Source organism: Rhizobium sp. M1, from assembly GCF_002531805.1.
In the GTDB taxonomy this organism is placed as follows: Bacteria; Pseudomonadota; Alphaproteobacteria; order Rhizobiales; family Rhizobiaceae; genus Rhizobium; species Rhizobium etli_C.
Genome location: NZ_NWSW01000019.1, coordinates 1 through 110,963, shown reverse-complemented (window position 1 = coordinate 110,963; position 110,963 = coordinate 1). Strand labels below are relative to the sequence as shown.

The 110,963-nt window shown below is 62.3% G+C and carries 112 protein-coding genes and 1 riboswitch (1 of these 113 running past the window's edge); of the genes, 42 read left to right on the top strand and 70 right to left on the bottom strand.

What is annotated here, in order from left to right; translation table 11 throughout:
- Positions 1-249 carry the 3' portion of a HAMP domain-containing sensor histidine kinase gene (locus CO655_RS19735; protein ID WP_097579774.1) on the top strand. 1,287 nt of this gene lie to the left of the window's left edge, so the window shows 249 of its 1,536 coding nt (coding positions 1,288-1,536); its start codon lies off the left edge, out of view; the stop codon is at positions 247-249.
- Position 250: 1 nt separating this feature from the next.
- On the opposite strand, the gene CO655_RS19730 is transcribed toward CO655_RS19735, so the two are convergent.
- Entirely contained in the window at positions 251-634 is a 384-nt protein-coding gene (locus CO655_RS19730; RefSeq protein ID WP_096761863.1) for a diacylglycerol kinase, read from the bottom strand.
- 141 nt (positions 635-775) lie between these two features.
- The gene (gene cobT, locus CO655_RS19725) at positions 776-1,792 is read right to left on the bottom strand and encodes a nicotinate-nucleotide--dimethylbenzimidazole phosphoribosyltransferase (protein ID WP_096761864.1); all 1,017 of its coding nucleotides are present in this window, start codon (positions 1,790-1,792) and stop codon (positions 776-778) included.
- A 171-nt stretch (positions 1,793-1,963) separates the two neighbouring features.
- Here cobT and CO655_RS19720 point away from each other — a divergent pair, with 171 nt between their 5' ends.
- From CO655_RS19720 to CO655_RS19710, 3 genes are read left to right on the top strand one after another with little or no spacing between them, the layout of a single operon-like run.
- Positions 1,964-2,746 (top strand): adenosylcobinamide-GDP ribazoletransferase, encoded by a 783-nt coding sequence (locus CO655_RS19720; RefSeq protein ID WP_097666060.1) that lies wholly within the window; start codon positions 1,964-1,966, stop codon positions 2,744-2,746.
- A gap of 18 nt (positions 2,747-2,764) precedes the next feature.
- The gene (locus tag CO655_RS19715; RefSeq protein ID WP_097605264.1) at positions 2,765-2,977 is read left to right on the top strand and encodes a DUF1289 domain-containing protein; all 213 of its coding nucleotides are present in this window, start codon (positions 2,765-2,767) and stop codon (positions 2,975-2,977) included.
- Entirely contained in the window at positions 2,977-3,678 is a 702-nt protein-coding gene (locus tag CO655_RS19710; protein WP_010029052.1) for a TIGR02281 family clan AA aspartic protease, read from the top strand. The genes CO655_RS19715 and CO655_RS19710 overlap by 1 nt, the downstream gene beginning before the upstream one ends.
- Positions 3,679-3,687: 9 nt before the next feature.
- Here the strand turns inward: CO655_RS19710 and CO655_RS19705 are convergent, their stop codons facing one another.
- Positions 3,688-4,956, bottom strand: coding sequence for an MFS transporter (locus tag CO655_RS19705; RefSeq protein WP_097666058.1), 1,269 nt, complete (start codon positions 4,954-4,956; stop codon positions 3,688-3,690).
- A gap of 432 nt (positions 4,957-5,388) precedes the next feature.
- On the opposite strand from CO655_RS19705, the gene CO655_RS19700 reads away from it, so the two are divergent.
- Positions 5,389-5,826 (top strand): EamA family transporter, encoded by a 438-nt coding sequence (locus CO655_RS19700; protein WP_097605266.1) that lies wholly within the window; start codon positions 5,389-5,391, stop codon positions 5,824-5,826.
- 117 nt (positions 5,827-5,943) lie between these two features.
- Here CO655_RS19700 and CO655_RS19695 read toward each other — a convergent pair whose 3' ends face one another.
- The 11 genes from CO655_RS19695 to CO655_RS19640 form a co-directional block, all read right to left on the bottom strand.
- Positions 5,944-6,705 (bottom strand): ABC transporter permease, encoded by a 762-nt coding sequence (locus CO655_RS19695; RefSeq protein WP_004678436.1) that lies wholly within the window; start codon positions 6,703-6,705, stop codon positions 5,944-5,946.
- Positions 6,702-7,628, bottom strand: coding sequence for an ABC transporter ATP-binding protein (locus tag CO655_RS19690; protein ID WP_097605267.1), 927 nt, complete (start codon positions 7,626-7,628; stop codon positions 6,702-6,704). The genes CO655_RS19695 and CO655_RS19690 overlap by 4 nt, the downstream gene beginning before the upstream one ends.
- Positions 7,629-8,391: 763 nt before the next feature.
- A complete protein-coding gene (locus tag CO655_RS19685; RefSeq protein ID WP_097605268.1) occupies positions 8,392-10,005 on the bottom strand; it encodes a glycoside hydrolase family 43 protein in 1,614 nt (537 codons plus the stop codon).
- A gap of 266 nt (positions 10,006-10,271) precedes the next feature.
- The gene (gene mgrA / locus CO655_RS19680; RefSeq protein ID WP_097666056.1) at positions 10,272-11,303 is read right to left on the bottom strand and encodes an L-glyceraldehyde 3-phosphate reductase; all 1,032 of its coding nucleotides are present in this window, start codon (positions 11,301-11,303) and stop codon (positions 10,272-10,274) included.
- Positions 11,304-11,595: 292 nt separating this feature from the next.
- Positions 11,596-12,729 carry a Gfo/Idh/MocA family oxidoreductase gene (locus CO655_RS19670; protein ID WP_097666054.1) on the bottom strand — a complete coding sequence of 378 codons (1,134 nt, stop codon included), beginning with the start codon at positions 12,727-12,729 and terminating at the stop codon, positions 11,596-11,598.
- A gap of 8 nt (positions 12,730-12,737) precedes the next feature.
- On the bottom strand, positions 12,738-13,499 hold the full coding sequence (locus tag CO655_RS19665) for a sugar phosphate isomerase/epimerase (protein WP_097666052.1): 762 nt from the start codon (positions 13,497-13,499) through the stop codon (positions 12,738-12,740).
- Positions 13,500-13,538: 39 nt separating this feature from the next.
- Positions 13,539-15,998 carry a glycoside hydrolase family 2 protein gene (locus tag CO655_RS19660; protein ID WP_097666050.1) on the bottom strand — a complete coding sequence of 820 codons (2,460 nt, stop codon included), beginning with the start codon at positions 15,996-15,998 and terminating at the stop codon, positions 13,539-13,541.
- Positions 15,999-16,267: 269 nt separating this feature from the next.
- The gene (locus CO655_RS19655) at positions 16,268-17,374 is read right to left on the bottom strand and encodes an ABC transporter ATP-binding protein (RefSeq protein ID WP_097605272.1); all 1,107 of its coding nucleotides are present in this window, start codon (positions 17,372-17,374) and stop codon (positions 16,268-16,270) included.
- Positions 17,375-17,378: 4 nt separating this feature from the next.
- The gene (locus CO655_RS19650; protein ID WP_097666119.1) at positions 17,379-18,311 is read right to left on the bottom strand and encodes a carbohydrate ABC transporter permease; all 933 of its coding nucleotides are present in this window, start codon (positions 18,309-18,311) and stop codon (positions 17,379-17,381) included.
- Between the two features lie 4 nt (positions 18,312-18,315).
- Entirely contained in the window at positions 18,316-19,221 is a 906-nt protein-coding gene (locus CO655_RS19645; protein ID WP_097605273.1) for a sugar ABC transporter permease, read from the bottom strand.
- 208 nt (positions 19,222-19,429) lie between these two features.
- Positions 19,430-20,665, bottom strand: a complete 1,236-nt coding sequence (locus CO655_RS19640) for an ABC transporter substrate-binding protein (RefSeq protein WP_010030972.1) — start codon at positions 20,663-20,665, stop codon at positions 19,430-19,432.
- A 454-nt stretch (positions 20,666-21,119) separates the two neighbouring features.
- On the opposite strand from CO655_RS19640, the gene CO655_RS19635 reads away from it, so the two are divergent.
- The 3 genes from CO655_RS19635 (at position 21,120) to CO655_RS19625 (ending at position 23,985) form a co-directional block, all read left to right on the top strand.
- A complete protein-coding gene (locus tag CO655_RS19635) occupies positions 21,120-22,163 on the top strand; it encodes a LacI family transcriptional regulator (RefSeq protein WP_097605274.1) in 1,044 nt (347 codons plus the stop codon).
- A 101-nt stretch (positions 22,164-22,264) separates the two neighbouring features.
- Positions 22,265-22,879, top strand: a complete 615-nt coding sequence (locus CO655_RS19630; protein WP_097605275.1) for a C39 family peptidase — start codon at positions 22,265-22,267, stop codon at positions 22,877-22,879.
- Between the two features lie 29 nt (positions 22,880-22,908).
- Positions 22,909-23,985: a D-alanine--D-alanine ligase family protein gene (locus CO655_RS19625; protein WP_097666048.1), complete on the top strand. Its 1,077-nt coding sequence runs from the start codon at positions 22,909-22,911 to the stop codon at positions 23,983-23,985.
- A gap of 36 nt (positions 23,986-24,021) precedes the next feature.
- Here the strand turns inward: CO655_RS19625 and CO655_RS19620 are convergent, their stop codons facing one another.
- From CO655_RS19620 to CO655_RS19610, 3 genes are all read right to left on the bottom strand, one after another.
- On the bottom strand, positions 24,022-24,639 hold the full coding sequence (locus CO655_RS19620) for a class I SAM-dependent methyltransferase (protein ID WP_097666046.1): 618 nt from the start codon (positions 24,637-24,639) through the stop codon (positions 24,022-24,024).
- A 93-nt stretch (positions 24,640-24,732) separates the two neighbouring features.
- The gene (locus tag CO655_RS19615) at positions 24,733-25,242 is read right to left on the bottom strand and encodes a GNAT family N-acetyltransferase (RefSeq protein WP_097605277.1); all 510 of its coding nucleotides are present in this window, start codon (positions 25,240-25,242) and stop codon (positions 24,733-24,735) included.
- 23 nt (positions 25,243-25,265) lie between these two features.
- Positions 25,266-25,760 (bottom strand): N-acetyltransferase, encoded by a 495-nt coding sequence (locus CO655_RS19610; RefSeq protein WP_097666044.1) that lies wholly within the window; start codon positions 25,758-25,760, stop codon positions 25,266-25,268.
- Positions 25,761-25,996: 236 nt separating this feature from the next.
- On the opposite strand from CO655_RS19610, the gene CO655_RS19605 reads away from it, so the two are divergent.
- A complete protein-coding gene (locus CO655_RS19605) occupies positions 25,997-26,374 on the top strand; it encodes a VOC family protein (RefSeq protein WP_097666042.1) in 378 nt (125 codons plus the stop codon).
- A gap of 73 nt (positions 26,375-26,447) precedes the next feature.
- Here the strand turns inward: CO655_RS19605 and CO655_RS19600 are convergent, their stop codons facing one another.
- Both CO655_RS19600 and gndA read right to left on the bottom strand, forming a co-directional pair.
- Positions 26,448-27,212 (bottom strand): carbon-nitrogen hydrolase family protein, encoded by a 765-nt coding sequence (locus CO655_RS19600; protein WP_097666040.1) that lies wholly within the window; start codon positions 27,210-27,212, stop codon positions 26,448-26,450.
- An 84-nt stretch (positions 27,213-27,296) separates the two neighbouring features.
- Positions 27,297-28,748: an NADP-dependent phosphogluconate dehydrogenase gene (gene gndA, locus CO655_RS19595; RefSeq protein WP_170964937.1), complete on the bottom strand. Its 1,452-nt coding sequence runs from the start codon at positions 28,746-28,748 to the stop codon at positions 27,297-27,299.
- Between the two features lie 209 nt (positions 28,749-28,957).
- On the opposite strand from gndA, the gene CO655_RS19590 reads away from it, so the two are divergent.
- The 3 genes from CO655_RS19590 (at position 28,958) to CO655_RS19580 (ending at position 30,577) form a co-directional block, all read left to right on the top strand.
- Entirely contained in the window at positions 28,958-29,749 is a 792-nt protein-coding gene (locus tag CO655_RS19590; RefSeq protein WP_097666038.1) for a helix-turn-helix domain-containing protein, read from the top strand.
- Positions 29,750-29,818: 69 nt separating this feature from the next.
- A complete protein-coding gene (locus CO655_RS19585) occupies positions 29,819-30,217 on the top strand; it encodes a polyketide cyclase (RefSeq protein ID WP_097605282.1) in 399 nt (132 codons plus the stop codon).
- Entirely contained in the window at positions 30,218-30,577 is a 360-nt protein-coding gene (locus tag CO655_RS19580; protein WP_004669769.1) for a VOC family protein, read from the top strand.
- 281 nt (positions 30,578-30,858) lie between these two features.
- Here CO655_RS19580 and CO655_RS19565 read toward each other — a convergent pair whose 3' ends face one another.
- The 7 genes from CO655_RS19565 to CO655_RS19535 all read right to left on the bottom strand — a co-directional run bounded on the left by CO655_RS19565 (position 30,859) and on the right by CO655_RS19535 (position 37,230).
- Positions 30,859-31,548 (bottom strand): PAS domain-containing protein, encoded by a 690-nt coding sequence (locus CO655_RS19565; protein ID WP_176539277.1) that lies wholly within the window; start codon positions 31,546-31,548, stop codon positions 30,859-30,861.
- Positions 31,549-31,733: 185 nt separating this feature from the next.
- Positions 31,734-32,666: a lipid A biosynthesis lauroyl acyltransferase gene (locus CO655_RS19560; protein WP_097666034.1), complete on the bottom strand. Its 933-nt coding sequence runs from the start codon at positions 32,664-32,666 to the stop codon at positions 31,734-31,736.
- Positions 32,667-32,673: 7 nt separating this feature from the next.
- The gene (locus tag CO655_RS19555; RefSeq protein ID WP_097666032.1) at positions 32,674-33,702 is read right to left on the bottom strand and encodes a zinc-binding dehydrogenase; all 1,029 of its coding nucleotides are present in this window, start codon (positions 33,700-33,702) and stop codon (positions 32,674-32,676) included.
- 151 nt (positions 33,703-33,853) lie between these two features.
- A complete protein-coding gene (locus tag CO655_RS19550; protein ID WP_097605286.1) occupies positions 33,854-35,140 on the bottom strand; it encodes a beta-ketoacyl-ACP synthase in 1,287 nt (428 codons plus the stop codon).
- 10 nt (positions 35,141-35,150) lie between these two features.
- Positions 35,151-36,356 (bottom strand): beta-ketoacyl-ACP synthase, encoded by a 1,206-nt coding sequence (locus tag CO655_RS19545; protein WP_097666030.1) that lies wholly within the window; start codon positions 36,354-36,356, stop codon positions 35,151-35,153.
- Positions 36,353-36,835, bottom strand: a complete 483-nt coding sequence (locus tag CO655_RS19540) for a 3-hydroxyacyl-ACP dehydratase FabZ family protein (protein ID WP_088673672.1) — start codon at positions 36,833-36,835, stop codon at positions 36,353-36,355. Before CO655_RS19540 ends, CO655_RS19545 begins: the two co-directional genes overlap by 4 nt.
- A gap of 116 nt (positions 36,836-36,951) precedes the next feature.
- Complete coding sequence (locus CO655_RS19535) at positions 36,952-37,230, bottom strand: acyl carrier protein (protein WP_003540486.1); 279 nt, start codon at positions 37,228-37,230, stop codon at positions 36,952-36,954.
- 367 nt (positions 37,231-37,597) lie between these two features.
- Between CO655_RS19535 and CO655_RS19530 the strand changes: the two genes are divergently transcribed.
- On the top strand, positions 37,598-38,317 hold the full coding sequence (locus CO655_RS19530) for a Crp/Fnr family transcriptional regulator (RefSeq protein ID WP_077989426.1): 720 nt from the start codon (positions 37,598-37,600) through the stop codon (positions 38,315-38,317).
- Between the two features lie 135 nt (positions 38,318-38,452).
- Here the strand turns inward: CO655_RS19530 and CO655_RS19525 are convergent, their stop codons facing one another.
- The 8 genes from CO655_RS19525 to CO655_RS19490 all read right to left on the bottom strand — a co-directional run bounded on the left by CO655_RS19525 (position 38,453) and on the right by CO655_RS19490 (position 45,322).
- Positions 38,453-38,881, bottom strand: coding sequence for a L,D-transpeptidase (locus CO655_RS19525; protein WP_097666028.1), 429 nt, complete (start codon positions 38,879-38,881; stop codon positions 38,453-38,455).
- A 149-nt stretch (positions 38,882-39,030) separates the two neighbouring features.
- Complete coding sequence (locus CO655_RS19520) at positions 39,031-39,231, bottom strand: hypothetical protein (protein WP_077989321.1); 201 nt, start codon at positions 39,229-39,231, stop codon at positions 39,031-39,033.
- 87 nt (positions 39,232-39,318) lie between these two features.
- Positions 39,319-40,299, bottom strand: coding sequence for an adenosylcobinamide-phosphate synthase CbiB (gene cbiB, locus CO655_RS19515; protein WP_097666026.1), 981 nt, complete (start codon positions 40,297-40,299; stop codon positions 39,319-39,321).
- Positions 40,296-41,444, bottom strand: a complete 1,149-nt coding sequence (locus tag CO655_RS19510) for a threonine-phosphate decarboxylase (RefSeq protein ID WP_097666024.1) — start codon at positions 41,442-41,444, stop codon at positions 40,296-40,298. The genes cbiB and CO655_RS19510 overlap by 4 nt, the downstream gene beginning before the upstream one ends.
- Positions 41,441-42,748, bottom strand: coding sequence for a cobyrinate a,c-diamide synthase (locus CO655_RS19505; protein WP_097666022.1), 1,308 nt, complete (start codon positions 42,746-42,748; stop codon positions 41,441-41,443). The genes CO655_RS19510 and CO655_RS19505 overlap by 4 nt, the downstream gene beginning before the upstream one ends.
- Complete coding sequence (gene cobA, locus CO655_RS19500; protein WP_097666020.1) at positions 42,745-43,584, bottom strand: uroporphyrinogen-III C-methyltransferase; 840 nt, start codon at positions 43,582-43,584, stop codon at positions 42,745-42,747. Before cobA ends, CO655_RS19505 begins: the two co-directional genes overlap by 4 nt.
- A 298-nt stretch (positions 43,585-43,882) precedes the next feature.
- A complete protein-coding gene (locus tag CO655_RS19495) occupies positions 43,883-44,833 on the bottom strand; it encodes a nucleoside hydrolase (RefSeq protein WP_097666018.1) in 951 nt (316 codons plus the stop codon).
- A gap of 69 nt (positions 44,834-44,902) precedes the next feature.
- On the bottom strand, positions 44,903-45,322 hold the full coding sequence (locus CO655_RS19490) for a cobalamin biosynthesis protein (protein ID WP_097666016.1): 420 nt from the start codon (positions 45,320-45,322) through the stop codon (positions 44,903-44,905).
- A gap of 98 nt (positions 45,323-45,420) precedes the next feature.
- Here CO655_RS19490 and CO655_RS19485 point away from each other — a divergent pair, with 98 nt between their 5' ends.
- A complete protein-coding gene (locus CO655_RS19485) occupies positions 45,421-46,206 on the top strand; it encodes a TSUP family transporter (RefSeq protein WP_097666014.1) in 786 nt (261 codons plus the stop codon).
- A 21-nt stretch (positions 46,207-46,227) separates the two neighbouring features.
- On the opposite strand, the gene cobO is transcribed toward CO655_RS19485, so the two are convergent.
- The 4 genes from cobO to cobU are packed head-to-tail and all read right to left on the bottom strand — an operon-like array spanning position 46,228 to position 52,376.
- Complete coding sequence (cobO, locus tag CO655_RS19480; RefSeq protein WP_097605293.1) at positions 46,228-46,863, bottom strand: cob(I)yrinic acid a,c-diamide adenosyltransferase; 636 nt, start codon at positions 46,861-46,863, stop codon at positions 46,228-46,230.
- On the bottom strand, positions 46,860-50,795 hold the full coding sequence (cobN, locus tag CO655_RS19475; protein ID WP_097666012.1) for a cobaltochelatase subunit CobN: 3,936 nt from the start codon (positions 50,793-50,795) through the stop codon (positions 46,860-46,862). The genes cobO and cobN overlap by 4 nt, the downstream gene beginning before the upstream one ends.
- Before the next feature lie 3 nt (positions 50,796-50,798).
- Positions 50,799-51,845, bottom strand: a complete 1,047-nt coding sequence (gene cobW, locus CO655_RS19470) for a cobalamin biosynthesis protein CobW (protein ID WP_097666010.1) — start codon at positions 51,843-51,845, stop codon at positions 50,799-50,801.
- Positions 51,846-51,851: 6 nt separating this feature from the next.
- Entirely contained in the window at positions 51,852-52,376 is a 525-nt protein-coding gene (gene cobU / locus CO655_RS19465; protein WP_097666008.1) for a bifunctional adenosylcobinamide kinase/adenosylcobinamide-phosphate guanylyltransferase, read from the bottom strand.
- Between the two features lie 348 nt (positions 52,377-52,724).
- Positions 52,725-53,121: riboswitch (cobalamin riboswitch) on the bottom strand.
- Between the two features lie 251 nt (positions 53,122-53,372).
- Here cobU and CO655_RS19455 point away from each other — a divergent pair.
- Entirely contained in the window at positions 53,373-55,163 is a 1,791-nt protein-coding gene (locus CO655_RS19455) for a chloride channel protein (protein WP_097666006.1), read from the top strand.
- Positions 55,164-55,167: 4 nt separating this feature from the next.
- Here the strand turns inward: CO655_RS19455 and CO655_RS19450 are convergent, their stop codons facing one another.
- Complete coding sequence (locus CO655_RS19450; protein WP_245423859.1) at positions 55,168-56,403, bottom strand: adenylate/guanylate cyclase domain-containing protein; 1,236 nt, start codon at positions 56,401-56,403, stop codon at positions 55,168-55,170.
- Positions 56,404-56,528: 125 nt separating this feature from the next.
- Complete coding sequence (locus CO655_RS19445) at positions 56,529-57,983, bottom strand: cobyric acid synthase (protein WP_097666002.1); 1,455 nt, start codon at positions 57,981-57,983, stop codon at positions 56,529-56,531.
- Positions 57,984-58,673: 690 nt separating this feature from the next.
- Here CO655_RS19445 and CO655_RS19440 point away from each other — a divergent pair.
- Positions 58,674-59,678, top strand: coding sequence for a glycine betaine ABC transporter substrate-binding protein (locus CO655_RS19440; protein WP_170964939.1), 1,005 nt, complete (start codon positions 58,674-58,676; stop codon positions 59,676-59,678).
- Positions 59,679-59,710: 32 nt separating this feature from the next.
- Complete coding sequence (locus tag CO655_RS19435) at positions 59,711-60,058, top strand: hypothetical protein (RefSeq protein WP_010034672.1); 348 nt, start codon at positions 59,711-59,713, stop codon at positions 60,056-60,058.
- A gap of 121 nt (positions 60,059-60,179) precedes the next feature.
- Here the strand turns inward: CO655_RS19435 and CO655_RS19430 are convergent, their stop codons facing one another.
- Positions 60,180-60,335 carry an entericidin A/B family lipoprotein gene (locus tag CO655_RS19430; protein WP_010034675.1) on the bottom strand — a complete coding sequence of 52 codons (156 nt, stop codon included), beginning with the start codon at positions 60,333-60,335 and terminating at the stop codon, positions 60,180-60,182.
- A gap of 99 nt (positions 60,336-60,434) precedes the next feature.
- Positions 60,435-61,376: a LysR family transcriptional regulator gene (locus tag CO655_RS19425; protein WP_170964745.1), complete on the bottom strand. Its 942-nt coding sequence runs from the start codon at positions 61,374-61,376 to the stop codon at positions 60,435-60,437.
- A 71-nt stretch (positions 61,377-61,447) separates the two neighbouring features.
- Here CO655_RS19425 and CO655_RS34355 point away from each other — a divergent pair, with 71 nt between their 5' ends.
- A complete protein-coding gene (locus CO655_RS34355) occupies positions 61,448-61,657 on the top strand; it encodes a hypothetical protein (protein WP_097605300.1) in 210 nt (69 codons plus the stop codon).
- A gap of 149 nt (positions 61,658-61,806) precedes the next feature.
- On the opposite strand, the gene CO655_RS19415 is transcribed toward CO655_RS34355, so the two are convergent.
- The gene (locus tag CO655_RS19415) at positions 61,807-62,415 is read right to left on the bottom strand and encodes a LysE/ArgO family amino acid transporter (RefSeq protein WP_010034682.1); all 609 of its coding nucleotides are present in this window, start codon (positions 62,413-62,415) and stop codon (positions 61,807-61,809) included.
- Between the two features lie 100 nt (positions 62,416-62,515).
- On the opposite strand from CO655_RS19415, the gene CO655_RS19410 reads away from it, so the two are divergent.
- Complete coding sequence (locus CO655_RS19410; protein WP_097666000.1) at positions 62,516-63,445, top strand: LysR family transcriptional regulator ArgP; 930 nt, start codon at positions 62,516-62,518, stop codon at positions 63,443-63,445.
- Positions 63,446-63,471: 26 nt separating this feature from the next.
- On the opposite strand, the gene CO655_RS19405 is transcribed toward CO655_RS19410, so the two are convergent.
- Positions 63,472-63,825 (bottom strand): hypothetical protein, encoded by a 354-nt coding sequence (locus CO655_RS19405; RefSeq protein WP_010030962.1) that lies wholly within the window; start codon positions 63,823-63,825, stop codon positions 63,472-63,474.
- Between the two features lie 133 nt (positions 63,826-63,958).
- A complete protein-coding gene (gene greA, locus CO655_RS19400) occupies positions 63,959-64,441 on the bottom strand; it encodes a transcription elongation factor GreA (protein WP_064682429.1) in 483 nt (160 codons plus the stop codon).
- Between the two features lie 242 nt (positions 64,442-64,683).
- Between greA and CO655_RS19395 the strand changes: the two genes are divergently transcribed.
- On the top strand, positions 64,684-65,400 hold the full coding sequence (locus tag CO655_RS19395) for an MgtC/SapB family protein (protein ID WP_010030960.1): 717 nt from the start codon (positions 64,684-64,686) through the stop codon (positions 65,398-65,400).
- 13 nt (positions 65,401-65,413) lie between these two features.
- Here CO655_RS19395 and CO655_RS19390 read toward each other — a convergent pair whose 3' ends face one another.
- The 6 genes from CO655_RS19390 to CO655_RS19365 form a co-directional block, all read right to left on the bottom strand.
- Complete coding sequence (locus CO655_RS19390; RefSeq protein WP_097665998.1) at positions 65,414-65,599, bottom strand: DUF3008 family protein; 186 nt, start codon at positions 65,597-65,599, stop codon at positions 65,414-65,416.
- A 32-nt stretch (positions 65,600-65,631) separates the two neighbouring features.
- A complete protein-coding gene (locus tag CO655_RS19385; RefSeq protein ID WP_097605306.1) occupies positions 65,632-65,841 on the bottom strand; it encodes a DUF2945 domain-containing protein in 210 nt (69 codons plus the stop codon).
- A gap of 134 nt (positions 65,842-65,975) precedes the next feature.
- Positions 65,976-66,209: a DUF2171 domain-containing protein gene (locus CO655_RS19380; RefSeq protein ID WP_010033775.1), complete on the bottom strand. Its 234-nt coding sequence runs from the start codon at positions 66,207-66,209 to the stop codon at positions 65,976-65,978.
- A 118-nt stretch (positions 66,210-66,327) separates the two neighbouring features.
- Positions 66,328-67,371, bottom strand: a complete 1,044-nt coding sequence (locus CO655_RS19375; RefSeq protein WP_097665996.1) for a DUF2955 domain-containing protein — start codon at positions 67,369-67,371, stop codon at positions 66,328-66,330.
- A complete protein-coding gene (locus CO655_RS19370) occupies positions 67,361-68,467 on the bottom strand; it encodes an HlyD family secretion protein (protein ID WP_097665994.1) in 1,107 nt (368 codons plus the stop codon). Before CO655_RS19370 ends, CO655_RS19375 begins: the two co-directional genes overlap by 11 nt.
- Before the next feature lie 147 nt (positions 68,468-68,614).
- A complete protein-coding gene (locus CO655_RS19365) occupies positions 68,615-68,875 on the bottom strand; it encodes a hypothetical protein (RefSeq protein WP_010033769.1) in 261 nt (86 codons plus the stop codon).
- A gap of 143 nt (positions 68,876-69,018) precedes the next feature.
- Here CO655_RS19365 and CO655_RS19355 point away from each other — a divergent pair, with 143 nt between their 5' ends.
- From CO655_RS19355 to CO655_RS19330, 6 genes are all read left to right on the top strand, one after another.
- The gene (locus tag CO655_RS19355) at positions 69,019-70,839 is read left to right on the top strand and encodes an adenylate cyclase (RefSeq protein ID WP_097665992.1); all 1,821 of its coding nucleotides are present in this window, start codon (positions 69,019-69,021) and stop codon (positions 70,837-70,839) included.
- Between the two features lie 160 nt (positions 70,840-70,999).
- A complete protein-coding gene (locus CO655_RS19350; protein WP_097665990.1) occupies positions 71,000-73,156 on the top strand; it encodes a mechanosensitive ion channel family protein in 2,157 nt (718 codons plus the stop codon).
- A 48-nt stretch (positions 73,157-73,204) separates the two neighbouring features.
- Positions 73,205-73,606, top strand: a complete 402-nt coding sequence (locus CO655_RS19345; RefSeq protein WP_097605311.1) for a hypothetical protein — start codon at positions 73,205-73,207, stop codon at positions 73,604-73,606.
- A 101-nt stretch (positions 73,607-73,707) separates the two neighbouring features.
- Positions 73,708-74,355, top strand: coding sequence for a MarC family protein (locus tag CO655_RS19340; RefSeq protein ID WP_097605312.1), 648 nt, complete (start codon positions 73,708-73,710; stop codon positions 74,353-74,355).
- Between the two features lie 233 nt (positions 74,356-74,588).
- Positions 74,589-75,266, top strand: a complete 678-nt coding sequence (locus CO655_RS19335) for an HAD family phosphatase (RefSeq protein ID WP_097665988.1) — start codon at positions 74,589-74,591, stop codon at positions 75,264-75,266.
- A gap of 81 nt (positions 75,267-75,347) precedes the next feature.
- On the top strand, positions 75,348-75,944 hold the full coding sequence (locus CO655_RS19330) for a hypothetical protein (protein ID WP_010034159.1): 597 nt from the start codon (positions 75,348-75,350) through the stop codon (positions 75,942-75,944).
- Positions 75,945-76,069: 125 nt separating this feature from the next.
- On the opposite strand, the gene CO655_RS19325 is transcribed toward CO655_RS19330, so the two are convergent.
- Positions 76,070-76,750: a peroxiredoxin-like family protein gene (locus CO655_RS19325; protein WP_097665986.1), complete on the bottom strand. Its 681-nt coding sequence runs from the start codon at positions 76,748-76,750 to the stop codon at positions 76,070-76,072.
- Positions 76,751-77,036: 286 nt separating this feature from the next.
- On the opposite strand from CO655_RS19325, the gene CO655_RS19320 reads away from it, so the two are divergent.
- Positions 77,037-77,237, top strand: a complete 201-nt coding sequence (locus CO655_RS19320; protein WP_010034163.1) for a hypothetical protein — start codon at positions 77,037-77,039, stop codon at positions 77,235-77,237.
- 294 nt (positions 77,238-77,531) lie between these two features.
- On the top strand, positions 77,532-78,551 hold the full coding sequence (locus tag CO655_RS19315; RefSeq protein ID WP_003579912.1) for a GlxA family transcriptional regulator: 1,020 nt from the start codon (positions 77,532-77,534) through the stop codon (positions 78,549-78,551).
- A 133-nt stretch (positions 78,552-78,684) separates the two neighbouring features.
- Here the strand turns inward: CO655_RS19315 and CO655_RS19310 are convergent, their stop codons facing one another.
- A complete protein-coding gene (locus CO655_RS19310; protein ID WP_097665984.1) occupies positions 78,685-80,016 on the bottom strand; it encodes a diguanylate cyclase in 1,332 nt (443 codons plus the stop codon).
- A 186-nt stretch (positions 80,017-80,202) separates the two neighbouring features.
- Positions 80,203-81,033, bottom strand: a complete 831-nt coding sequence (locus CO655_RS19305; RefSeq protein WP_097605316.1) for a response regulator — start codon at positions 81,031-81,033, stop codon at positions 80,203-80,205.
- 179 nt (positions 81,034-81,212) lie between these two features.
- On the opposite strand from CO655_RS19305, the gene CO655_RS19300 reads away from it, so the two are divergent.
- Positions 81,213-82,196 carry a squalene cyclase gene (locus tag CO655_RS19300; RefSeq protein ID WP_097665982.1) on the top strand — a complete coding sequence of 328 codons (984 nt, stop codon included), beginning with the start codon at positions 81,213-81,215 and terminating at the stop codon, positions 82,194-82,196.
- A gap of 58 nt (positions 82,197-82,254) precedes the next feature.
- Here CO655_RS19300 and CO655_RS19295 read toward each other — a convergent pair whose 3' ends face one another.
- On the bottom strand, positions 82,255-82,779 hold the full coding sequence (locus CO655_RS19295; protein ID WP_097605318.1) for a DUF6428 family protein: 525 nt from the start codon (positions 82,777-82,779) through the stop codon (positions 82,255-82,257).
- Positions 82,780-82,821: 42 nt separating this feature from the next.
- Here CO655_RS19295 and CO655_RS19290 point away from each other — a divergent pair, with 42 nt between their 5' ends.
- Genes CO655_RS19290 through arsK form a run of 6 tightly spaced genes read left to right on the top strand, consistent with a single transcriptional unit; the run spans position 82,822 to position 86,754 of the window.
- A complete protein-coding gene (locus CO655_RS19290; protein ID WP_097605319.1) occupies positions 82,822-83,178 on the top strand; it encodes a metalloregulator ArsR/SmtB family transcription factor in 357 nt (118 codons plus the stop codon).
- A complete protein-coding gene (locus CO655_RS19285) occupies positions 83,175-83,705 on the top strand; it encodes an arsenate reductase ArsC (protein ID WP_010033646.1) in 531 nt (176 codons plus the stop codon). Before CO655_RS19290 ends, CO655_RS19285 begins: the two co-directional genes overlap by 4 nt.
- Positions 83,705-84,403 carry an MIP/aquaporin family protein gene (locus tag CO655_RS19280; RefSeq protein ID WP_097605320.1) on the top strand — a complete coding sequence of 233 codons (699 nt, stop codon included), beginning with the start codon at positions 83,705-83,707 and terminating at the stop codon, positions 84,401-84,403. The genes CO655_RS19285 and CO655_RS19280 overlap by 1 nt, the downstream gene beginning before the upstream one ends.
- Complete coding sequence (gene arsC, locus CO655_RS19275; RefSeq protein WP_097605321.1) at positions 84,400-84,822, top strand: arsenate reductase (glutaredoxin); 423 nt, start codon at positions 84,400-84,402, stop codon at positions 84,820-84,822. Before CO655_RS19280 ends, arsC begins: the two co-directional genes overlap by 4 nt.
- Complete coding sequence (arsH, locus tag CO655_RS19270) at positions 84,797-85,522, top strand: arsenical resistance protein ArsH (protein ID WP_170964941.1); 726 nt, start codon at positions 84,797-84,799, stop codon at positions 85,520-85,522. Before arsC ends, arsH begins: the two co-directional genes overlap by 26 nt.
- Positions 85,519-86,754, top strand: a complete 1,236-nt coding sequence (gene arsK, locus CO655_RS19265; RefSeq protein WP_097605322.1) for an arsenite efflux MFS transporter ArsK — start codon at positions 85,519-85,521, stop codon at positions 86,752-86,754. The genes arsH and arsK overlap by 4 nt, the downstream gene beginning before the upstream one ends.
- 16 nt (positions 86,755-86,770) lie before the next feature.
- Here the strand turns inward: arsK and CO655_RS19260 are convergent, their stop codons facing one another.
- The 5 genes from CO655_RS19260 to CO655_RS19240 form a co-directional block, all read right to left on the bottom strand.
- A complete protein-coding gene (locus CO655_RS19260) occupies positions 86,771-87,037 on the bottom strand; it encodes a hypothetical protein (protein WP_010033652.1) in 267 nt (88 codons plus the stop codon).
- 112 nt (positions 87,038-87,149) lie between these two features.
- Positions 87,150-89,675: a mechanosensitive ion channel family protein gene (locus CO655_RS19255; RefSeq protein WP_097605323.1), complete on the bottom strand. Its 2,526-nt coding sequence runs from the start codon at positions 89,673-89,675 to the stop codon at positions 87,150-87,152.
- 126 nt (positions 89,676-89,801) lie between these two features.
- Complete coding sequence (locus tag CO655_RS19250; RefSeq protein ID WP_097605324.1) at positions 89,802-90,353, bottom strand: DUF924 family protein; 552 nt, start codon at positions 90,351-90,353, stop codon at positions 89,802-89,804.
- Positions 90,354-90,465: 112 nt separating this feature from the next.
- Positions 90,466-91,530 carry a histidine kinase dimerization/phosphoacceptor domain -containing protein gene (locus CO655_RS19245; RefSeq protein ID WP_097605325.1) on the bottom strand — a complete coding sequence of 355 codons (1,065 nt, stop codon included), beginning with the start codon at positions 91,528-91,530 and terminating at the stop codon, positions 90,466-90,468.
- A gap of 189 nt (positions 91,531-91,719) precedes the next feature.
- On the bottom strand, positions 91,720-93,165 hold the full coding sequence (locus CO655_RS19240) for an MFS transporter (RefSeq protein WP_097665980.1): 1,446 nt from the start codon (positions 93,163-93,165) through the stop codon (positions 91,720-91,722).
- 450 nt (positions 93,166-93,615) lie between these two features.
- Between CO655_RS19240 and CO655_RS19230 the strand changes: the two genes are divergently transcribed.
- A complete protein-coding gene (locus CO655_RS19230) occupies positions 93,616-95,247 on the top strand; it encodes a dihydroxyacetone kinase subunit DhaK (RefSeq protein WP_097665976.1) in 1,632 nt (543 codons plus the stop codon).
- Positions 95,248-95,251: 4 nt separating this feature from the next.
- Here CO655_RS19230 and CO655_RS19225 read toward each other — a convergent pair whose 3' ends face one another.
- Positions 95,252-95,980 (bottom strand): alpha/beta hydrolase-fold protein, encoded by a 729-nt coding sequence (locus CO655_RS19225; RefSeq protein ID WP_097665974.1) that lies wholly within the window; start codon positions 95,978-95,980, stop codon positions 95,252-95,254.
- Positions 95,977-96,936: an acetylxylan esterase gene (locus CO655_RS19220; protein ID WP_097605329.1), complete on the bottom strand. Its 960-nt coding sequence runs from the start codon at positions 96,934-96,936 to the stop codon at positions 95,977-95,979. The genes CO655_RS19225 and CO655_RS19220 overlap by 4 nt, the downstream gene beginning before the upstream one ends.
- Positions 96,937-97,321: 385 nt before the next feature.
- On the opposite strand from CO655_RS19220, the gene CO655_RS19215 reads away from it, so the two are divergent.
- Both CO655_RS19215 and CO655_RS19210 read left to right on the top strand, forming a co-directional pair.
- Entirely contained in the window at positions 97,322-97,816 is a 495-nt protein-coding gene (locus CO655_RS19215) for a MarR family transcriptional regulator (RefSeq protein WP_097665972.1), read from the top strand.
- A 27-nt stretch (positions 97,817-97,843) separates the two neighbouring features.
- Entirely contained in the window at positions 97,844-98,260 is a 417-nt protein-coding gene (locus CO655_RS19210) for an NUDIX domain-containing protein (protein WP_010029100.1), read from the top strand.
- Positions 98,261-98,283: 23 nt separating this feature from the next.
- Here CO655_RS19210 and CO655_RS19205 read toward each other — a convergent pair whose 3' ends face one another.
- Positions 98,284-99,321, bottom strand: a complete 1,038-nt coding sequence (locus CO655_RS19205) for a DUF3095 family protein (RefSeq protein ID WP_097665970.1) — start codon at positions 99,319-99,321, stop codon at positions 98,284-98,286.
- Between the two features lie 107 nt (positions 99,322-99,428).
- On the bottom strand, positions 99,429-99,824 hold the full coding sequence (locus CO655_RS19200) for an Ohr family peroxiredoxin (RefSeq protein WP_097605331.1): 396 nt from the start codon (positions 99,822-99,824) through the stop codon (positions 99,429-99,431).
- Positions 99,825-100,069: 245 nt separating this feature from the next.
- On the opposite strand from CO655_RS19200, the gene CO655_RS19195 reads away from it, so the two are divergent.
- Complete coding sequence (locus tag CO655_RS19195; RefSeq protein ID WP_097665968.1) at positions 100,070-100,867, top strand: class I SAM-dependent methyltransferase; 798 nt, start codon at positions 100,070-100,072, stop codon at positions 100,865-100,867.
- 47 nt (positions 100,868-100,914) lie between these two features.
- On the opposite strand, the gene CO655_RS19190 is transcribed toward CO655_RS19195, so the two are convergent.
- The 3 genes from CO655_RS19190 to CO655_RS19180 form a co-directional block, all read right to left on the bottom strand.
- Positions 100,915-101,262 (bottom strand): hypothetical protein, encoded by a 348-nt coding sequence (locus tag CO655_RS19190; RefSeq protein WP_010030441.1) that lies wholly within the window; start codon positions 101,260-101,262, stop codon positions 100,915-100,917.
- Positions 101,263-101,388: 126 nt separating this feature from the next.
- On the bottom strand, positions 101,389-102,699 hold the full coding sequence (locus CO655_RS19185; RefSeq protein WP_097605333.1) for an extensin family protein: 1,311 nt from the start codon (positions 102,697-102,699) through the stop codon (positions 101,389-101,391).
- Between the two features lie 151 nt (positions 102,700-102,850).
- Positions 102,851-104,671: a methyl-accepting chemotaxis protein gene (locus CO655_RS19180; RefSeq protein ID WP_097605334.1), complete on the bottom strand. Its 1,821-nt coding sequence runs from the start codon at positions 104,669-104,671 to the stop codon at positions 102,851-102,853.
- Positions 104,672-104,981: 310 nt separating this feature from the next.
- On the opposite strand from CO655_RS19180, the gene CO655_RS19175 reads away from it, so the two are divergent.
- Together CO655_RS19175 and CO655_RS19170 are read left to right on the top strand one after the other, a co-directional pair.
- Complete coding sequence (locus CO655_RS19175; RefSeq protein ID WP_097605335.1) at positions 104,982-105,368, top strand: acyl-CoA thioesterase; 387 nt, start codon at positions 104,982-104,984, stop codon at positions 105,366-105,368.
- Positions 105,369-105,392: 24 nt separating this feature from the next.
- Positions 105,393-105,980, top strand: coding sequence for a hypothetical protein (locus CO655_RS19170; RefSeq protein ID WP_097605336.1), 588 nt, complete (start codon positions 105,393-105,395; stop codon positions 105,978-105,980).
- Positions 105,981-106,406: 426 nt separating this feature from the next.
- Here the strand turns inward: CO655_RS19170 and CO655_RS19165 are convergent, their stop codons facing one another.
- The 3 genes from CO655_RS19165 to CO655_RS19155 all read right to left on the bottom strand — a co-directional run bounded on the left by CO655_RS19165 (position 106,407) and on the right by CO655_RS19155 (position 109,687).
- Positions 106,407-107,591, bottom strand: a complete 1,185-nt coding sequence (locus CO655_RS19165) for a DUF1501 domain-containing protein (protein WP_097665966.1) — start codon at positions 107,589-107,591, stop codon at positions 106,407-106,409.
- A 115-nt stretch (positions 107,592-107,706) separates the two neighbouring features.
- Complete coding sequence (locus CO655_RS19160; RefSeq protein ID WP_097665964.1) at positions 107,707-109,218, bottom strand: DUF1800 domain-containing protein; 1,512 nt, start codon at positions 109,216-109,218, stop codon at positions 107,707-107,709.
- A 121-nt stretch (positions 109,219-109,339) separates the two neighbouring features.
- Positions 109,340-109,687 carry a DMT family protein gene (locus CO655_RS19155; RefSeq protein WP_010028099.1) on the bottom strand — a complete coding sequence of 116 codons (348 nt, stop codon included), beginning with the start codon at positions 109,685-109,687 and terminating at the stop codon, positions 109,340-109,342.
- Positions 109,688-109,898: 211 nt separating this feature from the next.
- Between CO655_RS19155 and CO655_RS19150 the strand changes: the two genes are divergently transcribed.
- Positions 109,899-110,813, top strand: a complete 915-nt coding sequence (locus CO655_RS19150; RefSeq protein WP_097665962.1) for an RDD family protein — start codon at positions 109,899-109,901, stop codon at positions 110,811-110,813.
- Positions 110,814-110,963: the final 150 nt, after the last annotated feature.

Here is a 110,963-nt window from a genome sequence, read left to right as displayed (position 1 = left end):
ATTCCCGTTGTCCTGTCGGCCTTCGGCCAGGGCTCGATCGCCATCAAGAGCGCCGAGCAGGGCACCGGCCTCGGCCTGCCGATCGTCCAGGCGATCCTTGCCAAGCATGACGGACAGTTCCTGCTGAAATCGAAGCTGCGCGAGGGCACGGAGGTCATCGCCATCCTGCCCGCCAAACGCGTGCTCCAGAGCCTGCCGGCTGTCGAAGAGGCTCAGGCCGTCGCGCGCAAGCGCAAGAGCTTTGCCTGATTCAACCAAAAAATAGGTGTTTGCCGAGAACGAAGCCGAGATAAAGGCAGCAGGCGGCGATCATGCAGGTCACCGCGAAGGAACCGAGATCCTTGGCATGTTTGCCGACGATCGATATCTCCGGCGAAATCCGGTCGATCACCTCTTCGACGGCGGTATTCATCGCCTCCATCGAAAAGAGCCCGAGAAACAGCAGAACCGCCACGACGATCTCGCCGGCCGTCGCGCCCACCAGCGCCAGCGCTGCGATCGAAACGACGAAGAAACCAAGTTCCTGGCGGAAGGCTGCCTCTTTCAGCACACGCAGAAAGCCCGCCCAGGAATAGCTGGCAGCGGCGATGAAATGCCGAAATCCGGTCTCTTTCGTCACCGCAGGCTTGGTCAAGACGCCCTCTCCTCTTCCTGTTGCGCCCCAGACCGGGGAAGGACTTTGCCGTCTCCCCTTTGGTGAGCGAATACGCAGATACCCAATCCACCTCGGCGGCGCAAGCGAACCGGAGCCCGCATCACCGGTGCTGCCATGGCCTCAATGCTTGCCGCTCACGCCGGCCTGGGCAAAGGTTGCCATGCCGGAATGACAGGCGGCGGCGGCCTTGACGATGCCGGCGGCCAGCGCCGCACCGGTGCCTTCGCCGAGCCGCATGCCGAGCGCCAGAAGCGGCGTCTTGCCAAGCATCTCGATCGAGCGCAGATGCCCGGGTTCGGCCGAGACGTGGCCGATCAGGCAATGATCGAGCGCGGTAGGGTTTGCGGCTTTGAGGATCGCCGCCGCGGCAGTCGCGACATAACCGTCGATCAGCACCGGAATGCGCTCCACGCGGGCGGCAAGAATGGCGCCGGCCATCGCCGCAATCTCGCGCCCGCCGAGGCGCCGCATGATCTCGAGCGGATCGTCGAGATGGTCGCTATGCAGCGCCACTGCCTTTTCGACCGCCGCAATCTTGCGCTCCAGCATCTCGCCTTCAGAGCCGGTACCGGGTCCCACCCAGTCCCGCGCCGAACCGCCATAGAGGGCATAGTTGATCGCAGCCGCGATCGTCGTATTGCCGATGCCCATCTCGCCGATGCAGAGTAGATCGGTGCCGCCGGCGATCGCTTCCATGCCGAAAGCCATGGTCGCGGCACAGTCACGCTCGGAAAGCGCCGCCTCCTCGGTAATGTCGCCTGTGGGATAATCGAGTGCCAGGTCGAAGACTTTCAGGCCGAGATCATAAGCCACGCAAATCTGGTTGATTGCCGCGCCGCCGGCTGCGAAATTCTCGACCATCTGCTGCGTCACGGCCGGCGGAAAAGGCGTGATGCCGTGCCTAGTGACGCCGTGATTGCCGGCGAAGATTGCCACCAGCGGCCGGTTGACGGCGGGTGGGCGACCGGTCCAGGCGGCGAGCCAGAAGGCGATTTCTTCGAGCCGTCCGAGCGCACCCGGCGGCTTGGTCAGCTGCGCGTCGCGTTCGCGTGCGGCCACCAGCGCGCGGGCATCCGGCCCCGGCAGGTCGCGGAGCAGGGTACGGAAATCGTCGAACGGCAGGCCTGAAACGCTCATCTGTGCGGTGTTCCTATGAATCGGCTATTCTTGTTTTCACGCAAACCACTTGTTTGCGTCGAGCAAATCAGCTTCTTTGCGGTGGCTCTCTCTTAAAGCCGGCGAACGAAGCGAACAACACCAAAAGCGCCGCCGCGACCATAAGCCGGGCCTCCGGCAGAACGAAACAGAATGAAGATCAAGGATTATGCGGTCGATACCGCCCGCGCCGTCGCCTTCCTCAGCCGCCTTCCCATGCCGCCAGCGCTGTTCAACGGCTATGACGGCAGGCTCGGCCGCCTGGTGCGCGCCTTTCCCTTCGCCGGCCTTCTCATCGGCTTTGTCCCAGCCCTCGCCCTCCTCCTTCTTCTAGGCCTGCGCGCCGATCCACTGGTAGCCGCACTGGTCGCACTTGCCGTCCAGGCTCTTGTCACCGGCGCGCTGCACGAAGATGGTTTGGCCGATACCGCCGACGGCATCGGCGGCGGCAAGAGCCGCGAACAGAGCCTCAGCATCATGAAGGACAGCCGGATCGGCACCTATGGCGCCATCGTACTCATTCTCTCCTTCGCGATCCGCGCAGCAGCGCTTGCCGCCATTGTCCGCCATTCCTCGCTGCTCGCAGCAGTCCTTGCCATTCCCGCCGTCGCGGCGCTGAGCCGCGGCGCGATCGTCTGGCATTGGCAGCGGCTGCCGCCGGCAAAGGCCGATGGCGTGGCCGCCTCCAACGGTCAGCCGGATGAGGCGGCGATGCATTTTGCACTCGTCTCGGCCGGTTTCCTCGCAACGCTTCTGATCTGGCCGGCATTCGGCCTGCAGCCGCTCGTCGCCAGCCTGCTCGCCACCGGCGCCGCAGGATTTGCTTTCACCGTCTTCATCCGCCGCCGGCTTGCCGGCCACACCGGCGACACGCTGGGGGCAACGCAGCAGATTTGCGAAATCGCCACTTTTTGCGCCCTTGCCACAGCTCTTTGAAACTCCGATATATCCTCCATGCAAACACCCTGCATTCACGTCTGTTCCATGGTTTCAGCCACCGGTTTTTGCGCCGGATGCGGCCGCACTCTTGAGGAAATCGGTGGCTGGATGACCTATACTGATGCCGAGCGCGGAGGGATCATGGCGCTGCTGCCGGCGAGGCTCGCAGCCGCGGCCACGAGGAGCCGCATGAAAACAAGCCTCGCCGCGCGGCCGGAGCAGCCCTGATGATCCGTTTGACTGTCCTCCTCGTCGTGATCGGCATCGGCCTTGCCGTGCTGATCCTCAACAATGACGGCAGCCGCATCCTCGGCCTGCAAAGCGACGATTTCGGCCGCTTCGTTTACCTGCTGCCGATCGCGCTGATGCTGTCGGCCGGCATCTGGGGAAGCCGGCGCAGCGTCGGTGAAACCATGCGCCAGATGATGATCTGGCTGGTGATCATCCTGGCGCTCATCACCGTCTATCTCTATCGCCAGGAAGCACTTGGAGTCGGCAACCGCCTGCTCGCCGGCCTCGTTCCCGGCCGTGCCGTCGTCGTCACGACGAGCGAGGGTGGCGAGGAAATCATCCTGCACAAGCTGTTGAACGGCCATTTTGAAGCCGACGTCAATGTCAATGGCCGAACGGTCGAGATGCTTGTCGACACCGGTTCCAGCATGGTGGCGCTCTCGCACGAGGATGCCGAACGCATCGGCATCGACCTCACCGGCCTCACCTACTCGATGACGGTCATGACCGCCAACGGCCGCAGCCGCGCAGCCCCGATCACGCTCGACCAGGTGGCGATCGGTCCGATCGTCCGCAACAACGTCGCCGCCAGCGTCGCCGAGGACGGCCGACTCGACCAGAGCCTGCTCGGCATGAGCTTCCTGGAAACGCTGGGCTCCATGCAGATGCAGACCGACGAATTGCGCCTGCGGGATTGAACCGGCGGATTAATTTATCCCCGATCCGCGTTCTGCGGCCTCTCGATCAGGAACGTCGACCAAACCTGCGAAAAGCGCTGCCGACAAAGCAAGCGACGCCGATGTCAACAACATCGCGAACAACGTCGGAATCGCGCCGGCCTCCCGGAGAGACAGTCCGGCGATCGAAGCGATCAGCGCTCCGCCGGCGATCGACATGGCAGCGGCAAGGCCGGCAGCGGTGCCGGCGAGATTGGCACGAACCGACATCACCCCCAGATTGGCGGCGGGAAAGGTCAAGCCATTGCCGATGCCGATGAACATGCAGGGTCCGAAAAACGCCAGGATATGTGTGACGCCCGACATCGACAGGGTCAGCCCCAGCAGCAGACCCATGCAGGTCGTTACGCGCGCAATAACGAGCGTGATGCTAAGCGATTTTCCCGCCAATCGGGCAGCGAGATAGCTGCCCAGAATGAACCCTGCGGGAACCATTCCCATGAAGAAGCCCAGCTTCGCGCTCGATCCGCCGAGCAGTGAACCGACGGCCAAAGATGCGCCTCCGAGAAAGATATAAAGAGTGCCGGTGGAGCAGGCCATGCACAGCGTATACGCCCAGAACCGCGACGAACCCAGGAGCTGCCGATAGGAGGCAAGGTAATTGCCTCTCGGTCTCGACGCATGTCCGGCGGTTTCCTTCAACTCGCGCATGGAAATGGCAAGGATGGCAGCGCCAAGCAGCGCAAGAGCAACGAAGATCGCCCGCCACCCAAACGCCTCGTCCAGAACGCCGCCGAAACTCGGACCGAGCATTGGGGCGATTGCCCAACCCATGGCGGCGTAGCCGATCCTGTTGGCAGCCTGGCCCTCGCCCGCCGTCTCCTTGATGACGACAAGAGCGACGCAGAAACAGGCGGCGATCGACGCCTGCATCACGCGAAACAACAGGAAAACGCCGATATTGGGTGCGAGCGCGCAGCCGATCGAAGCAATGATGAAAATCGAAACGGCGATCAGCGCGACCGGCCGGCGCCCGTAGCGATCCGACATCGCGCCGGCGACAATTTCCGTCACGGCGTTGATGATGGCATAGCCCGCAATCGAAAGATTGACGAGGGCGAAATCGGCCTGAAACGTGGCTGCGATGTTCGGCAGCGCCGGCAGATATATGTTGACCGGTAATACCGAAAGCGCCGTCAGCAGCAGGAGGATCGTGCGTCGGGGTGCGGCGGTCGATGTCGTGACCGTCTTCTCGGTCAGGCGGCTGCCGAAAGTCTGAACGGAATTATCGCGTGTCATGGTCCTGCCCGTCTTGTCAGCGAGATTTCTGGAGAGTCTGACGAGGCGCAATTCAGGGCACAAAAAAAGCCCCGTCAGGAGCTTGATTTACCGCGCATGGGGCTGATCGCCGGATGGTTACACCATCCTGCCCATGCGCTTTATCACCACGACAAGAACCATTGCGATCTTCATGACCGCTATGGCTAGACGAATATTTCTACCTCGTCAACGTGAGGTTTCACCGCCCGTTGGAAATGCACGCCGGCTAACCCGTGCGGCCAATGGCGCGATGCGTGCTTTACGGAAGCGGCCGGATCTGTCACCTTCGCTCGCAAAACAACAAGACCACAAAGAGCAAAAAGAAACTCCTAGTCTGGTGGCACCCCGCATGTTCGATCGGCCTTCGCCTGAGGCGAAGGCTTGACCTATGGGTGCGACAGGAGTTTCGCGATGAATTCACTCTGGCCGATCGTCATCGGCGGCATTCTGCCCGCCATTTTCTGGGGCATCACCGCCATCTTCCAGAAGCAGAGCGCCACGTCCGCCACCGGCTCCGCCGTCTATCTGATCGCCTTCGGCGCCGCCTGTGCTCTCGCCGGCCTGATCGCCGCGCTGATCTGGCGCCCTGCCCCCTGGACCGCCGCAGGTCTTGGTTTTGCCGCCACCGCCGGCGCCTGCTTCGCTTTCGGCACCGGCCTCATCAGCTTCGCGCTCTTCGCTTACGGCGTTCCCGTCTCGAAACTCGCGCCGATCTGGAGCTGCAACGTGCTGGTGACGCTGGCAATCGCTGCCCTCCTCCTCGGCGAAGCCTCCGACTTCGATGTGGTCAGGCTCGTCGCCGGCACCCTCCTCATTCTCTCAGGCGCTCTCCTCGTCAGCAGCGCCTGAGGGGAAATGCGCAAGATAAGACAATCAATAGGAGACAAGGACTTCGCCGATTATCGGTCGCTGCCTTACTACCAGATCGATAGCGTCATGGGCGTATCCGATGACGCGCGGTCAGGGTCAGTTGCGCAGCCGATAGCCGGTCTTGAAGATCCAGCCGAGCGTGCCGAGGCAGATCGCCAGGAACACCGTGATCATCGCCAGGCTGGTCGCCGGATTGACATCGGCGATCCCGTAGAAGCTCCAGCGGAAGCCGCTGACGAGATAGAGGACCGGATTGAAGTGGCTGACTGCCTGCCAGAAGGGCGGCAGCATGTTGATCGAGTAGAAGCTGCCGCCGAGGAAGGTTAGGGGCGGCACCACTAGCATCGGAATAAGATTCAGCTGCTCGAAATTGCCGGCCCAGATGCCGATCATGAAGCCGAACAGGCTGAAGGTGACGGCCGTCAGCAGGAAGAACAGGATCATCATGAAGGGATGCTCGATCCTGACGTCGACAAAGAGATTGGCGGTCAGCAGGATAATGAAGCCGATGATCATCCCCTTGGTCGCCGCCGCCCCGACATAACCGAGCAGGATTTCCGTCATCGCCACCGGCGCCGACAGCACCTCGTAGATCGTGCCGGTGAATTTCGGGAAATAGATGCCGAAGGAGCCGTTGCTGATACACTGGCCGAGCAGCGTCAGCATGATCAGGCCGGGTGTGATGAAGGCGCCGTAGGATACACCCTCCACTTCCTGGATGCGCGAGCCGATCGCCGCGCCGAAGACGATGAAATAGAGCGATGTCGAAATCACCGGTGAGATGACGCTCTGCAGCAGGGTGCGGCGCGTGCGCGCCATCTCGAAGAAATAGATCGATTTGATTGCTTCGACGTTCATTTTGCCGCTCCCACCAGGGCCACGAAGATGTCTTCGAGCGAACTCTGCCGCGTCGAGAGATCCTTGAAATGGATATTGTTCTCGGCCAGCCGGGTGAGCAGGGTCGCGATGCTCTCCTGCTCATTATCGGCATCGAAATCATAGGTCAGCCGGCAGCCATCGGCTTCCAGCGTCAATCCGTTGCCGGCAAAACAGTCCGGCAGCCGCTCGAGTGGTTCGATGAGATCGAGGATGAGCTGCTTGCGGCCAAGCTTGGCCATCAGCGCCGCCTTGTCCTCGACGAGCAGCAATTGCCCGCCATTGATGACGCCGACCCGGTCGGCGATCTCCTCGGCCTCTTCGATGTAATGCGTCGTCAGGATGATGGTGACACCGGAAGCCCGCAACTGCTCGACGACATTCCACATATCCTTGCGCAGCGTCACGTCGACGCCGGCGGTCGGCTCGTCGAGGAAAAGAATCTCCGGCTCATGGGAGAGCGCCTTGGCAATCAGCACACGCCGCTTCATGCCGCCGGAGAGCTGGCGCAGCATGTTGTCCTTCTTGTCCCAGAGCGAGAGCGCCCGCAGCACCTTCTCGATATGGGCAGGATTGGCCTTCTTGCCATGCAGCCCACGGGAAAAGCTCACCGTATTGAACACTGTCTCGAACTGATCGGTCGTCAGTTCCTGCGGCACAAGCCCGATCATGGAACGGGTGGCGCGGAAATCCTTGACGACGTCGTGACCGGCGACCAGCACCTGCCCGCCGCTCGGATTGGCAATGCCGCAGATGATCGAGATCAGCGTCGTCTTGCCGGCGCCGTTCGGTCCAAGCAGCGCCAGGATCTCGCCCTTCTCCACGTCGAGGTTGATGCCCTTCAGGGCCTCGAACCCATTGGCATAGGTCTTGGTCAGGTTCTGAACGGAAATAATGGGGGCCATGCGGAACTCTTGAGGATTCTCGAAGTATTTCGGCCCGCTATATAGTTCGTCTGTGACGGTTTGACATCCTTCGGGAACGTGAACACTGCATTCACGCAGCGCCAACACCGTTACTGGCGACAACGGAGTCACTCACTGGCGACATGACCAAGATGCCGGCTTTTCGGCTATCACCGCAACGATCAAGCCGGTGAAAAGAAAGATAACGGCCGGTTTGGAATGTCATCATCCGGTGATCTTGATGCCCGATAAGAGGGCCGAGGCAAGCACCGGCATCCGCCCCGCCGCCCATCCCTTTGCGGAGCCGTCCTTCGGCGTTCTCGTTGCGCCCTTTACCGCTGCCTCGGCTTGTAGTGAAAGTTATTGTTCAGTCACGAAGTGTTTGGAACCGGCGAGTATCCCATGTCCAGCCGCGTTCGTCTCAGCCGGCCTCTGCGCCGGCTTTCTTTTTAGTTGTCGTTCACCGCGAGATATGAGTCTATCCCTGTATTACACGCCCTTCATTTTGCCCTTCGCTTGTGCTCCGTGCATTCGCGGCTTTGCCGCTCACCCCCTCATCTTCCCTAACGGGCATCTTCTCCCCGCTGGGGCGAAGAGGGAGCAAGCTGCGCGGGTCATCATTCCTGGAGCAAATGTCTCAGGGGGGCGAGACGTCGCCACGATTCCGCTTCTCCCCAGCGGGGAGAAGATGCCGGCAGGCAGATGAGGGGGTGAGCGGCAAAGCCGCGAATGCGCTGAGCGAAAGCGCTGCGCAAGATTACCCTCACAACTCGTCGTAATTGAACCAATCAAAATCGGCGATCTTCCCACGTCCCGACGTATCGAAGGCGAACACGCCCGTGAAGGCGCCGGTGAAGGAGCCGTGTTCGCCGCGTCCACCCTCGTCGGAGATCATCCCGGCGTCCAGCACCGGGCCGATCGGCTGCCAGGCGCCCTTGCCCTCGGTCTGCCAGAAGAACTGCAGGTCGTTCTCGCGAATTTCCATGGCGAGCTGGACGCGGCCTTCGGCGGCGATCGCCACCCCGCTTGCAGCCGGAAAGCTCAGGCGTCCGTTCGGATAGTCGCCATTGCAGGAAAGGATGGTGACGCAGCGGCCGAGTGTTTCGTGCAGCGTGACGGCGAGCGCGTGGAACTTGTGGCGGTTATAATAATGCGTCAGTCCGGCAACCTGCTGGTAGGTGTCGGGCGAGAACTCGATCACGGTCTCGGCGCGGAAGCTGTGATGCTCCTGCCGGCGGGCGACCAACGCCTGTTCGAACCAGGAACCGATGCTTTCGCGCCCGATCAACCGGAGATGGCCGGGACGGTCCGTCAGGTTGAAGATACGCTGCGGCTCGGGCGTGCGCAGCCACTGGAAGTCAGCAGGCAATGCCGTGCCATCGAAGCTGTATTCACTGCGCATCGGCTTTTCCACCGGCGCAGCACCAAAGAGACCCGGCACATCGACATCGGGCACGCAAGTCCCGTTTTCGAGATAGAGCCAGTCATCGTCGCGCCAGACGCATTTCTGCAGGCTCGTCTCCCGCCCCAGCGTGCAACGCCGCTTCGGCGGCAGCGGTCGGCCGCAGAGATGGGTGTGGTAGGCCTCGCCCTCCGGCGTCTCGACATATTGGCCGTGCCCGGCCCGTTGCAGCACCGCGCCGGGATGATCCTTCGAGGTGATGAGATGCATGTTCGGGTGCATCTCATAAGGTCCGTCGATGCGGCGCGAGCGCGCCATGGTGACGGCGTGGTCATAGCCGGTACCGCCCTCGGCGGTCGTCAGATAATACCAGCCGTTCTTCTTGAAGAGATGCGGGCCTTCGACGAGTCCGAGCGGACTGCCGGCAAAGATATTCTTGATCGGCCCCTTCAGCGCCTTCGCTACCGGATCCCATTCCTGCAGCAGGATGCCGTCGAAGGCAGGCGATTTCGGCGAGCCGCCATAACTTTCGGTGCGGTGGTTCCATTGCATGTTGACGAACCACTTGCGGCCGTCTTCGTCATGGAAGAGCGAGGGATCGAAGCCGGAGGAATTGACATAGACCGGATCGGACCATTCCGCCTCGATCGAGGGCGCGGTGACGATATAGTTCGGTGCATCCTTGAAACTACCGTCGAAGCGCTTGACGTCGGTATAAACAAGCCAGAATTGCCCGTCCGCATAGGAGAGGCATGGCGCCCAGATGCCGCAACTGTCAGGGTTCCCCCGCATGTCCAGTTGCGAGGCGCGCTCCAGTGGCCGGCGCACCAGCGTCCAGTTTACCAGATCGCGCGAATGGTGGATCTGCACGCCCGGATACCATTCGAAGGTGGAGGTGGCGATATAATAATCCGCGCCGACGCGGCAGATCGACGGATCGGGGTTGAACCCGGGCAGGATGGGATTGCGGATCATGGGCGGCCTCCTCCTAGATTTATCGTTGTGGTACGTACGTCAGACGAAGGCGGGAAAACCTCTCCTCCCTCATCTCTGTCCTCGGGCTTGACCCGAGGGGTGTCACAGAGATCCAGCCAGCCCAACTCCTTGGGCTGAAAGAACTCTTCTCGCCGCGCAGACGCGCGGCAGCTGGATTCCTGTGGCATCCCTCGGGCAAAGCCTGAGGTCACAGGAATGAGGGAGTCTAGGGCGACTATGCTGCCACAAAACTCCCACTGCCCATACTATTCCCGCTCCGCCGACTTCGCCCACAAATTGATATCGGCCTCACGGGCGTAGACGTCAATTTCGGCAAGCTCTTCGACCGTAAATTCGAGATTATCCAGCGCCTTGACGCAATCGACGATCTGGGACGAGCGGCTGGCGCCGATCAGCGCCGAGGTCACGCGTCCACCACGCAGCACCCAGGCGATCGCCATCTGCGCCAGCGTCTGGCCGCGCTTTTCGGCAATCCCGTTGAGCTTGCCGATATTGTCGATGATCGAGGGACGGATGAAGTCGCGCTTCAGGAAATGGTTCTGGGCTGCGCGGCTGTCGGCCGGAATGCCGCCGAGATACTTCGTGGTCAGCATACCCTGGGCCAGCGGCGAGAACACGATCGAGCCCATGCCGACCTCGTCAAGCGTATCGAGCAGTCTGTCGTCCTCGACCCAGCGGTTGAGCATCGAATAGCTCGGCTGGTGGATCAGGCACGGCGTGCCGAGATCCTTGAGAATCGCGGCCGCTTCGCGTGTGCGCTGCGAATTGTAGGAGGAGATGCCGACATACAGTGCCCGGCCGGAGCGGACGATATGGTCGAGCGCACCGCAGGTCTCTTCCAGCGGCGTGTCCGGGTCGAAGCGATGCGAGTAGAAGATATCGACATAATCGAGGCCCATGCGCTTCAGGCTCTGGTCGCAGGAGGCGATCAGGTACTTGCGGCTGCCCCACTCGCCGTAAGGTCCCGGCCACATGTCGTAGCCGGCCTTCGAGGAGATGATCAGCTCGTCGCGAAGCCCGGAAAATTCGGTGCGCAGGATCTCGCCGAAAGCGGTCTCGGCACTGCCGGGGGGCGGGCCGTAATTGTTGGCGAGGTCGAAATGGGTGATGCCGAGGTCGAAGGCCGTGCGGCACATGTCGATCTTGCGGTCATGCGGCGTGTCGCCGCCGAAATTGTGCCAGAGGCCGAGGGAAACGGCCGGCAGCTTCAGGCCGGAACGCCCGACGCGGTTATACTTCATCTTCGAATAGCGGTCTTCGGCCGGCTGCCAGCTCATGTGAAGGTCTCCTGAACCTGTCTAAATTGCTTCCCTTTCGTATCCGTCCTGAGCGGCGGCCGAAAGCTAAAAACATCTCCACCGTCATGCTCGGCCTTGTGCCGAGCATCTGCCGTGCTCTCGGCAAGCATACCCGCCTCCTCGGCGAAAAGGCCTCCGCCGTCCAACGTCGTCATCCTCGGGCTTGTCCCGAGGATCTGCCGTCCTGTCAGTAGATCCTCGGGACAAGCCCGAGGATGACGGAAGCGGGGAGCACACGCGCCGGGCAAAGCGAACCAGCGCGGGTCCTCTATCACTTCATCAACGCCTGCGCCTCTTCAATGCCGAGCGCGGCCGGCTGGGTGCAGGTCGTGCTAAGGTCGATGAAGCGCCCCTCCTCGCCCGACTTGAGGATCGAGGTCATGACGTCGACCCCGTGCAGCGTGCGGTCGAGCGAGCAGCGTGCGTCGCGGCCTTCGATCAACGCCATCGCCATATCGGCAAGGCCGGCCGTGCGGTAATTGGCACGCGAGCCGCTGGGGCTTTCCTGGTTGATCTTGCCGAAGGGATGCTCCCAGGCCTCGAGCGGCTTGATGTCCTTGTCGCGGCCGCTTGCCTCGACCGTGCCGCCGAAGAAGTTCGGGTCCGGCACGTAGAGCGAACCGTCGGTGCCGTAGAGCTCCATGTTGGCATGGCGATGCGACCAGACATCCCAGCTTGCCGAAAGCGTCACCGTGGCGCCGTTGACGAATTCAAGCAGCGCCTGGATCGTCGTCGGTGTTTTGACCGGGATGATCTCGCCATTGCGCGGCTCACTGGTGATGGTGCGGGTCGGCGATGCCATCGAGGTCATGGCGCCGACGCGTTTGACCGGGCCGATCAGGTTGATCAGGTTGGCGATGTAATAGGGGCCGAGATCGAGGATCGGACCGCCACCTGGCAGGAAGAAAAAATCCGGGTTCGGGTGCCACATCTCCATGCCGGGGCTCATCACGTAGCAGGCCCCCGAGGTCACCCGACCGATGCCGCCATCGTCGATGAACTTGCGGGCAAGCTGATGCGCGCCGCCGAGGAAGGTGTCCGGCGCGCAGCCGACGGAGAGATTCTTCGCCTTGGCGATGCGGCGAAGCTCCTCACCCTGCTCCAGCGAAAGCACCAGCGGCTTTTCCGAATAGACATGTTTTCCGGCTTCGAGGATCGCCTTCGACACCGGAAAATGCGCATCCGGGATCGTCAGGTTGACGACGACGTCGATCTCGTCATTGGCGAGAAGCGCGTCGATCGTCTGTGCCTTCACGCCATATTCCTTGGCGCGGGCCTCGGCGGCCTGCACGTTGATATCGGCGCAGGCCAGCACCTTCAGCCCCTTGAAGAGCGGTGCGAGCGCGAAATAGGTGGTGGAGATGTTGCCGCATCCGATGATGCCGACGCCAAGTTCCCTGGTCATGATGTGCCTCAATAAGTCTTGAAGGATGCGATCGAGCGGCTGATGTTGCGGTCGATGTCATTAGGATTGTCATGTTCGACGACGAAATGCTTGGCCTTGGTGCCGCGAAGCGCCGCAATCAGCTTGGCCCACTCGACCCTGCCATGGCCGACATCGGCCCAGCCGTCCTCGTCCTTCGCTTCGCCTGCCGGCGAGATATCCTTGACGTGAACTGCGGTGATGCGGGGCCCGAGCTTTTCGATCCAGGCGAAAGGATCGGCGTCGCCGCGGATGACCCAGGCGATATCGGCTTCCCAGGAAATGTCAGGCGCGCCTTCGAAGATGCGCTCGATCGGCAGCGAGCCGTCGGCGAGCTTGACGAACTCGAAATCATGATTGTGCCAGCCGAATTCGTAGCCGGCGTCCTTGTAAGGCTTGCTCATCTCCTGCAGGCGCTTGCCGAAGGCCGTCCAGCCGGCGGCGTCGGAGGGACGCTGGTCGGCCGTCAGATGCGGCGCATAGATCGAATCCATGCCGAGAATCTTGGCGATGTTGAGCGATTTCTGAACTTCCTTTTCCAGGAAATCAGGGCTGAAATGGCCGCTCGCCATGACCAGGCCATTCTTGTCGAGCTCGGCGCGAAGGCTCTTCAAGCCGGCATCGTCGAGATCGGCATAGATGCCGCCGAAGCCCTCGACTTCCGCATAGCCCGCCTTGCCGAGCTTCTCGAAAATCGCCGAATAGGGCTGGAAATTGCGCGCGCTGTAGAGCTGGTAGCTAAGTTTCGTCATCATGTTCTCCTTGGGCCTCGTGCCCACGCTTGGGAAGGATCAATCCGCCGATTGGCAGGAATGCAGGTCGTAGAACCGGAAGTCCGGCAGCTTGCCGCGCTCGAGCGGCTCTGCCGGGGTGAAGGTGATGCGGCGGCTTTCGCCGGCCGCAAGATCGAAGGCATTGTCGGAATATTTGCCGTCCGTCGCGCTTTCGATCATCACGAAGAGCGCAAGTCCCTTAGCGGTGACGTTGATGTCGATCGCGCCGCTGGCCTCGACATATTCATGCGTGACAACAAGCCCCGCGGGCTCGAGCTCCAGCGCTTTGTAGGTGCCGTTGACAAAATGGCCCTCGCCGCCCATGCCGTTCGAGACAGTGAAACGCCAGGCTAGCAGCGTTCCCTCGCCGATCTCGGCAACGTCGATAGTCGCAGCCGTCACCGCCGCATCCGGCGAGCAGACCGCCTGCACGTCTTTCAGGTGCTTCCGCTCGCCGTTCATCGTCAGCAACGAGATCGAAAGATCGACGCTGACATCGGCGAGCGTGTCGTTGACCAGCGAGAAGCGGATCGTCTTCCCGTCCTCGGAAGGAATGGCGGCGACCGCCACCGGCTGGAAGAAGCGCTTGACGAGATAATGCATCGCCTTCCAGCGCCCGCCGTAATCGAGGCTCGACCAGGAAGCGACCGGCCAGGTATCGTTGAGCTGCCAGTAGATCGTGCCCATGCAATGGGGTTTCAGCGAACGCCAATATTCCACCGCCGTCTTGATCGCCAGGCCCTGCTGAATCTGCGAGAGATAGACGAAGTTCGGGAAATCCTTGGGGAAGCGGAAATAGCGGAACATCGTGCCGGCGATGCGCTCGTTGCCGCCGGCATTCTTCTGATGCAGTTCCATGACGGGAGAAGCGATATTCATATCCTTCTCCTCGGCATAGGTCCTGATGACAGGCAGCGAGGTATAGGACTGGAAGCCGAATTCCGAGCAGAAGCGCGGCCGCACCGAACGGTAATTGTCGAATGACTTGTTCTCGTGCCAGACCGACCAATAGTGCATGTCGCCGGAGCCATCGGCATGCCAGGCATCGCCGAAATCGAGATAGCCGGAAGCCGGGCTCGACGGCCACCAGAGCGCGCCGGGCAGCGCCTTCTTCACCGCCTGCTCGATCGTCCGGTTGAGCCGATCATAGGAGACGAGATAGCGATCGCGATCCTTCCTCGATTCCTCGAACCAGGTCAGCGCGCCGACCAGTTCGTTGTCGCCGCACCAGAGCGCGATCGAGGGATGCGAGGAAAGCCGGCGCACCTGGTAATGCACCTCGATCGCCACATTCTCGAGGAAGTCTTCGGTCGAGGGATAGAGGTTGCAGGCGAACATGAAATCCTGCCAGACCATCAGGCCCAGCCGGTCGCAGAGATCGTAGAAATGATCCTGCTCGTAGAAACCGCCCCCCCAGACCCGGATCATGTTCATGTTGGCGGCTTTCGCCGATTGCAGCAGGTCTTCCGTCTTCTCCGGCGAGGAGAGCGAATAGAGCGCATCGGCGGGGATCCAGTTGGCGCCGCGGCAGAAGATCTCGCGGCCATTGACCTTGAAGGCAAAACGGGCGCCCGATGCATCCGGGGTGGTGATCAGCTCGATGGTGCGAAGGCCGATCTGCCTCGTCACTGCCTCGTCGGACAGCTCGACGGAAAGCGTGTAGAGCGCCTGCTCGCCGCTGCCGGACGGCCACCAGAGGCGCGGCTTGTCGATGTGGAAGAGATGGTTGACGTGGGTCTCGCCATGGACGCCGACATCGAGGCGCACCCGCTCGCCATCGAGATCGAAATAGACCTGGGCAATACTTGGCCCCTTGGAATACAGCGTTGCCGTGACCGTCAGATCGACCGAACCGTCGAGATTATGCGTCTGGCGGGTGACGACATGTTCGATGCGGGCGCTCTCAAGCTTTTTGAGCGCGATCGTGCCGTAAAGGCCGAGCGGCGCAATGGCGATATTCCAGTCCCAGCCGAAATGGCATTGCGGCTTGCGCAGCATGTTGCCGTCCGGGATCGGCGAATTGCCGGTGCTGTAAGGAATATAGAAGGGCTGCTGCTTCTGCCGCTCGGCGCCGACGGCGGGGTTGGAGGCAAACATGATACGGATGACGTTGTCGCCGGATCTCAGCATGCTCGACACGTCGGGGCGATAGCGGCGGAAGCTGTTGTCGGCTTCGAGCGCCAGGAAGCCGTTGACATAAACGGAGGCGACCGTGTCGAGATAGTCGATATCGAGATACCAGTCGCCCTCGGCCTCCTGCAGCGTGAAGCTGCGCTCGACCGCCCATCCGCGCTCGGCGACCCACTGCACTTTCTCCTCGTTGCGGCCGAAATAGGGATCGGGGATCAGGCCGGCCCGGTGGAGCGCGGTGTGCACGTCGCCCGGCAACGTGATCACACTCTTGATCTCGCCATCGACGGAAGTCAGCTGCCACGAACCGGAAAGGTCGATGCTGGAGGGGGGCGGTAGTTGCGTCACGATTTCATGTCCGATTTTGAAAAGGATTGTGGTCTTGAAGGAAGGCCAAATGTCACTGTTCGGTGGCCCTCACCTAGTCGATCGTCAGAGACGTGTCGTTTTTGTCCTCATCTGCCCACTCCGCTCTCCGTCATCCTCGGGCTTGACCCGAGGATCTACACCACATCCACCTGCCGCAACGGGCATGGATCCTCGGGTCAAGCCCGAGGATGACGGAGGGCGGGGTTGGCCTTTTCGCGCCAGCTAGTGGCCTCCAACCGCAGAACCCTCTAAAGCCGCAACTCGCTCTCGGCATCGAACACCGAGGCGACCGTCATGTCGAAGCTGAGCTTCACCTTGGCGCCGACATCGAAGCGGCGGGCGCCGTTGACGCGGACCGACATCGTGTGACCGGCATGTTTCAGCCACAGGAGATTGTCCGCGCCCATCGGCTCCTCGATATCGACGGTCGCGTCGTGCTCCTCGCCGCCGGCGTTCTCGTTGACCTTGATGTGTTCGGGGCGAACGCCGAGCACCACCTTGCGGCCGGGCTGCAGTGCCTCGTTGGCGTCATAGGCAGCCAGCGAGAAGTTGACGCCGTTGGCGGTAAAGGCGATCCCCTCGCCCGTCTTGACCAGCTCGCCACGCAGAAAATTCATCGACGGCGAGCCGATGAAGCCGGCGACGAAGAGGTTGCGCGGCCGGTTATAGATCGTCGTCGGATCGTCGAGCTGCTGGATGATGCCACTCTTCATGATGGCGATACGGTCGGCGAGCGTCAGCGCCTCGATCTGGTCGTGGGTGACGTAGATCATCGTATTCTGCAGCGACTGGTGCAGGCGCTTGATTTCGACGCGCAGCTCCGAGCGGAGTTTGGCGTCGAGGTTGGACAGCGGCTCGTCGAACAGGAACACGTCGACATCACGCACCAGCGCCCGGCCAATGGCGACGCGCTGGCGCTGGCCGCCGGAAAGTTCGGCCGGCTTGCGCTTCAAGAGCGGCTGGATCTGCAGGATCTCGGCGGCGCGCGCCACGCGCTTGTCGATCTCGGCCTGCGGCACCTTGGCGACGCGCAGACCGAAGGAGAGGTTCTTCTCCACCGTCATCTGGGGATAGAGCGCATAGGACTGGAACACCATGCCGATGCCGCGGTCCTTCGGCTCCTCCCAGGTGACGTTCTTGCCCTTGATGAAGATCTGTCCTTCCGAAGCGTCGAGCAGGCCGGCAATGCAATTGAGCAAGGTCGACTTGCCGCAGCCGGACGAACCGAGCAGCACCAGGAACTCCCCGTCATTGATGTCGAGGTTCAGATCCTTCAGCACACTGACCGCGCCGAAGTTCAGCGACAGATCCTTGATGGAAACACTTGAATTGGAGACACTCGAATTCATGTTCATGAGATCAACCCTTCACTGCGCCGGCGGCGATGCCGCGGACGAAAAGCCGTCCCGACACGAAATAGACGATCAGCGGCACGAGACCCGTCAGGATCGTTGCCGCCATGTTGACGTTATATTCCTTCACGCCCTGGACTGAATTGACGATGTTGTTGAGCTGCACGGTCATCGGATAGGTATCCGGCCGGGTGAACACCACGCCGAACAGGAAGTCGTTCCAGATACCGGTCACCTGCAGGATCATCGCCACGACGAAGATCGGCAGCGACATGGGCAGCATGATCTGCAGGAAAATCTGCCAGAAGCCCGCCCCGTCGACACGCGCCGCCTTGAACAGCTCTTCCGGCAGCGACACGAAGTAGTTGCGGAAGAGCAGCGTCAGGATCGGCATGCCGAAGATCGAATGCACGATGATGAGGCCGGTCAGCGTGCCGTAGATGCCGATTTCGCGCAGGATGATGACGATCGGATAGATCATCACCTGATAGGGAATGAAGGCGCCGATGATGAGGACCGAGAAGAAGAATTCCGATCCCTTGAAGCGCCAGTTCGCCAGCGCATAGCCGTTGACCGAGGCAATTGCGATCGAAACGATGACCGACGGCACCGTAATGCGCACCGAGTTCCAGAAACCGCGCGAAAGACCGTCGCAGTTCAGACCGGTGCAGGCCGTCGCCCAGGCCTTCACCCAGGGTTCGAAGGTGATTTCCATCGGCGGCGAGAAGATGTTGCCGAGCCGGATTTCCGGCATTCCCTTGAGCGAGGTGACGACCATCACGTAAAGCGGGATCAGGTAATAGACGGCGGCCACGAAAAGCGTGCCGTAGATGATGATGTTGCGCGGCGAAATCACCGGCCGCGGCTTCGGTCCGGCCGGACCGGAAACCGCCTTGCCTTCGAAGGGGACGCCGCCGCCATCGACCGATTTGAGAGCGATATTGTCAGACACGCTTGCGCCCTCCGCTGAATTCCAGATACGCCCAGGGAATGATGATGATGGCGACCGTGACGAGCATCATGGTCGAGGCGGCAAAGCCCTGGCCGAGATTCTGCGCCTGGAACATGTAGTCGTAGACATATTTCGCCGGCACTTCCGACGAGATGCCCGGACCGCCCGAAGTCTGCGCCACGACGAGGTCGTAGACCTTCACGATGCCGGAGGCGATGATGACGATCGTGGTGATGAAGACCGGCCGCATCATCGGAATGATGACCAGCAGATAGGTCTTCCACATCGGAATGCCGTCGACGCGCGCAGCCTTCCAGATGTCCTCGTCGATGCCGCGCAGGCCGGCAAGCATCAGGCACATGACGAGACCGGTGCCCTGCCAGAGAGCCGCGATCAGAATGCCGTAGATGACGATTTCGGGCGTATAGAGCGGGTTGAAGGTGAAGCTCGTCCAGCCGAGCGATCGCACCACGGATTGCACGCCGAAGTCAGGATTGAGAATCCACTGCCAGACGAGACCGGTGACGATGAAGGACAGCGCGAAAGGATAGAGGAAGATCGTGCGGAAGGTGTTCTCGAAACGGATCTTCTGATCCATGAGAGCCGCCAGCAGGAACCCGATGACCAGGCTGAAGATCAGCGACAGGATGCCGTAGATCGCCAGGTTTTGGATGGACACCACCCAGCGCGGTGCGGCCCAGAGACGCTCATATTGCTCGATGCCTGCGAAGGTTAGTCGCGGCAGAAGCTTGGAATTGGTGAAGGAATAGAACACGGTCCAGATCGTGCCGCCGACGAAGATGACCATGGCGGTGAGGATCATGGGAATGGAGGCAATCTTCGAATTCAGATTGCGCAGCAATTTAAACGGCCGGCCGGCTTTCGCTTGACCTGTCATTGGTTTCCTCCTGAAGCGCGCTCGCTTCGGTGATCGGGACGCCGTCTGAACGGCTGCCCTTCCCGTCCCTATCCGAAGCCGTCACGCACTCCACGCATAAGCGCGCTTGCGGCCGGCTGCGGAAGCTCTCGCCGGGATCAGAGATCCGGCGGCGCAATCCGGCCCTGCCAAGAGCAGGACCGGATCCGATGAGCTTGAGAACCGAGGATCAGTCGGCCGAAGCGATGATATCGGCGAAACGCTTCTGGGCGTCTTCCGGTGTCATCGACGGATTGGCGAAGAATTCGGAGAACAGGTCTTCCTTCTGCTTCTGGCTGTCGGCCGAAAGCAGCTGGTCGGTCCCCTGGATCACGTTGCCCTTCGAAAGGATATCGAGACCTTTCTTCATGCAGTCGTTGGCAGCGGCGAGATCGACGTCGCCGCGAACCGGCAGAGAGCCCTTCTTCAGGTTGAAGGCAACCTGAGTCTTCGGATCGAGCAAGGTCTTGGCGAGCACGGCCTGCGCCTTGGATTTTTCCTCATCCTTCAGCAGCGGGAAGTAGAAGGCATCGCCGCCGGTCGAGATGATCTCGTTGACGCCGAGGCCCGGCAGGCAGGTATAGTCGGTACCAGCCTTCTGACCGGCGAGCGCGAATTCGCCCTGCGCCCAGTCACCCATGATCTGGCCGCCGGCCTTGCCCGTGATGACGAGGTTGGTGGCCTGGTTCCAATCCTGGACGTTGGTGCCCTTGGACATACGGCGCGCATCGTCGGCGGCCTTGAAGACCTTAGCGATTTCAGGGCCGGCCGCAGCTTCCGCATCCTTGTCCTTGAAGACCTTGTTGAAGGTGTCCTTGCCGGCAATCGCCACCATCAGCACGTCGAAGGCGCCTGCAGCCTGCCACGGCTGACCGCCGACGGCGAGCGGAAGGATGCCGGCCTTTTCCAGAGCCGGAGCGGCGGCAACGAATTCGTCCCAGTTCTTCGGAACCTCGACGCCGGCCTTCTTGAATGCGGCGTTCGAAAGCCACAGCCACTGCCAGGAGTGGATGTTGACGGGAGCGCAATAGATTTTGCCGTCGATGGTGCAGGAATCGAGCAGGCTCGACGGACGAATGATGTCCTTCCACTTCTCGGCGGTGGCGACGTCGGTCAGGTCGCGCATCAGGCCGGCCTGGACGAGCTCCTCAGCCTGACGGCCGTGATTGAACTGGGTGGCGCCCATCGGGTCGCCGCCGGTAATGCGGCTGATCATGATCGGACGGGCGGTGCCGCCGGAACCGGCGATCGCGCCGTCGACCCAGTGGTTGCCGGTGGCGTCGAAAGCCTTTGCCAGCTCGGCGACGGCGGCGGATTCGCCGCCTGAGGTCCACCAATGCGTAACTTCAAGATCGGTAGCACTGGCGGCGCCGAGCGGAAGCGCGACTGAGGCGGCAAGCACGGCCGCCATCATACGGATTTTCATGAGTTCTCCTCCCTCACTGAAACGTTGCCGGAAAAACTTAGATCAATCGATTTCAGCACGCAACTGCCCGCCTCCAAATTTTTCGATGAAGGCCGGAATTGCTATTTCTAGCTGTTCTCGGCTACATCACTACCCTCCTCATATCGCCATTTTATTAAGCGATATCGCATATGCACAATCAATGTATCAAATTGAAATAACAGGATAATTTAAGGCAAACCGGTCTACGGCTCGCTTTACTTTTTTCGCTACTGCGGAAAAACGGGGCACAGATGACGGATTCAACCTGCGGGGATATTGCCGCAATGCACACAAGAAAAAGCCCTCGACATTTCTACTGTATCGTTACAGATTGCATTCCTAAGGGAGGCGCGATTTTGGCAGGCGGCGGGCTTACGGCGCTTGAAAAAGCCTCTATAAGCGACACCAATTCGCGCGAGGCAGGCCTACAGGGATGGAAAACAAGGGAAATTTCGGGCAAGCAGCATCGGTGCCGGCGGCGCGCGAGCGCCCGACATTGAAAACGATCGCCTTCATGACCGGCCTTGGCGTGACAACGGTGTCGCGTGCGCTGAAAGACGCGCCTGACATCGGGGCCGAAACCAAAGAGCGAGTGCGCATGGTCGCCCGCCAGCTCGGCTACCAGCCGAACAGGGCGGGCGTGCGCCTGCGCACCGGCAAGACCAACGTCATCGCCCTCGTCCTCAGCATCGACGAGGAGATCATGGGCTTCTCGAGCCAGATGGTCTTCGGCATCTCCGAGGTCCTGTCCGGCACGCCCTATCATATCGTCGTCACGCCGCACTCCCACAGCAAGGACCCGATGCTGCCGGTGCGCTATATCCTCGAGACCGGCTCGGCCGACGGGGTCATCATCTCGCGCATCGAGCCGGACGATCCGCGCGTGCGGTTGCTGACCGAGCGCGGCATGCCCTTCGCCACGCATGGGCGCACCGACGCCGGCCTGACGCACCCCTTCCACGATTTCGACAACGAAGCCTTCGCCCATCAGGCGGTGGAGCGGCTGGTCAAACGCGGTCGCCGGCGCATTGCCCTGCTACAGCCGCCGAGCAAGCTCACCTATTACGCCCATATCAGGATCGGCTTTCAGACCGGCCTGCACGATTACGGCGCCGAGGAAGTGCCCCTGCGGGTCAACACCGACGCGCCGCTAGCCGATATCCGCGACGTCGTCGAGGTGATGATGCGCGCGGCGAACGCCCCTGACGGCATCGTCTGTTCGGCCGGCAGCGCGGCGATCGCCGTCAATGCCGGCATCGAGGCCGCCGGCAAGGCGCTGGGGCGTGATCTCGACATGGTGTCCAAGCAGTCGGTGCCGATCCTGAACTGGATCCGTCCCGAGATCATCACCGCCCAGGAGGATGTGCGCCAAGCCGGCCGCGAAATGGCCAAAGCCGTCATTGCTCGCATCGACGGCGTCGAACCAGAACTGCTGCAAAGCATCAGCCAGCCGATCTGGCCGGAGAACGGCCGATAGGCGGGAGAACGAACCCTCCCCCAGGATTCGCAAGCAGGCATCGGCTCGAAAAAGCCAAGATTGCCCGTCATCTCACAGCGAGTCACGGGGATATCGACAGAATGCAGCAGAGCGGCGTGCCCTATTTCAGCCAATGGGAAACACCCGGCATGACGCTGCCGGTACTTGCCGAGGGCTCGCAAGCCCTGCTCAGCGATCCGCTCTGGCGTCATTCGGGAGCCGGCACCATTGAGGAATATGCGCGCTGGGCCGTCAATGTCTGCGGCATGGCCTGTCTGAAGATGATCCTTGCCGCCCGTGGCGAAATCCGTCCGACCCTCGAACTTGCCCGTGCCTGCACCGCCTACGGCGGTTATGTCGTCAACGAGGTCGACGCCTCGATCAAGGGGCTGATCTACGCGCCCTTTGTGCGCTTCGCAACCGAGCGTTTCGGGCTCGACGCCGAGACGATAACCGGCATCGAAACCTCGGCCTTTCCTGATCTTCTGTCGAAGCGCCGGTTCTTCATTGCCTCGGTGCATTCGGCCATTCGCTGGCCGGAGCGCGAACCGCCATCGAAGGGCGGCCATCTGGTGCTTGTGACGGCAGCCTCGCAGGAAACGGTCCGCTTCCACAATCCATCCGGTCACGACGAGGCGAGCCAGGCCGACGTGACGCTGCCGCTTGCCGTCTTCGGCCGCTTCTTCGCCAACCGCGGCATATCTGTCGACGCCTGACCCTTCACCCGATCCTTCCGGAGGCTTGCATGACCCCTTCCCCCAACAGGCTGCGCATCGCCGTGCTTTTCGGCGGCCGCTCGGCAGAGCACGAGGTGTCCGTGCTCTCGGCAACCAACGTCATGGGTGCGCTCAAGCCTGAAAAGTATGACGCCTTTCCGATTTTCATCACCCGCGAGGGTCGGTGGCTCACGAGCAGCTTCGTGGACGGCGCCTTGGCGACACCTTCATCGGGCACGGAAATCTGCCTCGTGCCGGGCGGCTGCGGCCGGGTGATGGCAATCCCCGCCAATGGCGCACCGCATGAGTTGGCGGCGATCGACATGCTGTTTCCCGTGCTGCACGGCCTCCATGGCGAAGACGGATCGGTACAGGGTGTGGCGCAGGTGGCGCGTGTGCCGCTTGCAGGCTGCGGCATCCTCGGTTCTGCCGCAGCGCTCGATAAAGAGATCGCCAAGCGGCTGCTCAGGGCGGCCGGCCTGCCGGTCGCCCGCGCCGTAACGATCCATGAAGGGACGACCCCGTCGCTCGCAGCGCTCGAGGGCGAACTCGGCCTGCCGCTGTTCATCAAGCCGGTGCGCCAGGGATCGTCGGTCGGCGTCGCCAAGGTCCATGCCAGCCAGGAATTCGCAGGCGCTCTTGCAGAAGCCTTCCGCCACGATCGCACCCTGCTCGCCGAGGAATTCATTGCCGGCCGCGAGATCGAATTCAGCGTGCTGGAGGATGCGGCCGGAAAGCTTTTCGTTTCACGCCCCGGCGAAATCGTCCCGGCGGAAAGCCACGGCTTCTACAGTTACGACGCGAAATACATCGACGAGACGGGCGCGGCGCTGAAGGTGCCGGCCGAGCTGCCGTCCGAGGTCGAGGCCGCCATGCGCGACGCAGCGGCAGAAGCCTTCCGGGCCGTCGGCTGCGATGGGATGGCGCGCGTCGATTTCTTCCTGACCTCGGACATGCGCTTCGTCATCAATGAGCTCAACACCATCCCCGGCTTCACCGATATCAGCATGTATTCCAAGGCGATGGCGGCAAGCGGCGTCAGCTATGCCGAAGTCATCGACCGGCTGGTGGAGCATGGCATGGCGCGCGCCGGCCGGGCTGCCTGAGGCAATGTCGGACAGCGGATGTCGGCGAGGTAAACCTTACCGTCGGCGAAAGACGCACCACTGAAAGGACTGCCGGCCGCCGCCGGGTGTCGTGTGCGCCTCGCGCCAGTCGCGTTCGAGCGCGAAGGCGGAGGAAAATTCGGTCGCAAGCGCTGCCGCGTCGTAACGATGGACCGGCAGGCCACTGCACCGTTCCGGCCCGTCCGGCGCGAAGGTCGCGATGATCACGACGCTGCCCGGCGCCGTGCCGGCTTCGAGCGCATGGCGATAGGCGAGCCGCTGCCCGGGCTCGGTCAAGAAGTGAAAAACGGCCCGGTCGTGCCATACATCGTACCGGCGGTCAGGTTTCCATGCGGTGACGTCGGCAACCAACCAGGTGATTCGAACGGCTTCGCCCCCGAGCCGCGCCTTGGCGACGTCGAGCGCCGGCGCGGCGATATCGAGCACGGTGAGATCGGACCAGCCGCGCTCGACGAGACGGTCGACAAGGCTCGATGCCCCGCCCCCCACATCGATCAGCGAAGCTGTGGCCGGCAGTTGCAGCTCATCGAGCACATGTAACGAAGGCCCCGGCGTCGGCTGATACCAGCTGACGCTGTCGGCCGCTTTCGTGCGATAGACCTCGTCCCAATGTTCCCGTTTCGCGTCTGTCATCCGGCACCCCATCTCTTGCAGAGCCCGATCCTGACCTATCAAGATGTAAGGATTGAGACGTCTGTCAACCGTCTTACGCCTGCGAAACTGATCTCACGAAGCCGAGTGACGATAGACGAGATCGGCAGGATCGGTTCGGGGCGCCGTGGGGTCGAGACGTGCCCCCAGCCGTTCGGCAACGGCAACGGATGCGGCATTGCCGGGAGCGATATAGCTGACGAGCGACGGCAGCTTAAGCGTCGAAAAGGCCCAGTTCCTGAGAGCCAGGGCCGCCTCGGTCGCATAACCCCTGCCCTCATGGCCCTCATAGACGAACCACCCCAGTTCCTTCTCAGGAAAGAGCGGCCCATGATTGATCCCCACCTGACCGACGCACTCGCCGCCCTCGGCAAGGTCGATCATCAAAGCCCCATGCCCGAAAAGCTGCCAGAGCGCCACGTCGTGGCAGAACATCCCCCAGGCGGCCCTGAGATCGAACGAGCCGCCCATTCCGGCGGACCGCGGCGAAGCCATCAGCCGCGCATAGGCTTCGAAATCGTCGATCTCGGGCTTCCGGAGAATCAGCCGCTCGGTTCGGAGAGTGATCGCGCCGGTTCCGGACATGTCATCGCCTTTCTGCTGAACATCTAGCTTTCGAACGCCGGAGCGAACCGCAGCATACCGCTCGGCGCCGGCCCGTGGAGGACAATGTGCTGGACGAGCCGCGTATCGAGATCGTGATAGCTGAGTCTCCCGTCGCTGCTGAAGCCCGCGCCGCGATAGACGTCGGGATTGCCGATCAGCGCGCATCCGCTCGCGCCCATCTCCTCCAGCAATTCCAGCCCCCTGGCGATCAGCGCCTTGCCGATACCCTGCCGCTGCCTGTCCGGCTTGACCGATATCGGACCCAGCCCGAACCAACCCGCATGGACGCCGTCGATCGTTACCGGCGAAAACGCCACATGCCCGAGAATCTCGCCGTCCTCTTCGGCAACCAGCGACACCGTCAGATCGCCGCTGGCGCGAAGCCTTCGAATGATCGCCGCTTCCGTGCCGTCGCTGTAAGCCATCGGCTCAAAAGCAATCGATGTCAGATCATGGATCGCGTCGATATCATCAGGCGTCTCGATTCGGATGAGCATCTTTGTCAATTCCCAGGCGTGTTGTCTCGCGCAAGCAGTGTCTTATCCCATTGAAACGAAATGTCGTAGATCCGAGAGAATCCTGCGGGAATCCGTTGCCCTCTTCCGCCGGAGATTTTCCGAGGATATAGACTGAGGCCCGTGGGCACCGTCCTGCTGATCGAAACATCGGAGCGTAACATCTCCGCCGGCACCGTCCGGAGGCTGTGTGCGTCTTCGCAATCAGAGGTTCTGCGATGAATGATATCGCCGATCACGGTGTTCGTTTCGGACGAATTGCCGCCATGCTGCCGGTCAAGGACATGACCAAGGCCTACGACTTTTACGCCAATGTCCTCGGCTTCAAGAAAATATTCGAGAACGGAAATCCTGTCGGCTTCATGATCCTGAAGCGCGATCAGGGCGAGCTGCATCTCACCTTGCAGCCGAACCACAAGGCTGCGGACTTCAATGTCGCGCATTTGATGGTCGACGATGTCGACGCCCTGCATGCGCTTTGCCGACAATATGGGCTGAGGATCATCAAAAGCCTTCAGCACAAGGACTACGGATTGCGGGCCTTTGTGTTTGAAGACCCCGACGGCAACCGCATCGACGTCGGTCAACCGATCTAAGCCAGCCATGGGAAATGGGTGGGGATACCGTCCCCATCCAACTTTCGCAAATTCCCGAATTCCGCAGTGTTCGTCATTTGGGTCGAGCACCTGCCTCTTGTCCACCGCAGGGAAAGTCGAAGACCAGTAAGCCGGGCTCCTCCAGCGGGAGCTGCGCCACGACCTGCCCTTGCCGGTTCAGCACGGCCGTCGGTCCCCATGCGATGCGCCCGTCGCGCTCGCCCGTTACGTCGGACGATATCAGCCACAGGCCTGTCTCGCGGCATCTTTCACCGCGAACGGCATTATGCAGCTGCTTGAATATATCCGCCTTCTCGCGTGGCATCATGTTGTTGGACAGGCATAAGATCAACGACGCGCCGGACGCCGCGATCTTTTGCGCCGCTTCTGGAAAGTTGGTGTCGTAGCAGATGTTTATCCCGTAGCGCAGGTCGCCGATCGCAAAATGCGGACTTTCTTTTCCTGCCTCGAAGGCCTGTTCACCGCTCAGCAGGTGCGCCTTCCGATAGCGACCGATGAGAACGCCCTGCTCGACTACGACCGCTGTATTGAACAGTCGCCCCTCCTCGATCTCGATCAGCCCCATGACCAACACAGGTCCCGACTTCGGAAACCGATCGAGAACCGCAGCGAACTCAGCGGACGCAAGGTCGAAGGCAACACGACGCGCCGATGCTTCATCGGTCAGATAGCCCTGCAAGAACCCTTCAGGAAAGAGCAGCAAGGCCGCGCCGTCGGCCTCAGCACGCGCCGCAACCCCGATGGCATGATCGAGAGCGGCCTCGACATCCTCCCGAAATTCAGGCGTCTGCGCGGCGGCTATCCGAACGCTCCTCACTTTGATCTCCGTGTATTACGCCGCGAACCACGAAAAAGCCCGACGCAACGGCCGGGCTCTTCCTCGATCTCTTCTCGGCAAACCTCAGAAGGTCGCCGCACCGCTGCCCCAGGGGCCGTGGTGGAAATCCTTGCCGTCCAGGCGGTCGAAGCCGTGGGCGCCGAAGAAATCGCGCTGGGCCTGGATGAGGTTGGCCGTTCCCCTGCCCTGGCGGTAGGCGTCGAAATAGGTGAGTGCCGAGGTCAGCGCCGGCACCGGCAGGCCGGCGGAGATGGCGGCAGCGACAACACGACGCAGCGCCGGGATCGATTCCTTGACCATCTCGGAGAAGGCAGGCGTGACGATGAGGTTCGCAGCATCCGGCGCCTTGGTGAAGGCCGAAGTGATCTCGTCGAGGAACTGCGAACGGATGATGCAGCCGGCGCGCCAGATCCGGGCAATGGTCGGCATCGGCAGCGACCAGTTGAACTCGCGCGAGGCTTCCGCCATCACCGCGAAGCCCTGGGCATAGGCGCCGATCTTGGCGGCAAAGAGCGCCAGTTCCAGATCCTTGTTGAGTTCGGGGCCATAAGCGATCGGGAAAGAAACGGCCTGTGTGCCGAAGATCTTTTCCGCCGCTTCGCGCTGCGACTTCATCGAGGAGAGGCTGCGGGCGGCTACAGCGGCTTCGATCGCCGTTGCCGGAATGCCCATGTTCTGCGCTTCGATCGCCGACCATTTGCCCGTACCCTTCTGGCCGGCCTTGTCGAGGATCATATCGACCATCGGGCCGCCGGAAACCGGATCGGTCGCCGCAAGCACCTTCTCGGAAATCTCGATCAGGTAGGAGTTCAGCCGGCCCTTGTTCCATTCCCCGAAGATGCCGGAGATGTCGGAGGCACTCTTGCCGAGGCCGTCCCGCAGGATGCCGTAGATTTCGGCGATCATCTGCATGTCGGCATATTCGATGCCGTTATGAATGGTTTTGACGAAATGGCCGGCGCCGTCATTGCCGAGCCAGGCGACGCAGGGCTCGTCATTGTAGCGGGCGGCAATCGAGGTCAGCACCTTCTCGACGCGCTTCCAGGATTCCTCGGTGCCGCCGACCATGATCGACGGACCATGACGCGCACCTTCCTCGCCGCCGGAAACACCCATGCCGATGAAGGTGAGTTCGGTATCCTTGAGGCGGTCGAAGCGGGCGACGGTGTCGCGGAAATTGGCGTTGCCGGCATCGATCATGATGTCGCCCTTGGAGAGGTGCGGGCGCAGCGCCTCCATCTGCTGGTCGACGGCATCACCTGCCTTGATCATGATGATGATCGGCCGCGGCGGCCGGATCGCGTCAACGAACTCTTCGATGGTCTTGCAGGGAATGATCTGCTTTTTCAGATCGCCGGCGCTTTCGTAGAATTCGTCGGTTTTCTCAGGCGTGCGGTTGAACACCGCAATTTTATTGCCTTTCTCCGCGATGTTGAGCGCCAGGTTGGAGCCCATGACCGCAAGGCCGATCAGTCCGATTTCTGCCTTTTCCACGACAAACCTCCGATGTGTCATTTGGACCGGTGTTGTGGCACTGTCTCGCTCAAACGGCAAGTCTGCCAAGGGTCTAATCGGTTCGCAAAAGCCAATGAAATGAAGCTCGCCGTGCCCGCTTGTCCGACAACCTGCCATCTGATCGGCAAGCAGCGATGTGGCGTGACCCGCCCGTAGCGCATCCGCAATGCCCTATCTCATGCTATCATAGGTCTTTCGGGAGATAGTGCGTGGCATCGGAAAAACGAAACGGTGGAATTCTCCTGGCGGCCCGCGCCGGCCGCTATCGCGAATATGCGCCGCCGCCGCCGTTGCGGCGCCATTTCAGTCGGCTCTGGTCGAATTCGCTTCACGACGGTCCACCGGCAACGGTGGCGATCGTGCCGGACGGCTATTGCGATCTGCTCTGGATCGGCGGCCGACTGGTCGTTGCCGGGCCTGACAGAACGGCGGCTTTTCCCCCTATCCGACCGGGCACAACCGTCATTGGTGCGCGGTTTGCACCCGGCGCCGCCGCACCCTGGCTGAAGACGCCGCTCTCGGCGCTGGTCGGCTGCTCGGTGCGGCTCAGCGACATCGGCCGGAAGGACACGGCCGAGTTTGAGGCGCGGCTGGAAGATTGTCGCGACGCTGCGGACGCGATGGCGTTGTTCGCCCGACTGCTCGAAGAAGCCGCGCGCGAAGAGGAGGAGCCCGCCCCCGACGCCGCGGTGATTTTTGCCGCCGCCGAAAGCGGCTGCTCCCCGTCCAGCCTGCCCCACCGGCTCGACATCAGCGAAAGACAGCTGCGCCGCCGCTGCCACCAGCATTTCGGCTACGGCGCCAAGACGCTGGAACGCATCCGCCGGTTCCAGCGTTTCCTCGATCTCTGCCGCAGATCGCACGCGATGCCGCTGGCCCATCTTGCGCTCGAAGCGGGTTTTGCCGATCAGGCCCACATGACGCGCGAGGTCGGCGAACTCTCATGCCTGACGCCCGCGGTCATTTGCGATCAGCTCGACGCGCGGGAACTGCCGGGCTGACCGTTTTGTTCAAGACGCCTCGGGTTGGGCTGTTACTCTCGCTCGACCACTATCAAGGACCTGCAAGCCATGTCGACTATGCCCGCAAAAATCATCCACCAATCGATCGAGCGTGACTGGCGCGACGTCTACGACTTCGCCGGCAAGCCGGAAAATATGCCGCTCTGGGCCTCCGGCCTTGCGACCGGTCTCGAGCCCAACGGCGCCGACTGGGTCGCCCATGGCCCTCTCGGCGCCATCAAGGTGAGCTTCGTGCCGGCCAATGAATTCGGCGTGATCGACCATACGGTGACGATCGAATCCGGTCTCAGGGTCTATAATGCGTTGCGCATCGTGCCGAACGGCGATGGTTGCGAGATCATGTTTACGCTGCTGCGTCTGCCCGGCATGACCGACGCACAGTTTTCCGCCGATGCCGCCCATGTCGAGAAGGACCTCGCCATGCTGAAAGCCCTGATGGAGAGATAGATGGCCGATAAGTCAGAAAACCACGATCGCCGCATCGATTATGTCGAGTTCAACGTCGCCGACATTGCCGCCGCAAAAGCCTTTTACGGCTCGGCCTTCGGCTGGCGTTTCACCGATTACGGGCCAAACTATTGCGAATTCGACGACGGCCGTCTAAAGGGCGGCTTCACCGATTTCGGACCCGTGCGCCCGGGCGGCCCGCTTGTTGTCGTCTATGCCAATGACCTGGAGGAGGTGTTGACGTCGGTGGAAAGGGCCGGCGGCACGATCTGCCGGCCGATCACCGACTTTCCCGGCGGCCGCCGCTTCCATTTCCTTGATCGAGACGGTTATGAGCTCGCCGTCTGGGCGACTGCCTGATCGGATTAGAGCCTTTCCTGGTTAGATTGAAGCATTCTGTTGGCTCAAACGGAGTCGGATGGTCGACCGGCCGGCGCACGTCGTAGCCCAGTTCTACGGCCAAGCCGGCCGGTCGATCAGGCGGCCCGTTTCAGCCAACCTTCCCGCAGATTTGCCAGGCAAATCTGCAAGACTGAAAATCGCCGGACGCACTGATCGCTTCGCCATGGCGAAGCGGTGCGGCCGGTGGGCCGGGCATCTTTCCGTCAGGGCAGAATGCTTCAATCTAACCAGGAAAGGCTCTACTGATCCATCACGATCAGAGCGCCGATCACCGTGCCGCCTGCATCGCGCAGCGGCGACATGCGACAGTGCACCTGCCGCGATGCGCCGCCGGTCGCCCGCTCATAAGTATAGTCGATTTGCTCGCCGGCAAAGCAGGCATCCAGCTTATGTTTAGCGCATCCGGCAAAGCGTTGTTCGCCGATGAATTCGGAAATATGGCGGCCGATAAGGTCCATCGGCTTTCTGTTGAGATGGGCGCTGTTGGCCGCATTGGAATAGAGATAGCGATAATCCCTGGTCAGCACCGCTACCCGATCCGGCAGGCTTTCGAGGATCGCCGCATTGAGAAACTGGCCGTTGTCGGTGTCGGGCACATAGGCTGCCGGCGGCTCAATGCGCACATCCTGCGGTGAAGGCACGCGCCAGTCCGGCCCATGAGTGCCGAAATACCGGTCAAGCAGGTAGGACAGCACCGTCGCGTGTTCTCGGACGCTGGCGCTGTCGTCGGCATCCCGGGCGATGAGATGGCTGACGAACTGCAGTTGCATATACACTTCCAGCAGATTGGCTGCCTTGCATGCCAGGATCGCCTCGACCAGCGGCTCGACATGCCGGTCGAGCGACATGACGCGCTGATCGTCGCCGAGGCGTATGGCTTCCTCTATTTGCGCGTAACGCAAGGAAAAGGCTCTAAATAGCTCCAGCAAGACGCCTCTCACTCCCATTGTCCCAAGCGGCGTGTCCATAACCGATATGGCTGCATCTGCGAAAATGCGCCTTACGGTAGATTTTACTCGCGCCCTAGTGGTGACGGGTAACATGAAGTGTACTCGGTTTCAATCCGAGAGCACCTGCCGCTTTTCACCGCTGATAAATGGGGGGTGGGACCTTCTTACGCGAGCGTCTTCTTGATCTGCCAGCGGTCGTGATACCAGAGCCACTGTTCCGGATATTCCCTCACCCAGCTCTCCACCTTGTCGTTGAGCAGCTGGGCCGCCGCCGGCAGGTCGAGATTGCCTTTTTCGTCGCGCGGCATATCGAGTCGCGGTTCGATTTCCAGGCGGTAGCGGTTTCCCGGCAGACGAATGCAGCGCGCCGGATAGACCTCGCAATCGAACTGGCGCACCAGCTTCGGCAGCAGCGGATTGGTCTTCACCTCGCGGCCGAAGAACGTGCCCTTCAGCCCCTTGCCGAATTTCTGGTCGACGAGCACGCCCACACCCTGGCCCGCCTCCAGCTGGCGCGCGAGCGCGAAGGAGGAACCGGCATGAGACGGCACCAGCTTGCCCATGCGGGCGCTGCGGAAGTCGAACACCTTCTTGGCGACGTAAGGGTTGTTCGGCGGCCGGAAAAGCACGGTCACCGTCAGCCCGAAGGCCGCACCCGCCACCGGCAGCAGCTCGAAATTGGCGGTATGGCCCGTGAACACGATGAAGGGGCGGGGATTGTCGCGCAGGTCGAGGAAGATCGGAATGCCCGACACCTCCACCCTGCCCGGCTCCGACTTTTCGGGATCATAGTCGAACAGCTGATCGAGGAAGACGTATTCGGCCGCAAGCCTTCCCATATTGCCCCAGCTGGCGAGCGCGATCTCCTCGATCTCGGCCTCGCTCTTCTCGGGAAAGGCGTTGCGCAGATTGGTCAGCATCAGCCTGTGGCGGCGGGTCCGCCGGCCGAGGCGGCGCATCATCCGGTCGGCGAAGCGGATCGCGCCATCGGCCGGAAACAGCTTCAGGAAATTCAGGAAGCCGAACATCACCTGCGCCACCAGCCATTGCTGGAAGTGCCTGAGCGCCAGAACAATCCGGGTGATGAACAGCTTCACTTGCGGCTCAATCCATCTTCAGGATGATCTTGCCGAAGATTTGGCGCGATTCCATCCGCTCCAGCGCCCGGTCGATATCGCTGAAGCTGACCTCGGTGTCGATGACCGGATGCACGAGCCCGCGGCCCATCTTCTGCATCGCATCGGCCATGTTCTCCATGCGGCAACCGAACGAGCCGAAGAGCTTCAATTGCTGCTGGAACAGCATCATCAGGTTCATCTCGGTGGAAACGCCGGAGGTCGAGCCGCAGGTGACGAGACGCCCGCCGCGCTTCATGCAGAGCATCGAACCGGCCCAGGTATCCTTGCCCACATGTTCGAAGACGACGTCGACGCCCTTCTTCTTGGTGAGCTTGCGCACGACGCCTTCGAAGCGGTCGGTGCGGTAGTTGATGACATGATCGGCGCCGAGTGCCTTGGCCTTCTCGATCTTATCGTCGGAGCCGACGGTGGTGATGACGGTGCAGCCGATCTTCTTGGCCAGCTGGATCGCCGCCGTGCCGATGCCGGAGCCGCCGGCATGGACGAGGATCGTTTCGCCGGGCTCGAGCTTGGCATTGTCGAACAACATGTGCTCGACCGTGCCGAAGGTGACGGGCGCAAGCGCCGCACCAATGGCGTCGACGCCGGGAGGAGCCGGAACGAGCAGGCGCGCCGGCAGATTGACCTTCTCCTGCGCGAAACCGTCGAGATGGAAACCGTGCACGCCGGAAACATGTTCGCAGAGATTATCGCGGCCTTCGCGGCACGGGCGGCAGAGGCCGCACGTACGCGCGCCATAGATCGAGACCAGCTGCCCCGGCAGCACGTTGGCGACGCCAGGGCCGATGGCTTCGACGACGCCGGAGGCTTCTGCGCCGATGACGAGCGGCATCTTGCGCTTGGCGAATGCCATGCCGCGCCAGCCCCAGACATCGATGTGATTGAGCGCCACCGCCTTGACGCGCAGCGTCACTTCGCCGGCTGCCGGTGCACCCGGTTCCGGCAGGTCGGTGATCTCAAGCTTGCGGTCATCGATCAGTTGCAGCGCGCGCATGATATATAGTTCTTTCTTCTACGTGGATCGTCGTCATGCTCGGGCTTGTCCCGAGCATCTGCCAGCGGTCATTGAGTGACGCAAGTAGATCCTCGGGACAAGCCCGAGGATGACGTCAAAAACCACTTCGTCCCAAAATCAAGGAGGGTCTCTAAGCCGGTTCGAGCGCCATGACAAGGCTGGCATTCTGCCCGCCGAAGCCGAAGGAGTTGGAAAGCACGGCCGAAACCTGGGCTTCCCGCTTCTTGTTCGGCACGACATCGAGCACGATCGACGGATCCGGATTGTTGTAGTTGATCGTCGGCGGCAGCGTGCCGGTCAGCATCGTCTGCAGCGAGAACACGGCCTCGACCGCACCCGCCGCCGTCAGCGTATGGCCGATCATCGATTTGTTGGACGACACCGGAATGCCGATCAGCTTCTCGCCGAAGACGGCCGACATCGAGCCATATTCCATCTTGTCGTTTTCAGGCGTCGATGTGCCGTGCGCGTTGATATAGCCGATATCGGCCTCGCTCATGCCGGCATCGGCAAGGGCCGCGCGGATCGTCGCGATCGCCGGGCCGCCGTCGGGCGACGACCGCGTGCGGTGAAAGCTGTCGGCCTTGTCGCCGGCGCCCTTCATGATGCCGAGCACCTTGGCGCCGCGGGCAACCGCCGATTCCAGCGATTCCAGCACCAGCGTCGCCGCACCCTCGGCGATGACGAAGCCGTCGCGATCCTTGCTGAACGGCTTGGAGGCCTTGGTCGGCGGATCGTTCTGCGTCGAAAGGGCCGACAGCAGCGAGAAGCGGATCAGCGCTTCGGCGCTGAGCGATCCATCCGTCGCGACGGTCAGCGCGCGGTCGGTCCGGCCCTGGCGGATCGCCTCGATGCCGAGCTGGATCGCGGTCACACCGGAAGCACAGGCCGTCGACAAGGTCACCGGCAGGCCGCGCGTGCCGAACCGGTCGGCGAGGCGCTCGGAAATCGCGCCGAAGAGTGCCGCCTCGTGGAACGCCGGGTCGGGCCGTTGGCGCAGCGCCGTCAGGAAGCGCTCATAGGCATCACCGGGATGGTCGGCAGCCGGCGAACGGTCGGCAAGTTCGAAACGGGCGCTCCATTCGGGCTCGATCGGCGGCGCGGCAAGAAACAGCGGGCCGTTGAAATCGCCTGAAATACCGGCATCGGCCAGCGCCTCGATGGTCGTCTCGCGCGCAAAGGCATAGGAGCGCTCGACGGCGTTCGGCACCGGAATTTCTATGAAATCGACCGTGCCGGCGATCCGTGTCGACAGGCCTTCGGTCGGAAAGCGGTTGATCGCGTGGATACCCGAGGTGCCGGAAGAAAGGGCCGCCCAGTTGTCCTTCAGGCCCTGGCCCAGCGACGTGATGATGCCCATGCCCGTCACTGCGACGATCGGCCGGCCGAGATGATCCTTGTAAGCGGAAGCTGTCATATCTCTCTCCTCACGCCTCTGCGGAAAGAACGGCGACGCCCTCGCCGCGCTGGTGTCCGACTGTCGTTACGACGGCGGCTTTCGTGCCCGCCTTCATCTGCGCTTCATGAGCAGCGTCGAAGGGCGGAACCTTGGCCTTGGTATCGATGGCAAGGGCTGCGAGCGCCAGTCCCAGCGGGAAATGCGCCTCGATCGTGTGACCGGAAACGCCGCCGAAACCGCGGATCGCAGCGCCGGGAAGCTGATGTTCCAGCACCGCCTTTTCGCGGGCGGCGATTTCATGCATGCCGGTCGAGCCGGAGAAGATCGCCGTCGCCTCTGGCGGCAGCTCGGCGGCAGGCTTCAGCAGCCGCTCCATGCGCACTTCGAAATTGCCGCCGCTACGGCTGCCGCGGTCGCCTTCGACAGCGCTGATCGTCGCATAGATATGCGCGCCGCGCTCTTCCGCATGCTTGCGCGATTCCAGCACCAGGAAGGCGCCGGCCGAACCAGTGATCATACCGCCGCCTTCGAGGCCGGAGCGCGACCAGAGCGGCGCCCATTCGTCGCGCGTATGCGCGCCGATCGCTTCGGTGAGCAGGATCATGTCGGGACGTTCGGCAGCAAAGGCGCCGCCGACAAGCGCATGGGTGGATTCACCCGAACGAATGCGCCAAAAGGCCGTCTCGACGGCGGAAACGCCTGAGGCTTCCTCGCCCATGAAGGTGCGCGAGGAGCCGGTCACCTTGTGAACGATGGAAATGTTGCCTGCCAGCAGGTTGGAAAGCTGCGCCAGGAACAGCGTCGGCCTGAGCTCCGTCGTCAGCTTTTCGTTGAGCAGCAGCTCGCGGTCGTTGCGCTTCAGGCCCTCGTCGACGATCAGCGTATCGACATTGATGTCGCGCTCGCCGCCGCCGGCCGCCACGATCATGTCCATCGTGCCGCAGGCCTCGATATTGTCCTTGAAGCCGGCATCGTCGAGCGCAAGCCCTGCGGCGAAGACGCCGATGCGCTGCCAGTTTTCCATCTGGCGCTGGTCGCCGCGCTTGGCGATCTGCTGCGACCAGTCGATCTCGGGCAGCGGATGCACCGGATAGGGTTTGAACTTCTCGGTCTCGACCACCGTATTCGGCGCACCTTCGGCCGAAAGCAGCGCGATATGCGCCTCCTTGCCGACGCCCTGACAGGTAACGATGCCGACGCCCGAAATAACGACGTCGTTTGCAGCCTTGCTCATCCAATCACTCCCTGCGCTGCGATCGCTTCGAGAAGCCCGACTTCGCCGGCGCGTTTTTTCACGATATCGCCGAGCGGCACCTCGCTGAAGGGCATAGTGCGCAGTTTCAGCTGCGCATCGCAGACCTTCTTGCCGCCGCTGGTAATCTTGGCCTTGGTGACCGCGAAACCGGAACCGTCGTGCTCCAGCACCGCCTCGATATCGAGCACGGCTTCCGGCTCGACGAAGGTGCGCATCTTGGCGCCGTCAACCGACATCAGGAAGGGCATGGCGGCGAAATTGGTGGCTGCAAGCACCAGCATGCCGGAGGCCTGCGCCATGGTCTCGATCAAAAGCACGCCGGGAACGAGCGGCATGCCGGGAAAATGGCCTTCGAAAACGGGGCTTTTGGCCGGCACGACGGATCGCGCCGCAAGCGTGCCCTTCTTCAGGTCCACCGCTTCGACGCGGTCAATCATCTGGAAATATTCCAGCAGCATTCGGATCCTCCGGCCCGACGAGCAAAATCCGCCCGCCGGTGACGCCTACTTAGGAACGAAACCGCCCGGCCGCCATATCAAGGGCGGCAGGGCGTTCAAAAAAGACTGATATGTGCTCAGGCCTTGGCTGCTTTGAGCTCGTCAATCTTGGCACAGAGGTTCTTCAGCACGAAATATTCTTCGGTGGAAACCTTGCCTTCGTTGACTTCCTGCGTCCACTTTTCGAGCGGGATCTTGATGCCGAATTCCTTGTCGATCGCAAAGACGATGTCGAGGAAATCGAGGCTGTCGATACCGAGGTCGTCGATCGTATGGCTCTCCGGCGTGATCGTGGCACGATCGATCTCGCTGGTTTCTGCAATAATGTCGGCAACTTTATCGAATGTAGCGGTCACGCGCTGTACCTCATGAAATGACGATTTAAACCCCCTCATAGGCAAATCCATTTCAAAAGCCAATGCTTTCGTCCGGGCGTTGCGGCAATTTGGCAATCGGGTGTTGCCTAAACAGCAATGGAGTGCCGGACGCTCCAGCGTGTTGCGCGAATCCCGAAAGGCGATGCAGGGCCCTCCCGGCGCGAGATGGGAGGCTGTCCGAATCAAATAGGTGACGCGCTCGATGCGACCAACATCCGCATCTGAGTTTGATCTGGATCAAATCGCGACGCCGGTCATTTGATAATCATCAAACCGCGCTGGAAGAAATGGAGATCGCGGTCCGGGCATGTCTCGCCATGCGCCGGATTTTCGAAGGGATCAGGACATGGACATCGCACGCAGTGAGGTTTTCGAGGCCGGCACGCCCATCGCGTGCCGCTCCTGCCAGGCGCGGCACGGCGTCGTCTGCGGCGCCTTGTCGAACGCCCAGCTGAAGGAGCTAAACCGCCACTCCCTGCGCCGCAAGGTCGAAGCCGGGTCGGAGATCATTGCCCAAGGCTCGGAGAGCTCATTCTACTCGAACATCATGCGCGGCGTGGTCAAGCTCTGCAAGATGATGCCGGATGGGCGCCAGCAGATCGTCGGCCTGCAGTTCGCTCCCGATTTCGTCGGCAGGCCCTTCGTGCGTGAAAGCACGCTGTCGGCCGAAGCGGCCACGGATGCCGAAATCTGTGTCTTCCCGCGCAACCTGCTCGACCGCATGATAGCGGAGACGCCGGAGCTGCAGCGCAGCCTGCACGATCAGGCGCTCAACGAGCTGGATGCGGCGCGCGAATGGATGCTGACGCTCGGCCGCCGCACGGCGGAGGAGAAGGTCGCAAGTCTGCTCCATCTCATCGCCACCCATGCCGAGCCGCAGACCGCCATCAGCGCCGCCTTCGACCTGCCGCTGTCGCGCGCCGAAATCGCCGATTTTCTCGGGCTGACGATCGAAACCGTGAGCCGGCAGATGACCAGACTGCGCAAGCGGGGTGTCATCCTGATCGAGAACTCCAGACATATCGTCGTTCCGGATATGGATGAGCTGGAGAAGATCAGCGCGTAAGGCGATCAGACGCCGAATTCGGGTTCAGGCGCTGATCCGGGATCAGCGCGTAACGGGATCGCGCGCCGAATTCGAGGTCAGGCGCTGATCCGGGATCGGCGCGTAACGAGATCGGACGCCGAATTCAGGTTCAGATCAGCGCGTGATGACCACCCGGGTATTGGCGAGACCTGCCTGCCGCGCCAGCGAAAAGAACTCCGCCGCATTGTCGGGATGCAGGCGAACGCAGCCATGCGAGGCCGGCCTGCCGAGACGCTTCAGATCGAAGGTGGCGTGAACGGCGTAACCACCGTTGAAAAATACGGCGTAAGGCATCGACGCGTTGTCGTATTTGCGGGAGCGGTGATCGCGTGACAGCCATTTGGCGCTCCACGAGCCGGTCGGCGTGACATAACCGTTGCGCGCGGTCGAAACCTTCCAGCGATACTTGACGAAACCGTTCTCGGTGACGGTCATCGTCTGCTTGCCGATGCTGATATTGGCAACCAGCGTTGCTGCCTCAGCCACAACCGGAGAAAACTGCAGCAATAAACTTGCGGCCGCGGCCGCAAAAATCGTCTTCATGATAACCCCTCTTCGCACCCGCGCGTTTGATTGCGCCCTCACGACAGAGAGACTACGACGATACTTATTATATAGCTTTAACCCGAATGGTAATCACAATTCTAACGAGCGAAAGCGTGACCGAGACGCCGCAAGGGGGCGGCGCTTGTTCACTGAAGCTTACGCGCCGCCGACGGCCGCTTGAGCTGCTGATAGGCCTTGTTCATCTTCTCGCGGATCGAGGCCATCGTCCCGAGATTATGGCCGCACGCCGCGCAGCTGATGATGTCGGTCTCCCGGATCTCGGGGCGCTCGAATTTCATCTTGGTGCTCTTGCACTTCGGGCACGGCAATTCAACCTGGACTGTCATTGCTCTTTTCCGGTTTGATGGAGATAGGAGGCGCTTCGCATAAACCTTTGCGGCGGGAGTGTCCACTGCGGTGCCTCACGGCACATCCTACAAGAAACATAAAAACAATCCGAAGATCAGACCGGTAAGCACCATGCAGCTGGCATAGAACACCGACACACCGTCCTCGATATCGCCGGCGGTGGCAACGTCCCGGCCGGCGTTGTTGATCATCGGCTCAGTCACGATGACACCGCCATAGATGCGCGGACCGGCGAGCTGGACGTTGAGAGCGCCGGCCATTGCCGCCTCCGGCCGGCCGGAATTCGGCGAGCGGTGCAGGCCGCCGTCGCGCATCGCCACCCGGATCGCCTCGCGGCAAGGGCTCATGCCGCGCCGGATCCAGGCGCCGGCAGCGATCAATAGGACGGAGAGCCGGGCGGCCGGCCAGTTGGCGATATCGTCCAGCCGAGCCGCGGCCCAGCCGAAATCGATGTATTTTTCCGACCTGTGGCCGATCATCGAATCCGCCGTGTTCAGCATCTTGTAAGCGAACAGGCCTGGCAGCCCGAGCAAGGCATACCAAAGGGCCGGCGCCACGACGCCGTCGGAGAAATTTTCTGCAAGGCTTTCGATCGCCGCGCGGCAGACGGCCGGCTCGTCGAGTGTCTCGGGATCGCGCCCGACGATGCGGGAGACGGCGTTCCGGCCGCCGGCAAGCCCCTCGCCGCGCAAGGCCGTAGCGACGGCCGCGACATGATCGGCCAGGCTCTTTTGCGCCAAGAAGATCGCCACCAGCCCGGCCTCCAGCACGAGGCCGGCAAGGCCGAAGAGCGCGAAAAACCGGTCGAACACGAAGCCTGCAGCGATCGACAACACAAGCAGCGCCAGGATCGCCGCAACGCCGTTCATCCGGCGCTGAGAGCCCGTGAGGCTTGAGGGATTGAGCTGCTGATCGGCGTAAGAGATCGCCGCGCCGAAGATGACGACGGGATGCGGCACCCGCGACCACAGCCATTGCGGATCGCCGACGATCCGGTCGAGCAGCAGCGCCAGAAGCAGCACGAGGAGGTTTTCGTCGATCATCATCGCTCAAATCCTTGAAGGGCTGCGCCAAGCCGTCTGTCCGCCGCCGCATCGGGCGTCAACCCGAAACGCAGCCAATCCGGCGCATAATCGAACTTGCGGACGAGAATATGATGCCCGCAAAGATGCGTGTAAATGTCGCTCGCCCTGGGATCGGCGACAAGCGTGAACAACGCCGTTCCCCCCCTGCTCCGCAACCCGGCAGCGCTTAGTGCCGCCTGCAGCGCGCCGCTGCGTTCATCGAGAGAGCGGCGGATCGCAGCCACATCCGAACCAAGCAGCGAGGCGGCAAGCGACAGCGCCGGGCCGGAGACCGCCCAGGGGCCAAGCCAGTCCTCGAACCGCGCGAGAATATCCTCGCGCGCGATTGCAAAACCGAGCCGCAGGCCGGCAAGCCCGAAGAACTTGCCGAACGAACGGAAGATTATCAGGTTGGGAAGGTCTTGCGCGCGGGCTGCGAGGCTCAGCGCCGGATCGGCATCCCCGAAAGCCTCGTCGACAACAAGCAGCCCATTTGCCGATTTCATCCTGTCGTGCAGAGCTGCCAACGCTTCCGCCGGCCATATCCGCCCGTCGGGATTGTTCGGATTGACGACGACGGCAAGTCGATATTGGCCGCCGATCGCAGCGATATCGTCGACCGCGTCGACGGTAAAACCGGCCGAGGCGAAGGCGCGCGCATATTCGCCATAAGTCGGCGACACCACGGCAATCCTTTTGTCCGTCACGGCGATTCTATCGTCCGTCACGGCGACTTTGTCGTCCGTCACGGCGACCCTGTCGTCCGTCACGGCAATCCTATTGTCTGTCACGGCCACTTTGTCGTCCGTCGCAGCGACCCTATCATCCGTCACGCCGAACTGGCGTCCCTGTCGAAGCAGACGCGGCAGAAGCTGAATCACCGATTGTGTGCCCGGCACCGGCAGCGGCAGTATCTCGCCGCTGCCATAATAATCCCGTGCCGCCCGCCTTGCCTCATCGACCAGATAGCTATCCGGCAGACGGTGCCAGGCCCTTGTCGGGATCTCCGGCAGGGCGAGCGGGCATGGATTGATGCCGGTGGAAAGGTCGAGCCAGTCCTGCGGCCTGCCGCCAAAAGCGGCGGCCGCGGCGGTGATGCCGCCGCCATGGGCGATCGGCGCGCTCATCCGGCCGCTCTCGCAAGGTCGATCAGATGCATGTAGGAGCCCGCCACCTGGCCGCGCCGGAGCCCGACAGCACCGAGATCGGTGCCGAGCGCATCTTGCGCTGTAAACAGCCGCTTTCCCTCCCCCTCGGAGACGACTGTTGAATAGTGGAATTCATGCGCCGTCATGGTCCGCGCGAAGAAGGCGCCGTCAAGCGGAGTCACTCGGCGATAGCCGAGATGGCGCCGGCGCTTGGCATAGCTGGTGACAACAGGCAGCAGGCCGAGCATTTCGTGGCGCCTGCCCTCCGCATCGATCAGCCCATCGCCCAGCACCATATAGCCGCCGCACTCACCGTAGATCCGGATGCCGCGCGCCGCCGCATCGAGCATGCCGGCGCGAAAATTTTGCGCTTGGGAAAGCCGCCCGGCATGCAGCTCGGGATAACCGCCCGGCAGATAGATCGCATCGGCATCAGCGGCCGGCGCCTCGTCGGCAAGCGGCGAGAAAAAGGAGATATCCGCCCCGCGCCGCCGCCAGCCAAGCAGCATATGCTCATAGGAAAAGGCGAAGGCGACATCGCGCGCCACGGCAACCCGGGCGCCGATCGGCATCAGTCGGTCGATATTGGCCGCCGACGGCCGGTTGAGGCCCTGCCTTGCGATGCGCAGCAGAAATTCGAAATTGCACTCCTCGGAAACGGCGTCCGCCGCATGGTCGATGAAATTCTCGAGGGTGGCATGTTCGCCGGCCTGGACGAGGCCGAGATGACGTTCCGGCAAGGCCAGCGCCTTGTCGCTGCCGATCACCGCGATAACAGGCATGCGAATCGCTTCGAGCGCCTGACGCAGCATCGCCTCGTGCCGCTCGCTGCCGACCTTGTTGAGGATGACGCCGGCAACGCGCACATCGGCGCGGAAACCGGCAAAACCTGATACCAGCGGCGCCACGGACTGCGACATGCGCGAGGCATCGACGACGAGCACGACGGAAAGACCGAGCTGGGCGGCAAGATCGGCCGCGGTCCCCTTCCCGTCAGCCGCCCCGTCGAACAGCCCCATCATCGCCTCGACGACGAGAATGCGGTCACCGGAACGGTGCAGCGTGGCATTGGCAGAGATCAGCTCCGGGCGCATCGCCCAGGGATCGAAATTCAGGCAGGGCGTGCCGTTTGCCGCCGCATGGAAGGCGGGATCGATGTAGTCGGGCCCGGCCTTTCCCGGCGCGACCGCGACGCCGCGCCGGCGAAGCGCCCTCAGCAGCCCAAGCGTTACCGTCGTCTTGCCGGCGCCGGAGGAAGGGGCTGCGATCAGGAGGCCGCTCATGCCGTCACCTTGCCGGAGCGCCCAAAAGGATCGGGCTGCAGCCGCCTGCCTGCAAGGGCGCCGAGCCAGTCGAGCGAGGCCCTGAGCCGCACCACTTCACCGACCACGACGATCGCCGGCGGCTCGAGTCCGGAGGCTTCAGCTGCATCGGTCGCTTCGCCGAGCGTCGTCTCCAGCACCTGTTGCGCGCCGGTCGCCGCGTTGCAGACGAAAGCCACCGGCTCGGATGCCGAGCGGCCCGACGCCATCAGATTGGCGCTGATCTGGGCGATATGCTTCATCGCCATATACATGACGATGACGGGAGAACCCTTGCCGATCGCTTCCCAATTGATCGCATCGGGCACGATCCCGGAGGAATCATGGCCGGTGAGAAAGGTCACGGCATGATTGATCTCCCGATGCGTCACCGGAATGCCGGCATAGGCAAGCCCGCCGATGCCGGCGGTAATGCCCGGTACGATGCGGAAGGGGATGTTGTGCTCGACCAGCGTCAGCGCCTCTTCCCCGCCCCGCCCGAAAACGAAGGGATCGCCGCCCTTCAGCCGCAGCACCCGCTTGCCGGCGCGCGCCAGCTCCACCAGCCGGAGCGAAATATCCCGTTGTTTGGCGGAGGGCTTGCCGCCGCGTTTTCCCGCATATTCCAGTTCCGCGCCTGGCTGTGCGAGCCTCAGACAGTCCTCGTTGACCAGCGCGTCATGCACGACCACATCCGCCTCCGCCAACCCCTTGGCGGCAAGCAGCGTCAACAGCCCGGGATCGCCGGGACCGGCCCCGACGAGCCAGACGCTGCCCGGCTCCAGCGCCGGCAAATGTGAGAATGGGCTGTTCATCATTTTGTTGATCTAGGCCCACCAAGGATCAAGGTCAACGCCGCCCGTGCCACCTCACTTGAAGTTGCTGAGTTGACGATGATTCACTTTGCGAGGAGGCGGATTCGAATTCTCGGCAAATCCGGACAAGGCTATGAATGTTATAATGAATAACGCTCACCTCCCGCGCGTCGTCATCTTCGGCCTTGTGCCGAGCATCTGCTGCCCTAACAAACGGAGGCAGATGCTCGGGATAAGCCCAAGCATGATGAAAGAGGTATTGGCAGGCCTGGCCAGCAGTCTGCACCGGCCTGCCGACCGGTCAGGCCCGAAGCAGCGTATCGCGGATCAGATCGATCACCTTTTCAGACTCGATTCCCGTAGCGACGATCTGGCTCGGCAGGCCGTCCCAGTCGCCCGGCGGGAAACGGCGGTCATCCGGTTTGACTACCGTCTGGCCATCGGCGATGCCGCCGCAGACGACGCGCACCGCGCCGGTGATGGTGGTGAAAAGCTCAGGCGCCACGACGTACACGGCGGCGCAGCTGTCATGCACCATCATGCCGTCATCGACCGCATGGGTGTAGAAATCGATGTAATGCTGCGACAGCCCGTCGAGCAGCTTCACCGCGCCGTCGCCCTTGGCCGCCATTGCGGCGAGATAGCTGCGGCTCATCGTGGTGATCGAGGTGACGTCGAGGCCGATGACGACCACCTTCCACGGCGCCGTCATGACGATATCTGCCGCCTCGGGATCGCCGTGAATATTGGCTTCGGCGACCGGCGAGACATTGCCCGGCACATAGAAATTGCCGCCCATGATGACAACGTCCTTCACCAGGCCGGCAATCTCGGGGTCTTCCTTCAGCGCCATCGCCAGATTGGTCATCCGGCCGACGGCCACCAGCCTGACCTCGCCGGGATTGGCCCGTACCGTGTCGATGATGAAGCGGTGCGCCGGCCGGGGATCGAGCGGCAGGTCGATCGTGTGCGGCACCTCGATATTGCCGAGGCCGTTGTCCCCATGCACCATGGCCGGCCATTCCCGCTCGGCGCGCGCCGCATCGATGGTGACGCTCGCGCCCTTGGCGACGGGTGCCGGAATATCCCATTCCCGCTTGAGGAAAAGCGCATTGCGTGTCGTCGTCTCGACCGAGGCATTGCCGAAAACGGTGGTGATGCCGATCACATCGATCTCGGGATGACGGTGCAGGAAAAGAAGCGCCATGGCGTCGTCAACGCCCGGGTCAGTGTCATAAATGACCTTGTGCATGATTGTCCTCTAGATATGAATCGCTGAGCTGCCGGTTGGCGCCGCGAGTTGCCGCCAACATAACGACCGTCAGGGTTTCTGCAACCCGATGCGGGCAATCGCCGCTGTCGCATGCGCGGATTTGATCTTGCCGAGCACCAGTTCGGCATCCGCGCCGATCGCCGCAAGCGCCGCCGATTCCGCCACGCCATGGCAGCCGACGCGAGCAAAGACGATGGCCGAGGGATTTTTGAGCCGCGGCGTTTCCTGCCCCAGCCGCGCCGCATCGAAGAAAACGGCAGGCACGCCAAAATGCGCCGCAACGGCAAGGATCGCCGCTTCTTGCCCGCGGCTGTCGATGGAAGCGATGGCAGCAAGCTCCGTCCCGCCGATGCCGGCCGCCTTCAACGCCTCGACGGCAAGCGCCAGCACCTCCGCGGACGGCGTCCCGCGCTCGCAGCCGAGCCCGAGCACATGTCGCCTCGCGCTATCGAAAGAAATATCACTCATGGAAGCCGCCGAATGCGCCCGCGCTGTGTCCTCGCAGCCATTGCAGCTTGGAGGGGGAAATGCAACAAGCCGGCTGAAAACCCTTCTGGAATAGCCTCTTGCCTGACATCGCCCTCCATCTGCTTCTGCTGCTCTGCGCGGCTGCCTTCTTTGCCGGTTTCGTCGATGCCATCGCCGGCGGCGGCGGCCTCATCACCGTCCCCGCCATGCTGATTGCCGGCATTCCGCCGCTGCAGACGCTCGGCACCAACAAGGTGCAGTCGATCTTCGGCGCCGCCTCGGCAACGCTCGCCTATGCCCGCAAGGGCCATGTGCAGTTGCACGAACAGCTGCCGATGGCGCTGATGGCCGTGATGGGCGGGGCGATCGGCGCAGCCCTTGCCACCATCGTGCCCGGACAGGTGCTGCAGGCGATCATGCCGGTGCTGCTCCTGGCGATCGCGATCTTCTTCGCCGTCAAGCCGAACCTCAATGATCTCGACAAACACCGGATCATCACGCCTTTCGTCTTCGGCCTGACCTTGGTGCCGGCCATCGGCTTTTACGACGGCATCTTCGGCCCCGGCACCGGTTCCTTCTTCATGCTCGCCTTCGTCACGCTGGCCGGCTTCGGCGTGCTGAAGGCGACCGCCCATACCAAGCTTCTCAATCTCGGCTCCAACCTCGGCGCGCTCATCGTCTTTGCGAGCTTCGGCGCCATCCTGTGGAAAATCGGTCTATTGATGGGTATCTGCCAGTTCCTCGGCGCCCAGCTAGGCTCACGGCTTGCCATGCGCATCGGCGCCAAGCTGATCAAACCGCTGCTCGTCATCGTCTGCCTGGCCTTGGCGGTAAAGCTGCTCGCCGACCCGGCAAATCCGCTGCGTGTCTGGCTCGGCGGCTAACCGCCGAACCCTCCAAGCGCCTCAGAACTCGACGCCTGCCTGGCCCTTGATCCCCGAGCGGAAGGGATGCTTGATCAGCTCCATCTCGGTCACGAGATCGGCAATCTCGATCAGTTCATCCTTGGCGTTGCGCCCCGTCAGCACGACATGCGTCATGTGGGGCTTCTCTGTTTTCAGGAACGCCACCACCTCGCTGATATCGAGATAGTCGTAGCGCAGTGCGATGTTGATCTCGTCGAGCAACACCATGGAATGGCGCTCGTCGCGGATCAGCTCCTTGGCCTTTTCCCAGGCGGCCGAGGCGGCTGCAACATCGCGGGCTCGGTCCTGCGTTTCCCAGGTAAAACCCTCGCCCATCGTGTGGAACTGGCAGAGATCGGAGAAATGCTTCTCGATCAGATCGCGTTCGCCGGTCCACATCGCTCCCTTGATGAACTGGACAACGGCCGATGGCTTGCCGTGGGCGATATGGCGGAAGATCATGCCGAAGGCGGCCGACGACTTACCCTTGCCCTTGCCGGTATGGACGATGATTAGGCCCTTGCCGTCCGTCTTTGTCGCCATGATCTTGTCGCGTGCAGCCTTCTTCTTCGCCATCTTCTCGGCGTGGCGTGCATCATCCTTGGCCGCTTCGTTTTCCGGAGTTTCGTCGTTCATCGGTGCACCTCATTCAGTTGCGTGGCGGCCAGGTCAAACCGGGCCGAATTGCTGCGCGGCGTCCAGAGCTCGCGGTCGATCGCTTCGCGCAGCCGCTCCTTCATCTCGTCGAATGCCGCAGGGTTCTTCTCGACCATGAAATCGCGCACGGCGGGATCGGCGACGAAAGCCTGATAGACCGCTTCGAAATGGTGCGCGCCGACTGCCCCCGTCGTCGCCGCGAAGGCGAAGAGATAATCGACGGTGGCGGCGATTTCGGCCGCTCCCTTGTAGCCATGGCGCATGACGCCGGATATCCATTTCGGATTGACCACCCGCCCGCGCACCACCCGGCCGATCTCTTCCTCCAGCGAACGGATCACCGGCCGCTCGGGTCTCGAATGATCATTATGATAGATTGCGGGACGCGCGCCGCTCAGCGACTCGGCCGCAGCCGCCATGCCACCCTCGAACTGGTAATAGTCGTCGCTGTCGAGCAGGTCATGCTCGCGGTTGTCCTGGTTCTGAATGACGGCTTGCACCGAGCGCAGCCGCTCCTCGAACAGGCCGCGTTCGGCCTTGCCCTCCTCGCCGGCGCCATAGGCATAGCTGCCCCAGACGAGATAGGCCTCGGCGAGATCGGCGCGCCGCTCCCAGCCCTTTTCGTCGATCAGCGCTTGCAACCCGGCACCGTAAGCGCCGGGTTTCGAGCCGAAGACCCGGTAACCCGCCCGCCGTTTCGCCGAGGCGGCGTCGAGACCGGCGGCAGCAAGCCTTGCCGCTTCGCCGCGCATGCGCGCTGCGACCGGATTGTCGGCATCGTCCTCTTCGAGCGCGCCGACGGCGCGAACCGCCTTGTCGAACAAGGCGATCTGCTCGGGAAAAGCGTCGCGAAAGAAGCCGGAAATTCTCAGCGTCACGTCAACGCGAGGCCGCCCAAGCACCGCCGGCGGTATGATCTCATAACCGGTGACCCGCCGCGAGCTCATATCCCAGAGCGGCTTGACGCCGATCAGCGCCAGCGCCTGGGCGATATCGTCGCCGCCGGTGCGCATATTCGACGTCCCCCAGGCCGTCAGGCCGACGGTATCAGGCCATTCGCCGTGGTCCTGCACATAGCGGCGTACCAGCAGTTCTGCCGATTTCCTGCCAAGTTCGTAAGCCGCCGGCGTCGGCACCGCGCGGCTGTCGACCGAATAAAAATTGCGCCCGGTCGGCAGCACATCAGGCCGCCCACGCGTCGGCGCGCCGGAGGGACCAGGGGCCACGAAGCGGCCGTCGAGGCCGGCAAGCAGGCCGGATATCTCCGCCGGGCCGCAGGCGAGGATCGAGGGCTTAAGACGGGTCTCGATCTCGGAGAGCACCGCCTGCGTCGCCGTCCATTCCGCAGGATAGGCAATCTCGCCGGAGACGAGCTTGGCCGCCAACAGCTCGATCCGCTCGACGGTGTCTCCGCTGGTCCGCCAGGGGGCATCCATAATGTCGGCGAGAATTAGAGGACGTGGGCCGGTCCATGCAGCGGCCATGTCGCAGTCGAGAGGGTCAAAAGAAGACCCCTCCCCAACCCCTCCCCACAGGTGGGAGGGGCTTGCTGGGCGCGTTGTCTCGTCATCGACTTTGATCTCAGAGGTAACCGCGCGCTCAACGGTAAGTCCCTCCCCCTTGTGGGGAGGGGTTGGGGAGGGGTTTTCCAACACATCCCCCGCAATCGCCCGCTGCAAGCTCGCATCCCCGCCCTCACCCAGCCCGCGCGGCACTCGTGCCAGCGCCACGGTCAGATCCGTCAGCAGCCGCCCTTCCGGCGCCACCCCGAAGACATGCAGCCCGTCGCGGATCTGCATTTCCTTGAGGTCGCAGAGATAGGCGTCGAGCTTCTTCAGCGCCTCGCCCTCGCTTTCGCCGCTGATTATGCCGGCATCCCGGTCGAGGCCGATATCGGTGACAAGATCGAGAATCTGCCGGCTGAGCAGCCGGATGCGGCGCGGGTCGCCACCTGAGGCCTCGTAATATTCGTCGACCAGCGCTTCCAGATCCTTGAGCGGTCCATAGCTTTCGGCCCGCGTCAAAGGCGGCGTCAGATGATCGATGATGACGGCGGCAGCCCGCCGCTTGGCCTGTGTGCCCTCGCCCGGATCGTTGACGATAAAGGGATAAAGATGCGGCAGCGGTCCGAGGACCGCCTCGGGATAACAGCTTTCCGACAGCGCCAGCGCCTTGCCCGGCAGCCATTCGAGATTGCCGTGTTTGCCCATATGGATGACGGCGTCGGCGCCGAACTCACGGCGCAGGAAAGCGTAGAAGGCAAGATAACCGTGCGGCGGCACGAGGTCCGGCGAATGGTAGCTTTCCTTCGGATCGATATTATAGCCGCGCGCCGGCTGAATGCCGACGAGAACGCCGCCGAAGCGGGCGAAAGGCAGGGCGAAGGCGCCGTCGCGAAAATACGGATCGTTCTCTGGTTCGCCCCAGCGGGCCCTCACCTCATCCTGAATCTGATTGGGAAGAGACGCCAGGAAACTGTTGTAACGACTCAAGGATAACGTCTCGCGGATCACCCGGCCGTCATGCCCTGAATTGGTCGGCCCGTGCATCAGATGCCGGATCAGCGCGTCGCCGTCGGCCGGAATATCGGCGGCCGGATACCCCCCTGCTTCCATCGCACGCAGCACCTCGATGCTGCCGGCCGGCGTATCCAGACCGACCCCGTTGCCGAGCCGGCCGTCGCGATTTGGATAATTCGCCATGACGAGGGCGATGCGCCGGTCACGCGCCGACATGGCGCGCAGCCGCGCCCAATTGGCGGCGAGTTCCGCCGTATAGCGCACCCGGCCGGCGTCCGGTTCGCTGGCGACGATGTTCGTCTCGACCGCCGCATCGTAACGCGCCGCCGTCTTGAAGGAGACCGCCCGCGCCAGCACCCGGCCGTCGACCTCGGGCAGCGCCACGTTCATGCCGAGATCGCGCGCCGACAGGCCTTGCGAGGAGGCCGCCCACGCCTCCCGCGACGAGGCCGACAGGATCGCCTGCAGCACCACCGCGCCGTTCGCCTCCAGCACCGTCGGCTGCCGATCGGCGCCGGGTGCAGAGACGGCGAACCCGGTCGTGTTGATCACGACATCGGGTTTCAGCGCCGTAAATACGCTTTCGAGAATGCCTGTGGAGACAGTATCCTTGAGGCTATAGGCAAATACCGGCAGCGGCCGGAGACCAAGTGCCTGCAAGGCTTCGATTATCGCTTCGATGGGGCGGGTTTCGCCGCTTTGGACGAGGGCGCGGTAGAAGCTGATGGCGACGATGGGGGATGTTGTGGGTTCGAGTTCCACCTTCTCCGTCCCACGCTCGGCGGCCGAAGGTGGCGCAACATGCGAACCGGCAACCTGCCTCCACTCCTCCACGCCGATCAGCCCCCGCCCCGGCCACCAGATTCCCGCCTTCATCAGCGGCACCGCCGGTGCCGGCTTCTCTCCTCCCGAAAGCATCGCTCCGGCATAATCGAGAAAGGCGCGTGCATTGGCATCGCCGCCCTCGATCAGATAGGCCCATAGGGCATTGAGATCATCGAGCCCGATGTTGGAAAACGGTGTCAGCCCCGCATCCGGCCTGGCGTCACCCGGCAGCACGGCGATCAGCGCGCCGCTGCGGGCCGCACAGGCATGCAGGGCCTCCAGCGCATAGTGGAAATAGCTGGCGCCGCCGAGCGCGCGCACGATGATGAGCCGGGCATGCCGTGCCGTGCGCTCGACATAGGTATCGACCGACATCGGATGCTTGAGGCTCATCAGGCTGGCGAGCCTCAGCGACGGCGCCCCACCCCGCGCGCGATGGGCGGCCGCGATCGCCGCCAGCTCGCTGTCGGCGGCCGACAGGAACAGGATATCGCCCGGCGTCTGCCCGAGGTCGATTGCCTCCTCGCCGTCGCTGATCGTTCCCTGCTGGGCCAGAAGCAGATGCATCGGTTAAGCCAGCGCCTCGATCGCCGTTCTCACGGCGTCCTCATCCATCTCATGCAGGCCGATGACGACGAGGCGCGTGGCGCGCCTTTCACCGGCTGCCCAGGCACGATCGAAATAGTGATCGATGCGGCTGCCGACCGCCTGAAGCTGCAGGCGCATCGGCTTCCCGGAAACGTCGACAAAGCCCTTGAGACGCAACACGTCGTGGGCAGCGATGATCGTCTTCAGCCGCTCGACGAAGCCGGCAACATCGACGATCGGGCCGAGCTCGACGACGAAGCTGTCGAACTCGTCGTGATCGTGCGGCGTGCCGTCCTCATGCTCCAGTTCGTGGTGCGACTTGCGGTTGGCGAGATCATTCTCCGTGCCGATACCGAGGCCGAGCAGGATGCCGGCCGGCACCTCGCCGTTTCTCGCCTCGATCATCACGGGCTTGCGCTGGGTGCGGGAAGCGACCTCGTCGCGCACGCGGCCGAGACCGGCCACATCGATCAGATCGGTCTTGTTGAGCACGATCAGATCGGCGCAGGTGAGCTGATCCTCGAACAGCTCCTCGATCGGGCTTTCGTGATCGAGCGATTCATCCTCGCTGCGCGCCGCCTCGACGGCATCGTGGTCGTCGGCAAAGCGGCCGGCAGCGACAGCCGCGCTGTCGACCACGGTGATGACGCCGTCGACGGTCACCTGGGTGCGGATGTCAGGCCAGTTGAAGGCGGCGACCAGCGGCTGCGGCAAGGCGAGGCCCGAGGTTTCGATGACGATATGGTCGGGCCGCTGTTCGCGCTCGAGCAGCTTTGTCATCGTCGGAATGAAATCGTCGGCAACGGTGCAGCAGATGCAGCCATTGGTCAGCTCGATGATGTCGTCCTCGCTGCAGTTTTCGGCGCCGCAGCCCTTCAGCACGTCGCCATCGACGCCGAGATCGCCGAACTCGTTGATGATGAGCGCGATTTTGTTGCCGCCGGCATTGGTCAGCAGGTTGCGGATCATCGTCGTCTTGCCGGCACCGAGAAAGCCGGTGATGACGGTTGCGGGAATCTTCTGGTTCATGAAACTTTAACCCTTCATTTTCAGCGGCAGGCCTGCCGCGATGAAATAGACTTCGGCGGCCTTCGCCGCGATCATCTGGTGGAGACGGCCGGCATGATCGCGAAAATCCCGCGCCATGCGATTTTCCGGCACGATGCCGAGCCCGACTTCGTTGGAGACGAAGACCAGCCGCGCCTTTGCTTGCCCCACGAAATCGACGAGCCCTGCAAATTCCGCTGCCATGTCACGCTCTTCCATCATCAGGTTGGTGACCCAGAGCGTCAGGCAGTCGATGAGCACCACACGGTCCTCGCCGTCGATGGCCGCAAGCTTGCCGACAAGATCGAGCGGCTCCTCATGCGTTGTCCAGGACGGGCCGCGATCAGCCCTGTGCTGGTCGATACGCGCTTGCATCTCCTCGTCCCATGCCCGGCCGGTCGCGATGTAATGGCACCCGAGGCCGCTCGATGTGACGAGGTTTTCGGCGAAGCGGGATTTCCCAGAGCGCGCGCCACCGAGGACGAGGGTGGAATTGGCGACGAGATCGGTCATGCCGCGACACTCCCGCTACGGAGAGCGGTGCTTCGATTTGCTCCGCGTATACTATAGTTGGCCGACGAGGACGTAATACCCCCCTCTGTCCTGCCGGACATATCCCCCACAGGTGGGGAGATCGGCAAGTGGCATGACCTTCGCCCAACATCGATTGTTTGGGGAAGCCGGTGCGCCGATCCGATCTCCCCCCTTCTGGGGGAGATGTCCGGCAGGACAGAGGGGGGTGCCACATACTCGACGCAGGAGGCCGAAAGCCCGCCATCTGCCGCACCAGGCCGCGCCGAATTCAAACGTTCAGCCAAAACAACCTCCGTGCTGGCAGCGGGTCTCTTACCCAGGGTGGGCTTTTCGCCCGGCACGGAAGGCAGGTCTCCTGGCTCGCGGTTATCGGCCGCGATCGGGGCGGACCGGAAACCGGTCGCCCCTGATCGTGCCGGCGGATCCGCCTCGCCTTCCCGGCTGCATCGGTGAAAAGGTGGACGATTCGTAGAAATAGAGGCGTCCGACCCCGGTTGATCACCATGCATTTCCAGTGGCTTTTCCGGCACATCACCCGTCCCGCTTGCCTGCACGACTGCAGGCCGCCGGCCGGAAGGGCTCGATGCCGGATGGAAGACCCTGACCGCTCTACAGTCGCGGGGTCGGCTGTGATGAAGGCGCCCGGCTTGGGTCCGCCCCGTCACATTCCCTTTTCATCCGGAAGGGCAACTGCCGATCCGGAACCATCCGTTATGTCAGGATGGTCAGGCGACCATCCGTTGAGGGATGGTTAGGCAAGCCAGAGGATAGAGTCAACCGGCGTTGACGCCCGAGGCGACGGGCGGGGATAGAAAGCTTCCAACAATACGACTTACTCTACCGAAAACATCGTCTTTAATCAGAGACTTACATCATAAAAATTTGTCCCCCGCGCCGGCTTTTCGCCGCAATTGCATCGCAAGCGGACAGCACCGCCGCCCTTGACCGGGCCTCTCCCCGCCTAGTTGTCTAGCCATGCTTATGAAATTGGATCGGCGCCGTTTCCGCGCGCTGCGTGTTTTCTTCGACCCGGGACGGCTGCGCGCGCTGACCCGCCGCAGCGAAGTCGGCCTGTCGCTGGCAGGCGCCGTCGTCGGCATCGCCTCGGGGCTTGCCGTCACCGGCATGAGCTACGTTTCCAATGAGCTGCACCAGTTGGTCTTCGGCATCGCCGACACCGAAAGGCTGAGCGCGTCGGTCATCGAGGACAAGATGCTGCTGCTCACCGCGCCGGTCGTCGGCGGCGTTCTGCTCGGCATGCTGCTCCTGGTGCTCGCCAAACGGCGCAAGAAGCCGATGGTCGATCCGATCGAGGCCAATGCGCTGCATGGTGGCCGTCTCTCCCTGACCGACAGCATCATCGTCGCCGTCCAGAACCTGATCTCCAACGGCTTCGGCGCCTCCGTCGGCCTAGAGGCCGGCTATACCCAGCTTGCCGCCGGCATTGCCTCCAAGTTCGGCCTGAAGCTGCAGCTGCGCCGCTCGGACCTGCGCATTCTCGTCGGCTGCGGTGCGGCCGGCGCCATCGCCGCCGCCTTCAACGCGCCGCTGACCGGCGCGTTCTACGCCTTCGAGCTGATCATCGGCACCTATACGATCATCTCGCTGACCCCGGTCGTCGTCTCCGCCCTCGTTTCCACCCTCATCGCGAGATTGCTTGCCGAAGGCGATTTCACCATCGATATCGGCAGTTTCGGCTCCGTCGTTCCAGCCGATTATGTCCCGGCGCTGCTGCTCGGCGTCTTCTGCGCCGGCGTTGGCATTCTTCTCATGCAGGGCGTGGCCTTCGTCGAGGAGCTTGCGCGCAAAAGCTCGATCGCCCCGCCCTTTCGCCCGGCGCTCGGCGGCATCATCGTCGGACTTCTCGCGATGATCTCGCCGCAGGTGCTATCGGCCGGTCACGGCGCACTGCACCTCAACCTTTCCCGCGACGTGACGATCCCGGCCCTGATCAGCCTCTTTCTGCTGAAATCGCTGGCCTCGGCAATTTCGATCGGTTCCGGCTTCAGGGGCGGCCTGTTTTTCGCCTCGCTGTTCATGGGCGCCCTGCTCGGCAAGCTCTTTGCCTATTGCGGTCCCTATTTCGCCGATGCCACGCTGACGCCGGTCATCTATGCCGTGGTCGGGATGAGTTCGCTCGCCGTCGCTGTCATTGGCGGACCGCTGACGATGACCTTCCTGGCGCTCGAGATCACCGGCGATTTTCCGATCACGGCGCTGGTGCTTGCCGCCGTCATCACCTCCTCGCTCGTCGTGCGCTCGACCTTCGGCTATTCCTTCGCCACCTGGCGCTTCCATCTGCGCGGCGAAAGCATCCGCAGCGCCCACGACGTCGGCTGGATCCGCAACCTGACGGTGAACAAGCTGATGCGCGCCGACGTCAAGACAGCAAAGGCGAGCATCTCCTTGGAGGAGTTCAAGACGGCCTTCCCGATCGGCTCGACCCAGCGTGTCATTCTCGTCGAGGAAAACGACAAATATGCAGGGCTCGTGCTGGTGCCCGAAATCTACGCCAACCCGACCGATGTCCAGGACGAGGGCCAGACGCTTGCCGATTTCGTCCGCTACCGCAATGACTTCCTGCAGCCGCAGATGAACGCCAGGCAGGCGGCGGCGATCTTCGACAAGAGCGAAAGCGAAGCGCTTGCCGTCGTCAATAATCTGATCGAGCGCAAGGTGGTCGGCCAGCTCAGCGAAAGCCACACGCTGCGCCGCTACAGCGAAGAACTCGATCGCCGCCGCCGCGAGGTATCGGGCGAGATCTGAGCCGCTACGAGGCGGCGCCGGCAAGCTTGAAGACGTCGGCCCTCTTCGAAACGCCGCGCAGCTCGAAAGACCCGAGATAGTCACAGGGCACGGCACAGGTCGCCGCGAAGCTCTCCGACAGCAGCAGGGGCTGCTCAAGCATTCCGCACAGCTTTTCCAGCCGCGAAGCCTCGTTGACGGCTCTGCCGATCACCGTGAAGTCCAGTCTGCCGTGAGCGCCGACATTTCCGTAGAAAACCTCGCCGAGATGCAAGACGACATCGATGCCGATATCCGGACCGCCGTTGCGCGTGCGCTCACGATTGAGCTCTTCGTTTGCCTTCAGCAGACTTTGGGCCGAAGTCAGCGCCGCCCTGCAGGCCTTCTGCGGGTCATCGGCCTCCGTCGGAAAAATCGCCAGGACGCTGTCACCCATGAATTTCAGAATCTCGCCGGAATTTTCCTCGACATGCCGGTCGATCAGCTCGAAATGCTCGTTGAGAAACCCGACGATCTCCGCAGGCTGATAGATTTCGGTCAGCGCCGTGAAATTGCGCAGGTCGGCGAGCAGGATGGCGGCATCGATGGAGCCGCCCATTCCCCTGCGGGTTTCGCCTGCCAGGATACGCGCACTCGTTCTGGCGCCGGTATAGACCGCGAGGATTTCCGTCGCGGTCTTCGAAACCGCGACACGGTAGGCGGCCAACCCCAGAGCCGGCAGCAGCTCCTGGATGATCGCCAGTTGGTCGTCAGAAAATCCGCCGGGCGCATCGCTGGTGAGCGAAAAGCCCAGTCCGCGTAGCGCGACCTCCTTCGGGAATTCGAAAATGCTGATGACGTGATCCGTGCCGCCGGCAAGCGCGAATTCGTGAAGCTCGGCATACTGGAGCCCCTCGCCTTTCGCCAGGTTCCATCGCCCGGTTTTTTCGCCGCGGCTCAACAGGTGAAAGATCGGCGTCATCTCGAAGCTGCGTTCCGTCTCGCTGCCATGCTCCGCATTCTCGAGAACGATTGCACCGCCCCGCTCGAAATTGGCGGCGACGCCGCGATACATGGGATGGAGGGAAGGCATTCTGATGCTCGCACGCCAGATCGGAATGCCGGCCGCAATCAGCCGGTCGCATAGACCGGCGACGAGGTCGCCAATATGCTCACAGGTGATTCCCTGCTCGATAAGCCACTGAATATGATCGTTAATTTTTTCAATCTCCGAATGAGGGCGACAACCTGAAGGAATCTTTCGGACCGTCGAGGCTCGCAGCCTAAATCGCCGGACAGGCGATGAAAGAGCGATATCGCGCGCTTCCCATTCATTAGCCTGCTTCCTGTCGAGATGCTACTCCCGGTCGAGTGAAAGTGATGCGCAATTCGGCCGCACCGCTGCGGCTAACCGAGCAGCCCCGCCAGCCAGTGCGGATCGAGGTGACGTTCCAATTCCCCAGCGATCTCATCGAGCGCCTGCTCGACGCTGTCACGGTAATTCCGCCGCTCGCCGGATAGGCCGAAGCTCTGAAGCAGCCGGGCGCGGTAGGCGTCACTGCCGAAGAGCCCATGCAGATAGGTGCCCATGATCCGCCCGTCGGCCGACAGCGCTCCGTCGGGCACGCCGTCGACAATCGCCGAGGGCCGGACGCAATCCGGGCCGCGGGTGACGCCCAGATGGATCTGGTAGCCGGCGAGCGATACGTCGTATTCGGTCGAACGGGCCTGGCTGTTGCGCACGGTCTTCTCAGGCGCCATCTCGGTCTCGACGTCGAGCAGCGCGAGCCCCGCCGCCTCGATCGTCCCGCCTTCGATGCCGAGCGGATCGCGTACCGTGCGACCGAGCATCTGGTAGCCGCCGCAAATGCCGATCACCCGGCCGCCGCGCCGGACATGCGCCGCAAGATCGCGGTCCCAGCCCCGAACCCTGAGATCGGCGAGATCCGAAATCGTCGATTTCGAGCCGGGAAGAATGACCAGGCTCGCATCGACAGGCAGCCGCTCGCCTGATCGCACGAAGACCAGTTCGACATCCGGCTCCGCTCTCAGCGGATCGAGATCGTCGAAATTGGCAATGCGCGGCAGCATCGGCACGGCGATTTTCAGCGCCCCCGTCCCGCTCCTCACCAGCCGTTCGAGCACGACCGAATCTTCGGCCGGCAGGCGCGCGGCATCCGGCAGCCACGGCACGATGCCGAAGCAGGGCCAGCCGGTGAAGCCTTGGATGGCGCGGATGCCATCGTCAAACAGCGAAACATCGCCGCGGAACTTGTTGATGATATAGCCGGCGATCATCGCCCGGTCGGCGTCGTCGAGGATCGCATGCGTGCCGACCAGCGAGGCGATGACGCCACCGCGGTCGATATCGCCGACGAGCACGACGGGCACGCCCGCCTTCGTCGCAAAGCCCATATTGGCGATATCGCCGGCTCTGAGGTTGATTTCGGCCGGCGAGCCGGCGCCCTCGACGACGACGAGATCGGCGCCGGAAGTCACTGTTTCGAAACTCTCGAGCACTGCGCCGAGCAGTCGCGGCTTCAGCCGCTGATAATCCCGCCCCTTCGCCTGTCCGAACACGCTGCCCTGCACGATGATCTGACTGCCGTTTTCCGATTGCGGCTTGAGCAGCACCGGATTCATATGCACCGAGGACGGCGTGCGGGCGGCCAACGACTGCAGCCATTGCGCCCGGCCGATCTCGCCGCCGTCGTCGGCAACCGCCGCATTGTTCGACATGTTCTGAGGCTTGAACGGCCGGACTGCCAGTCCGCGATTGGCCGCCAGCCGACAGAGACCCGCAACCAGCACCGTCTTGCCGACATCCGAGCCGGTTCCCTGCAGCATGATCGCTCTTGCCATGGCCGTCGCCTTTCGTTGAGGCGAGGCCTACAATGGCCGCCGATCCCGGGTCAAGACTGGCCCCGATCAAGGCTTGGCCGCAATCAAGGCTTCAGCGAGATCAAGACTTGGCATGTCCCCGCGAAAACGCGAAAACCGCGCATGGCCTTGGCTCTGCGCGGTTTGCCGAAAACTCAGGCGTCTTCGCCCCTACACGGCGAAGCTCGCTTCCTCCGGTACGCACTACCTGAACCGGAGAAGCAGCGGTTGTTGCCGCCACGACCCAACTGATAGCGGCACATTCTTACCGGAGAGTTATTGAAGGCTTACGCAAATGTTAATTTTGACTTTTTTTGATATTCTCGCCAAGATTTCTGCAGAAGACCCGCCGGCGCTCGCGGACAGCGCGTATTTTCGCTGAAAGCCGCCATTTTCGGGATTGTGACATAAATTCTTCGAATTCAATGATTTAGACACGCAACCATGAGCAGAAGACGGTTGATTTCTACGAGCGAACGCGTAGGCTTCACCAAAATGCGCCACTGTTGAATATGGCCTGCGACGAGCTGTTGGAGCCGCAAGGACGACGGCGCCCGTGAACCGGAAAGCCTGTTGCGGCATCGCCCGGCAGGCATTTCCCTTTCAGGCGCCGGAAAGACCTACCGGCGGATTTTAGATCCGAGAGCGCGTCCACCTAAGAAGAATTTGGGGATGACGATGAAGAGGCTTTTGGTTCCGGCCGTCTTTGCCGCGGCTCTTTTTACCACTGCTGCGCCTGCCGAGGCCGCCGAATGCGGCAAGGTTTCGATTGCCGAGATGAAATGGGCCTCGGCCGGCATTGCGGCCAATTTCGACAAGATCATTCTGGAAAAAGGCTATGGCTGCTCCGTCACCATCGTCGCGGGCGACACCCTTCCGACCTTCGCCTCGATGAACGAGAAAGGCATGCCCGACATCGCCTCCGAATACTGGATCAACTCCGTCAGGGCCTTGCTCGATCAGGCGGTCAACTCCGGCCGTCTGGTGCAGGGCGCCGAAATCCTTGCCGATGGCGCCGTTGAAGGTTGGTGGATCCCGAAATTCATTGCCGACGCCAATCCGGATATCCGCTCGGTCGAAGACGCATTGAAACGTCCCGACCTCTTCCCTGCCGAGGATGATGAATCGAAGGGCGCCGTTTACAACTGCCCTGCCGACTGGAGCTGCCAGATATCGACCACCAACCTCTTCAAGGCGCTTGCCGCCGACAAGAAAGGCTTCGAACTCGTCGAGACCGGCAGCCCCGAACGGCTCGACGCCTCGATCGCCCGAGCTTTCGACAACAAGATCGGCTGGCTCGGCTATTACTGGGCGCCGACCGCCATCCTCGGCAAATACGATATGACGCGGCTGAGCTTCGGCGTCGGACACAGCAAGACCGAATGGGACCGCTGCACGGCGGTTGCCGGCTGTCTCAGACCCCAGCTCAACTCCTATCCGGTCTCGCGCGCCTTCACGCTGATGACCAGGTCTTTCGCCAGCCGCGCCGGACCTGTCACCGCCTATCTCAAGAGCCGCAAATGGGACAATGAGACGATCAATCAGGTGCTCGCCTGGCAGGATGAAAACCGCGAAAGCAACGAGGATGCCGCGATCTATTTCCTGCGTAATTACGAGAGCCTGTGGATGAAATGGGTGCCGGTCGATGTAGCCGAGAAAGTCAAAGCGAGCCTATAACGGCAGATAGCACCAACGACCGGACGATTCGAATGACAGCCAACATTCCCTTCCCCGACCGCGATACCGTCGCGGAAAAGCTCGCCGCGCTGTCAGAAGCCGATAAATCCTATCTGGCCCTGCTCATGGAAAACGCCGCGCAGGACGATAACCTGCTCGACGGTCTGCGACGCCATCTCGACCTTGCCACGGAATCGCGTTTCCTGAACTCGCTGAAGCTTGAAAATCTTGGATTGTGGCTCGGGACGCAGGCGCCGGATCGGCTGCAGATACGGCTGATGGAAACGGCCCGCTCAAGCCAGCATCCCGCCTACCAAGCCTTCCGGACCGGCCTCAGCCGATCCGGCGGCCTCGAAAAGGCATATCCCCCGGTCACCTGAAAGGTGATCCGGACCCGGCCGTCCGTTAGGACGGTCCGGACCCCGGCCCCGTCCCGGCCACTCGCCAGAGTGGTCCGGTTTTAAGCCTCAGGGTTATCACGCAGGCAAACCTACCGACTGATCACTTCTTTGCAGCCCGATCAACCGAACGCCCGGCGTCCTGCGTGGCGTTGACGGCGCTCGCCGTATCTTTTCCGATGCCGCGGATCGTGTTGCCGCAGGAGGAAAGCGCGAGAAGAACCATGAAGGCTGCGGCAATTTTGGCCGTTGTCGTCATTTCGAATATCCTTGTTTGAAATCAACCCCGAACGGCACTTATGCCGTTCGCGCCGATAACGCACAAGGGAACAAAAGGTTCAACGGTTGAAAGGCATCCTCAGGCCGCAACAGCCTTCGCTCTTTCGGCAAAAGCGCCGCGAATGCTGTCTGCCACCGTCTCGATCGGCCCTGACACCTGGGCGGCGGTCAGCAGCCGGATATCGAAGGAGCCGAGCTCCGGCAGCCCTTCCTGCAGTCCGAGGATCGCCATGTCCTCGCTGACATAGGAAAGCGGCAGCGGCGCGATGGCGAGATCGGAAAGCACGGCGGCACGCTGGGCCATCGTGTGACCGCTGAGATAGGCGACGCGATAAGGCCGCTTGTTGCGCTCGAGCTGGGCGAGCGCCTCCTGGCGCCAGATGCAGCCGTCCTCCCAGATCGAGATCGGCAGAGGATCGCGCCGATGCGCAGAACCGCAACGGGCGCCGGCCCAGACCAGCCTCTCGCGGAACACCACCTCGCCGCCGGTCGGGAACGGCCGCGTGGCGCAGTTGATCAGCGCCAGGTCGAGCCGCTGCTCCTCCATGCGCTTCTTGAGACCAACGCTCATGTCGATCGTCACGTCGACCATGATGCCGGGATAGCTTTCGGCAAAGCTCTTCAGAATTCTCGGCAGCAGCCGCTCGCCGATATCCTCCGGGGCACCCAGTCTCACGACACCGGTCAGCTCCGGCATGATGAACCGCGACACCGCTTCGTTCGACAGCGCCAGGATGTTGCGGGCGTAAGAAAGCAGCATCTCGCCATGACGCGTCAGCGTCACCGAGCGGGCATCACGCAAAAACAGCGTCGCGCCGAGCTGTTCCTCGAGCTTCTTGATCTGCATGGAGACGGCCGACGGCGTGCGGAAGACGGCCTCGGCGGCAGTGGAAAAATTGCCCGTTTCGGCGATGGCGACGAAAGTGCGCAGCACATCGTTGTCAAGCAAAGGAATGGGACGGCGAAAGGGTAGGCTCATCGTCGCATCTTTCAATTTTTCTGATTTATAACCCAATATCATTTGGTTTGATTGAATGTCAATCGCTCCCCATAGTCTGTGTATCGGAAGCGATACAGCAAAGGAGGCTCGACATGACGCAAGCAAGCACCTGGAATATCCTACAGACCCTTTCCGCATTCAAGTCGCGCCGGCGCAGAGATGCAAACCACGAACATGCCCTCCGGGAATTGAAACGATTCCCATCGCACCTGCTGGCCGATTGCCAGCGCGAGGAGTTGCCTATGCCGAGGGTAGCCGCTCGGCCGAATCGCCACCTGAGGATCGTGGAATCGCGCGCATAATGTGCGCAGCTGAAGTTTTTTCGGATCTTGGCGCAAGGTCACAACGGTTGTCGGAAACATCCGCCCGTCAAAGCTTTGCGCCCCATTGATCCAACCTGACCCTGCCGCCGAGATGTCGCGATCCGGCTGATCGTTCCGTCAAACAGCGATCACATCCCGCCCATGAGCTTGAAGGCGATGATCCACATGGTCGCAGCGACCAGTGTTTCCAGCACCCGCCAGGCCGATGGCTTGGAGAAGATCGGCCGCAGCCAGGTCGCGCCATATCCGAGGGAAAAGAAGAACAGGAAGGAACCGGTCACGGCGCCTGCGGCAAAGGAAGCCTGCTGTCCCGGATAACGCGTCGAGATCGTGCCGAGCAGCACCACCGTGTCGAGATAGACGTGCGGATTGAGCCAGGTAAGCGCAAGGCAGGTTGCGAGCGTCTGCCTGAAGCTTGCCGTTTTGGCCTCGGCCGCCGCGAGAGCGGCGTTCGACCGCAAGGCGGAATAGAGGCTTTTTGCGCCGTACCAGACGAGAAACACGGCTCCCCCGTAACGCATGACCGGATCGAGCCAGGGCATGAGCCTGGCGATCTGCTGCAAGCTGGTGACGCCGAGCACGATCAGCACGGCGTCGGACAGCGCGCATGCGAGGCAGACGGCAAACACATGCTGGTTGCGCAGGCCCTGGCGGAGAATGAAGGCATTCTGAGCGCCTATCGCGACAATCAGGCTGAGGCCCATCATCAGGCCGGTAAAATAGATTGAAAAATTCATCGCTTCTGCAATCGCCTTTCGCTTCGACCAGACTTCGCTAGCCCGGCGAAGAGAATTAGGCTACTTAATCTACCTAACCTCAATTAAGCAGCGCTAATCCATGCTTGACTACCCCGCCCTCCGTGCCGTCGCGACCGTTGTCCAGACAGGGAGCTTCGAACGCGCCGCGACCGTGCTGAACGTCACCCCTTCGGCCGTTTCGCAGCGCGTCAAGCAGCTCGAGGAGCGTCTCGGCGTTGTGCTCGTCGTTAGAGGCACGCCGTGCACGGCAACCGAAAAGGGAGAATGGTTGTGCCGCCATATGGAAAATGTCGGCATGCTCGAAGCCGAGCTCTTCGGCCACCTGCCCGCGCTCGTTGATCCCGGCGAACCACGCCAGAGGGTGACGCTTCAGATCGCCACCAATGCCGATAGTCTCGGCACCTGGTTCGTGGAAGCGATGTCGACCTTCGCCAGAAACTCCTCCTATCTGTTGAATATCGCCGTCGACGATCAGGATCACACCGCCGAATGGCTGCAGCGCGGCCGCGTGATCGCGGCCGTCACCAGCCTGGAAAAGCCGATAAGGGGCTGCCGGCGTTTCGCGCTTGGCGTTCTGCGCTATCATGCGACGGCAACGCCCGACTTCGTCGCCCGTAACTTTCCGCAGGGTGTGACCGCCGAGGCGATCCGCAACGCCCCGGCTCTGACCTTCAGCCAGAAGGACAGGCTGCAGAGCACCTGGGTCCGCCAGACCTTCGGACGCGATCTCGACTATCCCACTCATTGGCTCCCCTCGCCGCAAAGCTTTGTCGAGGCAACCCTGTCAGGCATGGGATGGGGAATGAACCCGACTCAACTGACCCGCGAGCATCTCGCGTCGGGACGATTGGTCGAACTGGTTGCCGACACCCCCCTCGATGTTCCCCTGTTCTGGCAGATAAACCGCTTTGCCGCCGATCGACTGGCGGAGCTGACGCGCGAAGTCATCAGCGTGGCAGGGCGCAATCTCGGAAAAGACAGATCGAAAACCGATCCCCCGGGCCTTTGATCGCGCCTGAGAAATATCTGGAGCGATCAGACGTAAGCCGTACGGCTGCCGAATTCGCTGGTTTCATCGAAATTCTTCGTGCCGATGCGCTCGCTCTCGCCGGAGAATTCTCCAGGAGCTGCGGCAGCGGGCTTCGACGAGGCCGATGCCTGGCCCTTGCCGCTCTCGCTCGCTTCGATCTTGGCGATCTTCGCCTCCAGCGTCTCGATCGATTTCTCGATTGTCGCCTTCTCTTGCTCGTCCTGCGTCTGCGACAGAGCCGCTTGCTTTTCGGCAAGCTGCGCTTCGAGAGAGGCAAGGTCATCCGACGAACTGGAAGACGAGGTTGAAGCGGCTGAACTCAAAATGGTGGATGCTGAACTGGAAATTGCGCTGACCATGACATGACTTTCGATGATGGAAAGTCACCTTCTAAGCCGCGGGTGGTAAAGGCTCCATAAATAAAGTACCCAGCAGTACCAATTATGACGATGATTGGCTCCGCTTCCCCGGTGGCCGCCTTCTGCACCGTCTCTATGCGATGGCGATGATCTCCAGCTCATGGCCACCCACCTCCACGGCATCGCCGGCAGCCTTGCCCATCAAAAGCCGCGCCACCGGCGAGACATAGGAAATCGATCCAGCCTTGGGCTCTGCCTCGTCCTCTCCGACGATCCGATAAGTTTGCACGCGCCCATCGTCACGGCGGAAGGTCACCGTGCTGCCGAAGGCAACCACGTCGGCTGACGTAGGGTCAGGCATTAGCTGGGCGGTGCGAAGTCTTGCCGCTAAGTAGCGAAGATCACGCAATGGATTGGCAGTCTGCCGTCGCCGTTCATTCACATCTTCAATGATGCTCGCGGCATCATAGGCCTCACGCGCCTGCTGGAACTGCAGTTCGAGAGCCTTCAGCCCCGCTTCCGTAACGAGATTCGGATGCGGCGAAACCGGACGGTCGGGCAATAGGGTTTCCGACGCGGTTTCGAAACTCTCTTCTTTGGTAAAGGCGACGGCCAATCAAGAACTCCATGTCAGGCGCAGTGCGCCGATCACTAACAGGGCGCCTGCGCCCCCTAGTCGTTGAGACTATACATACACCGACTGCGGACGAACCGCCAATCTTGCCCATCGGCAGCCGCTTTCCCCGCCACGACATCGGGAACGTCCTGCCGCCCATAGCGTTTATCGCCGCATAACGCACAGGAGGATCGAATGCCCGGCGAACGGCGATATGTCTTCGACAAGGACTGGAGCGAAACATGCCTTCGTTCCTGACGGATAGCATGCCGCTGACACCGAGCTGGTGGGATATCGCCGCACGGATCGCACTGACGGTGATCGCCGGCGGCCTTATCGGCCTCGATCGCGAGCGCGGCGGCCATGCGGCCGGCTTCAGGACGACGATCCTGGTGGCGCTTGCCGCCTGCCTGGCAATGGTCCAGGCCAATCTCCTTCTGTCGACCTACGGGAAAACCTTCAGCTACTTCACGCAGATGGACGTATTGCGCTTCCCCCTTGGCGTCCTGACAGGCGTTGGCTTCCTCGGCGGCGGAGCGATCCTCAGGCGCGGCGACATGATGACAGGCGTCACCACGGCGGCGACCCTGTGGTTCATGACGGTGGTCGGCCTCTGCTTCGGCGGTGGCCAGATTGTCACCGGAACGGTGGCGACGGCTGTCGCCTTCATCGTCCTGTCGCCGATGAAGCAGCTGGACGCCTGGCTGACCTGCGAACGCAAGGCGACGCTCGTCATCCACAGCTCCGAAGTCGATGTACCCGACTTGTCGGCGGTGCTGAACCCGTTGGGATGCCGTGCCCTCTTTGTTGCATACGGGCCGACGAGCGATGGCCGAACAGGCGTGACGTTCGAGCTCCGATGGATGGCAAAGGACCGCGAGGCGTCATCGCGGGCGATTTTGAAGGCACTTTCCGTCCATGACGTCGCAGGTTTCTCGATGCAATCGACGACGAACTGAGATCCCGGACGGCCTATTTGGAGACGTGCTCGGGCTTGCCCTTTCTCTTGGTTGAGGCGAATTCCTCCAGTTGCTTTTCGCTCATGGACTCGACCATCTGTTTCGAAGCGCCCTTCAGTTCCTTTTTGGGCGTCTCGCCGCGCTTGGCCGAGAGTGCGGCGCCTGCCGCCTTCTGCTGGGCCTTGGTTTTGGCTGGCATATCGAAACCTTCTTCTGCTTGGGGTGAGGCCCTCAACGCTTGCTGAGTTCGGCGGGCCCGTGCGCGGCCCGCTTTCCCGATTTATCGCTTTCGACGATATATTGCGGCTTCGCCGCCGAGGCCTTCACCTCGTGACCCTTGATCTTCGTCGGGCTGCTCTGCTTCTTGACCACCTTGCCCTCGGTCTTTCCCTGGCTGGTATTCCAGTTTACGGCGTCGCCCTTGTTCAATTGCTTCGGCATGGGCGGGCTCCTTCACAAGCCACGGCCGAGCACAGCGACGCGCGTCTTTTCAGACGCGCGAAGGACGCTGGAGCTCTTTGAATTGCTGCATTTATCCCTCAATCGGTTCCGATCGAAGGGATATGCAGCCACTGTCAGTTGATCGTGGCCCATTGGCTGCGGACATCCCGGGCGTTCTTGGACAAATGAACATGGGCATCCACGTGATCGACCCAATCCAGCGGAATCAGGTGATGCTTGCCGTCTTCGGAGTCGGTCTTGGTCAACTTGATGCGCGTAGGACCGTCGAGATGATCGACCGTGCCGACATGGGTACCATCGGCAGCCCGCACTTCCATATGTTCACGGATCTGATCTGCGGAAATCATTGTTTCCTCCTTTGCATCATTATCAGTTACCAACCGGCAACGACGCGGCGCAGACTTGGTTCCAAAGCTTCTAGCTCCCCATGCGTCGGAAACAGCGGCAGCATGCGTGCCTTCGGCATCACGGCTCAAGAGCCGCCGGTGCACCGGCCTTCTTCCGCTCTGTCCACGGCCACACAATCGCGGACAGCAGCAGCGCATAGATCAAGGCGGCGGCGACATAGACCATGCGGCTGGCGAAGGATTCCGCCGCGCTGCCCGGCAGCGGCGACACGCCGAGACCAAACAGGATCAGGAATATCGTCAGGGCACCGGCAAACATCCGAGCCTCTTTCGAGTGGCCGGCCGCACGCCCACCGATGAGGAGGACGACGACGAGAACGATGAGGAAGATCGACAGGAGATTGGGGCGCAGCGATAGCGCGGCATAAGCAATGGAGGCGAGCACGCCGCCGAGGAAATTGACGAGCACCAGCCCGATCGCCGCCCGCGCGCTTGCGGCGACGTCAAGCTGCCCAAGCAGCGAGGCCACGGTTATGGGAATGACCACCGCGGCGGTCAGGTTGTCGCTCGTCAGGCAGATCACCACGGAGCCCAGAAGGATAAGTGTGTTTGCCAGCGCCCTGGGCAAGGCCGGCGGTCGCTCGTCGATCGCCGCCGCTTTGATCTCTTCGGAAAACGGTTCGGGAAAGACTGCATGGGCAAGCCACATCAGAACTGCACCCGACAACACCCCGGCGACCAGGAGGGACAGGATCGAATTGGCGAGCTCCTCGTTCAGGATGCCGAGCAACGGCACGATGATCGAAACGACGAGCACGAGAAAGATCGCCGGCCCTCCCTTTCCTGTCGACTTCGCGGCGAAGCAAACAAAATAGGTCAGCCCCAGGATCAGAAGAAAGGGCGCCGGACGGTCGCCGAGCACATTTGTCAGAACCATCATCGCCATCCCGGCGATCAGAATGACCATCACCGCGCCGATGGTCTTGCCAAGCGGCATGGGGCGTGAACTGCCGAGCAGAAACTGGGCGGCAAAGAGCGGAGCGAGGAAAGGCACGATAGCCCCGGCATAGACTGCGACGGTGAAGCCGATGGAGACCGCGAAGGCAACCCGCAACCCCTTGCGTTTCTGCGCCGCGACCGCAGAACTGCTCTCAGTTGACATAGGTCAGCACCGATTTGATGCGGATCCAGAGCAATCCCCACGCATTGGTCACCGGGTTGTCGCCCGTATAGATGACGACCGTCGCTTGCGAACCGTAGCGTATGCCGCCCTTGGGCAACTGCGCCTCCTTGATGACGAGCCGGACAGGAAACCGCTGTGCCTCCTGGACCCAGCCGCTGTCGTTCCGGATCGTCGGCAATCCGGTGTTCGGGTCCGTGTTGCCTTGCGACACGCCAAACCCCACGCTCTCGACGGTCGCCGGAAACAGCCGGCCGGGAAGCGCGTCGAAGAGGATGTCCGCCTTATTGCCGACGGCGACCTTCTCCAGGCTGTTCTCCTTGAAGGCCGCATTGATCCAGATGGTACCGGCGTCGATGAAGGTCATGGCCGGCTGGCCGGCCGAGACCACCTTGCCGATGGTGAGCTGAAGGTTGGTGACGACACCAGCTGACGGCGCGTGGACGGTCGTCCGCACAAGATCGAGCTGCGCCTTCTCCAGTCCGGCAAGCGCGGCACGCAGTTGCGGATTGTCGTTGCCGGACGGGCCGAGCTGCTCTTTCGCTTTGGCAAGGTCGGCCTGCGCCCCCGAAACGGAAGCCTCCGCCTGATCATAAGCGGATTTGGCTGCATCGAACCGAGCCTTCGAGAAAACGCCGCGTTTCACCAGTTCGGTCGCCCGGGCATATTGATCGCGCAAATTGTCTCTGTCGGCCTGCATCTGGACAAGCTTGGCCTGCGCCGCATCGACTGATGCAGTCGATGCCCCGATCGATTGGCCCACGCTCGCAAGCGCTGCTTCGGCCTCGCTGACGGCCAGTTCATAGCGCTCGGGATCGATACGAAAGAGAACCTGATCGGCCTCGACACGGGAGTTGTCGGCAACCCCGACTTCCACGACCCGGCCGGTGACTTCGGGCGCGATGCCGACAATATAGGCCTGAACCTGAGCCTGCGAGGTCGATGGCGTCCGCCGCTCCATGAAGATGGAGAGCACGAACAGGGCGAGCGCCAGCAGGACGACGATCAGGGCGATCCTGCGCAGCGGATTGCGCGGCGTCGACGAAATGGCAGGCTCGTCCAAGTTCTCGGAGACCACGACAATATCCTTCCGAAGCGTTGCGTAAAGCGCGGAGAGTTTCAGCGCCGGACGTTTGTCACAATGGTCATGACCGGCAAGATGAAACGCAAGTAGATAACCGTAACATACGCCGTCCGACGGCTTGCCGCCGGCCCGTTGCACGCATCAGCGAACAGATGGTGGCCGCAAAACCTGGTCGAGCGCGCCCTCTATTTCCTTCGAAAGTTCTGCGATCAGTTCCTGGTACTCGGCAACGCGCTCATTGCGCTTCGGATCGGTTGAGACGGTCCATTTCTTCAGCGCGGATTGGGCGTCGGCGAAATCTCTGCAGATTTCCCGGAAGTCTTCGCTGCGGGCAGAAAGATCGTCGATCGTCTTGATCCTGGCTGGAAACTGCCGACAGACTGCGGCCACCCCTTTGTCCATGGTTCACTCCTTGACCGCATTTGAGAGGCTGCCACTGCAAGATGTGTCGATCCCGATCTTCGTGGACGACGACCGGTTCGTGGAGTATGTTACTGTAAGATACGGTCTGGCTGATGTGACTCAACGGGGGATTGGGGACAGAGATGCAGACGTCGATACCAGCGGAGGGGTCTGCGGGGGCTCCCTCAAAACCTGCGCCTCAGGCCGACGAGATCCAGGCGCAACTTGAACGCGTCATCTCCAGCCCTGAATTTCCCGGCGTGGGTCGTGCCGCAGCGTTTCTCCGCTACGTCGTCTCGGAAACGCTGAACGGTCGGGGCAACCGGATAAAAGCCTATTCGATTGCAATCGAAGTGTTCGGGAGGGATGCCGGCTTCACCCAGGACGATCCGGTCGTCAGGATCGAGGCTGGACGGCTGCGACGGTCTCTCGAGCGTTATTATCTCGTCGCTGGGCAGCATGATCCGGTCAGGATCGACATTCCGAAGGGAGGCTATATCCCAACCTTCACCTGGTCGTCCTCGGCCTCGGCCGACACGCGCACCGAAGAACCTCGCGAAATAATACCCTCCCCGGCCCCGCCCGGGCGCTGGCGGCAGGCACGCCGGCTTTTGCTGCCAAGCGTTGCCGCCCTCGCCGCAGTCGCCATGTCGCTCTATTGGATCGGGACATGGTCGCCCGCGCCGCCGCTCGAACGGCTTGCAAGTCTGTCGCCCGATCGTCCGGCCCTCGTGGTGGCTCCCTTTGCCAATCTCGGAGAAGGCCCGGAGGCGCAGCTCTATGCTGCCGGCCTGACCGAGGAATTGATGACCATCCTGCCACGGTTCAAGGAAATCAAGGTCTTCGGGCGCGAGACCTCCAAGTCCCTTCCCGCCGATATCGGCGCATCGGCAATCCGGGCCGAATTCGGCGCGCGCTATCTCCTTGCCGGCGGGGTGCGCACGTCGGGCAAGCGTCTTCGTGTAACGGCCAGATTGCTCGATACGTCAGACGGCGAGATTCTTTGGTCGCAGGATTATGACAAGGATCTTGCATCGGGAGACCTGTTTGCGATCCAGACCGACGTCGCCAGAAAGGTGGCGACCGCGATCGCTCAGCCATACGGGGTCATGGCGCAGGTCGACGCCGCAAGTCCTCCGCCGGACGATCTGGGCGCCTATGAGTGCACCTTGCGCTTTTATGCGTATCGTTCGGAACTGAGCGTCGAGGCGCATGCGCAAGTCCGCAACTGCCTTGAGACGGCGCTTGCCCGGTTTCCGAACTACGCCACCGCCTGGGCGATGCTGTCGATCGTCTACCTCGATGAAGATCGCTACAAGTTCAATCCAACAGCAAACCAGAACGCAGCCATACACCGCGCACTCGATGCCGCCAGACGCGCAACGCAAATCGATCCGAGCAATACCCGCGGACTTCAAGCACTGATGACGGTGCTGTTCTTCGACAGACAGCTTTCTGAATCGTTTCGCGTCGGAGAACTGGCGCTCGCCACGAATCCCAACGACACAGAACTGATGGGTGAGTTCGGAACGCGGCTCGCGATCGGTGGCCAGTGGCAGCGCGGCGCAGCCCTCCTCGACCAAGCCATCGACCTCAATCCGGGTGGTGGCGGCTTCTATCATGGAACACGGGCTCTGGCCGCATACATGCTTCACGACAACCAGACCGCGGTGCTGGAGATACGACAGGCCAATATGCAGAAGTTCCCTCTGTTCCATGCTGTCGCCGCCATCATCTATGCCGAGGCCGGCATGACGGACGAGGCCCGCCGGGAGGGAGAGGTTTTCGTCAGCATGCGGCCTGACTTCCTGCCGAACATTCTCGCCGAACTGGCGATGCGTAACATGCAGCCTGGCGATCGCGATCGGCTGATTGAAGGGCTTCGGAAGGCGGGGCTGGCAGTGCCCGATCCGGAAAAAATGGCGTCGACTGCCACGGGCACCTCGGACCCGCAACCCCGCTGATGCCGTCTCCCCGACCGTAACATACCCGATCATACGGGTAAGCCGTCTCATCTTCGCATAGTCTGACCTCGGTGCCGCGTTGAGCGCCGCGGCGGTTAACGCGGCGGGCCTGATCCTTTCCGCTGCGGTTCGGGGACCGGTTCATAGATCAGGGTGGAAAATGACTTTATTCTCCAGGATCCGCATGGTTGTGCCGCTTCCCATGGCGGCTGCCCTGGCTTCCGCTCTCCTTTGGGCTTCGATCGCCGTGGCCCAGGGTACGACACCTGTGAGCCCGCAGCCTGAAAGCGTTCATCGCTTTATCGGCATGCTTGCGGATCCCGACGTCCAGCGCTTCCTCCAGCAGCAGTCGCAAGCCGCCAAGGATGCGACAGAGCCGCCGCCGGAAACGCCGAACCGCGACCCTTCATTTTCCGAATTCGCAACACGCTTCCGCGCGCACGCCGCAGGCCTTCTCGGAGCCGTCAATTCCTTTCCCTCGGAAGCGACCCGGGGCAGGAGTGCACTCGAAGGCGACATTCAGGCAAATGGCGGGACGCGGCCGATCGTCTTGATCATCGCCTTTATCGCCGCCGGATTGGCCGCGCAGTGGCTGTTCCGGTCGATCAGCGCGGGCTGGCGGTCATGGATGGCCCGCGCGCCCTATCGAACGGTTCTCGAAAGAATGACCGCGCTGGCTGCGAGGCTTCTGTGGGCGGCATGCTATGTTCTTTCGTTCGGCCTTGGCAGCATCGGCTTCTTCCTGCTGTTCCAATGGCCGCCGATCATCAGAGAAATCGTCGTCGGATACCTGTTGGCGATCGTCGTCTTCCGTCTGGCGAGCGCACTTTTCGATGTGTTTCTGGCACCCCGGGCCGAGGCAGAAAACGGCTTTCGTGTCGTCCCGGTTGGAAACGAGGCGGCCCGCCATTGGGCAAAGCGCCTGAGCTATCTCGTCGGTTGGTTTGCCTTTGGCTGGGTGACCATCCGCCTGTTGGGCACGCTCGGCTTTTCCCTCCCGGTCCGGCAGCTGGCCGCCTATTCCCTCGGCCTCGTGCTCCTTGTCATCGGTGTCGAAGCCGTCTGGAGGCGGCCATCGCAACTATCAGCCGGCCCGCCGAGGCGGATCAGTCTGCGGGTGCGGAACTGGCTGTGGACAGTCTATTTCGTCACCCTTTGGCTGCTGTGGGTGGTCGGCGCCATGCGGCTGTTCTGGATTGCGCTGGCCTGCGCGGCGCTGCCCTGCGCCATCGCCCTGACCAACGCGTCGGTCAACAATATCCTTCGCCCTTCCTCAGCCGAAGAGGGCGGCCACAAGACAGGAACGGTCGCCTCGGTGATCGTGGAGCGCGGCATCCGGGCGACACTGATCGTTGGAGCCATCATTCTGCTCGCTGGTGCGCTGGATGTGCGGCTCACTGAGATGACGACGCAGGATTCCCCGCTTCTGCGCCTGGTGCGCGGCCTTCTCAGTGCCGGGATCATTCTCATGATCGTCGATCTTGCCTGGAACATCGTGAAAGTGCTGATCGATCGCAAGCTCGGCGACACCGAGGCGACCCATGAAATCGGCAGCGAACGGGAGCGGCGGCGCCTGCGTCTCAGAACGCTGCTGCCGATCCTGCGCAACTTCGTCATGATCCTTTTTTCGGCCGTCGCCATCATGATGGCCCTGTCGTCGCTCGGCGTTGAAATCGGCCCGCTGATCGCAGGCGCAGGAGTGGTCGGCGTCGCAATCGGCTTCGGGGCGCAGACGGTGGTCAAGGACGTCATCAGCGGCATGTTCTACCTGCTCGACGACGCCTTCCGCGTGGGGGAATATATCCAGAGCGGCAGCTACAAGGGCACCGTCGAGTCGTTCAGCCTGCGCTCCGTCAAACTCAGGCACCACCGCGGCGCCGTCTTCATCGTCCCCTTCAGCGAGCTTGGGGCGATACAGAATATGAGCCGCGACTGGGTGATCGAGAAGATGACGATCGCCGTCAGCTACGATTCCGATATCGAGAAGGCTCGCAAGATCATCAAGAAAATCGGCCTGGAACTGTTCGAGGATCCGGAGTTCAAGTCCACGACGATCGAGCCGCTGAAGATGCAGGGAATTGAAAGCATGGGCGATTCAGGCCTGCTCCTGCGGCTGAAAGTCATGACGCTTCCGGGCCAGCAGTTCACGCTTAAACGGCGAGCCCTGCGGATGATCCATGAGGCGTTCAACGAAAACGGCATCAAGATCGCCGTGCCGACCGTTCAGGTCGCGGGCGGAAACGACGACGCCGTCGCCGCCGCCGCCCAGCAGACGATCGCGGCGCATAACGCGGCGATCGCCGCAGGTCCGGCCTGAGGGATAGTTTTGAGGAAACGAAACATGAGAGCAATGGGAGGAAATGACATGAAGATCCTGGCCATCCTGTCGCACCTGCTTGCGACACTTGCCATCCTCATGACGGTTTGTGCGCCCGTCCTCGTTCCCGCGACGGCCGAAGCCGCCCGTCGCGGCGTGGCGGCGTGCGGCCCGAGAGGCTGCGGCGCAGCGGCCTGTGGGCCACGCGGCTGCGCAGCGGTCGGACGCACCCGTCCTGTTGTTCGACCGCCCGTCCGGCGCGGCGTCGTCGTCGTCACCCCTCGCCGTTATTGGCGCCCGGGTACCGCCATCGCCGCAGGCGCCGCCATCGGTTTCGTCGCCGGCGCTGCGGCCGTCTCGTTGGCGGGTACGCCGCCTCAGCCCGGCCAGTGCTGGTACTACACCTCGCCCGCCAAGACGACGGGCTTCTGGGACGTGTGCCCGCGCTGAGCGGTTCGCGGAATGACCGGCGAGTGCGTCTGTTTCTTTTCGTCCCGCCAGACTGGAGAGGGCGCCGATTTTCGTGTCGTAAATTATAGAGGGTAGGTTCCATGGATTTCACAGTCATCGATGCCGCACTCGTCGGAAAACTTCTTTTGCTGCTTCTGATCGGCATGGGGCCGAAGATCGCCCTGGTGCCGTTTCTGGAAAAGACACACGCCTTCGATACCGAAACCAAGCTGCGCATCGGCCGCCAGATGGTTTTGATCGCCGTCGTCACGGCGCTGATCCTTTTCGCCACCGGCGCTCTGCTGATGCGGCTTCTCCACATCACGGGCGGCGCCGTCGCCGTCGCCGGCGGCATCATCCTCGCGCTCATCGCAATCAAGATGGCATCGGGACCAACCGAAAAGCCGCACGACGAGCTTGCGACTCCGGTCGACCCGGAGAAGCTGGCCGTGTTTCCGCTTGCCGTCCCTTACCTGCTCAATCCTGTCGGCATCACAGTCATCATCATCGCCTCCGGCGAAGTCGTCTCGATCGCCAGTGCGATACTCGTCACCGGTCTGATCTTGCTGATCGGCGCATTCGACTATCTGGTGTTCACCAATATCGACAAGCTCGCCAAGCGCATGAAGCCAGCCAGCATGATCGTCTCGGAGGTCGTCTTCGGCATTCTGCTGACCGCGGTCGCGGTCCAACTGATGGTCACAGGGCTTGGCGGTCTTGGCATCATCACGCCGGCCGCCGCGCATTGAGAGGTCGGCAGATATCTGACGAGCCGAGGACGGCCCTCACGGGTTTCCGCGATCTGCCTGAGATGGTATCTGCGGATTGCGAACCTGTAGGCGGAGGAGCTTCCGTCTCTGACAAACTCCGATTAACAAGACCGACCAACAGTTTGCGATCAAGGCCGGAAGCAGGGCTTTCCATCGCGCTATCGAGATGCCAAGCTGGATACTCGCTTTGATAGACTGCCAAGGTGCGCCTGATGAAACTGACTATTTTCGACTGCGATGGCGTCCTTGTGAATAGCGAGGAGATTTATCTCGCTGCCGAACTCGAATTTCTGGAATCCATCGGCGCTGGTTTTGAACGGAAAGCCTACATGCAGTCATTCATGGGGCTCTCTCCCGGTATGTGGGAAGCGAAGCTTCAGACTTGCGTGGAGGCGAAAACCGGAGCTCCTCTTCCACGCGATTTTTATGCTCAAATCGACCGCATATCGACAGTGAGATTGGAAGCCGATTTGGCGGAAATACCGTTCGCGCGGCAAGGGATAAACAAAATCGCCATCCTGCGGTGCGTAGCCTCCAGCACCCCTTCCACAAGGTTGCGTTGGAAATTGCAGCATGTTGGATTGATCGATCTGTTCGATCCGCATATTTTCTCAGGTGATCTGGTCGCAAATGGAAAGCCTGCCCCGGACCTCTTTCTCCATGCAGCCACGGCGATGAACGCGCTCCCGCACGAGTGCGTCGTTGTCGAAGACAGCGTCAACGGCGTCATTGCAGGCAAAGCGGCTGGCATGCGTGTCATCGGCTTTACCGCTGGCAACCATTGCTCGGCAGATCATGGTGAAAGCCTGTTGCGATCCGGCGCGGATATTATTGTCGAAAACTACGACGACCTGGCAGCGGCGATTGAACGGTTCGCACGACCACATTGAGCGTCGCTTGCCGATCGGGGTATTTTCTCGCCAGCACCCGAAAGGCTGCGGCCGAGCGGTAAAGCGAGTGGAGAAAAGGGCATGTCGGACCTGTTGGAAGCCCAACGACAGCTGCAAGCCGAAGCCGACGAAATCGTCCGGCAGCTACACCTTGACGAACTCCTCGAGGCTATCGGGAACCCTATCCGTGTGGGCAGTTCGGCCATGGGGCTTATGGTTCGACGAGACGTCGACATAACGGTGTCTTGTCCCAGGCTGGATGCTGGCGCTCTCGAAGCATTCGCGGGTATCGGCGCTCGTCTTATGCAGATGACCGACAGCGTCGTCGCGGTTCGTTTTCGAAATGACACTGGCGCATGGAACACCGAGCCGGACAAATATCCCGATGGGCTTTATCTCTGGCTATCGGTTCGCGCGCAGAACCAGTCGATGTGGACCATCGATATCTGGCTGGTAGACCAGCCGGACAGGCAACCCGATCTCACGCACCTGAAGACGCTGATGCCGCGCATGAACGATCAGGATCGCGAAACGATCCTGCGGATCAAAAAAGCCCTGGCTGAGCGTCCCCAGACGAAGGATAAGATTTCGAGCGCACTCGTGTATGAAGCCGTTATGGATCATGGGGTTCGAACTGTCTATGAGTTCGAGAGTTGGCATCAAGGATATGCCGGCTAAGCAGGTGCACCCCCGCGCGCCGAAGCTGTTGTCTTTTGGACGGACAGCAATATGCAGGCGGCCCATATGGGTCGTCGCCCTCATTCGACATCGTGCAGCAACGCTGGCGGACGGTTCGCTGCAGGTCAGCGTCCAAGGCTGCCGGCGGCAGTGATGATCTCCGCCGCGGTCGGAAAGATGCAGAGGCTGTTCGGTCCGTCGAGCGCTTCGATTTGTGCCCAGCCGATGGTGCCGTTCGCATCGACCAGGAAGTGCCCGACAAGCTGAGTAGCGTGCTTCTCGAATATTGCGTTATCGGTTTCATCAAGCTCGAAGCGGTCCTTGGCATTGAGGATCGTGTTGGCTTCCATCGGCTGTACCGGTTCTGGCAGCTCGCCGGTCGGGTTGATGCGTGCCGCTTGGAATTGCGCCATCGTTGCGCCATATGGCCATTCGAGCTGTTCACTGCTCCCCTCGGGCAAGAACTCTGCATGCGGCACGCCGTAGGCGCGATGGGTGCGGCAGTCGGGGTCGCACAGAAGCGTTACCGGCGTCGGCCGGTGGCGGAAATACAGACGGGCGCGCTCCACCGGCGTGTTGATAACGGCCACCGTCTCCAACCCGGCGGCGCGCAGGGACGGCTGCACGCTGGCGAGCTGTTCTACCTGACGCCGGCAGAACGGGCAGTGCAGCCCGCGAAAGAAGCCGATCAAGAACGGGCGACCGCTCAAGTCGGCGAGCGAGACCGTTCCGTCGAAGTTGGCCGTGGCCAGCGTGAACGCGGGCGCGGAATCTCCAGGCTGCAGCGGGCGCTTCTGGTCTGCCATGGAATAATTCCCTTTTCGTATTGTCCAGGTGAACGACCGAAATTCAACTGTATCACTTGTCGCAAGAAGGCCAAGCGCTCGATGTTGAGTGCGGTTCGGCATGCCATTCGCCGCTCCGACCGATCTCAACGCTACCCCCGGGAGCGCGCGGATCATTCAAAATCATTGATGTTATCCATAAACTCTATTCGTTTGAATGATGGGTTCGCGAGGCCCATATTAGCTGCATGGACAAGGACGAACCTCCCATCGCGACCATGTCCCGGCTCAAGAAAGGAACCGAAAAATGACCACGCTCACCTATCGGGGTGGTGGCAAGACCCTCACCTCCAGCGAAGGCCGCTTCGATCTGGGCCATTATGCCCACAAGCTCGTGCTTGCCTGGACCCGCTGGCAGACTGCCCGCGAAATCGAAGCCATGCCGTTCGACGTCCGCAAGGATATCGGCTGGCCGAGCACCGACGACAGCAAACACCGGACCATGTAATGAATGCGACATTCCTCCTGAGATGAGGGCGGCGTCTGCATCTTGCAACGCCGCCTTTTTCGTGTCCGCCATCTCGTTTCCCATTGCACTTCAGCCCCTGACTTTCGGTTGGCTGTACGCTCTCTTCCACCCCGCCGGCGCCCTCGCCCGGGACTTGGCCGGTCAAATCGCGGTCAATGTCGCATATTTGCTCTTCCCGGCCGCATTTTTCCATGCCAGTGTCGCTTTCAGGACATCGGCGCGACGCATTCCGCGCAACGAATATGTCATCGTCCCTCGAGCATGGATTTCGCTATGAACAGGATGCAGATCAAGAAGCGTTCACTGGTCTTCTTTATGGTACCGCAATTCACCATGCTGCCCTTCTCGGCGGCCGTGGACACCTTGCGCATCGCCAATCGCATGCTCGGCTATCAGGCCTATACCTGGCGGCTCGCCTCCCTCGACGGGGAAAAAGTCTATTCCTCCTGCGGCATCGGCGTCGAGGCGAATTCCTCGCTCGCCGAGGAGCGCCGCCATCTCGGCGGCGAAAACCGGCCGGGCATGGTGCTCGTCTGTTCCGGCATCGATGTCGAGCAGTTCAACAACAAATCGGTCAATGCCTGGCTGCGCGAATGTTACAATCGCGGCGTTGCCGTCGGCAGCCTCTGTACGGGCGCACATGTGCTGGCCCAGGCCGGGCTCTTGAACGGCAAGCGCTGCGCCATCCACTGGGAAAACCTGCCGGGCTTCTCCGAAGCCTTCCCGCAGGCGGAGGTCTATGCCGATCTCTACGAGATCGACGGCAATCTCTATACCTGCGCCGGCGGCACCGCCTCGCTCGACATGATGCTGAACCTCGTCGGCGAGGATTTCGGCGAAAGCCTCGTCAACCGCATCTGCGAACAGCACCTGACCGACCGCGTGCGCAATCCGCACGACCGTCAGCGCCTGCCGCTGCGCGCCCGCCTCGGCGTGCAGAATGCCAAGGTGCTGTCGATCATCGAGCTGATGGAAGGCAATCTGGCCGAACCGCTGTCGCTGATCGAGATCGCCGACGGTGCCGGCCTTTCGCGGCGCCAGATCGAACGGCTGTTCCGCCAGGAGATGGGCCGCTCGCCCGCCCGCTACTATCTCGAAATCCGCCTCGACCGCGCCCGCCACCTGCTGGTGCAATCCTCGATGCCCGTCGTCGAAGTCGCCGTCGCCTGCGGCTTCGTCTCGGCCTCGCATTTCTCCAAGTGTTATCGCGAACTCTACCATCGCTCGCCGCAGCAGGAGCGCGCCGAGCGCAAGATGACCATGGCGACGGCAAGGCAGGCGGTCGCCGCCTGAGGTGGCCGCAACACAAGAAGCTGACCATTCCTTCGCCATGCTCGGCCTTGTGCCGAGCATCTCACCATGGGTTGATAGGGCGGCAGATCCTCGACACAAGGCCGAGGATGATGACCAGTGGCGACAGCCCAGCCTACTGCGCCGCCTCCTCCGTCATCCTGGCGTCGGAATAGACCTGGTTGCGGCCCCGGTGTTTGGCCATGTAGAGGAACTGGTCGGCGGCGTTCAAATAATTCTCGAAGGTCTCGTAGCCGCCGATCTCGGCAATGCCGATCGAGATCGTGACGCCGAGGTCCTCGTCGTCGGCGGTGACCTTCAACCGCGATATATCCGAGCGGATCTCATCGCAAAGCTTGGTCGCAGCAGCTGAATCCATCTGCGGGAAGAGGATGGCAAATTCTTCGCCGCCAAGCCGCGAGAGAAGATTGTCGCTGCCATCAAAGATCGTAAACAGCCGGTTCGCGACCGCCTTCAGCACCTTGTCGCCGATCTCGTGACCGTAGGTATCGTTCAGACGCTTGAAATGGTCGATATCGAGGATGGCGACTGAACTCGGCACTTTCAGCCGCAGGCATTCGTTCACCAGCTTCGGGCCGTTGTCATAGAAATAACGGCGATTGTAGAGGCCGGTCAGGTAGTCGCATGCCGCCGCCGCCCTCAGCTGCCGCATCTGTGCCAGCGTCTCGGCATTGTTGGCAATGCGGCATTGCAGCTCCTCGGCGACGAAGGGCCGGTAGAGGAAATCGCTGGCGCCAGCCTTCAGGAAACTGGCTGACAGCATGCGGTCGTTGGACGAAGACACGCCGATGACACGCAGCCGGTCCGAACCGAAGCGATGGCGGATGCGCCGCGTCAGCTCGTAACCGCTCATATCGGGCATATGGTGATCGGTGACGACGAGTTCGATGTCGCTGTAGGCTTCGAGAGCGGCCAGCGCCTCGAGTCCCGAGCTTGCCTCGACGACGAGATATTGCTGCGCCTTCAAGAGGTCGACGAGCACCTGGCGTGCCGAGACGACATCGTCGACGACGAGCACCCGCGTCTTGCGGTTGGAGATCGCCCGGCGGACGGTAGCGACCAGATTGTCGAGCGCGAACTCATTGTCCTTCAACACGTAATCGATGACATTGCGCTCCATGATCCTGTTGCGCGTGTTGAGATCGAACGTGGCGGTAAAGACGATCGCCGGGATATCGTGCTCGATCGTGCAGTCGAGCGCCTCGCCATAGGGCGAATCCGGCAGGTTGAGGTCGACGACGGCCATGGTGTAGCCGTGACCGTCGTCGGCAAGCTCCCGGCGAAGCGCTTTCAGCGACGAGCAGGATTTGACGGCAAGCCCAAGTTCCGTCTGGAATCGGTGGCAGAGCACGGCGGAAAACATCCGGGAATCTTCAACCAGAAGTATTTTGAGGCCGCCGGAGCGCAGCCCGATTCCATCCCGCTGAAAATCCGCTTGAAAAGCCACAGCCGCTATTCCCCCCTGCGCCCGACGGGCTCGACTCGGCCCCCTCCCCGGCGGGGCGGACGATAACCGAGAGGCCTATGCGCGTGAAGGGGACAAATGTGAGTGTTACTTGTAATTGCAGAAATTCGTTGACGGTTGCCCGCCGTCATCTCCCGCGCCGTCGCGGCGCCGATGCTGGAAGGGCCGTCAGGCAACCGCCCGCTCCTTGCGCATCGATTGAATTTGCAGGAGCGTATCGAGATTCTGGTTGACGCGGCAGTAGAACTCCTCGTCGATGAAGGGGCGCAGCATGAAATCATTGCCGCCGGCTTTCAGGAACCGCGCCGAAAGCAGCCGGTTCGATGAGGACGAAACGCCGATGATGCGCAGCTCGTGCGAGCCGATATTGGCGCGGATGCGCCGCGTCAGTTCGAAGCCGTCAATATCGGGCATGTTGTAGTCGGTGATCATCAGGCCGATATCGCGATTGGCCTTCAGGATCTCCAATGCCTTGCCGCCGCTCTCGGCAACGCTGACGCGGAAATTATAGCGTTTCAGCCGGCTCGACAACAACGCGCGCGCCGTCGCGCTGTCGTCGACGATCAGCACATGGTGGCGATGATTGGTCAGGAACCGGCAGATCGATTCCGCCAGCAGATCGACCGCGAAGATATTGTCCTTGAGGATATAATCGACGATGTCCTTGGCCATCAGCTTGTCGCGCATGCCGTCGTGGAAGGTGCCGGTGAAGACGATGGTGGGAATGGAAAGATCGACCAGATATTCGAGCGCTTCGCCGTTTTCGGCGCCGGGCAGATTGATGTTCGAGATCGCCAGCGTGATCGGATCGGAAGATTTGTCGTAGGAATATTGCAGATCCTCGAAGTTGCGGCAGATCTCGACGTCAATGTCGAACAACTCCTTGAGGCGTTTGCTGATCATCGAAGTGAACACGTTTGAATCTTCGGCGACAATAATTCGCGCGCCGGCAAACATCTCTCCGGAATATTGCATCCCCGAAATACCTAAAAACGCCATCGTAAACCTTTAATGTAAAATCCGTCCCCAATTCCAACGGATACACCAATTGATTTGACTAATTATTAATCAGCACTGTGGATACGAAAACGAAGAGACGACCCGATGGCGCCGCTGCCGATTTTCTTGCAGATATGATTAAGAAATCAGGCGCGAAACGCCGCGCCGAGAGGTTTCCCATGACCCAATCCGACCCGGTGATCGAATGGCTTCTCGACTCCGACCCGTCGATCCGATGGCAGGTCATGCGTGACCTGCTTGACGCCCCGCAGCGGGAATGGATGGCCGAGCGGGCGAAAGTGGAGACCGAAGGTTGGGGCGCAATGCTGCTTGCCTGCCAGGACGAGGACGGGCAATGGGCAGGCGGCGCCTTCCTGCCCGCCGGTTTTGACCCTTGTGAGTGGCGCGAGTGCGGCCAGCCTTGGACGGCCACGACCTTTTCCCTTTCGCAACTGCGGGAATTCGGTCTCGATCCCGCCTGTGAGCGGGTGAGGCGCACCGTCGAATTGATCGGCGCCAATGCCCATTGGGAAGAGGGCGGCCAGTCCTATTGGAAGGGCGAAGTGGAGGAGTGCATCAACGGCCGCACCGTCGCCGACGGCGCCTATTTCGGTGTCGACGTCTCCTCCATTGTCGAGAGGCTGACCGGCGAACGCCTCGAGGATGGCGGCTGGAATTGCGAACGGTGCAACGGCTCCATTCGATCGTCCTTTGCCAGCACCATCAACGTGCTGGAAGGCCTGCTGGAGTTCGAGCGAGCGACCGGCGGTACGCCGCAATCCCGAGAGGCACGCAGAACGGGCGAGGAATTTCTGCTGAAGCGCAACCTCTTCCGCCGTCTCGGCACCGGCGAGCCGGCCGACGAACGCTTCCTGCACTTCCTGCACCCGAACCGCTGGCGCTACGACATCCCTCGCGCCCTCGACTATCTCAGGTCAAGCGCCCTCCTCACCGGCTCCGCCCCCGATCCGCGCCTCGGCGAGGCGATCGACCATCTTCGCTGCCGCCGCCTTCAGAACGGCAGATGGCCGCTCGACTGGACCCTGCCGGGGCGTGTCTGGTTCGAGATCGACGAGGGAGAGGGTCAGCCCTCGCGCTGGATCACGCTCCGGGCGATGCGGGTGCTCAGATGGTGGGATGCCCACGCCTCAGTCAATGCCTGATGGCAAGCGAGCGCAGGACACGCGGACCGCTCGGCTGTTGCCCGATCCCCGCAGGTCTCTACGCACAGCAGCCGCTCCCCGTCGCCGACGGACCGCAGCAGGCCGCAGCCTTTCTGATCTCCGCGGCGAGCCAGCGGTCGCGCGGCTTGCAGCTTGCCGGCCGCGGCGAAAGGTCGACATGCACGGCCCCGCCGCGCAAGATCGGTATTGCCGCGCAATAAAGCTGCATCGGCCGCACGCCGTCGCTGACTTCGAACGTGAGCTTGGCGGTACCGTCGAGCTGCACATGCTCCGCCACCTTTAGGATGATCGCATGGAATTTGCCGGCCGGCATATGCGTGCGCTCACCCTCGTCGATGTCCCAGAGCTGGATGAATATCTCCGTCCATGCTTCCGGATTGGCGCCGCAATCAAGCGCTGAGAATTGGCCTGCCTTGACCTCGGTGATATGATAGCCCGGCTTCACCGGCCGGCCGTCGTAGTAAAAAACCAGCGGCGCGTCCTTGTTGCCGGAGAGCGCATCAAGCAGCAGGCCGAGGTTTATCTCCTCCGCCTGAATTTTATTGTTGTCGATGGCATTCATCTGCGCTAATCCTCGTTTCAACGATTCAAGGATTATTGAAATATGGATCAACGTCAAGCCCTCGCCGCGTTCGGCGCGCTTTCGCAGGAAACGCGCCTCCAGATCATTCGCATGCTTGTCGTCTCGGGTCCTGACGGAATGGCGGCGGGCTCTATCGCCGAAAAGGCCGAGGTTTCGCCGTCCAACGTCTCCTTCCACCTGAAGGAGCTGGAACGATCCGGGCTAATCACCCAGCAGCGTGAATCGCGCTCGATCATCTACACCGCCAATTACGAGGCGCTTGGCGGCCTGATCCGTTTTCTGATGGAGGATTGCTGCGGAGGGAACGCCGAAATCTGCGCGCCCGCCGCCGCCGTCGCCGCATGCTGTGCACCTACAACCAAGGAGGAACTGCAATGACCACAGACCGCGTTTACAATGTGCTCTTTCTCTGCACTGCCAATTCTTCGCGCTCGATCCTGGCGGAGTCGATCCTGGAGACCGAGGGCAAGGGCCGGTTCAAGGCCTATTCCGCCGGCAGCCAGCCGAGGGGCGAAGTCAATCCATTGGCGCTGAAGGAACTGCAGGCGCTGGGTTATCCCGCAACCGGCTTCCGCTCGAAGAGCTGGGATGAGTTCGCCAAGCCCGACGCACCGGAGATGGATTTCATCTTCACCGTCTGTGACACCGCCCACGGCGAAGCCTGCCCTGTCTGGATCGGCCATCCGATGACCGCTCACTGGGGCGTCGAGGATCCGGCCACCGTCGAGGGCAGCGAGGTCGAGAAGGGCCGTGCCTTCGCACAGGCCGCCCGTTTCCTGAAAAACAGGATCATTGCCTTCCTCAGCCTGCCTTTGGCCTCGATCGACAAGCTGGCGCTGGAATCGCATCTGCGTCAGATCGGCGCGATGGAAGGCACGACCGCAAAACCGGCAGGGGCCGGCTGATGGCTTCTTACGATCTATCGCGCCGACTGGTCTCGGAGGCGCTCGGCACCGCCATGCTGGTCGCAACCGTGGTCGGCTCGGGCATCATGGCGACATCGCTGACGGCGGATGTCGGGCTCGCCCTGCTCGGCAATACGCTGGCGACCGGCGCGATCCTGGTCGTGCTGATCACCGTGCTGGGGCCGATTTCCGGCGCCCATTTCAACCCGGCCGTCTCGTTGATCTTCGCCATGTCGGGCTCGCTGCCGAAACGCGACCTTGGCGGCTACGTGCTGGCGCAGTTTGCCGGCGGCGTAGCCGGCACGATCTGCGCCCATCTGATGTTCAACCTGCCGCTTCTGGAATTGTCGAGCAAGGTCCGCACCGGCGGCGCGCAATGGTTTTCCGAGGGGATTGCGACCTTCGGCCTCGTCGCAGTCATTCTCGCCGGCATCCGCTTCGAGCAGAAGGCCGTGCCATGGCTGGTCGGGCTCTACATCACCGCCGCCTACTGGTTCACCGCCTCGACCTCGTTTGCCAATCCGGCGGTGGCCTTCGCCCGCTCCCTGACTGACACTTTCTCCGGGATCCGGCCGATCGACCTTCCGGGGTTCTGGCTTACCGAAATCGTTGGTGCGGTCGCAGCCCTCCTCCTGTTCACCTGGCTGTTGCAGCCAGCCGAGACATCGTCAACCCTATCCTCCGAGGCGAAGCTATGAACGTCACCATCTACCACAATCCCGCCTGCGGCACGTCGCGCAACACGCTGGCGATGATCCGCAATGCCGGTATCGAGCCCGACATCATCGAATACGTCAACACGCCGCCGTCACGCGCGGAGCTGGTCAAGATGATCGCCGATGCCGGCCTGACCGTGCGCCAGGCCCTGCGCGAGAAGGATACGCCCTACGCCGAACTCGGCCTCAGCAATCCCGATCTGAGCGACGACCAGTTGCTCGACGCCATGCTCGCCCAGCCGATCCTGATCAACCGGCCCTTCGTCATCACCCCGCTCGGCACACGGCTGTCGCGGCCTTCCGAGGTGGTTCTGGAAATCCTGCCGGAGACGCATAAGGGCGCCTTCGCCAAGGAGGATGGCGAGAAGGTGCTCGATGCCGAAGGCAAGCGCATTGTCTGACCTGCCGGCAACTTCGCCGGCCCATCTTCGTCAGCCGGATCCGGCGGCCTTGCGGCCGCCCTTCTCGACGCATAAACCGCGCATCCTCATCCTCTACGGCTCGCTGAGGGCCGTATCCTACAGCCGTCTCCTCGCGCATGAGGCATCGCGGCTGCTCGATCACTTCGGCTGCGAAGTGCGGATCTTCGACCCCGAGGGCCTACCCCTTCCCGACGGAGCGCCGGTCGCCCATCCCAAAGTGCAGGAATTGCGCGAACTGTCGGCCTGGTCGGAAGGCCAGGTCTGGGTCAGCCCCGAGCGACACGGCGCAATGAGCGGGATCATGAAGGCGCAGATCGACTGGATACCGCTGTCGGTGGGTTCGGTCCGGCCGACGCAGGGCAAGACGCTCGCCGTCATGCAGGTATCCGGCGGATCGCAGTCGTTCAATGCCGTGAACCAGATGCGCATCCTCGGCCGGTGGATGCGGATGATCACCATTCCCAACCAGTCGTCAGTGGCAAAGGCTTTCCAGGAGTTCGACAGCGATGGGCGCATGAAGCCCTCATCCTTTTACGACCGCGTCGTGGACGTCTGCGAGGAACTGGTGAAATTCACATGGCTGACGCGCGACGCCTCTGCCTATCTCACCGACCGCTACAGCGAGCGCCAGGAAGAAGCCGACAAGCTTGAACGGCGCGTGGGTCTCAAATCCATATGACGCCCGCCGCTTCCGAACGGCCGCCCATTGCAGCCATTCTCGCGCTCGGCCTGACGCAGGTCATCGGCTACGGCACCCTCTATTACAGCTTCAGCATCCTCGCGCCCGACATGGCGCGCGGGCTCGATTGGTCGGCGGAATGGATCTTCGGGGCGCTGTCGGCGGCGCTGCTGATCGGCGGCCTGGCAGCACCCGCGATGGGCAGGTGGATTGACCGCTTCGGCGCCGGCCGGGTCATGACCTTTGGCTCGGTGATCGCGGCAATTGCGCTTGCCGGCTGCGCTTTTGCTCCCGGCAAGGCCGCCTTCGTCATCGCCCTGATCGCCGTCGAGACGGCGTCGAACCTCGTGCAATATGGCGCGGCCTTCGCCCTGCTCGTTCAGATACGGCCGCGCGTCGCCCAGCGCAGCATTACCTATCTCACGCTGATCGGCGGTTTCGCCTCGACCATCTTCTGGCCGATCACCACTGCGCTGCATGCCCACTTCTCGTGGCAGAGCGTCTATCTCATCTTCGCCGCGATCAATCTGCTCGTCTGCCTTCCCATTCATGCCTGGCTGGCGCGCAGTGCAGGCCATAACAGCACGGGCGAGAAGAGCGGTGCGACCAGGCATATCGAACCCAGCCTTCCCGCCGCTGCGCGCACGCCGGCCTTCATCCTGATGGTGACCGGCTTTGCGCTGGAAAGCTTCGTCAACGCTGCGCTTCTGGTCCATATGGTGCCGGTCATGTCGGCGCTTGGACTCGGCGCCATGGCCGTGATGGTCGGCACGCTCTTCGGCCCGTCACAGGTGCTGAGCCGCTTCATCAACATGGTCTTCGGCGGCAGCCTGCCGCAGCTGATGCTCGCCGTCATCTCCGCCGTGCTCCTGCCGGCGGCTCTCGTCATTCTCCTCCTCACGGCGCCGTCGGTTCCCGGCGCAGTGGTCTTCGCCGTGATCTTCGGCCTCGGCTCCGGCCTCAGCAGCATTGTGCAGGGAACGCTGCCCTTGGCACTCTTCGGAAGCGAGGGCTATGGCCAGCGACAGGGAAAAGTGATGTCGGCCCGCCTCGCCGTCTCCTCGACGGCGCCGTTCGCGCTGGCCTTCCTGATGGGCAATATCGGCGTATCCTGGTCGCTGTCGATTACCGCCGCGCTCGGCGCCGCGGCCGTGGCGGCATTCCTCGCCATCCGGCCGCTGATGCGGATGCCCGTGCCGGCGCAAACGGCGCTGGTGCGCGGAGAGCCTTAGCCGCGTGGCCGCAGCCTTACTTGACGACGGCCGAGCCCTTGATGATGTCGATCGTCTCGCCGCCGTCGAGGCCGATGCGGTCGCCGTCGGGCGTCGTCATGAAGCAGCCGGAAGGGCAGAGATTTTCGGAAGCCCCTGCATCGACAACGACCTCGACGCGCTGACCGCCCTCGGTGATGACGAGCACCACGGCGGCAGGATCGGTATTGGTGACGGATGCCGCATGGACCGCCGGCGCGGCAAGCAGCGGGATAAGCAGAACGGCGGCAAATCTTGCCATCATGTGCGGCGGCGCGAGTGCGCCCTCCCCTCGAACGATCGGTGCTGCCCTCGGCAGCGATCCCGATGCAAGGGATCATGCACATAGACCTGTGAATGATGGCTGAATGAGCCGTTCAGCTCTTCAGGCTGACCTCGGCGGTGCGGCCGCGCAGCTGTCGCACCCGATGCTCCTCATCGCCGGCAGCGCCGTCCGCGGAGCTGGGCCTGACGTCCCTGCCCTCGTTGGCGATGGCGACGGGCGCCTCGCGGTGGATGGTCAGATCGCTCTGCGGCAACGGAATCTCGATGCCCTCCGCCTTGAAGCGCTTGAGGATCTCGATCCTCAGATCGTTACGCACCGTCATGCCGTCGCCCATATCGGCGAGGAAGAAGCGCAGTTCGAAATCCAGCGAATAGGGGCCGAAGCGCAGGAATTCGACATGCGGCTCGGGATTGCGCATGACGAGCGGGATCTTCGCCGTCAGCTCCAGCAGGATATCCATCACCTTCTGCGGATCGGCGTCGTAGCTGACCGAAACCGGAATTTCCGAGCGGCCGATCTTGTTGCGGTGCGTCCAGTTGCCGACCAGCCCGTTGATCAGCTCCGAATTCGGCACGATGATCGACTGCTTGCGGAAGGTCTCGATCTCGGTGGCGCGCACCGAGATGCGCTTGACGATGCCCTCGGCCGTTCCCGAAACGACATGGTCGCCGACCTTGAACGGCCGCTCGACCAGCAGGATCAGGCCGGAGACGAAGTTGGAAACGATGTTCTGCAGGCCGAAACCGATACCGACCGAAAGCGCCGAGGCGACGAGCGCGAAGCTCGACAGATCGATGCCGGCGGCCGAGACGCCGATGATCGCCGCAATGCCGACGCCGAGATAACCGATCCCCGTCTTCACGGAGTTGCGCACGCCGAGATCGACATGGCTTCGCGCCATCACATTGCCGTCGAGCCAGCGCTGCAGCCAGCGCGTCAGCAGATAAACGCCGGCAAAGAGCAGGATGCCGGTGCAGATGCCGAGCAGCGAGATGCTGATGCCGCCGAGCTTGACCTCGGTGAACAGCCGGTAGGCGATCAGCTGCAGATCCTGCACATGGAAGCCCCAGAGCAGCAGGATAAGCGGAATGCCGACCAGCAGCGCCACGGCATAGATGGCAAGGCCGACGAGCAAGCCGAACTGATCGATCGCCACCGGCCCCAGGTTGAACCGCCGCGTCAGGAAGCGCGCGAAGAAGGTGTCGCCGAAGCTCTCCTGCCGCGAGATCGCCTTGCCCGACAGCAGGCCGACATACATGGTGGCGACGACCGCACCGGTAATGATGAACTGCGTGGCGACGAAGCGCGCCAGTCCTACATAGCCCGCGAGCGCCGTGACGATGAGGCCGGCGCCGGCAACGCGCAGGATGATGGCCATGCCGCGCGGCCAATGCCTGCCAGGCGCGTCGGGATCGCCGTTCCGTGCCAGCATCGGCTTGCCAAAGGAGGCAGCGATCAGGATCACGCCGATGATCAGCGCGGCGATCAGGCTTCTGACCACCGTCAGCACCAGCGGCGAACCCATCGCCTCGCTGACCGTGCCGAACAGATAGTCGAGCCCGTTGACGACAGCCATCGCCAGCAGGCAGTAGCCGATCGAGCGGGCGCCGAGATTGGAAAGCTTCACCAGCCGCCAATGCGGTTCACGCGGCGCGAAGATGGCGTTGACGAAGCGGCCGACGAAGTAGACGAGTCCGATCGTGCCGAACAGCGCGCCGATGACGGGTGCGATATCGGGCCGCAGCACATTGAAACTGTTGAGGAAGAAGAAGGAGGTGACGAGCAGCACCGCAAGCGCCAGCGTGCGGATCAGCGTCGACCAGAAGGCGATCGACAGCCGACCGATATAGGACGGGTTCTCGACCGCCTCATCGCGACGCAGATACGCGCCGAACAGCCGGTAGCTGCCCGAGAGCAGAATGAGCGCCGAGGCGAGCGACAGGAAGATCGCCGCAAACAGCGGGAAGCGCTTGAACTTCCAGACGAAGGCGGCCCAACTCGACAGGGCCTGCGAGAATTCGCTGACCTCGTGCACGAAGGCGCCGGCGGCATCGTCGAGCACCGAGACGGAGATTTCGGTACGTCTGAGAAGCGTATCGGCGAAAAGCCGCCGTCGCATCTCGATAATCTCGTTGACAAGCTGCGTCACCGCGATCGACAGATTTTCGGCGTCGCCTGTCACCGCGTTGATCTGCGCACGCTCGGCGGCAAGCGCATTGCGCTCCTGGGTGACGATCTCAGCCTCGGGCGGCTGTCCATCCTTCGGCGGATCGCCGATCTCGCCAAGGCGGTTTTTGATCTGATCGAAACGCGGCCTGAGATTGACCGAGATCGTGATGACGGCGCGGCTGAGTTCGTCGGCCTTGGCAGCAATCCCGACCAGCGCATCGTCATTATCGGCGTTCTGCTTGACGCTGTCCTGAAGCGAACCAAGCTGGACCTTCGCCTTTTCGATTTCCTTCGCCGCCTGAGCGGATGGCGTATCGACAAGCGGCGTCTCTGCCGTCGCCTGCGCCTGCGGCTCCTGCGCCAAGGCTACGGCACTCTCGAAATGGGCGCCGGCCAGCGCCAGCGTCATCAGAAGAATGGTGCGAAGCAGGATCGTTCTCAGCCGCAAAAGCGCCTCCGGGAGGGTTGTCGTCAGGATAGAAAGTCAGCTTTTCATTGCAAACAAAGGCGACAGAAAGGCGGGAAATGCCTAAAGCGCCTCGCAGCGAACTTGAAAGACCTGCATGAGAAGCACTCAGAAGCCGGCGCCGGGCCGGGATAGATAGTCACGCTCCGCAGCCGTCGACTCCCGTCCGATGATGGCATTGCGGTGCGGAAATCGGCCATAGGCGGCGATCACATCGCGATGCCGGATGGCATAATCCAGGTATTCCGCGTCGCCAAGCGCAGTGAACAAGGCCACCGAACGTTCCTGCTCGTCGAGGTGTTCGGCATGTTCGAACGGCAGGTAGAAGAAGGTGCGACAGGCGACCTCGACTGCCTGGTCGCCACCGGCCGCAAGCGCGAGCTTGGCTTCCCGCAGCGCCAGTCCGTCGGTTGCGAAGGCGAGCGGCGTGCCGCGATAGATGTTGCGGGGGAACTGGTCGAGCACGATGACCGCCGCCAGCCGGCATATCGGATCGGCCCGCCAGTCGTCACTGATGCCTGCGGCCAGCGCCAGATGCGTATCGCGGAAAACATCGCGGATCTCCACGTCGAGCTCCGGCGGCGGCTGGAACCACAGCTCCCGGCCGCACCGGACGAACCAGAAATCATAGACTTCACGCGGCGTGCGGATCGTCGTCATGTCTGTTCTCCCCTAGCGTTAGGTTTGATGATGCGATGTCGGTAAGCTATTGCGGAAAAAGGATACGCTGTGCCGTGAGCCCCCCTCATCCGCCCGCCCTGCACCACACGTCCTACTTCCCCTCCTGCAACGAAAACACCAGCGTCGCCCGCGTCCCATCATGATCGGGATCATAGGCGAAATCCGATTTCAGGCTCGCGGCCATCCCGGTCAAAATACGCGTACCGAGCCCCGTCCCTCTGGCCGGGCTCTCCGGATCAAACCCCGCGCCGTCATCCTCGACGATGACCTTCAGCACCTCTTCCGTCTGGTCGACGCTGACACGGATCTCCCCCGTCACGCTGTCCGGATAGGCATATTTGAAGGCATTGGTGACAAGCTCGCTGACGATCAGTCCGAGCGTGATAACCTTGTCGGTCGCCAGATTGACCGGCGCCGCAGTCAGCATGATGCGATGCGGCCGCTTGTCGTCACGCATCGACGCTTCGAGTTCGGTCAGCAGGCTGTTCAGATATTCATCGAGCTGCACCGATCCGACCTGCCGGTTTGTATAGAGCCGACGGTGCACGCTGGCGATGGCATTGATGCGCATCTGCGTTTCGTGCAGCGCATCGATCGCCACCTGGTCCTTGGTCATCGAGGATTGCATGCGGATCAACGCGCCGACCAGCCCGAGACTGTTGGCAATGCGGTGATTGACTTCGGCAAGCAGCATCTCGGCAAGATCGCGCTGCTGGCGGATCACTTCCTGCGCCTGCGCTGTCTCGCGGCGAAAACGCGCCCGCTCCAACGCCTGTTCGAGAGCAGCCGCGAGCAGATCGAAATAATCGGCCGAAATCCCCTTCAGCACGTAGTCGTCGGCACCCGCCTTCAGCGCCGCGACCGCGATGCTGGTATCGTCCGAACCCGTCGCATAGATGACGGGCGGATGATCCGGCATCGCCGTGATGCAGGGCAGAATGTCGAGGCCGGTTTCGTCGGCCAGCATATGATCGAGTACGACGGCATCGATTCCGCCTTCGCCGAGTCTCGCCAGACCGGCAGCGCCGTTCTTAGCCCACTCGACCGAAAAGCCGCGCCGAAGCAGGTTTTTCTGCATCAGCAATGCCAGCCCCTCGTCGTCGTCGATATAGAGGATGTGGATCAGGACATCCGCATCGCCGCTAGAATTGCTCATTCCCTCTCCCGGCGTTCTCCCGCAGCGACGATGAACAGCAAGCGTCCGACTCGTCCGCATGGCAATGTCGTATTGCATTGACCGCCCGAGGTAAACAGCCGCCATCCCTCGCTCTTGTCGCAGGCGGCGCGAAAGGACGACAACGGAAAACCGGTCCCGCAGGGCGGCTTGATTGGTTTCGTCGGCAGGTTAGTTTTTCTGAAATTTCCGATGACCCGAAACTTCCGCGCCCGCCTCCGCCGGCAATTGCAGGAAGCGCAGCGACGAGATGACCCCGATCGCTCCGACCAAGACGAAGGCCCAACGGAAGTCGGCAAGAACGGGGGTCTCGGCGCCTCTGACAGCCGCGGCAATGTTGAGCACGGCCGCCGCCACGGCCACGCCGAGCAGCATCGACACCTGCTGAAGCATGCTCGACAGTGTCGAGGCCGAGCTGCGCTGCGCCGGGCCGATATCGGCGAAAGCCAGCGTGTTCAGCGCGGTGAATTCCATCGACCGCGACAGGCCGGCGAGAAAAAGCAGCGCATGGATGAAAAACTGCGGCGTATCAGGCGTCAGAAAACCGCAGGCGACGATCGAAAACGCCGCGATCAGTCCATTCAGCACAAGCACCGCGCGGAAACCGAAGAAGCGCAGGAGCGGCGTCGTCACCGTCTTCATGCCGAGATTGCCGAGGAAATAGACGAGCAGATAAGTGCCGGCGGCAATTGAACTCAGCCCGAATCCGAGCTGGAACAACAGCGGCAGCAGGAACGGCGTCGCATTGATGGCCACCCTGCAGGCCGTGCCCGCCGACAGCGTCGACATCGCGAAGGTCTGAACGCCGAAGGCCGAAAGGTCGAGAAGCGGATTGTCGACAGCGAGGAAATGTCGCGTCGCCATGACGGAGAGCACGATTCCGGCTGCGAGCATGGATATGACCGGCAGGCGCCCGCCTTCCCATTTGACCGAGAGCTCCAGGGCGGCCAGCAGGAAGGTGAGCCCTGCCGCACTGAGCACGAACCCGACGAGATCGAGACGGCCGGCGTCGGCCTCGCGCTGCTCCGGCACGAAGCGCAACACCAGTCCCATGCCGAGAATGCCGATCGGGATGTTGATGAGAAAGTTCCAGTGCCAGCTGGCATAGGTGGTGATGAAACTGCCGAGCACCGGGCCGATCACCGGCGCGGTCAGCGCCGGCCAGGTGATCAGCGCGATCGCCTGGACGAGTTCCGACTTGCGGGCGTTCTTCAGCACGATGATGCGTCCGACCGGCGTCATCAACGCGCTGCCCGCCCCCTGGACGGCACGCCACAGCACGAATTCCATAAGGCTGCCGGACAGCCCGCAGAACAGCGAGGCGCCGGTGAAGACGCCGATCGACATCAGGAAGACACGGCGCGCGCCGAAGCGGTCGCCGAGCCAGCCCGACAGCGGAATGAAGGCCGCCATCGTCAGCATATAGACTGTTATGCCGATGCTCATCGACACCGGCCGCACGCCGAAGCTTGCCGCCATCTGCGGCAACGAGGTGGCAACGATCGTGCCGTCGAGAATCTGCATGAAGAAGGAGACGGCAACGACCAGCGCCACGATCTTCGCCTGGCGGCCGCTTGCCGCCTCTTGCCGGTTCTCGCTCGTCTCTGCCGTGGTCATCGATCTGCCAATGAAAATTCCGGGTGACGCGGCAGAAACGGGAAGGAAGATCGATCGAAGATCTGCCGCGCGGGGACTCGCGGCCATCGAGAGCCGCGCATTGGCTGAATACGCCCGTTGCCGCCGGCCGGAAAGGCTAAATCTCGCACCGGCGGGAATATTCCCGCGGGGGCCGCGCTGCCTCCATATGTCAAGAAAAAGGCCCCGCCGAAGCGAGGCCAAGTTTGAACCGCTCCCGGGAAAACAGGAGCGGCGCAAACTCCATAGCCTGAGGTACGTCCTGCAGCGAGGCCAGATGTCGCCGTATCGGTACGCTCGCTAATGAAATTTTGCGATTTGTCAAAAGCGTCAGCCGCTCACTGTCGACAGCGTAACTGGGTGGACAGCGCCGCTTGCGACCGGCAAAAAGACAGGGCGACGGCACGAAAACCAACGGACGGGTCTCAATCGATGAAACACTTCTTCAACCGCAGGGAAACGATCGTCACCGAAGCCTTGGATGGTCTTCTTCAGACGAGCGGCAAGGGCCGCCTCGCTCGCCTCGACAGCTTTCCCGACATCAAGGTGATCCTCAGAGCCGACTGGGACAAGTCGAAGGTGGCAATCATCTCGGGCGGCGGCGCCGGCCACGAGCCCTCGCATGCCGGTTTCGTCGGCAAAGGCATGCTGACCGCGGCCGTCTCGGGCGAGATCTTCGCCTCGCCGAGCGTCGATGCGGTGCTCACCGCGATCCGGGCGGTGACCGGGCCGCGCGGCGCCCTGCTGATCGTCAAGAATTATACCGGCGATCGCCTGAATTTCGGTCTTGCCGCCGAAAAGGCCCGCGCCGAAGGCCTCGATGTCGAGATGGTCATCGTCGCCGACGATATCGCCCTGCCCGGCATCAACCAGCCGCGCGGCGTCGCCGGCACGCTGTTCGTCCATAAGATCTCGGGCTACCACGCCGAACGCGGTGAGGATCTGACGACGGTCACAGCCCAGGCCAGAAGTGCGGCCGGCGATATCGTCTCGCTCGGCATGTCGCTTTCCACCTGCAGCGCGCCCGGCCAGACGCATGAGGACCGCCTCGGCGCCGACGAGGGTGAGCTCGGCCTCGGCATCCACGGCGAGCCGGGCGTCGAGCGCATCACGCTGCAGCCGGTCGCCGATATCGTCGCCACCATGTCCGCACGCCTCTCCGCCACGCTGGGAAATGCCGGCGATCATGCGCTGCTCATCAACAATCTCGGCGCCGTGCCGCCGCTCGAAATGGCCGTCATCGCCAATGCGGTGCTGGCCGCCTCGCTTGGCCGCCGCGTCCGCCTCATCATCGGCCCGGCGCCAATGATGACTGCGCTCAACATGAACGGCTTCTCGCTGTCGCTGATTCCACTCGATGCCGAGCGTGAGGCAGCCCTGACAGCCGCTGTCGAGCCGCATGCCTGGATGCCCGCCGTCGGGCGCCACGAAATCGAGACCATCGCCGCACCGAGAACGGCCGCCGGAAAAGCCACAGCAGGCGAGAACCCGGGCAGCCGGCGCCTGATCACGGCGCTCTGCGAGCATCTGATCTCGTTGGAAGAGGAGCTCAACCGGCTGGACGGCCGCGTCGGTGACGGCGATACCGGCTCGACCGTGGCAACGGGCGCCCGCAGCCTGCTCGCCCGCCTCGATACGCTGCCGCTCGACCGGCCGGCAGCCACCCTTGCCGCGATCGGCGATATCCTCGGCACCAGCATGGGTGGATCGAGCGGCGTGCTGCTGTCGATCTTCTTCACCGCGGCGGCCAAGGCGATGGCCGGCAAGGCCGATATATCGGCAGCCCTTCTCGCCGGGCTGGACAGGATGACCTTCTACGGCGGAGCCGAAGTCGGCGACCGGACGATGGTCGATGCGCTCTCGCCGGCACTGCATGCGCTCGCCTCCGGCGGCGTCGCGGCAGCCGCAACGGCGGCGGCATCAGGCGCGGAATCGACGAAGGCAATGACCAAGGCGAGAGCCGGACGTTCCTCCTATGTCGGCGCAAGGGATCTGGCCGATGTGGCCGATCCCGGCGCGGTCGCCATCGCCGCAGCCTTCGCGGCGGCGGCAGAGCTTCCATAGGTTCTCAGATATAAAGCGGCGCCATCCTCCGCCAGGCGCCGGCGCGATGGGCGCGGCCATCCCAGACATGCAGCTGATGGCGGATATTCTTCTCGCCCAGCAAGCGGCTGAGATAGCGGTTGTTGTCGAGGAAGGGATCGGCATCGCCGATGGTCAGCACGATGTCGATCTCGCGCAGCCTGTCGAGCCGCCAGTCGGCGCCGAGGCCGGGCAGGAAATGTGTTGGCGTGTGGAAATAAACGCTGTCGTCGTAATAGCCGTCGAACAGGTCGCCGAAGGATTCCACCTTCATCGTCAGGTCGTAGCGCCCGGAAAAGGCGACGAGCTTGCGGAAGAGATGCGGGTGACGGAAGACGAGGCTCGCCGCCTGGAAGGCGCCGAGGCTGCATCCATGCACAATGGTGCAGTCATGCGAATTCTTCGCCGCCATCAGCGGCAGCACCTCGTTGAGGATATAATCCTCCAGCGCCGCATGCCGGCGAATACGCTCGGCCGGATGGCGGTGGAAACCGTAGAGGCTGTCTGCCGCCAGGCCCTCGATGCAATAGAGCTGGAGATGGCCGGCCTGCAGCTTGTCTGCAAGGCTTGCGACCAGGCCGAGCTGCTCATATTCGAAAAAGCACCCTTCCCGCGTCGGAAAGACCAGCACCTTGGCGCCGGCATGGCCGAACACCAGCATCTCCATGTCTCGATGCAGACGCTGACTGTACCAGCGCAGATATTCGCGGTTCATGACACCCTGAAAAACTGTCCGATCTTGTCGCGGAGAACCGCCTCTTGCTCAGCACTTCCAGGGTAGTCGAAATGCCCGGCGTCCAGGATGAAGATTTCATTAAATTTCGGTATCGAATTGGCGACAGCGAACTGGCAGGGCGGCGCGACCGAAGGATCGAAAAGCGCTACCGCCGTCAGCATCGGCACCCTGATCCGCCTCGCGGCCGTCGCCGCATCGAAGAAGCGCAGCGTCTCCAGCACGTTTGCATGTTCCGCCTGATATTCCTGCACCGATTGGGCGCTGCCGACGCTCGGCAGCTTGAGGCGCAGCGGCTGGTGCCCGAAGCTCGGAAGCGCGAGATGCCCGCGGTCGATGCGGTCGTCATAGGCGATCGCCATCGCCCCGACACCGCCGCCGAAGCTGATGCCGCTATAGCCGATATGCCCTGATAGCCAGGGATAGAGCGCAGCGAGCGTCGAGACGGCAAGCCAGATATCCTCGACGCAGCCGCCGATGATATAGGAGTCCTTCTTGTCGATATCGTGCAGCACATGCCAGGAAGGGTTCTCGGAAATCGGCGGATGGGCGCTGAGCGACAGCCCGCGGCAGCAGGGAAAGATGAGCGCGGTTTCGGTGACCGGTAGGTCGAAATCCGGACGCTCGCGTCCGCCGTAACCATGCCCGACAACCAGGCCGCGCCGCACCTCCCCCTCGCGCGGCAGCAGCAGCCAGCCGCCGATCCGGAACGCATCGGTGGAGAGATAGACGAGGTCGAGCACGTGCCAGTCGGGATGGGTGATCTCGCTGCGGGAAAGCGCCGGCTGCGGATCGACCGTCAGCGCCTTTTGATACCGCGCCTCCCAGAAAGCGTCGAAACCATCCGGCTCCTCCGGCGGCTCGACCGCAAGCAGCTCGTCGAGCTGCATGCCGTAAGTGGGATCGAAGGCGAAAGGATGTATCGCGGGAATGCTCATCCGGACTTTGTCGCGTGAAAGCACCGGCCATGCAAGGCTATGTGGCGGCTACTTGCCCATCTGCTCTCGCCGCAAGGCTACGCGGGCCGAAGGCCGATGGAGCAGACTGGCCTCCAACCCTCCGTCATTCCTGTGCTTGTCACAGGAATCCAGCCACGGCGCGTCTGCGCTGTGGATTGACTCCAGACGAACCTAAAGTGGGTCTCCCGCGCCCAAGGACTTGGACGTGCTGAAAAATTCGGCTGATATGTCCGACGCCGAATCTGGCCGGCAGCTCTGCTGTAGGCGACGGCCGGGGCGGTCACCTGAAATCACCCCGTCACCATTGCGATTTAATCGGATGCGATATATATAATTGCAGTAGCAACCGAGACAGGATAGACCCATGCACACGTCCAAAGCCGCAAAACAGTCTGCATCCGCCTCTCCGCGGAGTGGCGGTGAGGTCCGCAAGCTTTCGACCTTCCTGTGCTTCGCGGTCTATTCGGCCAATCTCGCCTTCGGCCGCGCCTACAAGCCGATCCTGGACGCGCTCGGCCTGACCTACACCCAATATATCGCCATGGTGGCCCTCTCCGAGGAGGACGACCAGACGGTCAGCATGCTGGGTGAAAAACTGTTCCTTGAATCCAACACGCTGACGCCCATCCTCAAGAAACTGGAGTCGGCCGGCTTTATCACCCGCCATCGCGATTCCGCCGACGAACGGCAGGTGCGTGTCAGCCTGACGCCAGCGGGGCGCGATCTTCTCGAAACCGATCCCGGCTCCGCCCTGATCGACGCCGTCGGCCTCGGCGACGATTTCCCCGTCGTGCAGAAATCGGTGACGCGGCTGCGCGACAACCTGCTGCGGGCGCAGGCGGAACCGCAAAAATCATGATCGCGGCACATGTCGGCACCTGGTGACATGCCCGAGATCGCAATCGGCGCATTGATTGGGAATGGGAGCGTTCTTCTCGCCAGGCGGAGTTCGGAGCGCAGGACACACCCGGATCGGTGGAGCCTGCCGGGCGGTCACGTCGAAGATGGCGAAGACGCCGAGACAGCACTGCCCCGGGAATTGCTGGAAGAAATCGGCGTGACGCCGCAGCACTGGCTGTTGGCCGGAAAGTTCGTTTCGGAAAGCCCGCCCGGGGCATCCGCCACCTTCCATGTCTATCACGTCGACCGATGGCAGGACTCTCCGCGACTTATCGGCGATGAACACACGGCGCTCAGATGGTTTACCGCCGCGGAGATTGAATGCGAAACCGAACTGGCGCCGCCTCAGCTTGGTGAAATGCTCTTAAACCTGCTCAGACCGAAGACGAACAACCAGGCATGATGACGCGAGAAGCAGCGCCACGCCTACAGCGCACGCTGCCGAACCTCGCCAAGCGCGCCCTCCTCCATCATCTCGGCCGCTTTCGCGTAACCGCCGCCCATTCCATCGAGGAAATGCAGATGCGAATCCGGCCGCCCCGATGGTACGAGGCAGGTCATCAGCGCGTGAGACTGGCGGTGCAGCCCGAAGTCGATCTCACCGCGCGCCCGCGCTGCAATGAGCATGGCTTCGACGCTGTCGATCTGGTCCGGCGCGCAGTCCAGCGTCAGGCGCAGGCCGTCGTCGAACTTGCGGAAATCCGAATTGGAGGCGACCTCCGACCAGCGTTTCGCGCTGACCTGCTTCTCTCTTGCCATACCCGTCCGTCCGGAAAGCGGATGAGACCGGCGCGGCGCGGCATCGAAAACCGCGAGCACGCGTCTTGCCAGCGCCGCAAAGACCTCCGGGCGCGTGTGGTCGCGTGGCTCGACCAACAATGACAGGATCTCGCCGCGCTGGCTCGGGAACGGCGCCCAGTCGCAGCTCAAGCCCGTCAGGTCAGGCCTCATCGCATAACGGCCGGGTTTGACCAGAAAGCGGCCATTCTTGATCTGCTGCTCCGCCCATTTGAGCCCGCCTCCGGCAAACATCGCATAGGTCGCGTTCTCGGAAGCGGCGTAGCGCGCGATCCTGACGTCGCGCCCGTTGGCACGGATTGCGCCGACGGTGACGAGCCCGACACGCAAGTCGAGATGAAGCTCGGCTTTGGCGAAGCCCGCGACGTCACGCAAGGCCGATGTCGCCGCCATGATGCCGGTCGCCGGCAAGGCGAAGGCTGCTCCGTCTCCGCGAAACACGAAGGGAAAATCGAACGAACCCCAGGCATTGCCGAGGGCGGCGATGATCGATGCGCCGGCATAATTGACGTCTTCATAGCGTCCCGATCGGATTGCCGCGGTCGAGTTGACGACATCGGTGATGCCGATCAGCCAATCGTCAGGCAACGGCTCGTAGACATCGGGATCGAGCACCAGCGAAAACTCGTCATAGGCCCGGCGCGGCTCCGCGTGGCTGTTGATCATGGCATGTTCTCCGGATCGGCAGGTTTGGCTGCTGGCTCAGAAGCGGGTCTGCCGCCGATCGGCAGACCCCCGCTTGAAGGTGACGGCGCGAGGCCGGCCCTTCCTGGTCAGATAAGCTTGGTTTCGACGTCGATATTGCCGTGGACCGCCTTGGAGTAAGGGCAGATGCCGTGGGCCGCCTCGATCAGTTCCTGCGCGATCTCGCGGTCGATGTCTGCAAGGCTGACATTGAGCCGTGCACGCAGGAAGTAGGAGCCGTTATCGCCGTTGAGCGTAATCTCGGCATCGACCTCGGGCCCGGCTGGCAAGGTGATCTTCCGCTGCGCGGCGGCGAGCTCGATGGCGCCGATATAGCAGGCCGACCAGGCGGCGCCGAACAGGTTTTCGGCCGCCGGGTGCGGCTGCGGCAGCTTGATGTCGAGCGTGCCGTCGCTGCTGCGTGCATAGCCGTTGTGACCGCCGGCGATGTGGGTCTTGCCGGCGAAAAGAACCTTCTCAGTCATTGTCGTATCCTTTCGGTTGATGGTTACTAACGTATCCGATTAAATCGGATGCGCGTTAATATGCCGAACCAAATTCGATGTCAACACTATTCCGATTTAATCGGATACGATTTATTTTTTGAAAGACTTTAGCCAGCCGCCCAGGCAGGCTCGACCGGTTGCGCATTCACGTCTTGTCCGGAAAGGAGGCCCCCTATAGGCTTGCCTCGAGGCTCGGGGCTTCACGAGGAAGACGGAGAGTTGAGATGTCCTCCATAACCGAAGGCAATGCGGGACAATATGGCGACAGCCGCAAGCTCGCCGCCCGCGCCAGGCTCCATACCGAATATACCATCGCCGAAACGGGCTGGTTTCCATGGGTTGCCGCGCAGCTGCCTTTGAAACCGGCAGATCGCGTCCTCGACGTCGGCTGCGGGCCGGCATGGTTCTGGGCGGCAACGGCAGGTCTGCTGCCGGAGAATCTGCAGCTGACGCTCGCCGACCTTTCGCCAGGCATGGTCGACGAGGCAGTGGCGCGCTGCGGCGCACTGCCCTTCGGTTCCGTTCGAGGCTGCCGGGCCGATGCCGCCGCTCTTCCCTTCGAAGACGGCGCCTTCGATCTCGTGATCGCCATGCATATGCTCTATCACCTGCCCGACCCCGCCGCCGGCATCGCGGAGATGGCGAGGGTGCTGAAACCGGGCGGCTTTCTCGCGGTCACCACCAACGGCATCGGCAATATGCGCGAGATCTATCGCCTGACGACCGTCTTCGGCAGCGCGCCGACCGATCCGGCCGCCGTAGCCTTTGGATATGACGCCGCCGAGCAAATGATGCGGACGCAATTCGGAAACGTCGCCATGTCGCAGTATCCGGCAAGCATGCGGATCACCGAGCCCGAAGATGTCTTCCTGGCCCTGACCTCCTATCCGCCCGGCGAAGGCGCCGGCGAGCCTCAGCTCAGCGGTTTCCGCCGGGCGATCGCCGATGCCTTCAGGCAAGGCAGCGGCGCGCTCGATGTCAGCAAGGAGACCGGGCTGTTCCTCAGCAGGAAGACGGCCTGATCGGATCGCCGCCTTTCAGGAACGCGGCCGGCCGGGACAGAGCGGCCTCAGACCTTCTCTTTCTTCCTGACCTTTTCCTTCGGCTCGGCCGGCGCATCGGGCGTCGGAGCCAGAAGCTTGCGCAACGATGCGATCTTGTCCTTCACCAGCGGCCGGAAGCGCGTCGCGCGATAGGGCATGTCGGCCGCACCGTAACCTTCCGGCCCGTCGTCATTGCCGCGATGGATTTCCGCGAGCTTCACGCCGATGAAGGTGCCGTCGACATAATGGGTATATTCGCCGACCCAGCGGATCGTATAGATCTCGCCCTTGCGGATCAGCTGGTCGATGCTGACATGCTTGAAGGTGTCGTTGATGCAGACCACCTTCTGGCCGACATGAAATTCATAGCTCATGGATCAAACTCTCAAACGGCAATCCGCCTCGCCGATCTATAGCGCGCCCGGCGACGGGGATGAACCCTTTTCTGCCGGTGGATTTCATGGCGCGTGACTGCGCCTCTGCCCCTCAATGCGACAGGCTCAGTCGCAATAGACCTTGCCGCTCTTGCGTGAGCGCAGATCGAAGTGGAAGTGGTTCCAGTGTTCCGGGTTGCTGCCCGGCCCGAGCACCGTGTTGAAGTAGCGGCAGCTATCGGTGCGTACCGCCTTCAGCAGCCGGCCCTCGCGCAGCGAGAACAGCCCCTTCTTGCGCACGTCGATCTCATGGCCGTTCTTCAGCACGAACTTGCCGACGTCGATGGCGTTGCCGCGGGCGTGTTCCGACATCGGATTGTATCGCTGACGACTGTTGTTCATGCGCCGGCAGGAATAGCCGCCGAGCGGTTGGATCGTTCTGATGCCGCTCCAGTAGCGGTAGCGGGCCGACGGCGCCAGCTCGTTCTTCACCCATTTGGCGAAGGCGAGCGTCACCTGGCAGTTCAGCGTCACGGCCGGCCTCACGCCGATATTGCCGGAAAGTCCCTTCAGCGATACCGGATAAGGCACCTGGCAGGCCGGTCCGTTCGAGATCGGCGGCTTTTCGTCGAAGAGCACGCCCATGCGCTTCAGTTCGCGCCGGCAGGCAAGCTCGGAAGCCGGCATGACGCTCGGGTCGACCGGTGCGGCGGGCTCGCTCATCATCGGATTGTTCGGCCGCAGCATCGCCACTTCCTCGGCCTCGTCCTCCTCAGGAACGCGGGATGGCGCCGTGACCGGGCTGCCGTCGCTCCAGGTGGGCGCCCGGCTCATTTCAGCCTGCGCCGCCGGCTGCGGCACTGCCTGCGGCGCAGGTTGGCGCATCGGTTGGTTGAGCTGCATCGGATTGTCGGTGCCGATGCCGTCAACGACCGGCTCGCTGGCGTTGCCCTCGGCGATCTGCTGCTGTTGCTCCTGCGCCAGTCCGACGACGGGCTCTGCTCCGAGCTCATCATCCATGTTGACGCCGCCGGACGGGACGGCGAGGTTCTGCGTGCCGCCCCAGTTGCCGCTCGGCTGGCCGGCCGCCATCGCCTCGTCACTGTCGATCATCGGCAGTTTTCGCCCCTGCGTCTCCGGCGCGCGAGCTGCATGGCCGGTACCGGCGAGGTTCGGCGTATCGAGATAATCGACCGAACCTTGCGTGTTGCCGACCGGGGCGCCGGAAACCGGATAGGACGCCTGGCTTTCCACCGGCGCCATGCGCACGGCCGGCGCCATGCGCGCGGCACCCCGTGACGGCGAAATCGAACTGACCCTGGTACCGTTGTCGACATTGGCCGGCGGCACCAGTCCGTCGCTGATCGAACAGGTCGTCAGCGCCGCTGACAGCAGCACGGGCAGGAAGGCTCGCCGAGGAAAGGAAACAAACGCCATACTCTTATCGCTTCCGTGGGCCGGCCGCAGAGTGACCGAAAAAACTCGGTCCAATTTTAATTAAAAACGGTGAACGAAAACTTACCGGCACAATCTGGACGCGACGGGATTGGAAAAGGCGGCTTTCGCCGCCTTCCAACTGCTGCCGAACTCACGCTGCCCGTGTGTAACGGGCATCCCGCTGCTGCTCCGCTCCGCGCAGGCGGAAATTCGCAAGCAGCGTCTTCAACTGGGTGCTTTCGTCGGCGAGCGTGCGGCTTGCCGCCGTCGTCTCCTCGACCATCGCCGCGTTCTGCTGCGTCATCTGGTCCATGTGGTTGACGGAGCTGTTGATCTCGTTGAGTCCGGTCGACTGCTCGCGCGCCGCCGTCGCGATCGAGGCGACGTGATCGTTGACCTGATTGACCAAGGCCTCGATTTCCAACAGCGCATCGCCCGTCGAGCGCACCAGCGCCACCCCGCCCTCGACTTCGGTCGCCGACCGGCTGATCAGTTCCTTGATCTCCTTGGCGGCGTTGGCCGAGCGCTGCGCAAGCTCGCGCACTTCCTGGGCAACGACGGCAAAGCCGCGGCCCGCCTCGCCGGCCCGCGCCGCTTCCACGCCGGCATTGAGCGCCAGAAGGTTGGTCTGGAAGGCGATCTCGTCGATGACCGAGATGATCTGGTTGATGCGGCTTGAGGATTCCTCGATCCGGCCCATCGCCGTCACCGCATTACGGACGATCTCGCCGGAGCGTCCGGCGCTCGCCTTGGTCTCGGCCACCATCTCGCGCGCCTCGTTCGCCCGCTCCGATGCCGTCTTGACCGTCGCGGTGATCTCGTCGAGGGCTGCGGCCGTCTCTTCGAGAGCCGCCGCCTGCTGCTCCGTCCGTTTCGACAGGTTGCCGGTCGCCTCACTGATGTCGGAGGCGCTGTCATTGACCACCCGGCTCGATTCGGCAATCGCGTGGATGACGCCGTTCAGCGCATCGACGGCCGCGTTGAAATCATTCCTGAGCTTGGCGTAATCCTCGCCGATATCGCCGATCGCAACCGTCAGATCGCCGCCCGCGAGCTTTTCGAGGCCGACGCCGAGCGCCTGCATCGCATGGGTCTGGCGGTCGGAAGCAGAACGCAGGCTCGCCTCGTTGCCGCGGCGCTCTTCTTCGATCTGCCGCTGCCTCTCGTCTTCCCGGCCGCGCAACGCGCTGCGCTCATCGACGGAATCGCGAAGCACCAGTAGCACCTTGGCCATCTGGCCCACTTCGTCGCGGCACTCGCTGCCGGCAATCTCCACCGATGCTTCTTCGGCGGCGATCGCATTCATCGCCGTCTTCAGCCGCGCGATCGGCGCCGTCACGCTGCGCACGATGGCGAAGGCGATCGCGATCGTCGCCAGCGCGCCGATCAGGCAAACCACGGCGGCCCACATCGCATTCTGGCGATAGAGCGCCGCAAGGTCGTCGCCATAGACGCCGGTGCCGACGATCCAGCCCCAGGGCTCGAAACCGGCGACATAAGAATATTTCAGCACCGGCTCATCGGCGCCCGGCTTCGGCCAGTAGTAATCGACGAAGCCCTTGCCGTCCTTCTTCACCTTGTTGACGAACTCGACGAACAGGAACTTGCCGTTCGGATCCTTCATCTGGGAGATATCGGTGCCGTTTAGCGCCGGCTTGATCGGGTGCATCACCATCTTGGGATGCATGTCGTTGATCCAGAAATAGCCGTCTGCGCCGTAGCGCATCGCGCCGATCACGTCCTTGGCCGCCGTCTGGGCCTGCTCGCGGGTCATCGTACCCGCCTGCTCCATCTTGTAATATTTGTCGAAGATGCCGAGCGCTGTCGCATCGAGCTGCGCCAGGCCTGCCTTCCGCTCCTCTTCCAGCTCGGAATAGGAATAGTTCAGAAAGAAGACCATCGTCGCCGCGAGCACGGCAAGCGTGAAGCCGACGAGGCAATAAAGACGGGTGGAAATCTTGACGTTGCGCATGAGGTTCCCGGCGATTCTTATGAGAGATCTGTCTCATTCTGCACCACCGGAATTACTGGAGCGTAAAGCTTATTTAGCATCGACTTAAGTAACGTAAGGAGAGGTGTTGGTTGTAAAATTCAACCTATTGAAATGGAATGGAAATTAGATCGGCATTGCCCATTATTTTCCGCAAGCGATGTCCTCTAGAATGTGACTGCGAACTTTTCTGTCGACTCTGGGAAAACCGCTGACACGGCTCGCGATCATGCACTAGGGTGATCTCGATGAATCGCCGGCCCCATGCCCAACATCAGATGGAGAACCCTTGATGACCGATGCCGCCAAACCAAGAGGCGAACTGACGCTGCGCACGCTCGCCATGCCCGGCGATGCCAATCCGGCCGGCGATATCTTCGGCGGCTGGGTCATGGCGCAGATGGACCTTGCATCCGGCATCCGCGCCGCCGAGCGCGCCAGGGGCCGCGTCGTCACCGCCGCCGTCAAGGAGATGGCCTTCGAGCTTCCGGTCAAGATCGGCGATACGCTGTCCGTCTTCACCGATATCGAGCGCGTCGGCCGCACCTCGATCACGCTCATCGTCGAAGCCTGGGCGCATCGCGCCCGCTACGCAAAGATGGAAAAAGTCACCGCCGGCACCTTCATCATGGTGGCGCTCGACGAAGAGGGCAAGCCGAAGGCCGTCCCCGCCGAGTGACGCGCTGAAACCCGAGGGATAGGGATGGAAACGGTCAGCTCGCCCGAGGTCTTCCTTCACATCAAGGTGGTGATGGGCATGGTCATCAGCCTTTCCCTTGCACGGCTTCTGACCGGCGTTGCCGGCATCGTCCAGCATCCCGCCAAGGCAAAAGTCTATCCGGTCCATCTCGGCTGGGCGCTGTCCCTGTTCCTGTTCATCATTCACATCTGGTGGTGGGAATATCGCCTGCAGGCGGTCCCCGCCATCGGCTTCGGCATCTATCTCTTCCTCGTCTGCTTCTGCGGCCTGTTCTTCCTGCTCTGCGCCCTGCTCTTTCCGGCATCACTCGACGAATATGGCGGCTACGAGGAATATTTCATTTCCCGTCGCAAATGGTTCTTCGGCATCCTCGGCCTGATCTATGCCGTCGACATCCTCGACACGGCGATCAAGGGACCGGAACGCATCCTCTCCCTCGGCTGGGAATATCCCGCCCGCAACATCGCCTACATCCTCCTCTGCGCCATCGCCGCCTGGACCCCCAGCCGCCGCTTCCACACCGTCTTCATCATCGCCAACCTGCTCTACCAGGTGAGCTTCATCTTCCGGCTTTATGATGTATTGGAGTGAGGCCCGGTCCCGCGAAGCGGGAGCGATCGATCCAGTGAATCGATCGCAGGGCCGAACGCCCTGAGCCATAGCGAAGGGCCAGAGCGGTCGGGCGCAGCCGAGCAATCAATCCAGTGAATCGATCGCAGCGACGAACGCCGTGAGCCCCAGCGAAGGGCTGGGCAGCGCCTTGCTCCACAGACCTGCGTCTCAAGCCCGCGACCTCTCTCCAGCCTCATCCTGAGGCGCCCCGCAGGGGCCTCGAAGGACGGGGCTGGCCACCCGCTTCGCCAAATGCCAAGGCTGGCATGGCGCCAAGCCACCCGCCCCCGTGGTTCGAGACGGCCCTTCGGGCCTCCTCACCATGAGGGCTGGTCGGTGTGCCGTGCCGCCCCGCCTCTCCTCACAGTGCCTGTCACTCAGAAGAGGAGGAAAATCGCCGCCCACTCACACCTTCAAAAACTGCGATCCCTTATCGAACCCCAGCCCCGGAAAGATCTTCCCGGTCAGATCGTCCACACCGACATCGAACTGCCGGTAGAGCATCGCCGCCGCCACCTCCCGCACGTCAGCGGTCGGCATCAGATCGCGGTCGTCGAGCAGCTGGCCGTCACCGAGCCCGGGCCACTTGCCGAGGATGCGGCCGCCATTGATGGCGCCGCCGGCAAGCAGGGCGCAGCCGCCGGTGCCGTGGTCGGTGCCGGCCGAGCCGTTCTGGCGGACGGTGCGGCCGAATTCGGTCATCGCCAGCACCACTGTCTTCGTCCAGATCTCCGGCCCGAGCGTCGCCTTCAGCGTATTGATCGCCTGCGCCAGATCCTGGGCCGGCCGCTTGAACTGGCCGGCCTGGCCGATATGCGTGTCCCAGCCTGAGATCGAGAAGCTGGCGATGCGGTAATCACCCTTCAGCATGTTGGCGGCGAGTGCCGCCACATCGGCCACCTTTGCGCCGCGCTGGCCGTCCGGCTCGGTCATCATCGAGGCGGTATCGGCCCGCGTCGCCTCGGTGAGTGCCGCGGCAAACGGTGGATCGCCGGCATAAAGCCGCGCCAGGAACTGCATCTCGTCACGCGCCGGCGCCAGGTTGGAATCCGACGCCCAGACGTCGACCTCGTTCGGCCCGGAGAGGATCAGTTCCGTCGAGGTATTGACGTCGATCGCCTTGCGCGCATCCGAGCGCGGAATGACGGCAAGGGCGCGGTTCAGCCAGCCGGTCCTTTCCTCGGCGACATGCTCGCCGCCTGACTCCAGCATGTCCTGCCCGTCGAAATGGCTGCGCTGGTCACGATAGGGTGTCGAGACGGCGTGCACGAAGGCAAGCTCCTTGCTCTTCCACAGCGGCAGCAGATCCGCGGCGGCCGGGTTAAGCCCGAAATGCCCGTCTAGATCGAGAAGCCCGGTCTCGGGCGTCAGCGCCAGCGTCGGCCGGACCGCCGCAAAGCCGGCATCGCCATAGGGCTGCACCAGATCCAACCCGTCCATCGCGCCGCGCAGCACGATGGTGACGAAGCGGTTATCACCGGGCATCGCCGCAAAGGTGACGGGCGTGAAGACGGGCGCGGCGGCAAGACAGCAGGCAGAGGTCAGAAAGCCGCGGCGGGAAAGCGAAATCCTGTTCATCGACAGCGTCATGGGCGGGGCCTCCTGAGCAGGTTCCGGAAAAGTGTCCAGCGGTTTTCCGGTCAGAACCTGCGACAATACAAATGAGCTAAGCAGAGGAAGCGTTGGCTTGCCAACGAAAGTCTGCTTAGCGGCGGTTGAATTCGGGCGATGCCAGCACCAGGGTCAGCCCGCTGATCTTGTTCGGCGCCTGCGACACCACGCGGATCGTCTCGTCGCGCGCCGCATCGGCAAGCGTCAATTTCAGGAATTCGCGCGGGTCTTCGTCGCGGCCGAACTGCGCCGCGGCTCGCCTTGCCCAGGCCAGCCGCTCGGCGAGCTGGCTGCCGGTGATCCAGGCGGAAAAGCCTTCCTCGAAGCCGGCCGGGCTCGGCGGCAGCCAGGTCGGCTGGCCCATGCGCTTCAGCGCTCCCTGCCCCAGCGCCCGCGCCGTCCGGAAAGCCTTGAGACGCTTGTCCCTCGCCTCGCCGGCGGGATCCGTCGGCACCGGCGATCCGGCCATGCCGGGTGTATTCGCCGCCATGTCGCCGTCATCCGTGCCCTGCTGATTGGCGGCCAGGAAGCTGCCGACGACGCCGTTGACCGGCCCGGCATTCAGCGCCCTGAGGCCGGCAACGACATAATCGAAGGGCTGGCGGGCCTTGGCGCCTTCGTTCTGCCAGGCGGCGGGATGGTCGAGCATGGCGGTGTAGACGGCGGTGAGATCGCCATCCGTCTTCTTCCAGGCCGCCGCCATGTCGGAGACCATGCCCTCGTCGGGCTGATCGGAAACGAAGTGAACCGCGAGCTTGCGGCTGATATGCGCAGCCGTCTTCGGATGAACGGCGAGGTCGTCGAGCATGTCGAGATAATCGTCGCGCGAGCGTTTGCGCCCGCCATAGCTGACGCCGAGCACCTCATGCGCGCCGGGCTCGGAAATATTCGGCCGGAAGGCGATGTCCATCTCCTTGCGGTCGATGGTGAGCCCCGTCAGCACCTTGGCAGCAGCGGTGACGTCCGCCTGGGTATAACCGCTGCCGGCGCCGAGCGTGTGCAGTTCCAGAAGTTCGCGGCCGAGATTTTCGTTCAGTCCCTTGTTGCGCTTCATGCCGCCGGGCGAATCCGGCCCGAGCGAATCCGCCTGGTCGAGATAGATCAGCATGGCGGGATGGGCCGTGGCGCTGCGCAGCAGATCGCCGAACCTGCCGGATATGAACGGCCGGATCGCCTCGGCTTCATAGAGCGGCACGATAAGGCGCATCGGCAGGCTTTTGTTGGCGCTGGTGGAGAAATGGTCGGTCCAGAAGGTCGAAAGCCGCTCGTAGAAGCCGTAGGGCGACAGCACCGCCTGCATCAGTCGCAGGTTCGCGTCGTGCTGGAATTGCTGCTGCGCCTGGCGCTGCACGCCCTTGCGCATCTCGCGCCGCGCTGGATCGTCTTCCGTCGTCTTCGCCTGCTGGCGGATCTGCTTCAGCTGCTCCTGCAGGCTGAGGATTGCGCGGTGACGCATGTCGGGGCCGCCAAGCGGAAAATCCGGCGTTGCCGCGGCCCCTATGGAAAGCTGGCCGATCAGCTCATCCTTGCTTTGCGGCAGCGCCTCGCCCGGCCGGAATCCATAGCCGAACCGGATCGCCGCCATCGTCGGAAAAGAGAGGCTCATGGCCGGTCACCTCCTGATCAATGAATAGTGATAGGCTGCCAGCCGATTGCGACGGCAATCTGTAGGAAATGCGGCGATATCGAGACATGGACAATTTGTAATCTATTGAAAAAACTACAAATTAGGCCCGAAAGATGAAGGATGCTCCGATTGCGATGAGCGCGAAGCCGATGGCGTGGTTCCAGGTCAGGTTCTCGCCGAGCCAGAAGATCGAAAAGCCGGAAAACACGATCAGCGTGATCACCTCCTGCATCGTCTTCAGCTGCGCCGTCGTATAGACCGCCGAGCCGATGCGGTTGGCCGGCACCGCCAGGCAATATTCGAAGAAGGCGATGCCCCAGCTGACGATGATGGCAAGGAAGATGGCGCTGCTCTTGTGCTTGAGATGCCCGTACCAGGCAAAAGTCATGAAGATGTTGGAGGCAAACAGCATAACGACGGGCCAGACGGCTGCGGGAGAAAATAGCATGGAGAAACTCGGGAGCTGTGGAGGAAAACCGATCCGGCGGGGAGACGCCGGCGGCCCCTAACTACCACGCCGCCGCTTGGCGGCAAGCCCCGCAGCCCATGACCGATCGTCTCACGCAGCCTGCGACGCGGATCGCCGCAAGTCGCAGGACGGCTCGCCACCCGGCCACGCGCGCTGGATTAGATTGCATAGACAACGTAAGGACCGCGACATGGACACGACACAGCAAATGCCGCGAATCGACAATTTGCCTTCCCGTCATTTCTGGCGGCGCTTCGCCGCCTTTGCCGTCGACATTATCTTCTTTCAGCTGATCATCCTCATAACAGTCCATTACATGTCGAAGGTCTACCCTCTGGACTTCCGTTTGCCCGGCTGGACCTCCACGGAATGTAGCGGCTTGTTGCCCGATCAGCTTACGAAGCAAATTGAAGCAGGCTGGCCGGAAGCCACCAGCGACATCTGCGAGGTCCGGCAATTCGGCGGGGCAAAGCAGAGATACCTGCGAACCGGCACACTCACCGAAGCCGACCTGTGGCTTTCGGGGAAGGAGCTGTCCATTCCCTTGGACACAGACAACAATCCCGTGACCAAGCCGATTCCAGCATATTCCAACCTGATGGGAGGCGTAGCCAACACGGTCCTGATCGCTCTGGCGTTCGCTGGCTTTTCCGCCAATGGCCGCCGCACCTTCGGGAAGGCGCTCGTATTTTTAAGGGTTCAGACTGCCAAGGAAGAAAATCTCAATTTCGGCATGGCGTTCAAGCGCGAAATTCTGAAATTCAGCCCCAACCTTCTCTTCAGCGCTGGGCTTTTCGCACTCTCGCTGCTTCCGGCCTACCCGACCGAAGATTTCAACACGCTGCTTGGAATGCTCCGCGGCGAATACGTGCCTTCTGACGATAGCATCGGCAAATCTTACCTTGTCTGGGCACTGGCGGTGACGGCATGGTGGATTTGGCCGTTCATCGTCTGGGAAGGACAGACCTTTTACGATCGAGTCTGCGCCTGCAAAGTCGTGACGACCCTAAAGGCCGACCGTCCCGATGAGGCACGGATCAAGCAAAACAGGCCGCGGATTTACCGCAGGCTAGCGCCTATTCGCCGTAGCAGGCGCCGGAATTGACGGTCGCCAGTGCTCATGATTTGGCAGCCGGCAAGGCGAAACCTCGAAGCGCGTGCCGCAACATCGCGTCTCGCATCCCTTCGCCGCCATTGCACTCGCCCTGACGCCCGCCCCGTCCTTCGAGGCCCCTTCGGGGCACCTCAGCAACCG

What these genes read in the sequence shown, in the direction of transcription:
- CO655_RS19615 (WP_097605277.1), bottom strand. Translation starts at nt 25,242, where the DNA reads ATGTCCGGAACCGGCGCGATCACTCTCCGAACCGAGCGGCTGATTCTC.
- CO655_RS19170 (WP_097605336.1), top strand. Translation starts at nt 105,393, where the DNA reads ATGGAAACGGTCAGCTCGCCCGAGGTCTTCCTTCACATCAAGGTGGTG.
- CO655_RS19510 (WP_097666024.1), bottom strand. Translation starts at nt 41,444, where the DNA reads ATGAGCGCGCCGATCGCCCATGGCGGCGGCATCACCGCCGCGGCCGCC.
- CO655_RS19345 (WP_097605311.1), top strand. Translation starts at nt 73,205, where the DNA reads ATGAAGATCCTGGCCATCCTGTCGCACCTGCTTGCGACACTTGCCATC.
- CO655_RS19280 (WP_097605320.1), top strand. Translation starts at nt 83,705, where the DNA reads ATGGCTTCTTACGATCTATCGCGCCGACTGGTCTCGGAGGCGCTCGGC.
- cobW (WP_097666010.1), bottom strand. Translation starts at nt 51,845, where the DNA reads ATGAACCAGAAGATTCCCGCAACCGTCATCACCGGCTTTCTCGGTGCC.
- cobN (WP_097666012.1), bottom strand. Translation starts at nt 50,795, where the DNA reads ATGCATCTGCTTCTGGCCCAGCAGGGAACGATCAGCGACGGCGAGGAG.
- CO655_RS19225 (WP_097665974.1), bottom strand. Translation starts at nt 95,980, where the DNA reads ATGAACCGCGAATATCTGCGCTGGTACAGTCAGCGTCTGCATCGAGAC.
- CO655_RS19430 (WP_010034675.1), bottom strand. Translation starts at nt 60,335, where the DNA reads ATGACGACAACGGCCAAAATTGCCGCAGCCTTCATGGTTCTTCTCGCG.
- CO655_RS19630 (WP_097605275.1), top strand. Translation starts at nt 22,265, where the DNA reads ATGCAGCAGAGCGGCGTGCCCTATTTCAGCCAATGGGAAACACCCGGC.
- CO655_RS19390 (WP_097665998.1), bottom strand. Translation starts at nt 65,599, where the DNA reads ATGCCAGCCAAAACCAAGGCCCAGCAGAAGGCGGCAGGCGCCGCACTC.
- CO655_RS19440 (WP_170964939.1), top strand. Translation starts at nt 58,674, where the DNA reads ATGACGATGAAGAGGCTTTTGGTTCCGGCCGTCTTTGCCGCGGCTCTT.
- CO655_RS19700 (WP_097605266.1), top strand. Translation starts at nt 5,389, where the DNA reads ATGAATTCACTCTGGCCGATCGTCATCGGCGGCATTCTGCCCGCCATT.
- CO655_RS19300 (WP_097665982.1), top strand. Translation starts at nt 81,213, where the DNA reads ATGACCCAATCCGACCCGGTGATCGAATGGCTTCTCGACTCCGACCCG.
- CO655_RS19305 (WP_097605316.1), bottom strand. Translation starts at nt 81,033, where the DNA reads ATGGCGTTTTTAGGTATTTCGGGGATGCAATATTCCGGAGAGATGTTT.
- CO655_RS19605 (WP_097666042.1), top strand. Translation starts at nt 25,997, where the DNA reads ATGAATGATATCGCCGATCACGGTGTTCGTTTCGGACGAATTGCCGCC.
- CO655_RS19525 (WP_097666028.1), bottom strand. Translation starts at nt 38,881, where the DNA reads ATGAAGACGATTTTTGCGGCCGCGGCCGCAAGTTTATTGCTGCAGTTT.
- CO655_RS19405 (WP_010030962.1), bottom strand. Translation starts at nt 63,825, where the DNA reads ATGGTCAGCGCAATTTCCAGTTCAGCATCCACCATTTTGAGTTCAGCC.
- CO655_RS19290 (WP_097605319.1), top strand. Translation starts at nt 82,822, where the DNA reads ATGGATCAACGTCAAGCCCTCGCCGCGTTCGGCGCGCTTTCGCAGGAA.
- CO655_RS19715 (WP_097605264.1), top strand. Translation starts at nt 2,765, where the DNA reads ATGCAAACACCCTGCATTCACGTCTGTTCCATGGTTTCAGCCACCGGT.
- CO655_RS19695 (WP_004678436.1), bottom strand. Translation starts at nt 6,705, where the DNA reads ATGAACGTCGAAGCAATCAAATCGATCTATTTCTTCGAGATGGCGCGC.
- CO655_RS19365 (WP_010033769.1), bottom strand. Translation starts at nt 68,875, where the DNA reads ATGGACAAAGGGGTGGCCGCAGTCTGTCGGCAGTTTCCAGCCAGGATC.
- mgrA (WP_097666056.1), bottom strand. Translation starts at nt 11,303, where the DNA reads ATGAGCTGGCAGCCGGCCGAAGACCGCTATTCGAAGATGAAGTATAAC.
- cbiB (WP_097666026.1), bottom strand. Translation starts at nt 40,299, where the DNA reads ATGATGATCGACGAAAACCTCCTCGTGCTGCTTCTGGCGCTGCTGCTC.
- CO655_RS19325 (WP_097665986.1), bottom strand. Translation starts at nt 76,750, where the DNA reads ATGGCAGACCAGAAGCGCCCGCTGCAGCCTGGAGATTCCGCGCCCGCG.
- CO655_RS19705 (WP_097666058.1), bottom strand. Translation starts at nt 4,956, where the DNA reads ATGACACGCGATAATTCCGTTCAGACTTTCGGCAGCCGCCTGACCGAG.
- CO655_RS19425 (WP_170964745.1), bottom strand. Translation starts at nt 61,376, where the DNA reads ATGATATTGGGTTATAAATCAGAAAAATTGAAAGATGCGACGATGAGC.
- CO655_RS19155 (WP_010028099.1), bottom strand. Translation starts at nt 109,687, where the DNA reads ATGCTATTTTCTCCCGCAGCCGTCTGGCCCGTCGTTATGCTGTTTGCC.
- CO655_RS19690 (WP_097605267.1), bottom strand. Translation starts at nt 7,628, where the DNA reads ATGGCCCCCATTATTTCCGTTCAGAACCTGACCAAGACCTATGCCAAT.
- CO655_RS19655 (WP_097605272.1), bottom strand. Translation starts at nt 17,374, where the DNA reads ATGAACATGAATTCGAGTGTCTCCAATTCAAGTGTTTCCATCAAGGAT.
- CO655_RS19550 (WP_097605286.1), bottom strand. Translation starts at nt 35,140, where the DNA reads ATGACAGCTTCCGCTTACAAGGATCATCTCGGCCGGCCGATCGTCGCA.
- CO655_RS19355 (WP_097665992.1), top strand. Translation starts at nt 69,019, where the DNA reads ATGCAGACGTCGATACCAGCGGAGGGGTCTGCGGGGGCTCCCTCAAAA.
- CO655_RS19710 (WP_010029052.1), top strand. Translation starts at nt 2,977, where the DNA reads ATGATCCGTTTGACTGTCCTCCTCGTCGTGATCGGCATCGGCCTTGCC.
- CO655_RS19150 (WP_097665962.1), top strand. Translation starts at nt 109,899, where the DNA reads ATGGACACGACACAGCAAATGCCGCGAATCGACAATTTGCCTTCCCGT.
- CO655_RS19380 (WP_010033775.1), bottom strand. Translation starts at nt 66,209, where the DNA reads ATGATTTCCGCAGATCAGATCCGTGAACATATGGAAGTGCGGGCTGCC.
- CO655_RS19190 (WP_010030441.1), bottom strand. Translation starts at nt 101,262, where the DNA reads ATGAGCTATGAATTTCATGTCGGCCAGAAGGTGGTCTGCATCAACGAC.
- CO655_RS19685 (WP_097605268.1), bottom strand. Translation starts at nt 10,005, where the DNA reads ATGATCCGCAATCCCATCCTGCCCGGGTTCAACCCCGATCCGTCGATC.
- CO655_RS19285 (WP_010033646.1), top strand. Translation starts at nt 83,175, where the DNA reads ATGACCACAGACCGCGTTTACAATGTGCTCTTTCTCTGCACTGCCAAT.
- CO655_RS34355 (WP_097605300.1), top strand. Translation starts at nt 61,448, where the DNA reads ATGACGCAAGCAAGCACCTGGAATATCCTACAGACCCTTTCCGCATTC.
- CO655_RS19645 (WP_097605273.1), bottom strand. Translation starts at nt 19,221, where the DNA reads ATGACAGGTCAAGCGAAAGCCGGCCGGCCGTTTAAATTGCTGCGCAAT.
- CO655_RS19180 (WP_097605334.1), bottom strand. Translation starts at nt 104,671, where the DNA reads ATGCGCAACGTCAAGATTTCCACCCGTCTTTATTGCCTCGTCGGCTTC.
- cobO (WP_097605293.1), bottom strand. Translation starts at nt 46,863, where the DNA reads ATGAACGACGAAACTCCGGAAAACGAAGCGGCCAAGGATGATGCACGC.
- CO655_RS19610 (WP_097666044.1), bottom strand. Translation starts at nt 25,760, where the DNA reads ATGCTCATCCGAATCGAGACGCCTGATGATATCGACGCGATCCATGAT.
- CO655_RS19330 (WP_010034159.1), top strand. Translation starts at nt 75,348, where the DNA reads ATGTCGGACCTGTTGGAAGCCCAACGACAGCTGCAAGCCGAAGCCGAC.
- CO655_RS19585 (WP_097605282.1), top strand. Translation starts at nt 29,819, where the DNA reads ATGTCGACTATGCCCGCAAAAATCATCCACCAATCGATCGAGCGTGAC.
- CO655_RS19340 (WP_097605312.1), top strand. Translation starts at nt 73,708, where the DNA reads ATGGATTTCACAGTCATCGATGCCGCACTCGTCGGAAAACTTCTTTTG.
- CO655_RS19295 (WP_097605318.1), bottom strand. Translation starts at nt 82,779, where the DNA reads ATGAATGCCATCGACAACAATAAAATTCAGGCGGAGGAGATAAACCTC.
- CO655_RS19530 (WP_077989426.1), top strand. Translation starts at nt 37,598, where the DNA reads ATGGACATCGCACGCAGTGAGGTTTTCGAGGCCGGCACGCCCATCGCG.
- arsC (WP_097605321.1), top strand. Translation starts at nt 84,400, where the DNA reads ATGAACGTCACCATCTACCACAATCCCGCCTGCGGCACGTCGCGCAAC.
- CO655_RS19415 (WP_010034682.1), bottom strand. Translation starts at nt 62,415, where the DNA reads ATGAATTTTTCAATCTATTTTACCGGCCTGATGATGGGCCTCAGCCTG.
- arsK (WP_097605322.1), top strand. Translation starts at nt 85,519, where the DNA reads ATGACGCCCGCCGCTTCCGAACGGCCGCCCATTGCAGCCATTCTCGCG.
- CO655_RS19520 (WP_077989321.1), bottom strand. Translation starts at nt 39,231, where the DNA reads ATGACAGTCCAGGTTGAATTGCCGTGCCCGAAGTGCAAGAGCACCAAG.
- CO655_RS19505 (WP_097666022.1), bottom strand. Translation starts at nt 42,748, where the DNA reads ATGAGCGGCCTCCTGATCGCAGCCCCTTCCTCCGGCGCCGGCAAGACG.
- CO655_RS19395 (WP_010030960.1), top strand. Translation starts at nt 64,684, where the DNA reads ATGCCTTCGTTCCTGACGGATAGCATGCCGCTGACACCGAGCTGGTGG.
- CO655_RS19445 (WP_097666002.1), bottom strand. Translation starts at nt 57,983, where the DNA reads ATGGCAAGAGCGATCATGCTGCAGGGAACCGGCTCGGATGTCGGCAAG.
- CO655_RS19665 (WP_097666052.1), bottom strand. Translation starts at nt 13,499, where the DNA reads ATGACGAAACTTAGCTACCAGCTCTACAGCGCGCGCAATTTCCAGCCC.
- CO655_RS19185 (WP_097605333.1), bottom strand. Translation starts at nt 102,699, where the DNA reads ATGGCGTTTGTTTCCTTTCCTCGGCGAGCCTTCCTGCCCGTGCTGCTG.
- CO655_RS19245 (WP_097605325.1), bottom strand. Translation starts at nt 91,530, where the DNA reads ATGAGCAATTCTAGCGGCGATGCGGATGTCCTGATCCACATCCTCTAT.
- CO655_RS19160 (WP_097665964.1), bottom strand. Translation starts at nt 109,218, where the DNA reads ATGAGCCTCTCTTTTCCGACGATGGCGGCGATCCGGTTCGGCTATGGA.
- CO655_RS19495 (WP_097666018.1), bottom strand. Translation starts at nt 44,833, where the DNA reads ATGCACAAGGTCATTTATGACACTGACCCGGGCGTTGACGACGCCATG.
- CO655_RS19490 (WP_097666016.1), bottom strand. Translation starts at nt 45,322, where the DNA reads ATGAGTGATATTTCTTTCGATAGCGCGAGGCGACATGTGCTCGGGCTC.
- CO655_RS19720 (WP_097666060.1), top strand. Translation starts at nt 1,964, where the DNA reads ATGAAGATCAAGGATTATGCGGTCGATACCGCCCGCGCCGTCGCCTTC.
- CO655_RS19455 (WP_097666006.1), top strand. Translation starts at nt 53,373, where the DNA reads ATGCTTATGAAATTGGATCGGCGCCGTTTCCGCGCGCTGCGTGTTTTC.
- cobA (WP_097666020.1), bottom strand. Translation starts at nt 43,584, where the DNA reads ATGATGAACAGCCCATTCTCACATTTGCCGGCGCTGGAGCCGGGCAGC.
- CO655_RS19545 (WP_097666030.1), bottom strand. Translation starts at nt 36,356, where the DNA reads ATGAGCAAGGCTGCAAACGACGTCGTTATTTCGGGCGTCGGCATCGTT.
- gndA (WP_170964937.1), bottom strand. Translation starts at nt 28,748, where the DNA reads ATGACACATCGGAGGTTTGTCGTGGAAAAGGCAGAAATCGGACTGATC.
- CO655_RS19210 (WP_010029100.1), top strand. Translation starts at nt 97,844, where the DNA reads ATGCCCGAGATCGCAATCGGCGCATTGATTGGGAATGGGAGCGTTCTT.
- CO655_RS19215 (WP_097665972.1), top strand. Translation starts at nt 97,322, where the DNA reads ATGCACACGTCCAAAGCCGCAAAACAGTCTGCATCCGCCTCTCCGCGG.
- CO655_RS19435 (WP_010034672.1), top strand. Translation starts at nt 59,711, where the DNA reads ATGACAGCCAACATTCCCTTCCCCGACCGCGATACCGTCGCGGAAAAG.
- cobU (WP_097666008.1), bottom strand. Translation starts at nt 52,376, where the DNA reads ATGACCGATCTCGTCGCCAATTCCACCCTCGTCCTCGGTGGCGCGCGC.
- CO655_RS19625 (WP_097666048.1), top strand. Translation starts at nt 22,909, where the DNA reads ATGACCCCTTCCCCCAACAGGCTGCGCATCGCCGTGCTTTTCGGCGGC.
- arsH (WP_170964941.1), top strand. Translation starts at nt 84,797, where the DNA reads ATGCCGAAGGCAAGCGCATTGTCTGACCTGCCGGCAACTTCGCCGGCC.
- CO655_RS19175 (WP_097605335.1), top strand. Translation starts at nt 104,982, where the DNA reads ATGACCGATGCCGCCAAACCAAGAGGCGAACTGACGCTGCGCACGCTC.
- CO655_RS19220 (WP_097605329.1), bottom strand. Translation starts at nt 96,936, where the DNA reads ATGAGCATTCCCGCGATACATCCTTTCGCCTTCGATCCCACTTACGGC.
- CO655_RS19640 (WP_010030972.1), bottom strand. Translation starts at nt 20,665, where the DNA reads ATGAAAATCCGTATGATGGCGGCCGTGCTTGCCGCCTCAGTCGCGCTT.
- CO655_RS19555 (WP_097666032.1), bottom strand. Translation starts at nt 33,702, where the DNA reads ATGCGCGCGCTGCAACTGATCGATGACCGCAAGCTTGAGATCACCGAC.
- CO655_RS19240 (WP_097665980.1), bottom strand. Translation starts at nt 93,165, where the DNA reads ATGACCACGGCAGAGACGAGCGAGAACCGGCAAGAGGCGGCAAGCGGC.
- CO655_RS19540 (WP_088673672.1), bottom strand. Translation starts at nt 36,835, where the DNA reads ATGCTGCTGGAATATTTCCAGATGATTGACCGCGTCGAAGCGGTGGAC.
- CO655_RS19195 (WP_097665968.1), top strand. Translation starts at nt 100,070, where the DNA reads ATGTCCTCCATAACCGAAGGCAATGCGGGACAATATGGCGACAGCCGC.
- CO655_RS19385 (WP_097605306.1), bottom strand. Translation starts at nt 65,841, where the DNA reads ATGCCGAAGCAATTGAACAAGGGCGACGCCGTAAACTGGAATACCAGC.
- CO655_RS19670 (WP_097666054.1), bottom strand. Translation starts at nt 12,729, where the DNA reads ATGACCAGGGAACTTGGCGTCGGCATCATCGGATGCGGCAACATCTCC.
- CO655_RS19315 (WP_003579912.1), top strand. Translation starts at nt 77,532, where the DNA reads ATGAACAGGATGCAGATCAAGAAGCGTTCACTGGTCTTCTTTATGGTA.
- cobT (WP_096761864.1), bottom strand. Translation starts at nt 1,792, where the DNA reads ATGAGCGTTTCAGGCCTGCCGTTCGACGATTTCCGTACCCTGCTCCGC.
- CO655_RS19580 (WP_004669769.1), top strand. Translation starts at nt 30,218, where the DNA reads ATGGCCGATAAGTCAGAAAACCACGATCGCCGCATCGATTATGTCGAG.
- CO655_RS19620 (WP_097666046.1), bottom strand. Translation starts at nt 24,639, where the DNA reads ATGACAGACGCGAAACGGGAACATTGGGACGAGGTCTATCGCACGAAA.
- CO655_RS19350 (WP_097665990.1), top strand. Translation starts at nt 71,000, where the DNA reads ATGACTTTATTCTCCAGGATCCGCATGGTTGTGCCGCTTCCCATGGCG.
- CO655_RS19200 (WP_097605331.1), bottom strand. Translation starts at nt 99,824, where the DNA reads ATGACTGAGAAGGTTCTTTTCGCCGGCAAGACCCACATCGCCGGCGGT.
- CO655_RS19320 (WP_010034163.1), top strand. Translation starts at nt 77,037, where the DNA reads ATGACCACGCTCACCTATCGGGGTGGTGGCAAGACCCTCACCTCCAGC.
- CO655_RS19635 (WP_097605274.1), top strand. Translation starts at nt 21,120, where the DNA reads ATGGAAAACAAGGGAAATTTCGGGCAAGCAGCATCGGTGCCGGCGGCG.
- CO655_RS19375 (WP_097665996.1), bottom strand. Translation starts at nt 67,371, where the DNA reads ATGTCAACTGAGAGCAGTTCTGCGGTCGCGGCGCAGAAACGCAAGGGG.
- CO655_RS19165 (WP_097665966.1), bottom strand. Translation starts at nt 107,591, where the DNA reads ATGACGCTGTCGATGAACAGGATTTCGCTTTCCCGCCGCGGCTTTCTG.
- CO655_RS19205 (WP_097665970.1), bottom strand. Translation starts at nt 99,321, where the DNA reads ATGATCAACAGCCACGCGGAGCCGCGCCGGGCCTATGACGAGTTTTCG.
- CO655_RS19250 (WP_097605324.1), bottom strand. Translation starts at nt 90,353, where the DNA reads ATGACGACGATCCGCACGCCGCGTGAAGTCTATGATTTCTGGTTCGTC.
- CO655_RS19410 (WP_097666000.1), top strand. Translation starts at nt 62,516, where the DNA reads ATGCTTGACTACCCCGCCCTCCGTGCCGTCGCGACCGTTGTCCAGACA.
- CO655_RS19335 (WP_097665988.1), top strand. Translation starts at nt 74,589, where the DNA reads ATGAAACTGACTATTTTCGACTGCGATGGCGTCCTTGTGAATAGCGAG.
- CO655_RS19230 (WP_097665976.1), top strand. Translation starts at nt 93,616, where the DNA reads ATGAAACACTTCTTCAACCGCAGGGAAACGATCGTCACCGAAGCCTTG.
- CO655_RS19260 (WP_010033652.1), bottom strand. Translation starts at nt 87,037, where the DNA reads ATGATGGCAAGATTTGCCGCCGTTCTGCTTATCCCGCTGCTTGCCGCG.